Origin of the sequence: Marinilabilia salmonicolor JCM 21150 (genome assembly GCF_000259075.1) — a bacterium.
GTDB lineage: Bacteria > Bacteroidota > Bacteroidia > Bacteroidales > Marinilabiliaceae > Marinilabilia > Marinilabilia salmonicolor.
In genome coordinates this window covers 115,343-230,685 of sequence record NZ_AJKI01000031.1, presented here as the reverse complement: position 1 = coordinate 230,685, position 115,343 = coordinate 115,343, and the positions used below count along the sequence as shown (strand labels likewise).

79 protein-coding genes and 1 riboswitch (2 of these 80 running past the window's edge) are annotated in these 115,343 nt (G+C 43.7%); of the genes, 35 read left to right on the top strand and 44 right to left on the bottom strand.

The annotated features are described in order from the left end of the window. A protein-coding gene (locus W7W_RS22320; protein ID WP_025006823.1) for a lycopene cyclase domain-containing protein crosses the window boundary here: on the bottom strand, window positions 1-208 show its 5' portion. Its footprint begins 518 nt before the window's first position; 208 of the gene's 726 nt are visible here — the first part of the coding sequence; its start codon is at window positions 206-208; its stop codon lies off the left edge, out of view. 141 nt (window positions 209-349) lie between these two features. Further along, a riboswitch (cobalamin riboswitch) is annotated at window positions 350-598 on the top strand. Between the two features lie 105 nt (window positions 599-703). Between W7W_RS22320 and W7W_RS0115345 the strand changes: the two genes are divergently transcribed. Further along, entirely contained in the window at window positions 704-2,608 is a 1,905-nt protein-coding gene (locus W7W_RS0115345) for a TonB-dependent receptor (RefSeq protein WP_010664583.1), read from the top strand. A gap of 7 nt (window positions 2,609-2,615) precedes the next feature. Beyond that, on the top strand, window positions 2,616-3,743 hold the full coding sequence (locus W7W_RS0115340) for a DUF5074 domain-containing protein (protein WP_238532143.1): 1,128 nt from the start codon (window positions 2,616-2,618) through the stop codon (window positions 3,741-3,743). A 541-nt stretch (window positions 3,744-4,284) separates the two neighbouring features. Here the strand turns inward: W7W_RS0115340 and W7W_RS0115335 are convergent. Then, a complete protein-coding gene (locus W7W_RS0115335) occupies window positions 4,285-5,205 on the bottom strand; it encodes a LacI family DNA-binding transcriptional regulator (RefSeq protein ID WP_010664581.1) in 921 nt (306 codons plus the stop codon). A 235-nt stretch (window positions 5,206-5,440) separates the two neighbouring features. Here W7W_RS0115335 and W7W_RS0115330 point away from each other — a divergent pair, with 235 nt between their 5' ends. From W7W_RS0115330 to W7W_RS0115280, 11 genes are all read left to right on the top strand, one after another. Next, entirely contained in the window at window positions 5,441-7,267 is a 1,827-nt protein-coding gene (locus tag W7W_RS0115330) for an OmpL47-type beta-barrel domain-containing protein (protein WP_010664580.1), read from the top strand. A 9-nt stretch (window positions 7,268-7,276) separates the two neighbouring features. After that, a complete protein-coding gene (locus W7W_RS0115325) occupies window positions 7,277-7,783 on the top strand; it encodes a YfiR family protein (RefSeq protein ID WP_010664579.1) in 507 nt (168 codons plus the stop codon). Between the two features lie 618 nt (window positions 7,784-8,401). Next, window positions 8,402-9,409: a hypothetical protein gene (locus W7W_RS22315; RefSeq protein WP_010664578.1), complete on the top strand. Its 1,008-nt coding sequence runs from the start codon at window positions 8,402-8,404 to the stop codon at window positions 9,407-9,409. A 427-nt stretch (window positions 9,410-9,836) separates the two neighbouring features. Further along, on the top strand, window positions 9,837-11,174 hold the full coding sequence (gene gdhA / locus W7W_RS0115315; RefSeq protein WP_010664577.1) for an NADP-specific glutamate dehydrogenase: 1,338 nt from the start codon (window positions 9,837-9,839) through the stop codon (window positions 11,172-11,174). A 307-nt stretch (window positions 11,175-11,481) separates the two neighbouring features. Beyond that, window positions 11,482-12,252: a TatD family hydrolase gene (locus tag W7W_RS0115310; protein ID WP_010664576.1), complete on the top strand. Its 771-nt coding sequence runs from the start codon at window positions 11,482-11,484 to the stop codon at window positions 12,250-12,252. A 225-nt stretch (window positions 12,253-12,477) separates the two neighbouring features. Beyond that, window positions 12,478-13,512, top strand: coding sequence for an asparaginase (locus W7W_RS0115305; RefSeq protein WP_010664575.1), 1,035 nt, complete (start codon window positions 12,478-12,480; stop codon window positions 13,510-13,512). A gap of 262 nt (window positions 13,513-13,774) precedes the next feature. Continuing rightward, window positions 13,775-14,590, top strand: a complete 816-nt coding sequence (locus W7W_RS0115300) for a MotA/TolQ/ExbB proton channel family protein (RefSeq protein WP_010664574.1) — start codon at window positions 13,775-13,777, stop codon at window positions 14,588-14,590. Between the two features lie 8 nt (window positions 14,591-14,598). Continuing rightward, window positions 14,599-15,039 (top strand): hypothetical protein, encoded by a 441-nt coding sequence (locus W7W_RS0115295; RefSeq protein WP_010664573.1) that lies wholly within the window; start codon window positions 14,599-14,601, stop codon window positions 15,037-15,039. Between the two features lie 54 nt (window positions 15,040-15,093). Next, window positions 15,094-15,669, top strand: coding sequence for an ExbD/TolR family protein (locus W7W_RS0115290; protein ID WP_010664572.1), 576 nt, complete (start codon window positions 15,094-15,096; stop codon window positions 15,667-15,669). 1 nt (window position 15,670) lies between these two features. Next, complete coding sequence (locus W7W_RS0115285; protein ID WP_010664571.1) at window positions 15,671-16,147, top strand: ExbD/TolR family protein; 477 nt, start codon at window positions 15,671-15,673, stop codon at window positions 16,145-16,147. Window positions 16,148-16,284: 137 nt separating this feature from the next. Continuing rightward, window positions 16,285-19,233, top strand: a complete 2,949-nt coding sequence (locus W7W_RS0115280) for a PEP/pyruvate-binding domain-containing protein (RefSeq protein ID WP_010664570.1) — start codon at window positions 16,285-16,287, stop codon at window positions 19,231-19,233. Between the two features lie 241 nt (window positions 19,234-19,474). On the opposite strand, the gene W7W_RS0115275 is transcribed toward W7W_RS0115280, so the two are convergent. Further along, window positions 19,475-20,125, bottom strand: a complete 651-nt coding sequence (locus W7W_RS0115275) for a porin family protein (protein ID WP_010664569.1) — start codon at window positions 20,123-20,125, stop codon at window positions 19,475-19,477. A 198-nt stretch (window positions 20,126-20,323) separates the two neighbouring features. Between W7W_RS0115275 and W7W_RS0115270 the strand changes: the two genes are divergently transcribed. Further along, window positions 20,324-22,666 carry a TonB-dependent receptor gene (locus W7W_RS0115270; RefSeq protein WP_010664568.1) on the top strand — a complete coding sequence of 781 codons (2,343 nt, stop codon included), beginning with the start codon at window positions 20,324-20,326 and terminating at the stop codon, window positions 22,664-22,666. 3 nt (window positions 22,667-22,669) lie between these two features. Continuing rightward, entirely contained in the window at window positions 22,670-23,551 is an 882-nt protein-coding gene (locus tag W7W_RS0115265) for a DUF4249 domain-containing protein (protein WP_148660835.1), read from the top strand. Between the two features lie 370 nt (window positions 23,552-23,921). Here W7W_RS0115265 and folE read toward each other — a convergent pair whose 3' ends face one another. From folE to W7W_RS0115250, 3 genes are all read right to left on the bottom strand, one after another. Beyond that, a complete protein-coding gene (gene folE, locus W7W_RS0115260) occupies window positions 23,922-24,545 on the bottom strand; it encodes a GTP cyclohydrolase I FolE (RefSeq protein ID WP_010664566.1) in 624 nt (207 codons plus the stop codon). Window positions 24,546-25,287: 742 nt separating this feature from the next. Further along, the gene (gene dprA, locus W7W_RS0115255; RefSeq protein WP_010664565.1) at window positions 25,288-26,409 is read right to left on the bottom strand and encodes a DNA-processing protein DprA; all 1,122 of its coding nucleotides are present in this window, start codon (window positions 26,407-26,409) and stop codon (window positions 25,288-25,290) included. Window positions 26,410-26,843: 434 nt separating this feature from the next. Beyond that, entirely contained in the window at window positions 26,844-27,452 is a 609-nt protein-coding gene (locus tag W7W_RS0115250; RefSeq protein ID WP_010664564.1) for an outer membrane beta-barrel protein, read from the bottom strand. 1,256 nt (window positions 27,453-28,708) lie between these two features. On the opposite strand from W7W_RS0115250, the gene W7W_RS0115220 reads away from it, so the two are divergent. Continuing rightward, window positions 28,709-46,984 carry a PKD domain-containing protein gene (locus W7W_RS0115220; protein WP_010664562.1) on the top strand — a complete coding sequence of 6,092 codons (18,276 nt, stop codon included), beginning with the start codon at window positions 28,709-28,711 and terminating at the stop codon, window positions 46,982-46,984. Between the two features lie 109 nt (window positions 46,985-47,093). Further along, entirely contained in the window at window positions 47,094-48,158 is a 1,065-nt protein-coding gene (locus tag W7W_RS0115215) for a PorP/SprF family type IX secretion system membrane protein (protein ID WP_010664561.1), read from the top strand. A gap of 305 nt (window positions 48,159-48,463) precedes the next feature. Here the strand turns inward: W7W_RS0115215 and W7W_RS0115210 are convergent, their stop codons facing one another. The 6 genes from W7W_RS0115210 to W7W_RS0115175 form a co-directional block, all read right to left on the bottom strand. Then, window positions 48,464-49,756 (bottom strand): glycosyltransferase, encoded by a 1,293-nt coding sequence (locus W7W_RS0115210; RefSeq protein WP_010664560.1) that lies wholly within the window; start codon window positions 49,754-49,756, stop codon window positions 48,464-48,466. A gap of 17 nt (window positions 49,757-49,773) precedes the next feature. Further along, window positions 49,774-50,385, bottom strand: coding sequence for an OmpH family outer membrane protein (locus W7W_RS0115205; RefSeq protein WP_010664559.1), 612 nt, complete (start codon window positions 50,383-50,385; stop codon window positions 49,774-49,776). 113 nt (window positions 50,386-50,498) lie between these two features. After that, window positions 50,499-50,819, bottom strand: coding sequence for a hypothetical protein (locus W7W_RS0115195; RefSeq protein WP_010664558.1), 321 nt, complete (start codon window positions 50,817-50,819; stop codon window positions 50,499-50,501). Between the two features lie 3 nt (window positions 50,820-50,822). Beyond that, complete coding sequence (locus tag W7W_RS0115190; RefSeq protein WP_010664557.1) at window positions 50,823-51,131, bottom strand: FtsB family cell division protein; 309 nt, start codon at window positions 51,129-51,131, stop codon at window positions 50,823-50,825. A gap of 286 nt (window positions 51,132-51,417) precedes the next feature. Beyond that, on the bottom strand, window positions 51,418-53,049 hold the full coding sequence (gene pruA, locus W7W_RS0115185; protein WP_010664556.1) for an L-glutamate gamma-semialdehyde dehydrogenase: 1,632 nt from the start codon (window positions 53,047-53,049) through the stop codon (window positions 51,418-51,420). Between the two features lie 502 nt (window positions 53,050-53,551). Further along, on the bottom strand, window positions 53,552-56,026 hold the full coding sequence (locus W7W_RS0115175; protein WP_010664555.1) for an alpha-ketoacid dehydrogenase subunit alpha/beta: 2,475 nt from the start codon (window positions 56,024-56,026) through the stop codon (window positions 53,552-53,554). A gap of 362 nt (window positions 56,027-56,388) precedes the next feature. Between W7W_RS0115175 and W7W_RS0115170 the strand changes: the two genes are divergently transcribed. After that, a complete protein-coding gene (locus W7W_RS0115170; protein ID WP_010664554.1) occupies window positions 56,389-56,604 on the top strand; it encodes a hypothetical protein in 216 nt (71 codons plus the stop codon). Window positions 56,605-56,739: 135 nt separating this feature from the next. Next, entirely contained in the window at window positions 56,740-56,913 is a 174-nt protein-coding gene (locus W7W_RS23725) for a hypothetical protein (RefSeq protein WP_169315027.1), read from the top strand. A 187-nt stretch (window positions 56,914-57,100) separates the two neighbouring features. Here the strand turns inward: W7W_RS23725 and W7W_RS0115165 are convergent, their stop codons facing one another. The 7 genes from W7W_RS0115165 to W7W_RS0115125 form a co-directional block, all read right to left on the bottom strand. Beyond that, entirely contained in the window at window positions 57,101-58,111 is a 1,011-nt protein-coding gene (locus W7W_RS0115165; RefSeq protein ID WP_025006722.1) for an FAD:protein FMN transferase, read from the bottom strand. A gap of 534 nt (window positions 58,112-58,645) precedes the next feature. Then, entirely contained in the window at window positions 58,646-59,905 is a 1,260-nt protein-coding gene (nqrF, locus tag W7W_RS0115150) for an NADH:ubiquinone reductase (Na(+)-transporting) subunit F (RefSeq protein WP_010664552.1), read from the bottom strand. A 15-nt stretch (window positions 59,906-59,920) separates the two neighbouring features. Then, window positions 59,921-60,538 (bottom strand): NADH:ubiquinone reductase (Na(+)-transporting) subunit E, encoded by a 618-nt coding sequence (nqrE, locus tag W7W_RS0115145; RefSeq protein ID WP_010664551.1) that lies wholly within the window; start codon window positions 60,536-60,538, stop codon window positions 59,921-59,923. Between the two features lie 82 nt (window positions 60,539-60,620). Beyond that, entirely contained in the window at window positions 60,621-61,283 is a 663-nt protein-coding gene (locus W7W_RS0115140) for an NADH:ubiquinone reductase (Na(+)-transporting) subunit D (protein ID WP_010664550.1), read from the bottom strand. Window positions 61,284-61,295: 12 nt separating this feature from the next. Then, on the bottom strand, window positions 61,296-61,997 hold the full coding sequence (gene nqrC / locus W7W_RS0115135; RefSeq protein ID WP_010664549.1) for an NADH:ubiquinone reductase (Na(+)-transporting) subunit C: 702 nt from the start codon (window positions 61,995-61,997) through the stop codon (window positions 61,296-61,298). 11 nt (window positions 61,998-62,008) lie between these two features. Then, window positions 62,009-63,169: an NADH:ubiquinone reductase (Na(+)-transporting) subunit B gene (locus W7W_RS0115130; RefSeq protein ID WP_010664548.1), complete on the bottom strand. Its 1,161-nt coding sequence runs from the start codon at window positions 63,167-63,169 to the stop codon at window positions 62,009-62,011. A gap of 40 nt (window positions 63,170-63,209) precedes the next feature. Further along, complete coding sequence (locus W7W_RS0115125; protein ID WP_010664547.1) at window positions 63,210-64,559, bottom strand: Na(+)-translocating NADH-quinone reductase subunit A; 1,350 nt, start codon at window positions 64,557-64,559, stop codon at window positions 63,210-63,212. Window positions 64,560-64,647: 88 nt separating this feature from the next. Between W7W_RS0115125 and W7W_RS0115120 the strand changes: the two genes are divergently transcribed. Then, window positions 64,648-65,991, top strand: coding sequence for a type IX secretion system plug protein (locus W7W_RS0115120; RefSeq protein WP_010664546.1), 1,344 nt, complete (start codon window positions 64,648-64,650; stop codon window positions 65,989-65,991). Window positions 65,992-66,439: 448 nt separating this feature from the next. On the opposite strand, the gene W7W_RS0115115 is transcribed toward W7W_RS0115120, so the two are convergent. Next, window positions 66,440-68,863 carry a GumC family protein gene (locus tag W7W_RS0115115; RefSeq protein ID WP_010664545.1) on the bottom strand — a complete coding sequence of 808 codons (2,424 nt, stop codon included), beginning with the start codon at window positions 68,861-68,863 and terminating at the stop codon, window positions 66,440-66,442. A 13-nt stretch (window positions 68,864-68,876) separates the two neighbouring features. Continuing rightward, the gene (locus tag W7W_RS0115110) at window positions 68,877-69,689 is read right to left on the bottom strand and encodes a polysaccharide biosynthesis/export family protein (RefSeq protein ID WP_010664544.1); all 813 of its coding nucleotides are present in this window, start codon (window positions 69,687-69,689) and stop codon (window positions 68,877-68,879) included. A 685-nt stretch (window positions 69,690-70,374) separates the two neighbouring features. Between W7W_RS0115110 and W7W_RS0115100 the strand changes: the two genes are divergently transcribed. Beyond that, entirely contained in the window at window positions 70,375-70,968 is a 594-nt protein-coding gene (locus W7W_RS0115100) for a YqgE/AlgH family protein (RefSeq protein ID WP_010664543.1), read from the top strand. A gap of 153 nt (window positions 70,969-71,121) precedes the next feature. Here W7W_RS0115100 and W7W_RS0115095 read toward each other — a convergent pair whose 3' ends face one another. The 4 genes from W7W_RS0115095 to W7W_RS0115080 all read right to left on the bottom strand — a co-directional run bounded on the left by W7W_RS0115095 (window position 71,122) and on the right by W7W_RS0115080 (window position 74,726). Further along, window positions 71,122-71,994: an aminotransferase class IV gene (locus W7W_RS0115095; RefSeq protein WP_010664542.1), complete on the bottom strand. Its 873-nt coding sequence runs from the start codon at window positions 71,992-71,994 to the stop codon at window positions 71,122-71,124. A gap of 11 nt (window positions 71,995-72,005) precedes the next feature. Beyond that, window positions 72,006-72,629: a rhomboid family intramembrane serine protease gene (locus W7W_RS0115090; protein ID WP_010664541.1), complete on the bottom strand. Its 624-nt coding sequence runs from the start codon at window positions 72,627-72,629 to the stop codon at window positions 72,006-72,008. Window positions 72,630-72,684: 55 nt separating this feature from the next. After that, the gene (holA, locus tag W7W_RS0115085) at window positions 72,685-73,695 is read right to left on the bottom strand and encodes a DNA polymerase III subunit delta (RefSeq protein WP_010664540.1); all 1,011 of its coding nucleotides are present in this window, start codon (window positions 73,693-73,695) and stop codon (window positions 72,685-72,687) included. A gap of 254 nt (window positions 73,696-73,949) precedes the next feature. After that, a complete protein-coding gene (locus tag W7W_RS0115080) occupies window positions 73,950-74,726 on the bottom strand; it encodes an AMP nucleosidase (RefSeq protein WP_010664539.1) in 777 nt (258 codons plus the stop codon). Window positions 74,727-74,804: 78 nt separating this feature from the next. Between W7W_RS0115080 and W7W_RS0115075 the strand changes: the two genes are divergently transcribed. Beyond that, window positions 74,805-75,254 (top strand): type I restriction enzyme HsdR N-terminal domain-containing protein, encoded by a 450-nt coding sequence (locus tag W7W_RS0115075; protein ID WP_010664538.1) that lies wholly within the window; start codon window positions 74,805-74,807, stop codon window positions 75,252-75,254. Between the two features lie 7 nt (window positions 75,255-75,261). Here the strand turns inward: W7W_RS0115075 and W7W_RS0115070 are convergent, their stop codons facing one another. The 6 genes from W7W_RS0115070 to recR form a co-directional block, all read right to left on the bottom strand. Then, window positions 75,262-75,789 (bottom strand): GNAT family N-acetyltransferase, encoded by a 528-nt coding sequence (locus W7W_RS0115070; protein WP_010664537.1) that lies wholly within the window; start codon window positions 75,787-75,789, stop codon window positions 75,262-75,264. Window positions 75,790-75,854: 65 nt separating this feature from the next. Then, window positions 75,855-77,450: a PD40 domain-containing protein gene (locus tag W7W_RS0115065; RefSeq protein ID WP_010664536.1), complete on the bottom strand. Its 1,596-nt coding sequence runs from the start codon at window positions 77,448-77,450 to the stop codon at window positions 75,855-75,857. A gap of 272 nt (window positions 77,451-77,722) precedes the next feature. Continuing rightward, the gene (locus tag W7W_RS0115060; protein WP_010664535.1) at window positions 77,723-78,856 is read right to left on the bottom strand and encodes a glycosyltransferase family 2 protein; all 1,134 of its coding nucleotides are present in this window, start codon (window positions 78,854-78,856) and stop codon (window positions 77,723-77,725) included. 33 nt (window positions 78,857-78,889) lie between these two features. Then, window positions 78,890-79,324, bottom strand: coding sequence for a BT0820 family HAD-type phosphatase (locus W7W_RS0115055; protein ID WP_010664534.1), 435 nt, complete (start codon window positions 79,322-79,324; stop codon window positions 78,890-78,892). 11 nt (window positions 79,325-79,335) lie between these two features. Continuing rightward, on the bottom strand, window positions 79,336-79,794 hold the full coding sequence (locus W7W_RS0115050) for a hypothetical protein (RefSeq protein ID WP_010664533.1): 459 nt from the start codon (window positions 79,792-79,794) through the stop codon (window positions 79,336-79,338). Window positions 79,795-79,820: 26 nt separating this feature from the next. Further along, window positions 79,821-80,444 (bottom strand): recombination mediator RecR, encoded by a 624-nt coding sequence (gene recR / locus W7W_RS0115045; RefSeq protein ID WP_010664532.1) that lies wholly within the window; start codon window positions 80,442-80,444, stop codon window positions 79,821-79,823. 249 nt (window positions 80,445-80,693) lie between these two features. On the opposite strand from recR, the gene W7W_RS0115040 reads away from it, so the two are divergent. From W7W_RS0115040 to W7W_RS0115025, 4 genes are all read left to right on the top strand, one after another. Next, entirely contained in the window at window positions 80,694-82,139 is a 1,446-nt protein-coding gene (locus W7W_RS0115040; RefSeq protein ID WP_010664531.1) for a sodium:solute symporter, read from the top strand. Window positions 82,140-82,224: 85 nt separating this feature from the next. Further along, entirely contained in the window at window positions 82,225-82,803 is a 579-nt protein-coding gene (locus W7W_RS0115035; RefSeq protein WP_010664530.1) for a LemA family protein, read from the top strand. A gap of 171 nt (window positions 82,804-82,974) precedes the next feature. Continuing rightward, window positions 82,975-83,406, top strand: a complete 432-nt coding sequence (locus tag W7W_RS0115030; protein ID WP_010664529.1) for a TPM domain-containing protein — start codon at window positions 82,975-82,977, stop codon at window positions 83,404-83,406. Between the two features lie 155 nt (window positions 83,407-83,561). Continuing rightward, window positions 83,562-84,362, top strand: a complete 801-nt coding sequence (locus W7W_RS0115025) for a TPM domain-containing protein (protein WP_010664528.1) — start codon at window positions 83,562-83,564, stop codon at window positions 84,360-84,362. Window positions 84,363-84,750: 388 nt separating this feature from the next. Here the strand turns inward: W7W_RS0115025 and W7W_RS0115020 are convergent, their stop codons facing one another. The 4 genes from W7W_RS0115020 to W7W_RS24015 form a co-directional block, all read right to left on the bottom strand. Next, on the bottom strand, window positions 84,751-85,494 hold the full coding sequence (locus W7W_RS0115020; RefSeq protein ID WP_234408419.1) for a zinc ribbon domain-containing protein: 744 nt from the start codon (window positions 85,492-85,494) through the stop codon (window positions 84,751-84,753). 13 nt (window positions 85,495-85,507) lie between these two features. Beyond that, window positions 85,508-86,605 (bottom strand): Nif3-like dinuclear metal center hexameric protein, encoded by a 1,098-nt coding sequence (locus tag W7W_RS0115015; protein WP_010664526.1) that lies wholly within the window; start codon window positions 86,603-86,605, stop codon window positions 85,508-85,510. A gap of 52 nt (window positions 86,606-86,657) precedes the next feature. After that, on the bottom strand, window positions 86,658-86,993 hold the full coding sequence (locus W7W_RS0115010; RefSeq protein WP_010664525.1) for a MerR family transcriptional regulator: 336 nt from the start codon (window positions 86,991-86,993) through the stop codon (window positions 86,658-86,660). A 334-nt stretch (window positions 86,994-87,327) separates the two neighbouring features. Beyond that, window positions 87,328-88,299 (bottom strand): M23 family metallopeptidase, encoded by a 972-nt coding sequence (locus W7W_RS24015; protein WP_010664524.1) that lies wholly within the window; start codon window positions 88,297-88,299, stop codon window positions 87,328-87,330. A 296-nt stretch (window positions 88,300-88,595) separates the two neighbouring features. Here W7W_RS24015 and alaS point away from each other — a divergent pair, with 296 nt between their 5' ends. From alaS to W7W_RS0114975, 5 genes are all read left to right on the top strand, one after another. Then, window positions 88,596-91,229 (top strand): alanine--tRNA ligase, encoded by a 2,634-nt coding sequence (gene alaS, locus W7W_RS0114995; protein ID WP_010664523.1) that lies wholly within the window; start codon window positions 88,596-88,598, stop codon window positions 91,227-91,229. A gap of 36 nt (window positions 91,230-91,265) precedes the next feature. Then, window positions 91,266-93,086 carry an AMP-dependent synthetase/ligase gene (locus tag W7W_RS0114990; RefSeq protein WP_010664522.1) on the top strand — a complete coding sequence of 607 codons (1,821 nt, stop codon included), beginning with the start codon at window positions 91,266-91,268 and terminating at the stop codon, window positions 93,084-93,086. A 361-nt stretch (window positions 93,087-93,447) separates the two neighbouring features. Continuing rightward, window positions 93,448-93,822 carry a putative signal transducing protein gene (locus tag W7W_RS0114985; RefSeq protein ID WP_010664521.1) on the top strand — a complete coding sequence of 125 codons (375 nt, stop codon included), beginning with the start codon at window positions 93,448-93,450 and terminating at the stop codon, window positions 93,820-93,822. A gap of 170 nt (window positions 93,823-93,992) precedes the next feature. After that, window positions 93,993-96,077 (top strand): YccS family putative transporter, encoded by a 2,085-nt coding sequence (yccS, locus tag W7W_RS0114980; RefSeq protein ID WP_238532142.1) that lies wholly within the window; start codon window positions 93,993-93,995, stop codon window positions 96,075-96,077. A 69-nt stretch (window positions 96,078-96,146) separates the two neighbouring features. Further along, window positions 96,147-98,156 carry a urocanate hydratase gene (locus W7W_RS0114975; RefSeq protein WP_010664519.1) on the top strand — a complete coding sequence of 670 codons (2,010 nt, stop codon included), beginning with the start codon at window positions 96,147-96,149 and terminating at the stop codon, window positions 98,154-98,156. Here W7W_RS0114975 and W7W_RS0114970 read toward each other — a convergent pair. The 4 genes from W7W_RS0114970 to porU form a co-directional block, all read right to left on the bottom strand. Beyond that, window positions 98,139-98,468 carry a thioredoxin family protein gene (locus tag W7W_RS0114970; protein ID WP_010664518.1) on the bottom strand — a complete coding sequence of 110 codons (330 nt, stop codon included), beginning with the start codon at window positions 98,466-98,468 and terminating at the stop codon, window positions 98,139-98,141. The two genes, W7W_RS0114975 and W7W_RS0114970, sit on opposite strands and share 18 nt — an antisense overlap. A gap of 255 nt (window positions 98,469-98,723) precedes the next feature. After that, window positions 98,724-99,206 carry a 2-C-methyl-D-erythritol 2,4-cyclodiphosphate synthase gene (gene ispF / locus W7W_RS0114965; RefSeq protein WP_010664517.1) on the bottom strand — a complete coding sequence of 161 codons (483 nt, stop codon included), beginning with the start codon at window positions 99,204-99,206 and terminating at the stop codon, window positions 98,724-98,726. Window positions 99,207-99,552: 346 nt separating this feature from the next. Further along, window positions 99,553-100,731, bottom strand: a complete 1,179-nt coding sequence (gene porV / locus W7W_RS0114960; protein WP_010664516.1) for a type IX secretion system outer membrane channel protein PorV — start codon at window positions 100,729-100,731, stop codon at window positions 99,553-99,555. A 179-nt stretch (window positions 100,732-100,910) separates the two neighbouring features. Next, window positions 100,911-104,720, bottom strand: coding sequence for a type IX secretion system sortase PorU (porU, locus tag W7W_RS0114955; RefSeq protein ID WP_010664515.1), 3,810 nt, complete (start codon window positions 104,718-104,720; stop codon window positions 100,911-100,913). A 608-nt stretch (window positions 104,721-105,328) separates the two neighbouring features. Here porU and gldJ point away from each other — a divergent pair. Further along, complete coding sequence (gldJ, locus tag W7W_RS0114945; protein WP_010664514.1) at window positions 105,329-106,816, top strand: gliding motility lipoprotein GldJ; 1,488 nt, start codon at window positions 105,329-105,331, stop codon at window positions 106,814-106,816. A 75-nt stretch (window positions 106,817-106,891) separates the two neighbouring features. Further along, entirely contained in the window at window positions 106,892-108,193 is a 1,302-nt protein-coding gene (locus W7W_RS0114940) for a UDP-N-acetylmuramoyl-tripeptide--D-alanyl-D-alanine ligase (RefSeq protein ID WP_010664513.1), read from the top strand. Here the strand turns inward: W7W_RS0114940 and W7W_RS0114935 are convergent. From W7W_RS0114935 to W7W_RS0114910, 5 genes are all read right to left on the bottom strand, one after another. Then, window positions 108,190-109,224, bottom strand: a complete 1,035-nt coding sequence (locus tag W7W_RS0114935) for a glycosyltransferase family 2 protein (protein ID WP_010664512.1) — start codon at window positions 109,222-109,224, stop codon at window positions 108,190-108,192. The genes W7W_RS0114940 and W7W_RS0114935 overlap by 4 nt on opposite strands. Continuing rightward, window positions 109,217-110,113: a lysophospholipid acyltransferase family protein gene (locus W7W_RS0114930; protein WP_010664511.1), complete on the bottom strand. Its 897-nt coding sequence runs from the start codon at window positions 110,111-110,113 to the stop codon at window positions 109,217-109,219. The genes W7W_RS0114935 and W7W_RS0114930 overlap by 8 nt, the downstream gene beginning before the upstream one ends. Further along, on the bottom strand, window positions 110,110-110,910 hold the full coding sequence (locus W7W_RS0114925; RefSeq protein ID WP_010664510.1) for an inositol monophosphatase family protein: 801 nt from the start codon (window positions 110,908-110,910) through the stop codon (window positions 110,110-110,112). The genes W7W_RS0114930 and W7W_RS0114925 overlap by 4 nt, the downstream gene beginning before the upstream one ends. Window positions 110,911-110,932: 22 nt before the next feature. Further along, window positions 110,933-112,303: a tRNA (N(6)-L-threonylcarbamoyladenosine(37)-C(2))-methylthiotransferase MtaB gene (gene mtaB / locus W7W_RS0114920; RefSeq protein ID WP_010664509.1), complete on the bottom strand. Its 1,371-nt coding sequence runs from the start codon at window positions 112,301-112,303 to the stop codon at window positions 110,933-110,935. A 273-nt stretch (window positions 112,304-112,576) separates the two neighbouring features. Next, window positions 112,577-113,917, bottom strand: a complete 1,341-nt coding sequence (locus W7W_RS0114910; protein WP_010664508.1) for a PhoH family protein — start codon at window positions 113,915-113,917, stop codon at window positions 112,577-112,579. A 297-nt stretch (window positions 113,918-114,214) separates the two neighbouring features. Here W7W_RS0114910 and W7W_RS0114905 point away from each other — a divergent pair, with 297 nt between their 5' ends. Next, window positions 114,215-115,168, top strand: coding sequence for an AEC family transporter (locus W7W_RS0114905; protein WP_010664506.1), 954 nt, complete (start codon window positions 114,215-114,217; stop codon window positions 115,166-115,168). Window positions 115,169-115,295: 127 nt separating this feature from the next. Further along, a protein-coding gene (locus tag W7W_RS0114900) for a hybrid sensor histidine kinase/response regulator transcription factor (protein WP_010664505.1) crosses the window boundary here: on the top strand, window positions 115,296-115,343 show its 5' end (the start). The gene runs 4,134 nt beyond the window's last position; 48 of the gene's 4,182 nt are visible here — the first part of the coding sequence; it begins with the start codon at window positions 115,296-115,298; the stop codon falls past the right edge of the window.

Genomic DNA, 115,343 nt, shown 5'->3' with positions numbered 1-115,343 from the left:
TGATTTTTAGTCCGGTGAGATGCACCTCGTTGAAGCCCCATACCCCGATATGGGTGAATAGAATGTCCCAAAGAATGAAAGTTGCCCCGGTGATGAGCATCGCCGGGAAAATGTATTTCCAGATACGGAAAAATGCCACCTTTTTGTCAAAACTGAACAGCAATGGAATAATTACCACAAGAATATTTATAATCAGGTAAGTTGACATGTTGCTTTTTTATTGTTTAACACGAGTATTGCTCATTCGGTTCATTTACTACGTCTGAACCATCTTGATAAGAGCGTTTTGGGGATGTTTTTTTCTTTTTTGTTCTGCTTTAAGTCCCTATTCTGAAATTTTTACTTTAAATTTGCCGGCAATAAGACTGGTTCGTACTTTCTGTATTCAGGAATACGATTAAAAGGGAATCCGGTTCAATTCCGGAGCTGTCCCCGCAGCTGTAAGCTCTTAATATGGTTTGAATAATACTTTCGCCACTGGAATTTCACAATTACCAATGACCAATTGATCATTGGTAATTGATCATTGACAATTGATTCCGGGAAGGCCATTCAAACCTGAGTAAGCCAGAAGACCTGCCAGATGATTCAATTCGTAGCTTTCGGGTGGAAAAGCGAAGATATGAACGATTTTTTCTTGTTCTATTTTCACTAAGGCCGGATGTTGCGAATGATTAAAGTTGTTGTTTAATCATTTGTGACTATGTATTTTAGGTTTTCTGTTTTTTGTGTGTTGCTGGTTTTGGCAACCAATGTTTTGGCACAGGATTTTTTCCAGGAAGATCCGGTGAAACTGAAAGAGGTTCGTGTTACCTCACAGCGGTTACACGATTATGGTGTTGGTGCCACAGTGTCAAGACCAGATTCGACTTTGGTCAAACTTCATCGATCCGGTTCTTTGTCATCACTTCTGAGCAATACGTCCGGTGTCTCCCTGAAAACATATGGTCCGGGAGGACTTGCGTCTCTTAGTATAAGAGGTGGTAGTTCTTCGCACACTGCGGTGTTGTGGAACGGGCTTAATATTCAGAGCCCCATGAACGGAGGTGTAAACCTTTCAGTGATGCCTGTGCATTTTTTTGACAATGTAGAAGTGCAGCATGGCGGGTCTGGGACTTTATTCGGCAGTGGAGCCGTCAGTGGAGTGATTCATCTTTCGGGAGATGATCTGTTGCGAAAAGAAAATAGTTTGGAGGCCTCGTTGTCCAAGGGAAGTTTTGGTTTGGGGTCTGCAGGTGCATCCATAAAGACCGGTTCTTCAAGATTCGCATCCCGGCTTTCTATATTCGGGCAAAAGGCGGACAACGATTTTCCCTATACAAATACCTCACGGATCGGTCATCCGGAGGAAACTCAAACCAATGCCGGTGTGACTCAATATGGTGTTTTGCAGGAGAATCAATGGCGGATATCCGACAAATCCCTGTTGACTACCGGTTTTTGGTATCAGGATTATGATAAAGATTTGCAGACCCTTATGACCAGCAGGCGCCCTGATGAAACCAATCAAAGGGATGAAAACTTCATGGCTTCGGTCAATTACAAATATTATGGTCAAAAAAGTACCCTGAATGTCAAACAGGGGCTGATCAGGAATAAAGTTCTTTACAGCGACCCTGATATGGCGGATCCGCAGGCCGATAACAATTCACTCTCGTGGATTAATGAAGCCGAGTATAAGTACCGGTTGGGGAAATATCATTCTGTGAATGTGGGGGTTAATTATACTTACGAACTGGCGCGTTCCGATGGATATATGGGAGATATAATACGTAACCGTATGGCTGCATTTGCATCAGGGCGATATGGCTTGTCGTCAGGCCGGGGTGCAGTAGTGTTGAGTTTCAGGGAAGAAATGAGTGATGCTGATATTCAGCCGGTGGTTTTTTCTTTGGGGGTAGAGCATCCATTGTGGAACAGCATTCAGTTGAAAGGCAATATTTCTAAAAATTACCGGATTCCTAACCTGAATGATCTTTATTGGAAAGAAGACGGTTATGCCAAAGGAAATCCCGATTTGATTGCCGAATCGGGATGGTCTGGAGATGTGGGTGTGGATTTTTTATTTAACCGGGGCATCTTTGCAACCAGGCTGAGTGCTGCTTATTTTGCTTCACGTACAGAAGATATCATTGTATGGCTTCCGCAGGATGGAAGCAAATGGATGCCTCAGAATAAAAAGATTGGAGAAACCGATGGCATTGAGGTCGGTGTTGAATTAACGGGAACAACAGAAAAAAGCAGGATAAGTGCCCGTGTTTTTTATACCTATGTGAATTCCATGCTTTTTTCTGATGATGAGTACAATGACCGGCAAATGGTATATACCCCCGAAAATAATGTGAATGCGTTGGTTGGTTATTCCCGTGGGGCTTTTTATGCAACACTTTCCGGGCGGTTCACCGATGAGCGGTATTACGATCATTCAAATACTCTTGATGCATATTCTATTTGGGATACTTCTCTTGGATATAAGTTCAGGTTTTCGGGAGTTCGTGCGGACTGTTCATTTAAGATAAACAATATTACAAATACAGATTATCAGGTGGTGGCATGGTATGCTATGCCTCTGCGTAATTATTTGTTTTCAATAGATTTAACCATTTAAAATTAGGATGATGAGAAAATTGGAGTTCTTTAAAAAGAGCGTTCCCTCTATCGGCGTGTTAAAAGCTCTTTCTTTGGCTTTATTGCTTGCTTTTGTGTCTTGCGAAAGTGATGATGATACCGGGGTGGTGGAAGACAAAGGTGATTTTGTGAATGGCATTTTTGTGCTTAACCAGGGTGCTATGAATGCTGCCAACGCGTCTGTTTCTTTTATTGCTCAGGATACTGTGATGGGTGATTTGTTTGCTGACAGAAACAATGCAGTGTTGGGTGATGTATTGCAGGATATGGTTTCTGTGGATACACTCTCTTTTCTGGTGTTGAATAATTCGCACAGTCTGGTGGTGGTCAATAATAAGAACTTTAGTTATGTGGGACAGATTTCTGAAGGAATCAATAACCCCAGGTACGCGGTTGTTTTCAATGGATTAATCTATGTGTCTCAATGGGGAAACGAAGGAGAGGTGGCCGTAGTGGATCCTGAGAAAATGGAAGTGGTTAATACCATTGATGTGGGTTTTGGTCCCGAGGGGCTTGAAGTTGTTGGTGATGAGTTGTGGGTGGCCAATTGTGGAGGATACGGCACCGATAATATTATTTCAGTAATTGATCCGGTCAATGATGAGGTAATTGAGGAAATTACCGTCAATGATAACCCACAGGATCTGGTAGTAGATGCCAACGGCGATGTATGGGTGCTTGCAACAGGCCGTTCTGAGTATGATGCTGGGTCCGGAACTTTTGTTAGTGTTAGTCCTGCTGCCATTCACAATGTTAATGCTTCTTCTTACGAGGTTGAGCAAACTTTTCTTCCTGACGAAAGTGTTTATGGGAAAGCTACAAAAATTGCGATCTCAGCTGATGGTCAGAGTTTTTACTTCGGAGGGGGATATGGTTTTTCCGGAATATGGGAAGTGGAAATTACTGTATCAGAATTGCCCCAGGAAACATTTGCTGATGTTACTCCATCAGGTTTGGGCGTAAATCCTGCCAATGGAGATCTGTATGTTGGTGTTGCGCCAAGCTTTACTTCTGTAGGACATGTGGAGGTTTATTCAGCCAACGGGACTGCCGTTGAGACCTATGAGGATAACATAGGCATTGGCCCCTGCAATTTTGTTTTTGTGTCTGAATAATAAAAGGGATATTATTATTCAGAGAAACGCTTTGTTGATAAAAGATTGCTTTGTTAGTATTCAACCCTTTTCTTCCATTAAACCCTCTAATTTGTTGTCGCCGCAACGACTATTTAGACCAAAGGAATTTGGGGCATAAGGAGATCTGACAGAGTTGGTCCGTCCCCGAATGGGGGCGAATAATTTTTATGTGTTGCTTATAAGGTTGAGGTATAATCAACCCGCTAACAAAAGAGTTTATTTTAAGCCTGCTTTATTCATGAATTATCGTAATAAATTATTTGTGAATAATGCAGGTAAGGTGATTATTTATTTAATCAGGCAAAGAAAATTGCCCCGGAACCATTTCCGTTTCTGTATCTGCAATGATTTGTTCTGCCATAAACAAGTTTAGCTGCTTAACTCGCCCAAAGTTAATCAGAGGGAAATAGGCCGGGGCTTTTTTTTAATCTATTTGACGCGGGAGCCGGTGCGTTTTGTCGCCCCTCCGGGGCTTCTCTTTTTATTTGTTCCTCCTCTTGTTGCCTTTTATTTTCAGCAATTAATTAATCTCCTTCATACACAAATTAATAACCTGTTCCGCCATTTTCGCAATGTCAGATGAGGTGTGAATTAATAAATTTTCGGGCAGGAACTCACCTCCTTTGATCTTATCATATGTGGCAAATAAGGTTCCATCTTTCCCCATCTTTCTAATGTCTGCTTCACTCATGGCTGAATATGCCATTTCCGGTGTTTCTAAGATAATGGCATTGGCCCCGTTTTTAATTAGTCGCAGGCAGGCTTCCTTTATTTCTTTAGGGTTTAGTTCAGGAGAGGACAATTCCGCTATATTGGGCATAATGTCGAAACGCTCACAGTAATTCTCCTTGTAGGTTGTTGTTTTCAGAAGGTTTTCTTTGGTATCCTGATTTCCCGTGAGATATCCGATTGCTTTTTTGTTGTGCCGGTATAGGGTTTGAATGAGCTCATTGGTCTGCCGGGGAAAGTCGGGTGCTATGTAATTATATGTTTCTGAGTTGGGGATGAAGCCCGCACATATCAGAGGAAAATCCGCTGTTGCCATTTTGGACTTGTGATTGATTAGATCCGGCTGAAGGATGATTCCGGAATCGAATGGCACAGCCGCAATTTTTTCTTTCATACTCATCGGAGTTGCCAATTTGGGCAGGAGTACATATTCTTTCTCTTCAGCCTTTGTAATTAATGCCTGAAGCCATTGACTGTAATTGAGGCTTGTGAAATCAGCCGAAAAAAGGCCTATAATTCCACTTTTTCCATTGAGTCGTACGGGGTTGAATTTTGCCGGGTGATAATTGAGTGCTTTTGCGGTTTCTAAGACTCTACTCCGGGTAGATTGCGCTATGTTTACGCTGTCCGCTTTGCCGTTTAAAACCAGCGAAGCAGTAGTTTTTGACACACCCGCCTGAAGAGCAACCTGGTTTAATGTGGATCTGGTCATTGCTAAATAAGTTTAGGTTGGTGTAAAGATAGAAAATATTATGAATTATGCAGATTAGGTTTTGAGGTCGGGAAACGCACTTTCTTTTTTCTTTTTTACAGTTTGAAGAGGGGGCTTACAATGCTTAATCATACAAAAAACGAAATTGGTCAATATTTTATTAACAAACAGCAAAAAATGTCATCAAAAACTAATATAGGCGCGTACAAAATGCGTAACCTAAATCAAAAGAAAAATGAACACCAAATTACGGATTGGCCAATTCAAAAAAACGAACTTTTGCATTCGCCGACTGGCGGGGAAAGCACTTTTGACAACCTTAATGCTGACTTCAGCAGGAATTTTTTCCTCTAATGCTCAGGAGATCTTGCAACACGAAAAGCGTTTTTATCAATCAGAAGACGGAAAACTATTTGTTAACAAAGATTTACCTTTGTATTTACGCATATCATCCGATCCCGATGATGATGCCAAATCATGGTTGCTAAAAAGTAATACTACTTCTCAGTATTCAAATCCAATGTACCTCGATACAGAAGGGTGGAATACCCTTAGATCTCCTTCAGCTGTGGATACGGCTACCCGAAAGACGGTTTATCCTTTGCAGGACATTGTTTTTGATATTTATGCTGATGGATTTAAACCCAAAAGCCGTTTATTGTGGGGAAAATCTGTAAATGTCCGGACAGATGAAATGGTTTTTTTTGGCGAGAAAATGGAACTGACATTCGATGCATCGGATGAAATGTCAGGAGTAGAGGATGTCTATTATTCTTTAAACGGAGCTGATTTTGTGGGGGAAAAACAATCTCCGTTCAGTGTGGATAAAGAGGGAAATTACTCTTTGAAGTTTTATTCGGTGGACAATGTGGGGAATGTTGAGGGGTTGCACTCCTTTGATTTTTCTGTGGACCATACAGCGCCATTAACAACTCATGAAATTAGCGGGATAAATAAGAATAAGGTGCTGGCTCCTGATGCTGCCATTTGCTTGTCGGCTGTTGATAGTCTGTCCGGAGTGGCCAATGTTTTTTTTGCCATTGATGATGGAGCGTTTGAAAGGTATAAGAATCCAATTCCTGTTTCCCGTTTAAAAGAAGGGGATGGTAAAATTACCTATTATGCTGAAGATCGCGTTGGCAACGCTGAGTCACATAAGTATATTGGGACGCTTTCTTCCGGCGCCAATCAGGCTGATGGAGAAGGAGAGGTCTTTGATTATTACATCGACAGGGATCCGCCGGTGGTATCGTTCAAATTCGAAGGTGATTATTATGAGGGAGATCACGAATATATTTCCGAAAGAACCAGGGTGACACTGTCCGCAGAGGATGACAAATCGGGAGTGCAATCCATTCTTTATAGTTATAATTCGTTTCTGACAAAAGAAATGTATGACAGTTCCTTTTATCCTGAAGGGAATAGTCCGGTTGTGCTTAGTTATTCTGCCGTTGACTGGGTGGAAAATGCAGCTGCGGAGACTGATCGTCATTTTTATATTGACAGAATGGCACCCGAGAGTAAAGTTTCTTTCGAAGGTCCCGTTTTTAGAAACCGGGATACGTTGTTTCTGGCAGGTGATACAAGGATTTCACTGAATGCAATTGATAAGGAAAGTGGTTTGAAGAGTATTTCCTATTCTCTTAATGATGTTGAAGCGGAATACGAAGAATCATTTTCCGGAGACTTTGCAGGGGAGAACTTATTGGAGTGGAGGTCAACGGATCATGTAAATAATCAGGAGGACATTCAATCACTGGTTTTTGTGGTCGATAAGGAAGGACCTTCAATTCATCATCACTTTAGTGTGGAACCCATCGGTGAAAAAACAGTCCGCGATGAGAAGTATGTTATTTATCCTTCCAATACCAAAATTTACATAGGGTCAACGGATGATGTGGCCGGAGAAGAATCTCTTAAGTATTCGGTCAATGGTGGTAAGATGTCTGAAACCATTCCCCTTAGCGGATTGCAGCCCGGTAATTATTCCATTGACATCGAGGCGGCAGATGCACTTGAGAATAAAACAACAAAAACCATTCGATTTTCCATTGAAAAATAAAAAGGAGCTATGATGAGGAAAATATTGATTATTGGAATATTGCTCCTTCTTTCTTTGAGTAGTCAGGCACAGGAGGAGAACTACATCTCCCTCTACCTGCTGAATTTCACGAGGCACATCGAATGGCCTGAGGAGACCCGGGAGGGAAATTTTATTATTGAAGTGTTGGGGCATGTCTCAGTTTATGAGAGACTTAAGGAGTTGGCGGAAGGTAAAATGGTCGGTAGTCAGCCCATTGAAGTGCGGAGTTACATGTCGGCATCTGAAGTAGATAAGCCTCATATTATGTTTGTGGGACATTGGCAAAGCCGACAGATACAGGAGGTGCTTCAAAAGCTCGAAGGATGCTGTACCTTATTGGTAACCGAACAGGAAGGTATGACTGCACAGGGAGCTGCCATAAATTTTATTATCCGGGAGGGTAAAATCCAATATGAGTTTAATAAAGACAATGCATTAAACCGGGGATTGGTTGTCAGTTCACGTCTGTGGCAAATGGGAATATCTCAAAACTAGACTTTTCTTTTTATGATGGGTTTTCCAACCCTCATACTTTTTTCTCGTCTTATAATTACCGGAAATTTCAGATGAAGCAACAAGGGGGTGTAAACGCACCCCTTTGCTGCTATTTTGTTGAATTGATCTGAGAGAAATGTTGATCTGAATTTATATTTTTATGGAAACAAAAGGCTTTCACTTTCGTATATGAAAAAATACATAAATTAACACTTGCCGTTGATTGTGGATTGACCTTATCATTTCCCGTTTGGCATGGAAATTGGAATTGATGGGGTGTTTTTATAGTCGATAATTTGTTTGACAATTGATAAGCCAGGGAAAAAAGAAGCTGAAGTAATAGGATAAAGAATGTTAGATTATACTAAATCATTTTGAGTTGAACAAAAACACTATTACGTTTGTCTGCTTCAAAAAGGGCAGGGGGCCAGCCCGAAATTCAATTTTTCCGATATTTTTAATAAACAGGTGTGCTGCAGATGAGTTTTATCTGCAATGCGATGTCTTGTTGCCAAATGAAATGAATGTGTTACGGAGTTATAGAAAACTCGTTTCAGAAATTGATTAGAAACAACATTATTATAATTTGAATTTTTAACACTAAAACCATTTTTGAAAATGAAAAAGTTAAAGTTTATAAGCTTAATGATAGCTGCCCTTTTTACGGGTTTTGGATTTACTTCCTGTGAGGAAGATGAAAGTATTCTGACATCGGGAGAAGAAGAAGAGGTAGAACTCAATATTGCTGAGGGTGATAATACCGCAGTAACAACCATAAAAGTGAGTGACCTTGAGCCAGGTGCAACAAGTGCTGATGTAACTGTGAATTTCACATCTGCAGATTCAAAGATGAGACGTTTGTACATGACGCAGAATATTGCCGGTGCAGGATATGAAAAGTATGAACTGGAAATCGACGGATTGGACACAAAAGGTGATGGATCTATTGACCTGAGCAGTGGTGAAGGATATGATTTTACTTTTACCATTCCGTTCCCTGTTTTGTCGGGTATGACGGAAGGAACTGTTGAGTATCAGCTTTGGGCAACTTCAGGTCGTGGAGACTACCGCGATATTGACAACAGCCTGGTTGCCGGTCCCGGAAAAGTTATTATTGATTATGATGGACCCAATCCAGCTGCGAATCTAAAAGAATATACTGCAAAAATGTTGGCAGCTCCTTTGGCTAATGGAACTTCTGAAACTTTCATCTCTTTGGTTGACGGAGAGTTGTATGAAATTAATCAGGGAGAGGAATTTGTTGCATACTGGGATTTTGGGTATTACTATGGAAGTACCGGACATGCTTCTTTGGCATCTACATTTGATTATCCTTCTGCTATCATTGATGTTAAAACTATTGCAAACACAACTTCAGATCAGTTGAATCACACCTATTTTACTCTTTCAGATTTAACTTCTGAAGATTTTGCAGCTGTAACTTTAGCATCTGACCTGGACTATATTACGGCCTCAACCTCAGAAACAATTACAAATCTTTCTGAGGGTAATGTCCTTGAATTTGTTGATAATTATGGAAACAAAGGATTGGTTGAGGTTATCGATATTCAAGGCACTAATGGAACTGGTGATTATATTGAATTAGATATCAAAGTTCAGCGATAAGCAAAAGCTGAAATACCAAATAGCTTTAAAAGGGTGGCACTTCGGTGCTGCCCTTTTTTCTATTTATAAAGGTGTATGACCATGATTGTGGAGTTTTTTTCTCACTATGGGGATGTAATAATGCGGACGGTGAGAGGCTCTCAGTTCCCCTTGTTCATTTTATGTTATCTTCTGAAGAGCCCCTTTTTATTGGGTAGGAAACAGTTTTAGGTGATTTGGGAGTCATAAGTGCTTACAGATTATTCCGAATTTTTGTGCAGGTAATATTGATTTTTATCATAAAAACAATTCTTCTTTGCTTTAATGGCTTGAAATACAATGGTAAAGGCTTTGTTTTTGTGGGTTTATAAAAACTTTCAATTTGTTACTGCGTATAAAAAATATCCTTATTTTTGATGTAGTAATAGACCAAAAAAAATCCAGGGATATGGAAAATAAATTTAAAGCATTTATGGACACCGTCAGGATGAAGAATCCCGGCGAAGATGAGTTTTTACAAGCCGTACAGGAAGTAGTAGAAACTGTATGGGACTTCTATCTTGAGAATCCCCGATATCAAAAAGCTAAAATACTGGAGCGCATGACTGAGCCCGAGCGTGTGGTGATGTTTCGTGTGCCCTGGGTGGACGATAAGGGTGAAGTTCAGGTAAACCGTGGTTATCGGGTTGAGTTTAATTCAGCTCTCGGACCTTATAAAGGAGGTTTGCGTTTTCACCCGAGTGTAACCCTTAGCGGACTGAAGTTTCTGGGTTTTGAACAGACCTTTAAAAACAGCCTGACCTCTCTGCCCATGGGGGGAGGAAAAGGAGGAAGTGATTTCAGCCCCAAAGGAAAATCGGACAATGAAATCATGCGATTCTGTCAGGCTTTCATGGCTGAACTTTTCCGTCATATAGGACCCAATACCGATGTGCCGGCAGGTGATATTGGCGTTGGCGGTCGTGAAATTGGCTACCTCTTCGGGATGTATAAAAAACTCAGGAATGAATTTACCGGAGTATTGACCGGCAAGGGACGTGAATATGGTGGAAGTCTTATCCGTCCTGAGGCGACCGGTTTTGGAGCCGTCTATTTTGTCAGGGAGATGCTGAAAGAGAAGAGCGATACGCTGAAAGGTAAAACGGTTGCCATCTCCGGATTTGGCAATGTGGCCTGGGGAGCTGCGTTGAAAGCCACCGAATTGGGCGCCAAAGTAGTGACCATCTCCGGACCGGATGGATATATTTATGATGCGGATGGTATTTCCGGAAGTAAGATTGATTATTTATTGCAGTTGAGGGCTTCGAACATGGATGTGGTGGAGCCGTATGCAGAAAAGTACGGGGCTGAATTTTTCAGAGGTGAGAAGCCCTGGAAACAAAAGGTGGATATTGCCATTCCCTGTGCCATTCAGAATGAATTAAACGAAGAGGATGCCAAAACACTAATTGACAACGGTTGCTATCTTATAGCTGAAGCTTCCAATATGGGGTGTACAGCAGAAGCAGCAGCGTTGGCCACAGAAAAGATTATGTTTGCTCCGGGTAAAGCTGTTAATGCAGGTGGTGTGGCTGTATCAGGTCTGGAAATGAGCCAAAACAGCATGCGCATCAGCTGGACCCGTGAAGAAGTGGATGAAAAGCTGAATCAGATTATGAATAACATTCATGAATCATGCGTGCGCTACGGAAAATCTCCTGATGGCAAAATTAATTATGTGAAAGGTGCCAACATCGGAGGTTTTGTGAAGGTGGCCGAGGCTATGCTTGCTCAGGGGGTTGTCTGATAAAGGCTTGCTTTTTGCTGATAATGATTCAGTAATCATAGGTTGATTTTTAAGGGGATAGTTGTGTTTGATTTTTCATGTGTCAGTCAAACCTGCTGTCCCCGGTTTATGTTTTTTTCGCGTTTATTATACCACAGGGGGCAAAGACGTACGTGCGTCTTTACGGGCAACCCTTTTTCAACCTGTAACTCATTTTTCCGGTGTGCTACCCGCTGATTCCCTTAAAGAGGAGCCGTCCCCGCAGAACCAACCCAAAACTCAGAACCCAAAACTCAAACCCCAAAGATTATTTCATTACTTTTGAAGCATGATAGATACACATTCACACATTTATTTGCCTGAATTTGATCAGGATCGACACGAAGTAGTGGAAAAAGCCTTGTCGGCAGGGGTTGAGAAAATTCTGATGCCGAATATCGATGGTCAGAGTGTTCGTCCGATGCTCGCTGTTGAAGAGATGTATCCGGATTATTGTTATTCCATGATGGGGTTGCATCCTACTTCGGTTAAAGGAGATTTCGAAGAGCAACTGGCCAACATACAATACTGGCTTGGTCAGCGATATTTTATTGCCATCGGCGAAATCGGGATTGATCTTTACTGGGATAAAACCTGGGAACGGGAACAGCGAGTAGTTTTCAGGAAACAGGCAGAATGGGCCAAAGAACAAGGTATCCCTATAGTAATACATGTTCGTGAGGCTTTTGAAGCAGTATTTCAGGAGTTGGATAAGGTATGTGATGACCGGCTAAAAGGTGTTTTTCACAGTTTCTCCGGAAATAAGGATCAATTGCACAAAGCGCTGGAGTACCCAGGGTTTATGTTGGGAATCAATGGAATTGTAACCTTTAAAAATGCCAGACTTGATGAAGTGTTGAAAAGAGCGCCTTCTGATAGAATTATGACCGAGACAGATGCGCCCTATCTGGCCCCGGTTCCCTTTCGCGGAAAGCGAAATCAGCCGGCCTATATGAAAAATACCCTGGAGAAACTGGCTGAAATTTACGGGGTTACTTCTGATGAAATGGATCTCATCACCACCCGGAATGCCCGCAAACTGTTTGCTATTGACCATTAACCATCACCAAACTCTCAGAAGAAGAACCAACAGTTCGTAACCTGATACCTGAAACAGGGGTTTAGGCTGGCAGGAAAGCAGGAAATATTAACTAGACTTAACTCACAACCCGCACACTACCCCCATATGAAGAAGTAACTTCACATGGTAAACCTGCCCCCTTGAAAAGGGAAACCCTGCCCGCAATCTCAACCCAAACTCGCAACTCAAAACTCAAAACTAAAAATGGATAAGCAGGTTCTCATTATTTATACCGGTGGAACTATTGGTATGGCAGTTGATCCGGACACCAATGCCCTGGTGCCTTTCGATTTCGAGAATATCTCGCGTAAGGTGCCGGAACTTAGAAGATTTGATTTTAAGGTAAATAGCATCTCTTTTGATCCTATTGTGGATTCGTCTGAGATGTCCCCGGAAACCTGGGCCAGGTTGGTGGAAATTATCGAGGAGAATTATGCTGCCTATAATGGATTCGTGATTTTGCACGGCACCGATACGATGTCATACACGGCCAGTGCACTTAGTTTTATGCTTCATAATTTGCAAAAGCCCGTAATCCTTACCGGCAGCCAGTTGCCCCTGGGGGCCATCCGCACCGACGGGAAAGAAAACCTCCTTACGGCATTAGAAATTGCGGCCACTTATAAAAACAATCAGGCTTTGGTGCCGGAAGTTTGCATCTATTTTCAGGATAAACTTTTCAGGGGTAACCGGACAACCAAGTACAATGCCGAGCATTTCCGGGCTTTTCGGTCCGATAATTATCCTCCTTTGGCCGAAGTGGGGTTGCACATCAAATACAATTATCCGTATATTCGCTACACAACGTTAAACGGATCCTTTTCTGTATCAAAACGAATGGACAGCAATGTCGCTCTTTTGAAGATTTTTCCAGGAATTAATGAAAATGTGGTGCGATCGGTGCTGGAGGCACCCGGAGTGAGGGGAGTGGTGCTGGAAACCTACGGTTCGGGAAATGCTCCGACCAGTGAATGGTTTATGAACTCACTAAAGGATGCTATTGAAAGGGGAGTTATTATAATAAATGTTACCCAGTGTCTTGCAGGTAATGTGGAGATGTGGCGCTATGAAACCGGGCGGCACCTGCTCAATTTAGGAGTTGTGAGTGGTCACGATATTACCACCGAAGCCGCACTGACCAAATTGATGTTTTTATTGGGTAACAGTGTTTCCATGGAAGAGATTAAAGAAAAGTTAAATGATTCTTTGAAAGGGGAGATTAAGCCTGTTATGGCCTGATTGCTTGGTTTCTGTGTGTTTTTATGACACTTAGCACGGGTTTTTCCAAGTGCCGGGGTTGGAAGTTTTTTCGGATGATTTTGAATCCTAAACTTGTAATTGACATTTTTTTTGTAATTTGCAACCCTGAAAAATGGGCAACACAAATTTAATTTTGAGATTCTATTAATTGATTTTAAATTTGTTCTCCATTTTCAGAGAGAGAGAATGAATTATTTTTGAGTATTAACAAACCAATACAAATCAAAATTTTTTACAGATTATGAAAAAGCTATTTGCGTTTTTGGCAGTTTTTGGGATGCTTAGCATGGGTGCATCATCCATTTATGCTCAGGAAGAAGAGCAGTCGGTAGCTGAAGAGACTACAACTGAACAAGTTGCAGAAGAGGAAGTTGCAGTGGAAGAAGAAGTAGCTGCAGAACCGGCAGAAGGTGAAGAGCCCCAGGGAATTCACAAACAGATTAAAGCTAAATTTATTGAAGGTGGTGCCGTATTTATGAGTTTCGTATTGCTGGCACTCGTTTTTGGTTTGGCTATTGTAATTGAAAGAATCATTTATCTGAACCTTTCAACCACCAATACCAAGAAACTTCTTCAGAAAATTGAAGATGCGCTTAACGAAGGTGGTGTAGAGGCTGCCAAAGAAGTATGTCGTAACACCCGCGGACCTGTTGCTTCTATTTTTTATCAGGGACTTGATCGTTTCGACGAAGGCATTGAAGTAGTAGAGAAATCAGTAGTTTCTTATGGTTCTGTTCAGATGGGATTGTTGGAAAAAGGACTTACCTGGGTTTCTCTGTTTATTGCTATTGCCCCTATGCTTGGTTTCATGGGTACAGTTATTGGTATGATCGATGCTTTCGATACCATCGCTGCTATGGGTGACGTTTCTGCTACTGCTGTTGCAAGTGGTATTAAAGTGGCCCTTATTACCACAGTGTCTGGTTTGATTGTTGCCATTATCCTTCAGATTTTCTACAACTACCTGGTTTCTAAAATCGATGGTATTGTAAATAATATGGAAGATGCTTCAATCTCTTTGATGGACATTTTGGTTAAGTATAACATGAAAAAATAATTGTCATTATGACTAAGCTTTCGAAATATTTGAGTTATGTACTATATCTTCTCCTGGCTGTAACGTTGGTGTTTGCAGGTTTGTTCTACTTCGGAGGTGAAGTGGAAGATGCCGGATATCCATTATATACAGAGTCGTTTCTGAACTGGGGAAAGATATTGTTAATGATAGCTGCTGCAGTAGCAATTCTTTTTGAGATTGCAAATCTGCTTTTGCATCCTCAGGCTGCTATCCGATCACTTATTTCAATTGCCCTTTTAGGGGTGATTGTGGTTATTGCTTACAGCATGGGAGACGGAACTCCTTTGCAGTTGGTTGGATATAAAGGACCAGATAACGTCCCGAGTATGTTGATTCTGGGTGATACATTCTTGTATTCTACTTATATCCTTATTGGTGGTGCTTTGGTTGCAATATTGTTTACCGAAGTTTCCCGGATTTTTAAGTAACATGACTGAGGGCAGGGCTTTTTAAGTCCTGTCAACTAAAAATATTTTTAATTTATGGGAAAAAGAGATGTTCAGGAAGTGAATGCAGGATCGATGGCCGATATTGCTTTCCTTTTGCTTATTTTCTTCCTTGTGACAACCACGATGGACACAGATTCCGGTTTGTCACGCATGCTTCCTCCCCCGGTGCCTGAAGATCAGGATACTCCACCGCCCATTAAAGACCGGAACGTGTTTGAGGTGTTGATTAATGCTCAAAACAGGTTATTGGTCGAAAACGAGCCTATGGAGTTGAGAGAACTTCGCGATGCCGCCAAAGAGTTTATTCAAAACCCGTTGGATGAAGAGGGACTGCCTGAGAAAGAGGAAAAGCAAATTGAATATTTTGGCATCTATCCTGTGACCAAAGGTGTGATTTCTTTGCAGAACGACCGGGGTACACAGTATCAAATGTATCTCTCGGTGCAAAACGAATTGGCTGCTGCTTACAATGAGCTCCGTAACGAGCTTGCACAATCTAAATTCGGCAAGAAATTTGACGAACTGGAGGAAGATAAACAGGGTGCAATTCGTGATATCTATCCGCAAAAGATTTCCGAAGCTGAACCTAAAAACATAGGAGGGAAATAGAATGGCAAAATTCAGAAAGAAAAAGGGTAGTGGCCAACAGGCTATTAATACCGCCTCTCTCCCCGATATCGTTTTTATGCTTTTGTTCTTCTTTATGGTAACAACCACCATGAAAGAGGTAGCGCTGAAAGTTCAGTTGAAACAACCGGAAGCTACTGAGTTGAGCAAGCTGGAGAAAAAATCACTGGTAACCTATATTTATGTGGGAGTTCCCCAAAAACAATATCAGGGTACTTTTGGTTCCGAACCGCGTTTGCAGCTCAATGACCAGTTTTCTACTGTTGATGATATTCGTAACTATATCGTGCAGGAGCGCGAATCGATGCGAGAGAGTGATCGTTCTAAAATGACGGTTTCTATTAAAGCCGACTTTGATACCCCAATGGGAATCATTACTGAAGTTAAGCAGGCCCTTAGAAAGGCCCAGGCGCTTAAAATCAGTTATTCGGCACGTCAGGTAAATCAAGTACCGATGTAAATTCAGATTTTGAATTTCAGATATAACGGGGTTGACTATGTCAATCCCGTTTTTTTTGGTCTCTCAATATTGGCAAACTGAGGGGCTTTTACTATTTTAAGGGCTTTGAAACTCATTTCTTCCCAAATTTGTCTCTCATGGAATTAAATATTACCCACAGCCGCTTCTCCGAAACTGCTTTTGACCAGCTGATGCAAAACCGTATTCATAAAGTACTGCTGATTTGTAGTTCTTATGATGCTTTTATGTTGGAGGAAGACGGACGTATTGATGAGCAACTCTTTAATGAATATGTATCGCTGAGCCTTCGGTATCCTCCTCATTTTATTCAGGTATCATCAGCAGAGGAGGCCTTTGCTGTTCTTGAGGAAGAACAAATTGATCTGGTGATCACCATGCTGAGTGTAGGGGGGATGGATCCATTTTCTTTGTCTCGTAAAATTAAGGAATCTTTTTCGCAGGTACCGATTGTCGTGCTGACACCTTTTTCACGTGAGGTCTCTCTTCAGCTAAGCAGGGAAGATACCAGTGCCATTGATTATGTGTTCTGCTGGCTCGGAAATTCCAATCTTCTACTGGCCATCATCAAGCTTATTGAAGATGGCATGAATGCTGAATATGACATAGGAGAGGTGGGAGTCCAAAGCATTTTGTTGGTGGAAGATTCCGTGCGGTTTTATTCCAGCTATCTTCCTTTGATATACAAGATTGTTTTTAAGCAGTCCAAAAAGTTCATGCACGAAGGGCTCAATGAACATCAGATGATGATGCGAATGCGGGGGCGCCCGAAGATATTACTTGCACGAACCTATGAAGAGGCAGAGGCTTTTTATGATAAGTATCGCAACAATCTTTTGGGGGTTATTTCTGATGTCTCCTTTAGTCATGATGGTGAAAAAGAAGTTGGGGCCGGCGTGAAGCTTGCACAGAAGGTGAAGAGAGATAATCCCTATATGCCTTTTATGCTCCAATCATCTGATGCAAAAGTTGCTGAAGTTGCCAAAGAGATTAAGGTTGGATTCATTCATAAACATTCCAAATTTTTGCTGAAAGAGCTGAGAGATTTCCTGAATACTTATCTGGCCTTCGGTGATTTTGTTTTTATTGATCCTAAAACAGGTGCGGAGATTGATCGTGTGGGAAACCTGCGTGAACTGCAGAACAAGTTAATGGATCTTCCCGATGATTCGCTTCATTACCATTTTAAGCGCGATCATGTTTCCAAATGGCTTACCGCACGCGCATTGTTTCCAATAGCCGATGTGGTGCGCCAGCTGAAGGTGGATGACGATGCCAATATGAAGGCGCATAAAGAGCGGCTGGTTCGTTTGATATCAGAATTCAGGAAAAGCAAGAGTAAAGGAATTATTGCTTCGTTCGACCGCAAAAGATACGATGAGTATATGACTTTTTCTCGTATCGGACAGGGCTCTGTTGGAGGTAAAGCCCGCGGATTGGCTTTTTTGAATGCAATTATCAAGCGTCATTCCGAGTTGAATCAGCACCCGGAAGTGAATATTATGATTCCTCGGACGATAGTGCTGGGTATTGATGTCTTTGAAACCTTTATGGAAGAGAACGATTTATATTCTGTGGGGCTTTCAGATATGTCGGATGAGAAGATTCTGCAACACTTTATCAAAGGGAAACTGCCTACTCATCTGTATGCTGACCTGATGCGCTTTGTACAAGTAGTGAAACGACCGGTAGCAGTACGTTCATCCAGTGTTTTGGAGGATAGCCATTATCAACCGTTTGCCGGTATTTATACCACTTATATGATTGCTCCGTCATGTGACGACCAGATGGTTCGGCAACTTCTTGATGCCATTAAATGTGTTTATGCTTCCGTATATTATAAATCGAGTAAGGCCTATATGGATGGTACCATGAATTTGATTGATGAAGAGCGGATGGGAATTGTACTCCAGGAGGTAGTGGGACAGGCACATGAAAATCGGTTTTATCCAACTTTTTCCGGTGTGGCCAGGTCGGTCAATTTCTATCCAATTCCGCCCGAAAAGGCTGAGGATGGAGTGGTGAATGTGGCGCTGGGACTTGGACGCCAAATAGTAGAAGGTGGAGCCTCTCTGAGGTTTTCGCCAAGATATCCGGCAAAAGTGCTTCAACTCTCCTCGCCAGAGATGGTTGTTCGTGAAACGCAGAAATCGTTTTTTGCATTGAATCTGGATGCCACTACTTTTGAAGCCTCCGTGAATGATGGTGTGAATATCCTAAAGCTTAATGTGGGTGAGGGTGAGAAAGATGGTTCACTGAAGTGGCTTGCTTCTGTTTTTGACATGCAGAACCACATGATTAAGGATGGTTTGATGGCCGATGGGCCTCGCTTTATTACTTTTGCCAATATCCTGAAGTATGATGCATTCCCCCTTGCCGATATTGTAAATAAGGTATTGCATATTGGCCAGGATGAGATGAAACAACCGGTAGAGATAGAATTTGCAGTTGATCTTCAGACAGCTGATGGTAAGCCGGTTTTTTATTTGCTGCAGATCAGGCCTATCGTTGACACCAAGGATCCTTCGGGACCTGATTTGTCAGATTTTGAGCCGGAAGATTGTCTTATTTATTCCAATTCGGCTCTTGGGAATGGCGTGGTGAATGATGTGCAGGACATTGTGTATGTCAAGCCGGAAAATTTTAAGCCATCTTTGAACCCGGAGATTGCCCGTCACATAGAAAAGATTAATGATAAGTTGCAGAAAAGTGGGAGACCCTATCTGCTCGTTGGGCCGGGCCGTTGGGGTTCACAGGATCCCTGGCTGGGAGTTCCTGTCCGGTGGGGGCAGATTGCCGGTGCCAGAACTATTGTGGAGATGGGGCTGGAAAATTACCATGTGGAACCGAGTCAGGGCACACATTTTTTTCAAAACCTAACCTCTCTCAGGGTTGGATACCTCACCATCAATCCGCACATTGGAGAAGGAAATATCAATATGGAGATGCTAAACAGTCACGGAGCAGAAGAGGAAACAGAGTATGTGAGACATGTGCGGTGCTCTAAACCTTTTTCAACCATGATCGACGGGAAAAATAATAAAGGGGTAGTGGTTTTTAGTGAATAAAACGAGTCCCGATAATTCGGGATGAGTTCCATCCGCCAACATCTTCTATCTTACAGTAAAAAAACGTCATTGCGAGAACCTACACCAGAAAAAGTTTGAGGAATAATGTGTAAATGACAGAAATGTCTCCTACCTGAAGGGGGAAAACTTGAATAACCCCGGGTCGATAACCCGGGGTAAGACTTCCCCATACCTGTCTTATGTATAAGGTGAGCTGTATATCTCGCTGGCTCAGTGTGATTTACAAATCAAAGATTTTGTAGGCCACAGAAAAAGTAAGGTTGTTGTTGACCCGTTCCAGTTCGGTGGAAGAATCACCCAATCCCCAGGAGTAGCGAACATCCAGGTTTAATTTTCCAAATTCCACGCCTCCGCCGGCCTGGAAACTCCATTGGGCATTTTTCATGTTTTCAGAGATGGATTCATAGTTGTTGATATCTCCCCATTTGTTGTCTTCACTGGCCACAAAAGAGGCCATGGGGCCACCCACGCCGTAAATGTTAAGGGCTTTAAGGTCGATCAGCTTCAGATGTGCCAGTAAGGGGACGTCCCAGGTGTGGTACTCTGTATTGACGGTGTTGTCAAACTCTCCGCTGAAGTTTGTCTCCCCTCCTTTTTTTACATAAAGAAGTTCGGGCTGAAAAGAAAGATTCTTAACCAGCTTAATTCGGGCGAAAGCTCCAAGCATAAGCCCGCCTTTTGCTTCATCTTTGGCATCCGAGAAGGTGTATTGTTGATCACCTGCCATAATTTCACCTGCATTATCTGTCCGGAATTTGGATGAGTTGTAACCGGCTTTGACTCCAAGTGCAAAATTCCCCTGTGCCATAGTGTTGAACATCATGGAGGCTCCGGCGAGCATTATACTCAAAAACAAGATTTTCTTTTTCATAACATTCTGTTTTTAGTTAGTGGTAATATATTAAGCAATTTGAATGCCATAATTGTTTGCTTGTTCTGTCTTCGCAGAGAGAAACCTGAATTGAAGATTGACGGCCGTTAATACACTTGGTTGGACTATCCGGCAATTGATTCTGGCAGGAAAGATTAAAAATGATTATCTTCATCACTTCCTGAAGGCGTTGATTCCATGATTAATCACAAAATTCGTTCATTTTTCCTTGTTTTGCTTTTGCTGCTCCAATCAGTTGCGAGTGCTTACTCTGTGGTTGAGGAATCAGGATATACTGTAAGTGGTTATGTGAGGGATGGCCGAAGCGGAGAAATGCTGGTGGGGGCTTCAGTGGTTGCAAAAGGCCGCGGAATGGGGACGGTGACCAATGTTTATGGTTTTTTCTCGATAGAGTTGCCTCCGGGAGAACATGTTTTACAATTTGGTTTTTTGGGATATCAGCCTGTGGAGAAGATTTTTTCTCATGCATCATATATCACTGTGGAAATGATTCCACAACCGGAATTGCTGGAGGAGGTGATTGTACAGGGAGAGGAAGGTCCCACTTCTGCACGCTCCTCTTTGCTGGGCGTTGAGCGACTTGAGTCTGCCTCCATTGGGCGTATGCCTGTGCTTATGGGGGAGACCGACCCTTTGAAAGCTATTCAGATGCTGCCCGGAGTATCGGCTACCAGTGAGGGATCCAGTAATTTTACAGTCAGAGGTGGTAATCCCGACCAGAATCTTTTGCTGATGGATGAAGCCATTGTTTACAATGCCGGTCATTTGTTGGGCTTTTTTTCCGTGTTTAACAATGATGCCATCAAGCATATAGAGTTATACAAAGGTGATTTTCCCGCATCAGAGGGGGGGCGGTTGTCTTCGGTGCTTGATGTGCACACCCGTGATGGAAATATGAAACAGTTTGAAGGCTCTGCAGGAATAGGGCTGATTTCCAGCCGGCTGAATATGGAAGGGCCGATCAAAAAGAATAAGGCCTCATTTCTTTTTACAGGGCGAAGGACTTACGCTGATTTGTTTCTGCCTTTGGCTAAGGATGAAGAATTGCATGACAATAAACTCTATTTCTACGATACCAATTTCAAAATGAACTGGATTGCAGGCGAGAAAAACAGGTTTTTTCTGAGTGCATATTTGGGGCGCGATGTTTTCAGGGATGAACTCGCCAGACTTAATTTTGGGAATCGAACTTTTTCCTTTCGCTGGAACCGGGTATTTTCGCCTTCTTTATTTGCCAATTTCAGCTTAGTCAGAAGTCGTTACGACTACTTTCTGGGAACTTCAGAAAGTGATATCGATGATATGGAGTGGGTTTCGGAATTCAATGACTACATGTTTGGAACCGATTTTTCCTGGTTTCTTTCTCCCGAGAAGACGTTTCGCTTTGGGGCAAGAACCTTTTTTCATCGAATAGCTCCGGGGAATGTAACAGGGCCGGATGAGAATTCGTTTCTGCAGGAGGTGAAACTACCACAAAACAAGTCCCTGGAGCATGGAGCTTATGTGAGTTACACTAATCAGGTTACATCATGGTTGAAACTTAGGGTTGGTCTGAGGTATTCTCTTTTTCAGAATTTGGGTCCCGGGAAAAGTTTTCAGTTTAATGATGCTTATGAGGTTACTGATACTATAAATTACTCATCAGGAGAAGTGTATAACCATTATCAGGGGCTCGAGCCACGTGCCGGCGCTTCGGTCTTTTTGTCACCACGGCATACAGCAAAAATCAGCTACAGCAGAACGCGCCAATATATTCAACTGGCCAGTAATTCCACATCCTCCACTCCGCTGGATGTATGGTTTCCTGCATCGCCCAATGTGAAACCGCAGACATCGGATCAGGTTTCCTTTGGACTTTTCAGTAAATCCCGCAATGGGGTGTTTGAACACAGTATTGAAGTTTTTAATAAATGGATGGAGAATACCATTGATTTTAAAGACCATCCCGATTTACTGCTCAACGAAACCATCGAGGGGGAGGTCCGTTTCGGAAAAGCATGGGCCAGAGGTTTTGAATTGATGTCAAAGTGGAATGCCGGCCGTTTCTCGGGGTGGGTAGGATACACATTTCTGAAATCAGAACGGGTGGCAAGTGGAATCAACGATGGCAAGCCTTTTTTGTCGCCCTATGATCATACTCATGATGTTTCTGTTTATGCCGACTATCGGATTGCATCGCGGGTTTCGTTTTCGGCCAACTGGGTTTACTATACCGGTTCGCCGGTAACCTTGCCGGTGGGCAGATATGAGGTGGGAGGAGCGATGGTTCCTTTGTATTCCAAACGAAATGGAGAGCGTATGCCGGATTATCACCGGTTGGATTTTTCCTGTATTATCCACAGTAAGCATGGTAAAGAGAGAGGCGGAGAGTGGATCTTTTCTTTGTATAATGCCTATGGACGGAAAAATGTTTGGGCAATCAATTTTGTGAATGACGAAAATGGGGAATCAGGCATCAGAGCAGAAAAAACCTATCTTTTTTCAATTGTGCCTTCTGTTTCCTATACGTTTAAATTTTAACGGATGAAGAAACCAATAAACATCATTCCCATAATGATGGTGGTTTCCCTTACCTGGGGATGCACCGAATACATCGACCTGGAACTGGAAACTGATAGTCAGAGACTGGTGGTGGACGGCATGATTACCAGTGAACGCCAGATACAATATCTTCGTTTGTCCGGATCTGTAGCTTTTTTGGACGATACGGTTTCTCCTCCGGTGTCAGGAGCCAGGGTTTTATTATCTGATGGTTACAATGTGGAAACACTCAAAGAAGCGAATGAGATGCCAGGATTTTATGTTGCTAAAAACGGTTTTGCTGCCACTCCCGGAAATTCTTACGAACTGTCAATTTCGGAAGTGGATATAGATGGTGACGGCATTGAGGAATCGTATCAGGCAATCTCTTATATGCCAGAAGTTACAAAGCCTGATTCCATTGATATCTTGTTTGATGAAACCTGGGAAATCTGGAAAGTATTGCTCTTTTTTAACGATCCTCCTGAGTCGGAGGATTACTATCTTTTCAGGGTGTTGATTAACGGAACTCTGATTTCGGAGCGAATAACTGAATTTACTGTAGTGAGCGACCGTTTTTTTGAAAATGGCAGGGCTGATGGTGTCTGGGTGCAGTCCATCAATGCGAATGAAAAGGCTGAACCATTGAAAGAGGGGGATGTTGTCACCCTTCAGATGTGCGGAATAACCGAAGCATATTTTGATTTTGTGAAAGGGGTGCAGCGCGAAGGTCGCGGACAGTATCCTCTGTTTACTGGCCCTCCCGCCAATGTTCCCGGTAATATCAGCAATGGGGCACTGGGGTTTTTTACGGCGTTTTCAGTATCATATTCCAACCTGGTTGTTTCGGCTGAGTTGCTGGAGGGGAAAAATAACTCCGATTAATTCAATGCTGACGAGAGGCTATCTCCAAAGTCATATATTCCCATTTTTTGTCATTCTGAGTGGCTACCCCAAATAATTTTGGGTCATAATGTGGATATGACTGATTTGTCCCGTCCCCACAGGGGGCAAATTTGAATAACCCCGGGTGCGTAACCCGGGGTTGACATAAGAAATGAGCCGGATTCCCGAATGGGGGCCAATTATTAACTACTTGTTTGTTACAAAAATCTGTTATTGATCTTCCTAATATTGAAATGCTCAGGAGTTCAAATACACTAACTTTTAGGATACCCTCTTTGGGGCTGCCTCATATTTTTTCTACTGGCAACTATTTCCTACAGACTATTGCTCTACAAACTATTCACTAATTCTAGTGCAATGACGATCCGATGATATTGAAAAACTCCTCCCGGGTAGCCTGATTTTTCAGAAAGGCACCTGTGAAATCTGAGGTGGTGGTTACAGAATGCTGTTTCTGCACTCCGCGCATTTGCATGCACATGTGCTGAGCTTCGATAACTACAGCCACACCCAATGGATTCAATGTGTTGTGGATGCACTCTTTTATCTGAGTGGTAAGTCTTTCCTGCACTTGCAGACGACGGGCAAAAGCCTCTACCACGCGTGCAATCTTGCTTAATCCGGTGATGTGGTGACGTGGGATATAGGCCACATGTGCCTTTCCGAAAAACGGAAGGATGTGATGCTCGCACATACTGTAGAGTTCGATGTCTTTAACCACTACCATTTGCTGGTAATCTTCCCGGAATTTGGCTGATTTAAGGATTTCTTCAGGATCCATGTTGTATCCCTGTGTCAGGAATTGCATGGCCTTAGCCACTCTTAGCGGCGTTTTTTCCAACCCTTCGCGGGTTTCATCCTCTCCGAGTAGTTTTAAAACTTCTGTGTAGTGATCGCTGAGAGCTTCGGTAGTTTTATCGTCGTATGATTCAATTTTGGCGTATCCGTTATCGCCATGGAGTGTATGTTCCATTTTATCTGTGTTTTATATGGCAAAGCATCAGATGGGTTGCCGCTTTGGTTTATATGAAGTATAGAAAAATAAAAATCAAAAATACAAAACCAAATGGAATAAGTAGAAGAAATGTCAGAGAATTACGGATTGCAATGAGCTCTTAGGGGTTAGCTCATGGCTGCCGTGTATGTGATTTGGAATCCATATTGTATTTTGCAGATAGTTGGACATTGGCATAGATTATTTGTGAAACGAAGTTCGACGAAGTCAATAATGCAGTCCTCCCAAAAGCGAGCTTTTTCCTTTTAGAGAAATACATAATGCCACTTTGACAAGATTAGGCTGTGTTTTTTTAAGGCCGAAGGTCTTTAAGCGATAGCCTGGGGCAACGTCCCAGGAAAATTGTAATACCTCTCCTCCCGCGGTTTATTGGTCGCGTTGCGACTAATAAACCGCGGGGTTGGGTGGGAAACTGCAATCCCAGGACGTTGCTCTGGGCTATTGCTTTCAGGCTTTCAGCCTGTTTTCGTGTTGCCTGCTATATTGTTTTATGTATAAGGTAGGTTAAATCCGAAACAATGCAAACATACAAATGTCATTCACATATCAATAGTCCGTTAAAAAAAGCTTAAACGCAGAGACGCAATGACGCAAAGTATTTATTACGGGTGAGTTGTGTTCTGTTCATCTGGCCTTAGAATAGATTGATTATCAACTATTTTAAGTCCTCCCTTTGGGGGATTTAGGGGGCCTTGCCCCCTCAACTCATCACCACCCGATATATTCCCCCGGGCTTGCTCTTTACCAGTCCCTTAAATTCCAGATCGAGCAGGGTGGCTGATAATTTACTGACGGGCAGACCGCATTTGAGGCTCAGCAGATTCAGGTTCATTTCCTGTTCTTCAATGAGGCTCTCCATGATGGTTTGTTGTTCTTCTGTTTCGATGGTGGCAAAAAGATTGCCCTGTACCGGTGTCTTTTTCTTTGTGTCCCAGCCCAATGCATACTCCAGGTCTTCAACCGACTCGATGAGCGCTGCGATGTTTGATTTGATGAGATAATTACAGCCTGCAGAAAAAGTATCTCCGGGTCGGCCGGGGAATGCCAGTACATCACGGTTGTAATCTCTGGCCAGTTCGGCAGTAATCAGGGCACCTCCCTTGCGTGCCGACTGGACCACAATGAGGGCATCTGAAAGGCCTGCGATGATCCGGTTGCGTTGCACGAAATTGTACTTGTCAGGTACAGTGTTACTGATAAACTCCGTCATCAGGGCTCCCTGTTCCAGCATCTCTCTGGCGGTATTGCGATGCATGGAAGGATAGATGCGATCCAAACCATGAGCAAGCACCCCAATGGTTGGCAATCCGTTTTTCAAAGCTGCTTTGTGGGCGCAAATGTCCACTCCGTAGGCCAGTCCGCTGACAATAACGGTTCCGGGATGACGAACGGCCAGGTCGGCTACCAGTTTTTCACACAAGTCTATGCCTTCATTCGAAGGAGTGCGGGTACCCACAATGCCTATCATGCGGGTTGCCGTCTGGTGTTCTTGTCCGTGAATATATACCATCAGTGGAGCATCCTCGCAATAGGAGAGCCGGCCCGGATAATTGGCATCTGAAAAAAAGAATGGTTTAATTTGATGTTTATCGATGAATAGTACTTCCTTATCAGCACGTTTCATGATTTCCTGTCGGTCAATATTCAGGAGTAACTGACTGAGAGCCGGTCCAATTCCCGGTACCTTGGCAAGGGTTGGAATTTTTTCTTCAAAAAGAGCTGATTCTGAGCCCAGATAGGCTATGAGGTTACGTGCCAGTTTGGGACCGATCCCTTTGATGAGGCTGAGCGCTATCCGGTGTTGTAGTTGTTTGTCAGACACAGTGTTGGGTTTTGGGTTTGCGGTCGTGAATTTATGGATTTTTTCGGTAAAAGTAAACTTTAGTCAGGAGTCCTTTGGGAAAAGAGAATGGTAGCTGGTTACAAAACACAAAATTTTGTATTGTATGATTAGACGCACGTCCGTGCGCCTCTACGAGCTTTGTTTCTTCACAACCAGAACCCGAAACTCAAAACTCAGAACTCAACCCACAACCCGGAACCCCAAACTCATCCTCCCTGCGCACTACCCCCTATGAAGAAAATCTCTTCACAGAGTGAACTCTGTAGAGCTAGTTCTTCACAGAGTGAACTCTGTAGAGCTAGTTCTTCACAGGGTAAACCTAACCCCCTGAAGGGGGAACTCCCACCCTCAGAACCAACACGGAACCAGAAACTCAACCCGGAACCCAGAACTCAGAACTCAAAACTCAAAACTCAAAACCCGGCTCCCACGCTCCAGCTAACCCCGGTGGTCACCATTCCCGGATTTCCCCGTCCCACTTCTATGAGCATGCTGAAGCGGTCGGTTAGAAAATACCGCAATCCGAAAATAGGACGGATACGAATCCTGACGTCCGATTCTTTATTGTTTTCAAAGGCTTCTGTTTCAGTGTTCCAGGCAGACTTCTCGGTGGATTTTTCAAAGGCCAGTTGAGCCACTCCGGAAACGTAGAAATCAAAATCACCCAGAAACCATTTATGTCCGCTCAGAGCTTCAATCCAGTGGGCATAGTGGATGGTGCCAACAGCCCCCGTGCTGAAAGTGCTGTAGCGTAATTCATTTTTCGGGATGGTATCGTTGTTGTATTTGTCGCGGTTGTAGCCGATAAAGCCTCCGGCACTGAAATAATCGTTGATTCCTCTTTCCACAAAAAGGGAGGTAGGGGGAATTTTACTGATGGAATAGCCGTCGTAGCTGTCGGTATTTGAATAATCGGCAAAGGATATTTTAGGGCTGATGAGCCATGTGTCGGCGCTGTACTGGCTGTATGTCATTGAGGTGCCAAAGATCAGCAAAAGCATAAAAAGCAATATTCTTACCATGTTCAAAAGAAATAACTGTTTGTGGACGAATGGGGTTTTAGGGTGGAATGGAATGCCACAAATGTACAATGAAACGGGATTTCTTCAAAAACGGGATGTGGTTATTTGGTTTTAGAAGATTGTTTTTTCTACGTGTCACCCCGTCCGGGGCTCATTTCGTTTGGCTGGAACAAACGCTCGGCTACCAAACTGCCGCCCCTCCGGGGCTGTCCCAATTTGAATAGAAAAAACGAATGTCATTTGATTTTTTCCCATGATAGGGAAATGTTATTTGGAATATTTGAAATCATCAATGTATTTGTACCAGCCCCCGGAGTGGGACGATAGGGGCTCATCTCGTTCGTATTGAACATTCCTTTAGCTATCAAATGTCCCACTGATGAACCGCTTTATTATCTCCATGAAAATCCTTAAAACTTCCACTAAAAATGATGCCTTTCCTGCTGATGTCCTTGAAATTACCCATGGTTCAAATGTTAAATTTCGGCGATGCTGATATTTTATGCCGTTTTTGGTCAACTTTTTTGATAGTTTTGCGTAAAAATATTACCTGAGATTTTTTTGTTTTTTGCATAATTTAATGTTTTTTTATGTTCAAGGATATGAGATCTTTATGTAAAGGCAACAAATTCAGGGATTAACCTTTTATACAACCTTGCCCAAAAAGGAAAAGAAAAACCTGACTGCAAAAATGTTTTGACTTTTTTGTCATCAAAATTGTCATTGCGTTTGATGTGCAGTTTGAGCTTGTGACACCAGGGGCCATGGATGATCACCTTCTGACAAATTTGATTCTCGTTTATGGTTTTGGTGTATGGTAACCGTTGTAATTGATAGTTACCGGTTACAGGTTTTTATGCTTCACGCGTGGAAACATAAATTTGTGCGAACAAGAAAACAAATATTTTTTCAGTCTTTATAGAATATAGGATGCGGTTCGGAATAGTTCAGGCAAGCCTGGCTCTTCTCACGGCTTTCACTATATTTGATAAGAAAGCGCTAAATACGAGGTTTTCGAAGTTTTTGAATCCAGGGAGCTGACGAACGAAGCAAGAGCAGAGGCAAAGCTTGCTTTGGCTATGCCTTGCAAGGAGGAAAAAGATGAAGTCAGTTTATTATTTGTAAATGACTGATTCAAAAATTCAGGGTGTGTAATGGTTTTATACTAAAGCCAAAGATTTTTAACGATGGTATTACACACCCTAAATAACGAAGTAGTTGGTGTTTTCTTGCAAAGACAAATTAGATATAAGCGGATGAGAAAAGGTTTACTAAGGAAAAGGAATTCGATCGTCAATAACTCGCTGAAAAGTTTACTGCTTTTTGTCGGGCTTTTTGTGTTTGGGGGGTATGGAAATGCACAAATCTCAACCGAAGTTTGTGGTAATGGAGTGTTATTTGGCGCCGATCTTTTTGATGTTCCATCAGCAGGTATCCCCACCGGACATCGTTCCGGTGGATATTGGTCATCTCCTGATGACTTGTCCTTTTCTGACAGATTTGCAGGGAATGATGTTATTGTAAGTGGCTTTAGTTCTAATGCTGGTGATATTTATACTGTAACATGGACCAGAAATAACGGTAACTTTTACGAATTTGAAATAACGGTAAATAGTGACAATGCACCTATCGCTGAACTGGAGAACCAAAATGGCGATGCTGAAGGTGTCGTATTATGTAGCGGTGATGATCATACATTTGAAGTTGATGTCACCCCTAACGGGAGTTATGACTATGAATTTTTTGAAGAAAATTACGACACCAAAGAAGTTACTTCTTTATCAGGGCCCACTCAAAATGACAATGATTACCTTTTTACTTCCAATGGAGACGGGGATATTTATGAAGTTTTTGCTGTTGTTACAGATAACTCTGGCACCTGTCGTTCGTTTTCTAATTCCATCCAGGTTTCAGATATTAGTGATGTGGAAGTAGAAGTTGTTGGGGGAGCTTCTGCCTGTCAATCCGATATAAGTGGACTGGAACTGGAAGTGCTGCCGTTTAGCTCGGATTTCACCTACCAATGGTATAATTCTCTAGGGCCTATTACCGGAGAAACCGGTTCGGTTTATTCCGTTACTGGATCAGGTAGTTATTATGTTGTTGTAGCGGGATGTAGCCCATCCATATCGGAAACATCCAATACGGTTACCGTTGGTACTTACGATCTTCCAACGCCCACCATCGATCCCTCAGGAACTATTTATTTATGTCAGGATGATGATGAAATAGCTTTTAGCAGTACGATATCCGGGGGTACTACTCCCGCCGCAGGCTTGGTGTATGAATGGCTGCATAACGATAATGTTGCTCAAACCGGAACATTAACTGATTTTACAAATAACACTACGCTTAATCCTACTATTCTCGGAGAATATCAACTAATTATCAGGGAAAACGGAAATGAAGAGTGTTACAACTCCTCACCGGTTACTGATGTCCCCGGGCGGGTTGCGTTCGAAGTGCTTGATTTTTCCACCATAGGGAGTCCCACCTGTGAATCGGCCATTGAGCCTGTATTTAATGTAGAGCTTGATGCTACTTACGGAAATCCTCCTTACTCTGTGACCATTGCCAATACCACTGTTTCAACAACAAGGACAATTGGTGGGCTGACCGATGGTAGTAATACTGTTTCCTGGGGAGACGATATTGATGAAACTTCTAACTTTGAGCTTACCAATGTTCGGGATGCTAATGGTTGTCAGATAGATCCTGATCTCATGCCTGTGGGACCGGTTACCTTTACAGTCAATCCAATAAATGTATATGATGTTCTTGGCTCTGATATTTGTTCTGATGGAACCAATACAACCCAGATAAGTCTTAATGATTCTGACTTGGGGGTGGATTATTATGTGCTCCTGGATGGAGGTTCGCCTGACGGCCCCATTTCCGGATCCGGGAATCCACTTATTTTAGGGAATTACAGTGCCCCGGGTCAATACACGGTTGTGGGAAGACGAGCCGGTTGTACCGACGTAACAATGACCGGCAATGTTATTGTGAGTGAAATGCCAGACACTTCTTTGCCGGTTACATTTACTGACGGCTCCGGATGTAGCGGAACTTCCCATACCATTACCGTGGGAAACTCGGAAACGGATATCAATTATTCTCTATACAGGGATGGGTTTGAGGTAATAACACCCATACCAGGAAATGGTGGAAATCTTGATTTTACCGGGTTAATTATAGCTGGTGATTATGAAATATTTGCCGAGCGTGGTGTTTGTTCCGATGATTTTGGTGATTTAACCATTGCTAAAACCCCCGATGCACCGACCATTGTTGATGATGATGCCTGTGAAGGAGATAATCTTTTGGTAGAGTTGGATGGTTCTGAGGTGGGTTTTCATTATACACTTTATGAAGGGCCTGATGGTACTGGAAATATTCAGGAGACTGTTGTTGGCGATGGTGGTGCCATCACTTTTACCGGGGCTATCAATACAGGAGGCGTGTATTCAGTCATTGCATTAAATCCCGGAACCAGTTGCACCACCGATTTGGGTGATGTGACAATTCATGATACACCTGATTTAAGTTATACGCTTTCTACAACCAGTCCTACCATATGTGAGAATATCAATCATGTATTTACTCTTTCTGGTTCAGAAGTCGGGGTGAGATATCGACTTTACAGGGATGACCTCTCCGGGACTTCTGTTGATCCTGCTAAAATTGGAAATGGAGGTTCAATTGCTTTTGATCCTCAGTTTATTGCTGGCACTTATTTGGTGACTGCTGACAATAATGGTTGTGAATATCCCTTGCCTGGTGCAGAAATAACTATAAATGAGCGCCCTGAACAATATAATGTATTGAATGGGAATGCCTGTGTTGGAGATGATGTTACCATTGAGGTAGATAATTCCCAAACAGATGTATCTTACATCCTGTATCGGGAGGGTTCTCCATATGGAACTGCACGTAATGGAACTGACGGAACTCCTATCTCATTTACCTCTCAATATCCGGAGGGTAGGTACACTGTTGTTGCCAATAATAATGGGTGTTTAACCGATATGATCGGATCGGTTGATGTGAATGCATTGCCTGACAATCTGGATATAAGGTGGTTGGATGACAATTATTGTGCGGGCAGCGGTGATGAAACTATCTCTGGTTACCCCTCAACGGGGAATTATAGTTGGGAAGTACAGGCGGCTACTGCAGGCTGGTTTGATGATAATGGAGATCATACTGCCACTTTCAATGTTGATGAAGCATTGGCTCAATCAGGTGAGAGATCGTATAATATTATTTACAGGTATCAGGATCCCAATACATTATGTGAATCTGAAGTGGTTGAAACTACCAACTTCCACGATGATATCAATGACAACCTGGCGGTTCATTATCCTGAGGAAGGAACCACGGGTTCATGGAATCCCTTCCCTGCCGGAGATTTGGTGATGTGTCAGACAGACGACCCCATTGAGTTAGAAGCTTACTTTGTTGATGATGGTAGTCTTATCAACGATGGAAGCTACTATGCATCAGGTGCCGGTATTACCGATAATACAGACGGCACCGCAGTATTCGATCCTGCAACCGCCGGAAACGGAAATCATACCATTACATACACTTATACCGATGGAAATGGTTGTACCGGTTCGGTAGATTATACAGTGCAGATAGGTGTGGATTTGCAATTCAATGGTCTTGATCTTATTTATTGTGAACAGGAAGATCCTTCAAATCCCTATCCTGTTACCATTTCTGCCCAACCTGTGGATGTAGCCCATCCGGTAGGTGGAATATTTAATCTATACAGTAATGCGGTGGATCCCGGTAATCTTATTACTTCCGATAACCAAACGCCCATTCCTGCCGGTTCTTATCCTTCACTTGATTTTAATCCTGCCGCCTTAGGGCCGGATACCTACATTTTTGAGTACATTTATGAGCAGGGTGGTTGTGAGAATATCATAACTCAGGAGGTGCTGGTGCCTGACGTTATTGAAGCTACCTTTGATACTCAGTCCGGAAATACGCAATTTTGTGAGAGTGAAACTTCAGTGACATTAGTCCCCGTTCAGGGCGGAGGTCTTTTTACCGGTACTGCAGTTTCCGGAAATGTATTTAGTCCTTCTGTTGCCGGATCCGGAACACATGATGTAATCTACACCATTAACACCGGCGGGTGTTTTGACTCTGAGACCATTACAATATCAGTCATCGAGGCTCCACAGATTGATATTGATGGATTGGCCTCAACTTATTGTGAGACAGATGGCGCAGTTACCGTTGAGGCAAATACTTATGGTGTGGTCAGTGGAACTTCTACATTTTCTTCTACAGGGAATTCTGCAGGTACATCTCCAATTACAGATAATGCCGATGGAACGGCTGCTTTCGATCCTTCATCTGTTGGCCCGGGAACCTACTGGGTAACCTTAGAGTATGATCATCCAACTTCAGGTTGTAGTAATACCGTTACTGAAAGAGTTGACGTTCATGCGACTACCTTTGTTAACTTTGCTGATGATCAGCCGGGCGATCCAATGGAATATTGTCAGAATGGTGGAGATGTTGATTTTATTGCCAGCTTTAGTACCGCCCCAACAACTGTTGGGACTTTTACCATTTCCGGAGGAGCCGCAACTGCTTTAACCGACAATGGTGACAATACTGCTACTTTAAATCCTGCTTTATTATCTCCCGGTGATTACGGAGTGACATTTACTTATATAAATGCCGATGGTTGCACCGATAGCAGAACGAAAACCATTACTGTGTTGTCAGCACCCACAAAATACACCGTACAGGGTGGAGGAGCTTATTGTTCTTCTGCAGCCACCGGCCCGGAGGTTACCTTAAGTGGATCGCAGAATAATGCTGACCTGGAATATGAGTTGCTACTCAATGGTCTTTCATTAAGTCCGCGGGAAACTGAACCAGGTGATGGTAACCCAATTACTTTCCCCGCTCAGAGTGCTGATGGCACTTACACCGTAATTGCCATTAATACGGCAACGAGCTGTGTCTCCGAGATGACTGGTTCAGTGGAAATTACCAAAAATGAAGTGGCTCTTACGGTAGATGATTTTACCAATGTTTCCTGCACAGGAGATATGGATGGAACAATTACCGCCATTGCTTCTGGAGGAACAGCACCTTATCTCTATTCTCTTTACAATGATGCCGGCTTAACTGCTGCCGATCTGGAAGCAGATAACAACAACGGTATTTTTGAATTCCTGGATGCCGGAACCTATTATCTTCAGGTGGAAGATGCAACCGGTTGTGAACTTTCTTCTCCCGTTGAAGTCACCATCACTGAGCCCTTAAACGCATTAACCGTTGACACTGACAGTTCCCCGGTGGGTTGCTCCGGATGTACGGCAGGAACAGATTGCGAAGGTGCAGCCTGGATAAATATCAATGGAGGAACGGCTTTTGCGGATCTAACGACTTATCCTTCAGGATACAATATTGTATGGATCGATGATACCGGAACCACGGTAACCCCATTGGGTGGCGGAACAAGAATTGAACAACAGTCTGCCGGCTCTTACACTGTTACCGTTACAGATGCAAAAGGGTGTACCGTTTCTGAGGTAATTGATATTGAGATCGTCGATGACATTACATTGACAGAGGTTAGTCGAACCCATGTGGATTGTTACGGTTCTGCCACCGGTAGCTTTACGGTAGAGGCTGACGGCGGAGATACCAATGCCGATTACCAATTCTCTCTTGATCAGAACAACTGGTTCGATCCTGATGCAACGGATGGAAATCAGCGGACTTTTGAGAATCTAAGCGAAGGTACTTATAATGTATATGTGCGCGATGCCAACTATCCTCGTTGTGAAACGCAACTGGGAACACCTATTGTTATTTCCCAACCCGACGAATTAAAAGTTAATGAACTTCCCGGTTCCCATGTGAATGTAAATTGTTATGGTGATGACACCGGAGCTTTTGAAGTGGAGGCCGACGGAGGCACTGGGGCTTATACATTCTCCTTAAATGGAGGGACTTATGCTGCTGCCGATCTGTTTACAGACCTGGTTGCCGGTTCGTATAGTGTGACCGTTCAGGATGCAGAAGGATGTACTGCATCTCTGACTAATCCTGTGGAAATCACTCAGTCACCGGATCTTACAATTTCTGATTATGAGGTTACCGATGCTTCTTGTAATCTTGGCTACGATGGGGAGATTACCATTACAGCGCAGGGAGGAGACGGTAATTATGTTTACTCGCTTACCGATGGTACCGATACATGGGGTCCACAATCTTCAGATACCTTTAGTGGCTTAGAAGCCGGTAACTACGATGCAACAGTAACCGATGGGAATAACTGCGATGCAATTTATACCGGAATTCCGGTTGATGACCCGGACGATGCACTTGCTCTAACGCACACTGTAGATCAACATGTGTTGTGCCGTGGAACCAGCACTGGCGAATTTACTGTCACCGCCTCCGGAGGTTCAGGAGGTTATGAGTTCAGTATCGATGGTGGTACCACCTGGGAAGATGATGGTATCAACAGCTACTCCTGGGATGGGTTGGCTGCAGGTACTTATACTGTTGAAGTGAGGGATGCAAAGAGCTGTACCACAAGTGAGTCTGTAACGATAACACAACCAACAACAACTTTTACTTTGTCTGGTGTAGTGGACAACCATGTAAGTTGCTATGAGGGCAGTGATGCCAGTATTACTGTGGATGGGGACGGAGGAACGTCTCTCTCGTCCGTTAATTATGTTATATACAAAGAAATATCGGGTTCCTGGATTATTCAGGATTCAGAAAATAATTCCACCGGAGATGCCGAAACGTTTACAGGTTTGGATGAAGGAGAATATAAGGTAGAGGCCTGGGATAGTAATGGTTGTCCCGATGATGTAGCTCTTACTATTAATCAACCAACCACTGCCATAAATATTACTCCAACCATCAGTAACGCTACTACCCCCGGGGGTAACGAAGGTTCCATAGAAATTGAAATTACCGATGGCAGCGGTAATTATCCATCCATAGTCTGGAGCGGAGAGGATGAATCGGGTGTTGATATAAGTGCAGGTCTCATTGACAATGTCTATAACCAGCCCAATTTGGTGGTCGGAACTTATACGGTTACTGTTACTGATGGCAATGGTTGTACGGTTACTTCTGATCCAATGGTGGTTACCGATCCCGATTCTGATCTTAGTCTTAGTATTTCTTCCAAGGAACCCGGACCATGTCACGGAGCTACAAACGGAACCATAAGTATAACAGCCACAGGTGGTGTACCTCCTTATGCCTCTATTACCTTAACCAGAGGCGGGGTGGAAGAAACCAAAGCCACCTCGGGTAGCGATTATGCGACCTACACCGACCTTGGAGAAGGAACATATGTGGCTGAAGTAGTGGATGATGTCGGAAATGTTTATTCCGAGAATATCGTTTTTACCCTTCCTGATGCTTTGGTTCTGAATTTTGCGAAAGACGGGGATGCTACCTGTAATGGTGAATCAGATGGAACCATTACTTTCAGTGCAACCCATGGAACTCCTGAAGACAATGGAAATCCGGCAGATGATACTGATGATTTTTATAATTATTTCATTACTGTTCCGGTATCAGGAACTGTCCTATCCGGTGATTTGCCCGAGGGAGGTAGTGTGACCATTTCTACCCTGGCAGCCGGTGATGATTACAAACTCGAAGTTCAGGATGCCAACGGTTGTTTTGTTGACACCAATTTTGATATAAAGGAACCTGCACCGATTTCTTTCGATATAGAATCAGATAATCTTAGCTGCTTTGAAAGTGGCAATGGATCAATCACCCTTGACAATGTGACAGGTGGTTGGGGGAATGGATATACCTACGATTGGTATCTTTACAATGAAGGATCCGGAAATTGGGATGATTATGAACTCGATGGAAATCAGTCCATTAATGATCTTTTAGCCGGCACCTACCGGGTAAGGGTTACTGGTAACTTAAACAACTGTGAAGCTATTTCTTCCGATATTGTCATCACTGAGCCCGATGAACTTGAACTTATTTTAGGAGGTCAGGAAAATGTTACTACCTGTTATGGAGACAATTCAGGTTCGGTAACTCTTCGTGTAGAAGGCGGAACTGCCAATTACGATCTGTCAGGTAGTGCTACCCTTTCCAACTGGGATGGTGTGGGCACTTATACAGCCACCGGACTCTTTGCCGGAACCAATAGTTTTAGCGTTCTGGACAGCAAAGGATGTGTGGCAGAGATATCTACCGATATTCTGGAGCCGGAAGAGATGGTGGTTAGCGGTGTCACCGCTCAGATAGAGTGTGAACCGGCTGACGGAGGAGAAGTAGAAATAGAAATTTCCGGAGGAAGAGTGAATATATCAGGTAACTATTCTTACCGGGTTGAACTGATTAACCAGACTTCCGGGAGCAGTCGTGTTTCAATTCATGATATTCCTGAAACAGAAATGGCCCCGTTCGTCATTGACGTATCGGGTATTTTTTCAGGGGATTATGACCTTAAGGTTTCCGATGCCAATTCCACTGAGCCTTCAGGATGTGTTTATGAAGACGAAATAAGTCTGTCATACATCGATGTTCAGTCTGATATCACGGATGTTACCTGTGTCGGAGCCGCTGATGGTGCTATAGATGTAACTGTTTCCGGTGGTTCCGGGAATTATACTTATGACTGGTCTGATGATGGAGGCATTACTACGTATGCTACGACCCAGGACTTAAGCGGACTCTCTAAAGGAACGTATGAACTGACAGTTACCGATACGGATAGGGGTTGTACGTTGGCAACTTTGGAATATCCTGTCGAACATAAGAAAACACTGGTCATTGATGCTTCGGTATCGCCTGTAAGCTGCAATGGTGGCGACAATGGTGCTATCCTGATTGATGAGGTAGTAGGGGCTTCCCCAACAATCACTTATTATCTGGATGGTGTTGAAGATACTGACAATGACGGGCAATGGACCGGTTTGTCTGCCGGAACCTACGAAGTGTCTGTTGTCGATGGGGATGATTGCGTAGTAACGAAGTCGTTCTATGTTTCTCAGCCACAGGCAATTGATTTTTTATTAAATTCTACGCTCGATTGTTCAGTGGATTACAATCGTACCATTGTAATGACCGGTCTGACTGGTGGAATAGCTCCTTATTCTTACACCTGGAGCGGTCCCGGAGGCTTCACAGAAGATTATGATACAGAAATTTCTGACATTACGGTTGGAGGAACCTATAGTGTTCAGGTTACTGATGACAGAAACTGTTCTGTAACAAGAACCATCGATGTTCCCGGCAAGCCGGTACTCACAGCTGATGTAACAACCGTTCAGTGCAATGGAGGTGACAATGGTGTTGTTGATTTGAGTGTCACAGGTGGAAGTAATGATTACGGCTATCTCTGGAATGATGCTTCTGCTTCCACAACTCAGGATTTGAGTGGGTTGGAGGCCGGCACTTATGAAGTTACGGTTACTGATAATTCGCAGATTTGTGAAGTGAGTGGAGATTATTATTCTGCTGATCTTGAGGTGGAGGTTACCCAACCCGATCCCATTATTGTGGACAGCTATGTTTCGGATGTTACCTGCAACGGGGCTCAGGATGGGGGAATAAATATTACGTCAATAACAGGAGGTACCGGTAGTTATACACTGACCTGGGATGTCTCTCCGTATCTCACTCCTAATGCATGGCAGCAGACTGACTTACCAGGCGGTGAGTATTCGGTTGTAATTAGTAGTGGCGGTTGCAATATTACCAGAACTTTTAGCGTGGAAGAAGATGATCCGCTGGATTTCACATTAACCAGAGATGATTCCAATTGCAATCAGGAAAACTCTTTAACCATCTCTTCACCTTCCGGTGGAACAGGTAATTATGAATATATCTGGGCCGGACCTGGAGTCGATAATTCAACTGCGATCATTACCACTCAAACCGATCTGCCTGGTGGCGAATATACTGTCACCATGGTGGATGTTGGTAATGAATACAAGTGTCACATTACCGAGACGACTACGCTCACTCAGCCACTTGCGGCCACCTTCACCACTCAGGCAGAGACCTGCCCGGGGGCCAACAATGGGGCTATTGATATTACAGTCACAAACGGTGTGGCACCATATAGTTATACCTGGACGACCAGTGATGGAAGTGGCATGGCTGCTAATGATGAAGACCAGAGTGGCCTTTCGTCCGGGATATACAATGTGGTTGTCACCGATAGTAATCCCGATCCTGATGGACCATGTTCAGTTACGCTATCCGATATCGAAGTAGCTACTGCCAATACCATATCTGTTTCATCCAATATTACGGATGTGCGTTGCTATGGTTCCTCAACCGGAGCCATCAATATAGCTGTGAGCGGTGGTTCCGAACCTTATATGTATGCCTGGGAGGGGCCCAATTCTTTTACTTCTTCCGCCGGGGATATTTCAGGCCTTGCAGCCGGAAGTTACATCCTCAATGTTACCAATGAAATTTCAGGTGTTGATTGTGCTGTTACAGAAGTTTATGAGGTGAATCAGCCTGCCGATTTTATGGAAGTAACCAGTGTGGCAGTAGACAGTGCCGAGTGTAAAGGCTCGGCCACAGGCTCTATTGATATCACTGTGGGTGGAGGAACCGCCCCATACAGTTTCCAGTGGATTGGCCCCGGTACTATTCCCGATGCCAACCTGGAGGATATTGAGGATGTTCAGGCCGGTGCTTACAATGTGATTATCACAGATGCCAATGGTTGTGTGCTTGACTACAATGCCACTTATGGCAGTTTGATAAATATACCGGAACCTGCTGAAGTGTTGGATGTTGCACTGGTCGATGTCAATCATGTGACTACTTTCCCCAATGGATCTGACGGTTCCATAGAGGTGGAAGTTACCGGAGGTGCTGGTTCTTATACCATTCTCTGGTTCGATGAAAATGATGACCCTGTTCCGGATAGTGAAAATCTGGAAGTGGTGGATAATCTTTCTGCCGGTACCTATAGTGTTTCTGTCACCGACGAACATGGCTGCTCTGATGAAATTCTCAACATTCCGGTTTCCGAGCCCAATGCAACTCTCGAGCTTATTACAAGTAAGCGCAATGTTGGGCCGTGTAACGGAGTAAACAACGGTGAAATTACCGTGGATATGATTGGGGGCACGCTGCCTTATAAGTCCATTATATTGTATGACGGTTCCGGGCAGGTTCAGCAGGTAACCAATGACAACAATGCTGTGTTTGATGAACTTCCGGCCGGTGATTATGAGGTGGTGGGTATTGATGCCAATGACGTGGAAGTGCGTGAGAATATTACTCTGCTTCAGCCTTCAGCCCTTCAGTTGAATGCATCGGTTACCCAACAGGTGGAATGTTATCAGTCTGCTACAGGAATCATTCAGGTTTCAGTGAATGGTGGTGTGGCTCAAGAAATTTCCGGAAATTATTCCGTTACGCTTAGTGGAGGTCCCTCTGGTACTGGTACCAGTCAATCACCTTCATCTGGTGACGTAATTACATTTGAGAATCTTCCTGCCGGAACCTATACAGTACGGATCATCGACGACAGCAATATCAACGAGGTGGATGCTTCCATCAATACTTATGCAGATGGATACGGCAATGCAGCCTACAATATGAATTCCGATTGTTACCTGGAACAGCAGGTTGAAATTATTCAGCCCGAAGCAGAGTTGATTCTTAGCACGCTCACTGGCAGTGAAGATATTTGCGAAAATTCTTCTCCTACTCTTCAATTGATTACATCCAACTGGGATTTTACTGTTGATGGTGATTTAGAAGTTTCTTTGAGTGACGGGGAAACCTACACTGTTGATTCTTCACCTTTCACCTTTGAACCCAATGCAGTGCCGTCAACCGGGATTACTCAATACAGCATTGTAAGTGTTGAAAATGTCTCGGGATGCAGTAAGGGAACCGGAAGTGGCATTGCCAACGTTGAGGTACATCCGCTACCTACAGCCACTATTTTTGGTAATGCAGACCTGTGTGTCGGGGATAGTCGTAATCTGGGAATTGAACTAACAGGTGCTTCTCCATGGGATGTTACGATTTCAGATGGGATTAATACCTGGAACGAAACTTACACTGAATCATTCAATGTTTTCTCTGTATCCCCTGCAGAGACTGCTACTTATGAGATCCTGACTGTTTCTGATGAGCATTGCAGCAATACAGGAACAGGAATAGCCACACTGACGGTTAATGAGTTGCCGGAAGTAACTTTCTCAGAGGATGCCGAAATTTGTGAAGGTGGGTCCACTGATCTTACTTTTGATTTTACAGCAGGAACAGGACCGTGGACCGTTACTTTTACCGAAAACGGAGTGGAACGCACTGTTGGACCAGTTGCAACAAGCCCTTATACACTTGCGGTTTCGCCATCCGAAACAACCGACTACGAATTGGTAAGTCTTTACGACAATGAAGGGTGTACTCAGGATGTTTCAGGAAGTGTGAGAGTGACAGTTCGCGAATTGCCTGATCAGCCCGGAGCAATTACCGGTAATGATATTGTTTGCCAGGGCTCTACCCACACTTATTCAGTGGAACCTGTTGCCAGTGCCATTGGCTATGTATGGACGCTTCCTTCGGGAGCTACAATTGTTCACGGGGACGGAACCAGGGAAATAGAAGTTGATTTTGGTACCAATGCTGAAACCGGTAATTTATCGGTCTATGCACAAAACAGTTGCGGTGCCGGTCCTAACAGGACTATTCAGATTAATGTGGATCAGCTTCCACAGTCCATCGGCAAGATTACAGGTCCCGAAGACTTGTGCCAGGGAGCTACAAACGTAAGTTACAGTGTGACGCCTGTTGGAGATGCTTCCAAGTATAACTGGACAGTGCCCACCGGGTTCACCATTACTTCAGGGCAGGGAACTGCAAAAATTGTAGTGGAGCTTGACCCTGCTTTGGATGCAACCATTGGTAATATTACGGTAACTCCTGAAAACGGGTGTGGTGTTTCTACCAGCTCTAAGCAACTGGAAGTTGAAGTCTATCCGTTGCCTCAGGCCGATGCCGGAAGCGATCAGCAATTGTGTGAAAATCATACCACCCTGGAGGCCATTAACCCCGCTTCTGAAAATGCGGACTGGGAGGGAGAATGGTCTGTTGTTTCGGGATATGCTCTGATTTCCTCACCCAACGACCCGGAATCTGCCGTAACTAACATCAGTCGCGGCGATGTGGTGTTGCGCTGGACAGTGACCAATACTGCCACCAGTGGCAACGGGTGTAGTGTGAGTGATGAGGTAATCATTCGTAACAATAAAATTTCTGTCATTGCAGATGCGGAAAAAACACTCACCTGCGATGGCACCAGTGAACTCTATGCAACGCCTGTTCCAGAATATGCGAATACAGAAGGCCGATGGTCATTTGATGACGGAAGCGGAATTTTTGCTGATGCAACATCACCTACAACCATTGTTTCTGACCTGGCTCCGGGTTCCAACACACTTAGGTGGACGATAACCCAGAATACATGCGAGAGCTCCGGGTTTGTGGAAATTATCAACGATCAGCCCGATCAGGCAGTTATCTATGACCAGGATGTTATTGATTTATGTGGAACTGATACCATTCTGACCGCCAATAATCCTGCCGAGGGAGACGGCCAATGGTCTGTGGAGAAGGGGCGAGCTACCATCACACCTACTGGTGCAGGCAATGAAATAACTGTGACCAATCTGGCCAAAGGTGAGAATATCATCCGCTGGACGATTACCAAGAATGGAAATTGCTCAACCTATGATGAAGTGACCATTCGCAACAACCAGCTTGAAGTGGATGCAGGAGACAGCTATATTACCTGTGAAACGATGGTTGCGCTTGATGCGACCCCTGCTCCTGACGGAGTAGCTGGTCAGTGGACTGCCCTGGGTGATGCCGCAGGTAATGTGGTGTTTGCTGATGGAAATTCTTATCAAACGCAGATAAGCAATCTGATTAACGGTGAAAACCAACTTCAATGGACTTTATATAAGAACGGCTGTGAAAGTTCGGATGATGTGATTATTACCAGCAATGCCCCAACACAGGCAATAGTGGGCAGCAATCAGACCATTTGTAAAAACGATACTGTGTTGTCGGGAAATTCTCCGGAAGATTACGAATCTGGTCGCTGGTCTGTGGTTCAGGGTAGCGGCAGTTTTGAGGATTTGAATGAGCCTGAAACCAGAGTTTCCGGAGTCGGCAATGGAGTTAATGTTTATCGCTGGACTATTTTTAATGGTAACTGTTCCACTTCTGATGATTTGACAGTTGTCAACAATCAGGTGGAAGCGTTTGCCGGAAAAGATACCGTTACCTGTGACCAGCTAATTGACCTGAAGGCCCAACCGGCCCCCGAAGGTTATTCCGGATTCTGGACCGTAGCTTCAGGCGAAGGAAGTGTTACCTGGGAAGATCCCAATACCATGCCTGATGCTACCGTGAAACTTGGATATGGATCCAATCAACTGATATGGACCGTGATGCATGAGGCAAGTGGATGTACATCCTCAGATGAGGTAAACATTCTGGTTAATGCCATTGCAGTGGTCGAAGCCGGAGGAGATCAGGAAATTAACAGTGGAAGTGGAGAAACCACACTTGCTGCTGAACTACCCGAAAGAGCAACCGGACGATGGTCCATTGTTTCCGGAGGAGGTAATTTTGTTGATCCTACAAATCCCACCACACGGGTGACAGATCTGGAGATGGGCCCCAATATCTTCCTTTGGACAGTTACTATTGGTGATTGTTCAGCCTCCGATGATGTTACTATTACCAACGGTGATGTTATTCAGGCCGAGACAGATCCTGACTTTATTGCCTGTGTTTCTGATGTTCAACTGGGGGCCAACGATCCCGGGAATGCCATTGGCCGATGGACATTAGGTAGTTATGGATCTGGAGATATTGTGGACGACGATGATCCTAATACTATGGTGCGTAATCTGGGCCCCGGAGACAACGAATTTGTTTGGACCATCTCTTATGGTCCCGGAACACCTTCAACATCCGATGTGATTGTGGTGACCAACAATAAACCCGATGAGGCCAGACCAAAAGATGGCGGTGTTACCTGTGATGATACCTTCCTGCTCGAAGGTAATGAACCCGACCCGGGAATGGGGACAGTATCCTGGTCAATCGTTTCGGGAGGGGGAGATATCGCTGATCCTACTGCCGTAACAACTGAGGTAACCAACCTGATGCAGGGAGAGAACCGATTTGTGTACAGCATCCAAAAGGGTGTGGATAAAGTGTGTTATTCAACCGATACGATTACGGTTATTAACGGCACACCCACCACACCTTATGCGGGTGATGATAAGACGCTTTGTACTGACAGTGTGTTGCTGGAACCTAATGTCCCAAATCATGGAACCGGAGAATGGCGAATTCTTGAAGGAGGGGCCGAGTTTGATGGCAATATGGCACAGCGAATTACACCTGGTGTGAACCGCTTTTTGTGGGTGATTTCTACAGATAACTGTTCTTTGCAGGATACTGTAACCATTACCAATAATGAGCCTTCAGTTGCCAATGCCGGTGACGACCGTCCGGTTTGTGAAAATACGGTTGTGCTTTCAGGTAGCTTGCCTACCCGACATACCGGCGAATGGACACGTATTTCCGGATCCGGTGAAATTCAGAATCCAACAGAGCCGGATGCCGAAGTTACCAATCTGGGACAGGGCGAGAATAAGTTCCGCTGGACTATTACCAACGGGCAGTGTTCCGACTGGGATGATGTGATCATTCGCAACGATTTCAAGGAGGCGAAGATTCTCTATCTGAATCCGGAGCCGATCTGTGTGGATACCGTTGCACTTCGTGCCAACAACCCCGCACCAGGTGTGGGAACATGGGGCGTTATCGGTGGTAGCGGAAGTGCCTCTTTTGACAATCCGTCAAATCCCAATACCACGGTAAGAGATTTGGCTCAGGGTGAAAATATTCTAACCTGGACTGTGACAAACGGACATTGTACCGATGTGGCTACCGTTACGATTGTTAACAATATGCCTACTGAAGCAGATGCAGGAGGTAATTTTGCTTCCTGTGAAAATTCTGTTACTCTGAGTGCTAATACCCCGGTTGTGGGCAATGGTACCTGGACCGTACGAAATGGCAGTGGCGATTTTGTGGATGCCAACAATCCCAATACTCAGGTAAACGGATTGAATTTTGGTGCCAATGTCTTCCGCTGGACCATCGTTAATGAGGGTTGTTCTTCGATTGATGATGTGCAGGTGGATTACAATACCATTGAACCTGAAGTTGGTGATGATCGCACCGTTTGTTCCGATACAGAAGTGCTGCAAGCTGCCAATCCTTCACCCGGCACAGGTACCTGGACCGTTGCCGGTGGCACCAGTCAGGCAACCTTTGATAATATCAATGATCCCGGAACAACTGTACGTAATTTGAGAAAAGGTGTAAACCGATTGAAGTGGACCGTTAGTTACAAAGGTTGTCAAACCACCAAAGAGGTGAGTATTACAAATGCTTCCCCAAGTACTGCTTATGCGGGAAATACCCAGCGTAAGTGTGCTAATGAAACTGTTTTGGATGCGCTGCAACCGGAAATCGGAACCGGACGTTGGGAGATCATCTCTGGCTCTGCAACCATTTCGGATGCCGATATTAATAATCCGAAGGCTTCTGTAACCAATATTGCCAAAGGCGAGAATGTATTCCGTTGGATTGTGGAAAATGATATTTGCCGCAGTGAGGACGACGTACTTATTGTCAACAACCTTCCATCTACGCCTTTTGCGGGTAGTGACCTCACCGTATGTGAACCCAACCATGACCTGATGGCTTCAACTCCTGAATATGGAGAAGGTTTCTGGTCCATCGTTGAGGGTGGAGGTAATATCTCTGATGTTACAGACCCCAGAGCAAAAATAAATAATCTGGCACAGGGAAGAAATGTTTTGAAGTGGACGGTTTCTCAGGGACAGTGTACTTTGTCTGATGAAATTGAGATTACCAACAATACGGCTACTACTGCCAATGCAGGACCGGATGTGGCCGACTGTAAAGACTGGTCCCAACTGGATGCCAATCCACCGCTGCAGGGTGTGGGAGAGTGGTACATCGTTTCAGGAAATGGTGTTTTCGATAATACTGCTGATGAGAGTACCGTTATCCGTGACCTTGGCTTTGGGGAGAATATCCTTATGTGGGAAATCTGGAATGGCTCAGGTGAAGATCAGTGTTTTTCCAGAGATACGGTTGTTATCTTTAATAAGGTGCCAGAGCAGAGTGATGCCGGAAATGATAAGGAATTCTGTGACAATTATACTACATTGAATGCCAACCTGCCGCCCGACGGTGCCATCGGAACCTGGACCGTGGTAAGTGGTGCAGGAGATTTTGAATCGCCAAATTCCAATAATTCCATAGTTCGGAATATTGGTTTCGGAAACAATGTCTATAAATGGACCATCTCTTACGATGATTGTGTAACAGAAAGTACCGTGACCATCAAGAGCAATAAAACAGATGCTTATGCGGGTGAAGATGTGGTGGTTTATGAGCCTGAGGCTATGTTGAATGCCAATAATGTGGGAGATTTGAATGCCCGCTGGAATATTGTTGGAGGTACCGGTGAGTTTGAGGATCCTGCTTTCTTCAATACCATGGTGACCGGTTTGAGTGAAGGCATAAATACCTATCGCTGGGTGATTGATGTGGAAGGATGTACCTCTTACGATGATGTGAGCGTGGAATACCGTCCGGTTCCTGATGCTGGTTTCATTACGGATGTGGATGAGGGCTGTTGGCCACTGGATGTTCTGTTTACCAATTATTCTGTTGGTGTTCAGAACCGCGATTACCACTGGGACTTCGGAGATGGCAATTCTTCAGGAGATCAGAATCCTCTGCATACCTTTGAGGATCCGGGAAATTATTCCGTTACCTTAACAGTTCCCGGACCGGATGGAATTGAGGGACGTTACCAAAAAATTATTCGTGTTTATGATCATCCGCAGGCTGCTTTTAGTGTAATGCCTGAAGTGGTTTATGTTCCGGGAGATGAGGTTCGCTTTTTCGACCTTTCTGTAGATGCGGCAGATTATTTGTGGGATTTTGGAGACGGAAACAGTTCTTCGGAGGCTCATCCGGTTCACGAATATACTGAAGGTGGGCTTTATGATGTTATGCTTCATGTGACCAATGAATTCGGGTGTGAGGACAGTACTGTGATCGAGGGAGCTGTGACTGCCATTTCCAAAGGGTTTATTAAATTCCCCAATGCCTTCAGGCCAAGACCCGATGGAGGAAGTTCGCATCAGGCCAGTGAAACAAATATCCGGTTCCGACCCGTATATAGAGATGTGGATTCCTATCAGATACAGATTTACAATCGTTGGGGACAGCTTATATATGAATCTACAGACATTGATGAGGGCTGGAACGGACTATATAAAGGACAACTGGCACCACAGGCTGTTTATGTATGGAGAGTTAGTGGTACCTTCGTAAACGGGGAGGAGTTCCGTGAAACAGGAAGCGTCCTGTTGGTTAGATGATTAGGTTATAGGTTTTAAGTGATAGGTTTTAGGAGACTGGAATATTTAGAATTCGACATATTCTCAACCTCAATCTTAACCTCAGCCGCATATTGTAAAAGTTGAATGAATGATTAGAGCATTGAAACATATTATCCTTTTGTGTGGTTTGTGGGGAATGATTAGTGGGCCTGCCAAGGCGCAGGATCCTACTTTTTCCCAGGTCTATGCCAATCCGGTCTATTTGAGTCCCTCTTTTACGGGACTCACCAATGGTAGCCGGGTTTCACTGGCCTACAGGGATCAGTGGCCCGGAATACCCAATACCTATCGGACACTCTCCTTTGCAGCCGATCATTTTTTCGAAGATTACAATAGCGGACTCGGTCTTGTATTTGTTCGGGATGATCAGGGAAGTGGGCAGTTGGTGACTCAGAATCTTGGCTTGGTGTATGCTTACGAGTTTCCCATTACAAGGGAGATTTATGCCCGGCCGGGACTGAATTTTAAATATTTTGAACGGAAAATTGATCCCTCGTCTCTTCTTTGGGGTGATCAGATCGGGCCTGAAGGAGATATCCTTGCAAGCGCTTTGGGCGATTTTGAAGCCGAGAGTTACCGCAAAATTGATGCTTCTGCTTCGGCCATGATCTACAGTGACGACTTTTGGGTTGGTACCGTAGTGGATCATCTGGTGAAAAGTGATATTGGTTTTACAGATGTGGAATCATCCCTTCCTATCAGGACGACTTTTTACGGAGGTGGAAAATACCGTTTCCGGCCCCGTACAAGGAATCAGGATGAGGTGGCAGGAACCCTTGCTTTTATGTACCGTAAACAACAGGATTTTCAACAATTGGACCTGGGAACCTATTGGTACATCAACCCTTTTGAACTGGGATTGTGGTATCGGGGTATTCCTGTAATGGAAAGTGAAGGACTGACCAACAATGATGCACTGATTTTTATTTTAGGGTTTAATATCGGGCAGGTAAGATTGGCCTATAGTTACGATATGACTCTTTCCAATCTTGCAGGATACAGTGGGGGTGCCAATGAATTCTCCCTTGTTTGGCGCTTTTCTACATCCGGATTTAATGATTCACCAAGAGGAGCCATTCCTTGTACGGAACCTGGAAATGACTGGATGGGGAATAAATCCCAGAGCCGAAGAGGACGAAGAACCATTTTTTAGTACGCTAATTTCTAATCGCCTAAAAAGTTAAGGTGAGATTTCCCTCCGAAGGGGTGTTCTTTACCATTGGGGATAAAAATCAGATTTATTTCTTCCTGTTTAAATAGGAATAGCCCCGGATGGGGCGGCAGTTTGGTAGAGGTAGAAGGTTTATTCAAGCCAAACGAAATAAAGCCCCGGCAGGGGTGATACGTTCAATTTACACATGATGTGTTTTTTGTGGGATTTTAAATGCGCAATCGTGCGTCTCTGCGGTATGGAACTCGACCCTCAACTGTCGACCCTCAACTCTCAACCCTCAACTCTCAACCCCCGTCCCCTTTCTCCATTCTCCTATAGGCTGTCAACAACTCTTTTTCATCCAGAATATCTGATAAATCTGTATCGGTGGTTTCGATGGTGGCAATAGCAGCCTCAAAAAGGTCGGATTTGGCGTAAAAATGCTCGTGGGCATAGTTGAGGTATCTGATAATCGTAAAGGCATTGAAAGTGCCAAAAAATCGCTTTAAAAACGTTTTTTTATTGCTGCTGTTTTGTTGGATGATACGCAACTCTTTTTCAAAGTTGGAATTCAGCAAATAACTTCTGAGCGGACCGGTAAGTTGATAGGTCCAGTCCTCAAATTCTTCAGGAGGAAGTGCTTCCAGTTCCGGGGCAAGCAAAAAGAAGGTTTTAAGATCGTTAAATGCCTGTGGATTATATGTTGTTCCTTGCTTTTGTGTCCCTTGCAAATGATTTTTCACACTTGCCCCTGTGCCGAAAATAACCCTGTCAGAAGGTCGGGGAGAGGGGTAAACAGTTGTTGTATTGAGTTCGTCGAATCCTCCCAGGGGTATGAGTTTTTGTAGCAGATAGAAATCTTCGCCGGCCTGTTTCTTAGGCATTCCTCCTACACGTGCATAATTGATTGCTCTGAAAGCCATACAGGATCCAACGGTATGGTATGCATAAGGGAATCGGGTCTGCTTAAGTGCGAGAAGATAATATCTGAGGTGTAATTCGTAAAGGGTGATGGCCTCGTACACTTCATCCGGAAAGTTTTCACCCTCCAGGGGGTGTTCAAAATAGATAGAGGCACCGGCATGGTGACTGTTGGAAAACCACTCTTCGATGGCAGTGAAGTAATTGCCGGCAACCGGGCTGTCCGCATCCAGACAGGCAAGTACTCCATCGGGGGTTTCGATGTTGTGAAACCGTCTTGCTGCTTCGTCCAGACCTGTCTTTCTTGCCAGACCGGCACCAAAATGTTTTTTTCTCAGGTCGTACGCTTCCAGTGCAAACAGGTCGAGCCATCGTGGGCAGGCATCGGTACGCGCAAGATCTCTGATTCGGGCAGCACACGCCTTTTGTTCACCAACAACAGCCGGCAGTTCGTCTTCAGGGGCGTTTAAAACAACAATAACCTCCACCCGAAAGGATGGAGGTTCACATGAAAACAATGATTTTAATGTGGTAAAAATGAGTTCATCCTCGCGATAAGCCGGAATAACGACAATCAATCCGGTTTTTGCATCCGCAGGTTTATCGATGCGGTATGGAGGATTATGTTTTTCCAGGTAATTCTCTAACAGAATCGCCGGATCTTTCTTCCTGGTCATATTGGTGGTGACCTGTTTTATTTTTCCTCTTTAGAACTTTCGTAGCGTTTGTTAAGTTGCTCAACAACAGCATCGGTTATGTTCAGTGCTTTGTTGGCAAAAAGAACATTGTCGCCCATGGTGTTGCTTAAAACCAGTTTGTAAGGATGCTTTTTGGTGTATTCTTCCAAAAATCCGGTAATGGTGTCACGCAATTCCCTGTTCATCTGGTTTTGCTGACGCATCAGGTTGTTCGACATCTGATTGTTGAGTTCCTGAAGTTCCTGCTCCTTTTGGCGCAATCTTCTTTCCTCGTTTTGTGCTCTTTCCAGACTAAGGAATCCGTTGTTCTGAACCTTTCGCTGAAAAGACCTCATATCGTCCTGAAATACCCTCAGTCGCTCGTTGAAATCAGCTCTGGATGATTCTTCTTCGGTTAAAAGTTCTTCGTTCAGGAAACGGGCATATTCGTAGTTTATTAACAAAGAATCGGTATTAATGTAGGCTATGGGATAGTCTTGTACCTCTTCTCTTGAATCTTGCTGGTTGGCCTCTTCCTTTTTTTCTGAACCATCGGAGAGTACAATGATAAACAACGCAGCTACAGCCACAAGCAGTACTGCATTAAGAACGAGTGATAAGTTTTTCATATCTCAGAAAATGATGTTTAATTTTTTATTGATGAGGACAAATATAACTGTATTGTTAAAATATAAAAAAGTTCTTTGTTTATTTTCCATGGGAAACCGCATACGAATGATGATCAGACAATTTTTCTGAAGCTGACGTATCCGTCCAAAATTGCTGAGAGGGCGATGAAAATAATCCAGTAATCTTTTTTGAAATAGATGGCCCAAATGGCAGCGGCAAGGAATACGGCACTTAGCATTAGAATTCCGTTGATCCTTTTGCGGTGTGAAGAAGCAATGATGAAATTATAGGTTCTGATGCCTAAAACAGGAATCAGCCCAATGGCGAAAACCCAAACTGCTGCAGGCATTTCAATAATATGCATCACGATGCCTGCAAGAATAAGTGCCATTCCGGCATAATACAATCCGCTTAATAAACGGTAAAATCCCATAGTTTACTCCTTTTCGGTGACCACAAAAATATCCTCATCCGGTTTTTTCATGAGATATTGTTCGCGGGCAAATTTTTCCAGATTATCCGGATTGCTTTGTAATTCCTCTATCCTCCGGGTGTTGTCAGTAATTTCATTCCGGTAATGTATTTTCTGTTTTTCCAGTTCATCAATGCGACCCGAGAGCTCATGACGTTCTACCAGATTATTCTGATCAAAAAATCCAACCCAGATGATGAAAGCCAGAAAGGTAATTACGTAGCGATTACGCAACAGGGGTAAGCTCAATCTTAAGATGTCTTTGAGTCCCATCTTTCTGACGTTTTTGATTCCTCACAAAAGTAATTATTTCGACTGATTTTACAAGGCTGATTGGTTCATAAAACAGTCATTCCAAAAGCGAGGCTTTTTCTTTTAAAGGAATACCTGATGTTGTTGCGTTTTTAAAAGGCCGAAGGTCTTTAAGCACCAGCATGGGGCAACGCCCTATGGCCCATAGAGCCCTGAAGGGGCGAAAGCCTTTTAAGAATAATACGGGGCTGTTCTTTTGGCGAACAACCCCGAAAAATGAGAAAAAACGTAATTTGCACAACTTGTGTTACTCCTCCGCCATAAATGGATATTTAAAATCTTTCGGAGGCACGAAATTTTCTTTAATGGTTCTCGGAGAAACCCAGCGCATCATATTTAGTAATGATCCTGCTTTGTCGTTGGTTCCTGACCCTCTGGCGCCACCAAATGGTTGTTGTCCCACAACAGCTCCGGTCGGTTTGTCGTTGATGTAAAAGTTGCCGGCTGCATTGACCAAGCGTTTGGCTGTTTTTTCAATGACGTAACGGTCCTTTGCAAAAACAGCACCTGTCAGACCATAAATGGAGGATTTGTCCAGGACATCAAGTGTCTCATCGTATTTCAGATCATCATAAACGTAAATGGTCAGAACGGGTCCAAAAAGCTCTTCCTCCATGGTTCTGTAATGCGGGTTGGTGGTCTGGATAATCGTTGGTTCTATGAAAAATCCTACCGATTTGTCACAACCTCCGCCGGCAATGATTTTTGCCTCCGGATGCTGTTCCGCCTCTTTGATAACGCTTTCCAGTTTGTCGAAGGAGGGTTCGTCGATGACGGCGTTCATGAAATTGCTGAAATTTTCCGGAGGTCCCATCTTGAGCTCTGCCAGCTGTGACTGAACCTCTTTGTTGATTTCTTCCCATCTGCTGGCCGGCATATAAGCCCTTGATGCAGCTGAGCATTTTTGTCCCTGGTACTCAAAAGCTCCCCGTACAATGGCGGTGGCAACTTCCTGAGCGTTGCATGATTTGTGGGCAATAATAAAATCTTTTCCGCCTGTTTCGCCGACTATGCGAGGATACGTTTTGTACCGGTGGATGTTTTCTCCGATTGTTTTCCAGATAGACTGGAACACCTCGGTGGAACCGGTGAAGTGAAACCCTGCAAAATCGGGGTGATCAAATACTTCCCGGGCGACTACGGGGCCGCTGGCAAATATGAGGTTGATGACTCCGTCGGGAAGGCCTGCCTCCCTGAAAATTTCCATGATGATGTGTGCCGAGTATACGGCGGTCTTGGAGGGCTTCCAGACTACCACGTTACCCATTATGGCCGGAGCTGAGGGCAGGTTTCCGGCAATGGAGGTGAAGTTGAACGGGGTAAGGGCAAACACGAACCCTTCCAGAGGCCGGTATTCCAGTCTGTTCCAGATGTCTTTTGCCGAAGTGGGCTGATCACTGTAAATCTGGGTCATGTATTGTACATTGAAACGCAAAAAGTCGGCAAACTCGCAGGCACTGTCTATTTCAGCCTGAAAAGCGGTCTTGGATTGCCCGAGCATGGTGGCAGCATTTATTTTCTGGCGGTAGGGACCGGCCAAAAGATCTGCTGCTTTTAGAAATATAGACGCCCGATGTTCCCAACTCATCTCTGCCCATTTGGAGCGGGCTTTGAGTGCGGCATCAATGGCCTGATGTACATGGGCTTCATCTCCCTGGTGATAATGTCCGAGACAATGTTTTATTTCATGGGGTGGGTGGATGGAGACTTTCTTCCCGGTTCTGATTTCTTCTCCGCCTATAATCATCGGAATGTCCATCTCTACGGAACGATAGGCTTTAAGTTGTTTCTTGAGTTCTGAACGTTCCGGTGTTCCGGGGGCATAACTCAGAACCGGTTCGTTTTTGGCAGGGGGTACCTGAAATACTCCTTTTGGCATAGCACTTGGTTTTTTTAGGTGTAACAAATCGCAGATTGCAGGGTCTGCTCTTTACAAATCTAACCAATTATCATGCTGTTAGGAATGAAAAATGTCAGGGTTTTGCGTGTTAAGGGAAAAGGTATGGGGCAAAGAGCATGGAGCCGGGCAAAGAGCATTGACATGGCAAAGAGCAGGGGGCATGGTGCATAGAGCAACATGGGCATCAGCTCAGTCACTCCCGCCGGGGCTTTTCTTTTTATCCTGTCTTATATCTATGGCTACCATATTGTCGCTCCGCTCCGGGGGCTGGTGCAAATACATTGATGAATTTGAATAAAGAGATTTGCTTTACCATGGGAGATAAACAAATCACATTTGGTTTTTTCTAATTTGGAATAGCCCCAGCGGGGCGGTAGTTTGGTAGCAAAAGGTTTGTTCAAGACAAGCGAAATAAGCCCCGGATGGGTGACACTCAAAACCCAGAACCCAAAACCCAGAACTCAAAACTCAAACCCCAACCCTAATAAATCGACGAAAATTTATCCGGATATGCTTCGCCCATAATAGCATAAACCGCGTCATAAACATCTTCTGCATTGGGGTTACTGAAGTAATCTCCGTCCGTCCCATAAGCCGGTCTGTGATCCTTTGCGGTAATGGTAACGGGTTTGTGATCCAAATAGTAGAAACCTCCCTGTTCTTCAATGACTTTTTGCATCATGTAAGCCGTGGCACCTCCGGGTACATCTTCATCGAAAAAGACGATTCGGTTGGTCTTTTTCAACGATTCCAGAATGATGCCCTGAGTGTCGAAAGGCAGTAGTGTCTGGATGTCTATGAGTTCCACAGAAATGCCGGCATCGTTGAGTTGAGAAATGGCATCTGCTGCAATCCGAACGCAGGATCCATAGGTAACCAGTGTGACATCAGTGCCTTCTGTAATGATTTCCGGTATGCCAAGCGGAATCCGGAATTCACCCCAGTTAGAGGGCTGCTTTTCACGAATTCGGTAACCGTTGAGGGGTTCAATGACCAGCGCAGGATCTTCGCCTTCAAGGATGGTGTTATACATTCCCGCAGCTCTTGTCATATCGCGTGGAACACAGACATGTATTCCACGAATGCTATTTATGACCATGCTCAACGGGGAACCTGAATGCCAGATGCCTTCGAGCCTGTGTCCGCGGGTTCTGACGATGACAGGAGCTTTTTGACCTCCTTTGGTGCGATAGTGGGTGGATGCCAGGTCATCGCTGAGCGTGTGTAGCGTATATAATAAATAATCGAAATACTGAATTTCTGCAATGGGGCGCAGGCCTCTCAGTGCTAATCCGATACCTTCTCCAACAATGGTGGCTTCATGAATTCCGGTGTCGCGAACGCGCCATTCTCCGTATTTTGACTGGAGACCTTCCAGGGTCTGATTTACTCCTCCTAGTTTTCCGGTGTCTTCTCCCAGCGTCAGTACTCTTGGGTTATTGGCAAAAACAGCATTAAAATTATCCCTGATGATCTCCCGTCCGGGTACTCTGGGAGCATCATCGGCATATTGGGGCGCTACGGGAGCTACTTTCAGTGGCGATTTGTCTGATTCGTCGTAGAGAAAGAGATTGTATTTCTCTTTTCCACTTTCGTAGTAGTTGTGTACCCATTTTCTGAGACTGTCTTTCAGTCCCCCGGGCTTATCACACGAGACACACACATGGCGAAGAATTTTTCTTGCCGAACTGAGAATCTCTTTTCGATTGAGATTGACGGTATTTTTGAGACCGGAAACAATCTTTTTGATTTCGTCTTCCCGTGCTGCATCGCAGATGCAGTGCTTTAGTTCGACGATGTCAATGAGTTCCTGCCTCTCCTGTTTGATGGGTGCCAGGTAACCTGCATAAGTTGATTTTTGGGCATCGACGGCCTCTTTCCGGGCCTCTTCTTCCACCTGATCAAGGGCGGATTCATCGGCCAGTCCTTTATCCAGCATCCAGTCTCGCATCTGAACCAGGCAATCTTTTTCTTTTTCCCATTTGAGCCTCTCCTCCGATTTGTATCGTTCATGTGATCCGGAGGTGGAGTGTCCTGTGGGCTGGGTTAGTTCTTTGATGTGAAAAAGTACCGGAACATGGTCTTTGCGACATTTTTGAATGCCGTCCTCGTATATCTGGCATAAGGTTGCATAGTCCCAGCCGAAAGCTTCATATATAAGAATGCCGGATTGGTCTCTTCTTCCTTTTTCCAACCCTTTTAAGGCTTTTGATATACTTGCTTTGGTGGTTTGTTTTTCCACGGGAACTGAAATCCCGTATCCGTCATCCCACACCGATACAGCCATGGGAATCTGGAGGACAGATGCAGCATTGAGTGTTTCGAAGAAGAGTCCTTCGGAGGTGCTGGCATCACCAATAGTTCCAAAGGCTACTTCGTTGCCGTTGTTGCTGAACTGTCTGAGCTCCGAAAGTTCTTTTTGTTCCCTGTAAAGCTTGGATGCAAGTGCCAGACCTGTGAGTCGTGGCATCTGTCCGGCAGTGGGACTAATATCTGAGGAGGTATTTTTACTTTTTGTCTGGTCAATCCATTGGTTGTTGGTGTCAATCAGTCTGGTTCCAAAATGATTGTTCATGGAGCGGCCCCCATTGTCGGGATTCAGATCCGTGCGTGTTTCTCCGTAAAGCATGGCAAAAAACTTCTCCGGGGTGGTCATGCCGGTAGCCAGCATAAAGGTCTGATCCCGGTAATAGCCCGATCTCCAGTCCCCATTCCGGAACTGTTTGGCCATGGCTATCTGAGCCACCTCTTTTCCGTCGCCGAAAATTCCGAATTTTGCTTTCCCGTTTAATACTTCGCGGCGGGCCAGTACACTCATTTGCCGACTTAGGTGAGCCAGTCGGTAGTCGTTAAGTACCTCTTTTCTGAACTCTTCAAATTTGAGGGCTTCATTACTGGCCTTAGGCTGTGAATCGTTGCTGATAGTTTCTTCCGTTTTTTGTTTACTTGTCATCATTGCGCTACAATTGTGTCGGTTAAGCTCTCCATAAGCATCCAACGAGGCAAAGTTAGGTTTTTTATTGAAGGTTGAGTGTCCTACGAAAAGTAAGAATTTCGTCAACTTCAAGGTTTGAGCCGGAGTTATTGATTGATCAGGACGACTCAAAAAAACTTCAGGGTGTGTAATGGTGGTTCTGCTATGGCTGAAAATCCGTTAAAAAGGTTATTACACACCCTAAGGCAACGAAGAAGTTGGCGAAATCGTACTCTTCGGAGTGGGCTCAAGTTTATTGGTTGCAATACTCAAACATAAAGGGGGGCAGGAATGTTTACCCTGCTTCATTTTTTGTATCTTTGTTGCTCTTAAAATGATTGACAATGATACTGAAACTGCTTCTGATTACGATAGTTTTGATGGCCGGGATAACTGCTTTGTTGGGGATTCGTATTCTCATTCAGAAAGGGGGTAAATTTCCGAATACGCACATCGGGGGAAACCGGAATATGGCTAAGCGCGGGATATACTGTGCCAATACCCAGCATAAAATTGCCAGTAAAGACAAAAGACATATTTTGAAAGATACTTTGAGTTAAATCTAATTCCTGTTTATTGGATTTGAGCCGGGTCTGTAAATTGAAGAGCAAAGGTGTTGAAATAATAACAGGATATTTGCATCCGAAACTCAAAATATTTATCTTTGTAGAAGAAACGAATGAGGAGGATTTTTTATGAGTAATATTTTAATAGTGATAGGACTGGCCATACTTTTTGTAGGCCTGGCGTTTGCAGGTCTTGCAATTAAGAGTTTTTTCAAAAAGGATGCAACTCTGCGGACCTGTAGTGGAGGTTCATGTGGTTGCCACTCTTCGGCAGACAGTTGTCAGACTGAAGTGGCCGGTTAGTAGATATGTCTGATAATGAGCAAAAAAGAGAGGCTGTCCAAAAAGTCAAAATTTAATGTCATTCTAAGTGCCTGCCCCAATAAAGTTTTTGGGAATAATGGGAATATGACAGATGTTGCTCGTCCCCGTAGGGGTGGAATTTGAATAACCCCGGGTTATCGACCTTGGGGTGCCTTTCGGGTAAGCCCTAATTAGTAATGTATTTGTCGAAACCATCGGTCAGAGAAACTTCCATTCCATCTTCGGTGCTGTATATGAAGCACCCTGCCATTTCCGGATGTTTTTTCATCAATTCCATGCTTTTTTCAACTCCCAGAACCATACATGCGGTGGCATAGGCATCTGCGGTCATGCAATCGTCAGCAATCACCGAGGCGCTTAACAGTGAGTGTTCCACCGGCATACCTGATATGGGATCGATGGTATGGGCATATTTTTTTCCGGTTTTCTCGTCGATGTAAAATTGACGATAATTGCCACTGGTAGCCAGCGCTTTCCCAGATAACTTAAGGATGAATTGCAATTCTCTGTTGGATGCCACGGGGTCATCAATGGGTTTGTCAATGCCAACTTTCCAGTGTTCATCTCTTGAGTTTTCTCCGCGGCAAACAATTTCTCCACCAATTTCTACCAGAAAATTTTTACATCCGTAATCTGAGAGTATTTGTGCAGCCACATCCACACCGTACCCTTTGGCAATGGCCGAGGCATCCATCATGATTTCCGGGCGACTCTTCAACACAGAATCATCGGTGAGTTTTAAATTATTCATTCCTACGAGTTGCTTTAGAGCTTTAACTTTCTCAGGAGTCATCTCTTCTTTATTGGTAAATCCGAATCCCCAGGCATTGACAAGAGGGGCTACCGTCATGTCAAACGCCCCTCCGGTGGCCGCACTTATTGTTCTTCCTGCTTCAAAAACTTTTCGGAAATGTGGATCAGTTGGAGTGCCTTTTTTCGACTGATTGAGAAGCGAAATTACTGAGGTGCTGTCGTAGGTCGAAAGTGATTTGTTAACTGATCTGAGGGCTTGTAATACCTCCTGATGAAGGTCTTCCCCTCCAGGACTTTCATAAATGATATGATAATAGGTGCCAAAAACCTCCCCCTGGTTTTTTATCCAGGTTGATTTATTACAGCCTGAAATCAGGAGGAGGACTGAAAACAATAATGCTGTAGTTGTTTTTACTTGCTTCATTTCTTTCTCAAATAATTTGTGCAAAAATAGAACAATTATTTTCTAACCTACCTTGTGCATAAAACAATATGGCAGGCAATACGGAAACAGGCTGAAAGCCTGAAAGCAATAGCCCAGGGCAACGTCCTGGGGTTGGGTGGAAATTTTCCGGAGGATGCCTGTTTTTAACCGGTAGTTGACCATTGCAACAAATCATTTTTGAATGATAAAGGTTCAACACCGGTTTCCGGATAAAGAAAGAAATCGCATCTTGATTTCTAACTTTTGGAAATTAAACGGTGAAACAATTGCCGGTTGGCATCTAACCTGCTTAATTCATAAATAATTTATTCCGATGTCCAACTACCTGCGAAATACAACCGTCCTCAATAAACTGGATTTGAAAATAATCAATTATTCCCTTCGTCCATTTTATTTGCGGTTGATTGTATTTCTTGATATTTGAACATCTCATTACAATAATTCATGAATAAAGCAGGCTAAAGTATCACCATAAAAAAACCCCGTCTGTTATGACGGGGCTTATTTTATGGTTTACGATCCGAAATCATCGAATGCAATCATTTCGTCGGGGACACCGAGATCGTACAGCATCTTTTGAACTGCTGCATTCATCATCGGAGGTCCGCAGAGGTAATATTCTATCTCTTCGGGTTCATCATGTTTGCTCAGATACTCTTCAAAGATTACCGAGTGGATGAATCCGGTTGAACCTTCCCAGTTGTCTTCCGGCAGTGGCTCGGAAAGCGCAATGGTGAAATCGAAATTGTCAAAACCCTTTTCGATTTCGCGGAAATCTTCTTCATAGAAAATCTCGCGCTTGGAACGGGCACCATACCAGAAAGTCGCTTTACGGTCGGTTTTTTCTGTGTGGAAGAGGTGGAAGATATGCGAACGCATGGGAGCCATTCCTGCTCCACCACCAATAAACATCATCTCGCGGTTGGTGTCTTTAATAAAGAATTCTCCGTAAGGACCTGAAATGGTTACTTTGTCACCCTTCTTGCGGGAGAAGATGAATGAAGAACAAACACCGGGGTTGATCTTCTGGAATCCACCGTTAACTCTGTCGAAAGGAGGTGTGGCGATACGGATGTTCAACATGATGATGTTGTTCTCGGCCGGATGGTTGGCCATAGAATAAGCACGGAATGTTGGTTCCGGGTTTTTCATTTTCAGATCAAACATGTTGAATTTTTCCCAGTCACCACGGAAATCTTCTTCCACTTCGATGTCTTTGAAGTCCACTTCGATTTTGGGAACATCAATCTGAATATAACCACCTGATTTGAAGTCGAGGGTTTCGCCTTCGGGCAGTTGTACCACAAACTCCTTGATGAAAGTCGCCACGTTCTTGTTGGAAACAACGGTACATTCCCATTTCTTGATACCGAGGATTTCCTGCGGAATTTCCATCTTGATATTGTCTTTTACCTTTACCTGACAAGCCAGGCGCCAGTCGGCTGCTTGTTCTTTGCGGGTAAAATATCCGGTTTCGGTAGGCAGAATCGAACCTGCTCCATCGTGTACCTGACAACGGCACATGGCGCATGTACCACCACCTCCACAAGCAGAGGGTAAAAATATTTTGTTGCTGCCCAATGCCGAAAGAAGGGTCTGACCACTTTCTACTTCCAGTTCTTTTTCACCTTCATTGATGTTGATGGTTACTTTCCCTGATGGGGTCAGTTTTTTCTTGGCATAAAGCAGTATCGATACCAGCAGAATAATTACCGTAAGGAATACCACGGCGCTGGTGATGATTACCGGGATTGAAATTGCTAATATGTTCATTTTCGAGTGCTCTTTTTAAAGTTGAATACCCATGAAACTCATAAATGCGATACCCATCAGTCCGGTGATGATAAAGGTGATTCCTAAACCACGCAACGGAGCCGGAACATCGGAATATTTAATTTTTTCACGTATGGCTGCGATACCTACAATGGCCAGTAGCCAGCCAATGCCTGAACCAAGCCCGAATACCGAGGCTTCCCCGATGTTGGCATAGTCCCGTTCCTGCATGAACAGGGATCCTCCAAGAATGGCGCAGTTTACGGCAATCAGGGGAAGGAAGATTCCCAATGAGGTATAAAGAGTGGGGGCAAATTTCTCCACAATCATCTCCACCAGCTGTACCATGGATGCAATAACGGCGATGAACATGATGAAACTCAAAAAGCTCAGGTTGATGTCGGCAAATCCCTCGCCTAACCAACTCAAGGCACCTTCTTTTAATACGTAATTCTCCAGCAGGTAGTTGGCCGGTACGGTGATACCCAGCACAAAAACTACTGCTACCCCAAGTCCAAAGGAGGTTTTCACGGTTTTGGACACCGCAAGATAGGAACACATGCCCAGGAAGTAGGCAAAAATCATGTTCTCTATGAAAATGGACTTAACAAATATGTTTAGCAGATTTTCCATTTCTCTCTGATTATTTGTTGTTTCTAGTTTTCAGATTCCCATCAGGAAACCTGATTCGACTCTTGTTTCTCCAGGTTCTGTTTTAGCTGATGTCCACCAAATCCTTGTTTTTGGAACGCTGAACCCAGATAATGATACCAACGGTAATCAACGCCATAGGAGGCAGTATCATCAGTCCGTTGTCAACATAACCCCATTCGTAAACAATGTCGGGGACAATCTGGACTTCTCCGATGCCGGGGAATGTCAGGTTGCCTGTTCCAAAAAGCTCACGAACAAAACCAACAATTACCAGGATGAGACCATAGCCGGCAGCATTTCCGAATCCGTCGAGAACGGCAGGCCAGGGCTTGTTGCCCAGGGCAAAAGCTTCCAGGCGTCCCATGATGATACAGTTGGTGATAATCAGACCCACAAATACCGAGAGCTGCTTGCTTACTTCGTAGGCAAAAGCTTTAAGTATCTGGTCAACCAGAATTACCAGAGATGCCACCACCGTCAGCTGAACAATGATTCTGATACGCGACGGAATGGTATTTCGTAATAATGATACAATCAGATTTGAAAAAACAAGTACAAATACCACCGAGAGTGACATCACGATGGATGGTTCAAGTTTTGCAGTAACCGCCAGCGCTGAACAAATACCCAGTACCTGAACGGTAATCGGGTTTTGTGCTCCCAGCGGTGTGGTTAACAACTTCAGGTTCTTCGATGAGAACAAAGGTTCTTTCTCACTACTCATAGTTCCCTCTTTTTATTTTTTTAAAAATGCTTCGTAGCCGTTAAAGTAATCTTCCAGCATGGCGTCGAGGCCCTGGCTGGTAATAGTACCACCCGATATGGCATCCACTCCGTGCGGAGCATCGTCGGGCACACCTCCTTTTACCACATCTACAGAGACAAGGTCTCCATTGTCGAAGATGGTTTTACCCTTGAACTGTTGCTGAAAGGCGTCGGTTGAAATTTCTGCTCCCAACCCGGGTGTCTCTCCTTTATGGTCGAAAGTAGCTCCGAAAATGGTGTTTTTATCATCGTTGAGGGCGACATATCCCCAGATTGGACCCCAAAGGCCTTTTCCACGAACGGGAAGTATGTATTTTACTTCTCCGTTGTCGAGATGACACTCAAAAACGGGATATTGTCTGTCCGAAAGAGGTTTTCTAACCTCCTTGCTCAGGTCAATGTTGAAGGCAGCCTGTGGCTTAACATCCTGGCGTTCGCCTTCAAAGTTCACGATATAGACATTTTCTCCGATGTATTGCTCATATTTTTCGGCAACATTGGCGGTTGTACTTTCAATATTGACCGATTTGAGAATGTCTATCATTTTTGCCTCTTCTTCATTCTTCTTCTGAATGGGGTTGAGGGCTTCGGCAACAAACGCAAGTACCGTAGCCACTACAATTACCATTACCGAAGCATAAAGAAAAGTATATGTATTTCCTTGTCTGTCCATTTTATCAATTGTTATGCGTTTACACTTGCTCTTTTCAGACGTCGTTTAATGTTGCCTTCTACTACGAAATGGTCAATCAGCGGTGCAAATGTATTCATCAGCAGAATGGCCAGCATTACACCTTCGGGATAGGCCGGGTTGAATACCCTGATCATAATACTCAGCACTCCGATGAGGAAGCCGTAAATGTATTTCCCTCTGGTTGTGCGGGTGGCCGATACCGGATCAGTTGCCATAAATACGGCACCAAAAGCAAATCCGCCTAACACCAGCTGGTGAAGCGCAGGAATCTGCATCAGCGGGGTAGAACCAATCGCATTAAATCCGAGTGCCATCAGCAGGCCTCCGGCAAAAACTGAAAGCATGATTCGCCAGCTTCCGACACCTGTATAGATGAGAATTATTGCTCCAAGCAAAATGGCCAGCGTAGAAGTTTCTCCGATGGAACCGGGGATGAAGCCCAGAAAGCTATCCATCAGTGAGAATTTATCAACATTTCCTGTTGTAACTGCAGCTCCCAGCGCGGTGGCACCCGAATATCCGTCAACAATTCCCTCGCCACCGGTTAGTCCACTGATCCAAATAGTGTCGCCCGACATGTGTGCAGGATAAGCAAAAAAGAGAAATGCTCTTGCCAAAAGTGCGGGGTTCCAGATGTTCATACCTGTTCCTCCAAAAACCTCCTTGCCAATAATTACTGCAAAAGCAGTGGCTACAGCAACCATCCATAGCGGGATGTCCACAGGAAGTACCAGGGGAATCAGCATCCCGGAAACCAAAAACCCTTCATTGACTTCGTGTCCGCGTAACTGAGCAAAAATAAACTCAATGATCAGTCCTGTTCCGTAAGAGACCACAACAATCGGGAATACCTTTAAAAATCCGTGCAGCACCATTGGCCAGAAATCGGCCTCCTGGCCGGTGGCCAGAAAGTGCTGGTAGCCTGCGTTCCAAATGCCAAAAAGGAGTGCCGGAACCAGGGCAAGAACTACTGTTGCCATGGTGCGTTTCATATCCATGGCGTCGCGCACATGCACCCCGTTTTTGTTGGTTGTGTTGGGAACAAACAACAGGGTTTCGAATGCATCGAATGTGGAGTGCAACTTTTCAAACTTCCCGCCTTTTTCAAAGTGGGGCTTGATTTTATCTATATAATTCCGTAATGCCTTCATTCGAAAGTATTTGTTTTTTTGTTATGAAACCGGAAGGATGTTATCCCAGCTCCTTAATCATTAAATCTATTCCGTCGCGAAGAATTTTCTGCAAATTCAGTTTGGAGGTACATACAAATTCGCACAAAGCAATATCTTCTTCAGCCAGTTCATAAATTCCCAGTTGTTCCATCTTGTCGATGTCTTCAACCAGAATGGCTTTAAAAAGCTGCTCTGCCATGATGTCCATGGGCAATACTTTTTCGTACTCGCCTGAAACCACAATCGCTCTTTTGCCTCCATGCATATTGGCATTTAAGCGATACTCTTTTTTCGGATTCAGCCAGCTGAAAAAAGAGCGGGATACACTGTACTTTCCAAATCCGGGTGCTGCCCATCCCATAAACTCATATTCGTCTCCTTCGGGAATGGCTGTTAATTGAGCGTGATAAAATCCCAGATATCCGTCATCACTGATCTGTGATCCGGTAAGGACATTTCCACTGATTAGCCGGATGTTTTCGGCAGTGTTTAAGTTGTCTTTAATGAAAGGTGTGACAGCCGCCCCCAGGATGGTGCGGAAGTACGCCGGTTTCTTTATTTCCGATCCGGCCACCACGATGATTCTTTCGAAATCGGGCTTGCCGGTTACAAATAATTTGCCGATGGCTGCAACTTCCTGTGGCCGGATAGTCCAGATGACATCTCCTTTGTTCATCGGCATGGTGTGCCCAATCTGAATGCCAACATTACCTGCGGGGTGGGGGCCTTTGAAACGGTGTGTCTCAACGCCGCTGACATTGGTGTAAATTTTGGAAGCTGCATCATCATTGAGGCCGATGTGAACCTGGTCGCCCAGCTTTTTAAGAACATCAATTCCGGTCTGGAACTCTTTCTCTTTGCCCGTCATTATAAAGTCGTAGTCGGGTGCAAGAGGAGCGCTGTCAAATCCGGAAATGAAGATGGCTTTAGGTGTATCTCCTGTGCGTGCAATGATGTCGTAGGGACGCTGACGCAGGTATGGCCATGCGCCTGCTTCCAGAAGCTTTTTTACCACAGCATCGCGATCAATAGAAGCAACATCACCGATGCCGAAGTCGAGGCTCTCGTTCTGTCCGTCCGACTGAACCACCACTTCCAGTATTTTGCGGCGCTCACCGCGAATCACGGCTTTTAGCTCACCGCTAACCGGAGAAACAAACTTCACATCGGGCTGATACTTATCGTAGAAAAGTACCGAGCCTGCCTTTACTTTCTCGCCTTCCTTGATTACCATCTTTGGCACCACCCCCTGAAAGTCGGTGGGCTTAATGGCAAACAAATCGGGTAGTTGAGCCTGGCCAAAAACATTATCTGCTTTGCCTTTGAGCCGAATGTCCAACCCTTTTTTTATTTTGATTACCTCAGACATGTTTGAAAAACGGTTTTTGAATTTGTCTGCAAAAATAGTTAAATTTATTACTTTAGAGTATTTTTTAGGGCATTGAAACCACTTCGAAATGAGCAATTATATATTTTTTACATTGGGCAAACAAGTTCTACCGTCTTTTGGTTCTTGTTATTTGCGTAAAAATTTCTTTAATTTTTTCCCGGTTTTAATTTTTTTGCTCCCATTCTCCTTGTTTTCGCAGGTCTCACGAGATTTTAACAATCCCGAACAAATTTCTGACAATATAAAAACAGTTCTTTTTCATCGCAATGGTTGGCCCATGTCATATCCTGTAATCGGACTGGGAACAGGGCAGAAGTTATTTCTTTCCTTTGACGAATTGGGTACCGAAATAAAAAGTTACTACTACTCCGTTGAATTGTACGATAAAGACTGGAATCCCTCCGGATTGATGAGAACAGAGTATGCAAGGGGGGATCAGATGATTCCTGTGGAGGATTTCAGACGTTCTTTTAACACCACTTTCGACTATGTGCATTATGAAATGGTTTTTCCAAACGAAAATATTGATCTCCTTTTGTCCGGAAATTATGTGTTAAAGGTTTTTGAGGGTTTTAAACGGGAAAGTCCGGTATTGGTAAAACGTTTTATGGTTAATGAGCAACGGGTGTCGGTGGAAGCTGAAGTTAAATACACTATGCAGTCGTCCGGCCGGAGTAATTTTCAGGAAATTGATTTCGAAGTGCATTATCCTGGGCTTAGTATTATGGATCCGGGTACTGAGGTGTCGGTTACGGTAATGCAAAACGGACGAACCGACAATGCTATCACCGGACTTCCGCCTTTGTTTTTTGGCAATGATCGCATGGATTTTAATTACAACCGGGAGGTCATTTTGGAAGGGGGGAATGAGTTCCGCTGGGTGGATTTACGAAGTTTACGGTTTCAGTCGGATCATATCTCGGATATAACTTTCCATGATCCGTTTTATCATGCTGAAGTCTTTACGGACCAGCACCATGGCGATAAACCTTATTATTATCATAAAGATTTCAACGGACGTTATTATATTGAGATTCAGGAAGAGCAGGAGCCTGAGGTTTCTGCAGATTATGCTTTTGTGCATTTCTCACTCAACTGGATGCCTCCGGTTGGAGGGAGAGAGGTTTATCTTACGGGAGGTCTGACCAATTGGTTGCTGACTTCTCAGAATAAAATGGAGTTTGATTTTGATAAGGATCTTTATACACTGACTTTATTGCTGAAACAGGGATATTACAATTATCAGTATCTGGTGGTTGACGATAATGACGGCCGCGGAGCTATAATGCCTGTTGAAGGCAGTTTCGGTCGTACCGAAAATGATTATCTGATTCTGGTCTATTACCGACCTGCCGGAGGGCGTTATGATCGGCTCATTGGAACGGAGGTTGTTAATTCGGTTAATCCCTGATTTGATTATAGGAAAAGATTTCCCCAAGAAACTCAGTTGGTTGTATATGAGTGTTCTGTATGTGTGGTTTTATCGAAAAGGCACGGTTTTTCATTTGTGAATCGAAGATCGACGAAGTCCATAAATCAATCTTCCCAAAAGCGAGGCTTTTTCCTTTTTGGGGAATACAAAATGTTGTTGCGTTTTTAAAAGGCCGAAGGTCTTTAAGCAATAGCCTGGGGCAACGCCCCAGGAAAATTTCCCCCTCTCATTATTGGTCGCGACGCGACCAATAATGAGAGGGGCGTGAGGGATACCTCAAAACCCAGGGCGTTGCCCCGGGCTATTGCTATCAGGCTTTCAGCCTGTTTACATCTTACCTGTCGTAAGAATAAGGTAGGTTAAGTTTATTGACTTTTTCAGAAGCCCCTACAATGATCTCATAACGAAGATTGATGACTTAATCAGTTTATGAATCATAATAACCACTGTTTTTAAATCTACCATAACCATATCCATACCCATATCGGTTGGCCGGGCTGTAATTATTCAGAATTTTTACATCGTTCACCAGTAGCCCGGTTTTCCGGATTCTTCCCGATTCCACCATTTGGTTGATAAAGCTTAGTGCCTGCTTTTTGGAGATTCCCTGCCTGAGAATAAACAGGTTCAAATCTGTTTCTTCGGTGACCAGCAAGGTGTCTGCGACCAGAGCCAGCGGTGGTGTATCCAGAATTACCATATCGAACCGGCGGCGCATTTCGCTGAGAAAGCGATTCATCTCATCACTTTGCAGAAGTTCTGCCGGATTGGGGGGTATGGGGCCCGAAGGAACCACAAACAATCCGGGAAGTCGTGACTCCACCAGAACATTGTCAGCAGTCTCCGTTCCGATTAGGACATTGCTCAGCCCTTTTGAATTGTCGATGCTGAATTCGGTGTGGGTCTGTGGTTTACGCAAATCCATTCCAACTACGAGAACTTTTTTCCCTGTAAGTGCAAAAATAGCCCCCAGATTGGCTGAACAAAACGATTTCCCTTCCCCGGAAATGGAGGATGTAATGGCCAATACGGGATGTTGAGCATTCTTGCCCAGCATGAAGTCAATGTTGGTCCGCAGTGCTCTGAAGGATTCAGTTAGCGGAGATCTGGGGTATTCGAGTACCGGAAGTTTTTTTTCTGACCGGTAGTGCTCTATATGTGCCAGTACAGGGATAGAAGTATAGTCTTCTACAACGAAACGAGCGTTGATCCGGTTGTTCAGACTGTCTTTGAGAACGATGCCAATGGCAGGCAGAAGCAGTCCAAGAAGCCCTGCAATAATCATATTGGCCAGAGGTTTTGGTGTCGTTTGGTAAGTGGTGTTTTTCAATGCCGGATCGACAATTTTATGGTCCGATACATTGGAAGCAAGTGCAATCCCTGCTTCGGCCCTTTTTTGGAGCAGAAAGGTGTAGATGTTGTCGTTAAGGGTGAAATCGCGTTGAATATTGATGTATTCACGTTCTGTGCCCGGTAGTTTTTGTATCTGCCGGTTTACTTCGGCAATTTGGTTTTCAATGACCTCCAGTTCAATCTGTGAGGTGTTGATGATGTTCCTGATGTTCTCGGTAAGGGCATCCTTGATGGTTTCTATCTCTCTGGTTGCCTGTTTTACCTGAGGACTGTTTTCGCGGGCGGTCATCAATAGCCGGTTGCGGGTTGCATAGGATTCGGCCAGCCGACTGACCAGATTGTTGAGTGAAGGGTCGGAAATACCCATGGTGTTGGGGACTATTACATCGTCAAAATCATTGCTGTTCTGGATGTAATCGAATAAATAGTCATAATACTTCGACATTCGTTGAAGGTCACTTTTCTGAGAAACCAGATTCTCAAGTTTTTCCATGGCATAGTTGCCTTCGGTGCTGATATTGATGACTTTATTCCGGGATCTGAATTTTTGAAAGTCAGATTCTGCTTCCTCCAGGGAATCTGAGATGCCGCTGATTTGTTCATCGATAAACCGGATGGTGGCACTGGCAATCTGGTTCTTCTCTTCCAACCCGTTTTCGATGAAAGCTTGCGCATGGTGGTTAAGGTAGTCTGTTATTTTTTTTGGATGCCTGCCCTGTAGGCTTAGCTCCAGGATGGAGGCATCATCAAAATAAAAATTGACCTGAAGCTTGTTGCTGAAATTAGAGGCCAATTGGTCGGAGTTGTAGAAAATCACACTGTAATCAGATGTGTAATGGTCAGATCCTTCATCGAACAGCCCTGAAGCATATTTATCCCGGAGGTTGACAGTGAAGGAGAAGTAAGGGCTTCTGATGGACTGGCCAAATCTAAAAGTGTCTGTCTGGGCAATTTGTCTTTCATTGACGATAGCTTCAAACTCCAATAAGTAAGTGCCTGGAGACAAAATGCGAATATAGAAAGGAGTGTCGTATAACTTTTTTTCATTCTGCCCCGAAGTTACTTTAATGGGGCAGTTGCTGTATTGTTCCCGTGAGAGTGAAGGGATGCGCCAATTTTCTGTAATACGGGGGATTTTGAAGTATCCGGTGGTTAAATCTAAATCCTTTAGCGTTCTTTTTGCCAGTGTGTAGGATTTTAAGATTCCTATTTCATTCCTGATGTTGGTCTGATTGTCAAAAGAGAGGTCACGGATGAGGGCTTCAGCTCCTACCGGATTGTTTTTTTCAGAGCTGACAAGAATGGTGGTTTTTCCCTTATAAACGGGGTGAGTAAATTTATTGATGAGGAACGCAATGGAAAGTGCAATCAGCAGACCTGCAATAAAGACATACCATAAATCTGCAAACCGCTGAATCCATTTGGTGAGGTCCTGCTGGCTTCCCGGGGTGAATGTATCTTTGTGCTCCTGTTCTGAAAGTGGTCGCTGGTTTGGCATTTCTGATCTTTTGTTATTGGTTGTCAAAATATTGCAAGAGAACTATGATGGTGGTTACAGACGAAAGAATCATGCTCATTGTAGGCAGATTGATCTGGAATGCTTTGCTTCCGGAGGGCTTCACATATATTACATCGTTTGGTTTTAAAAAGAAGGCCGGAGAGGTCATCAGGTCTTTTTGTGTTAGGTCAATTTCAAATGTGGTTCTTCCTTCAGGAACAGTCCTTATGACCATGATGTTTCTCTTATCTCCCAGATCTGTGACATCACCTGCTTTCCCGATGGCCTCCAGAATGGTCATATTGTCGTTGTAGTGACTGTAAACTCCCGGCCGGGTTACTTCTCCCAAAACAGTAACTTTAAAATTCAGCAACCTGACGATTACGGTGGCATCGATGAGGTATTGATCGGCCATAGCCTGGATGTGCTTTTCAACTTCCTGAAGAGTTAATCCCTTTACTTCCAGGGAGCCTAATACGGGAAGTTTAATTTTCCCTTCTTCATTTACCGTAAAGCCATTGATGTACTGGTCGGCCTCCGAAGTCATGGAGGTGCTGAATCCGGTAGTGGGGGCATTGTTGTAAAGTGCCGATATTTCAGGGTTACCTGTCAGTATTCTTACAAAAAGTATGTCATCATAACTGATTCTGTATTTTTTATCCGGCTGATGATATACCATTGTGGTATCCTGGCCTGATGCATTTTTAAGATAAACCATTTTGCGCGGACTTTGACAACCAATAGCTCCTGAAATGATCAGGAGTAATCCTGCAATCCTGATAGCAGAGTTAAACGTTTTTTTTAGGAAATCTGGATTTGTGTACATATAAATTAAGACGTTGTCATTAATCTTGATTATTTATAAATTATCTATTACGATGTTCAACTACCTGCTAAATTTAGGCGTTCTCAATAAAATTGACTTGAAAATAGTTCTCTGTTTTTAAAAGGCCAAAGGTCTTTAAGCAATAGCCTGGGACAACGCCCCAGGGAAATTGTAATAAATACTCCCCCTCTATTAGTCGCGTCGCGACCAACAATGAGAGGGGCGTGGGGGATACCTCAAAACTCTCAGACATTCAGCCTGTTTACATCTTACCTTTTTTATTTATAAGGTAGGTTAGAGCCTGTCTATATAATAAGCAAAATTTGTTATTAGTCTTGTCAGAAACCTCCAATATTCCCCGGGGATGAATCTTTGGTCAATAACTGATTCAAAAACGAGCATTACGAGCCACGTTGAGCTTGTCGAAATGCAGTAGCCGGGGTTTTCTTGCAAAGACTAATTACAAATCTATGGTTTTCGTTATCCAATTTCCAGTGACAGACCTTAAGTGTGCAGTTATATTTGATAAATGGATTAAATTGTAGGGCAAAGTTTTGGAAAGGACTTTATTTTTTCCTTAATTTAGATAAGTAAACCGGAAGTTTTTCATTTTTTGAAAAAACAGATTGGTTGTTATTTCTGTTAATTGATAACAAAATGTTTTCTCTTGAAAAACTGAGTTGTTATGAAAAATCTTGATTTTAATATTTTCCAGCCCAATAAAACCTCCCTTAAGCCTGCTGCCGGACGAGTGCTCATTGCAGAGCCTTTTCTGCAGGGGCCTTATTTTGGTCGTGCCATTATTTTGATTACCGAACATAACGAAAAGGGGACGGTGGGGTTGGTGCTCAATAAGTCCACTGAACTCTATCCTGACGAGGTGATTGACGACATCCTTAGTTTTGAAGGAGAGCTGTTTGTTGGCGGCCCGGTAAGCTCAAATACCTTGAATTTTCTTCATACTCTGGGGCCTATTGTCCCGGGTGCTGTGCAGATTACAGAAACTGTCTATTGGGGCGGTGATTTTGAGCATCTGAAAAAGATGATTAATGAGGGGGAGGCCTCAAGTAATTCGGTAAAGTTTTTTGCCGGTTATTCAGGCTGGGCGCCTGACCAGCTGGATGGTGAGCTGGCAGAAAACAGTTGGGTGGTATCTACGCTCAGCGATGAGTTTATTATGACCCGCGATGTGGATGATATCTGGGAAAAAGCAATGGCGCAAATGGGGGATATCTACAAAACATGGACGAATTTCCCCAGAAATCCCGCCTTTAATTAGTGTTTGTCTATAAAGTCCAACTTCTGCGTTGTTGCTCAAAATCTAAATCCTCAAATACATTAGTATTCTGCGGTTTAGATCTTTCACACGCCTTGAATTTGAACTTTCTATTTCAAACACGTGAAAAATACTTAGTTTTTGGTCAGACTCTAATTAATCCGGAACTATAGTTTTCAATTGATGGTTCAACCATTTTTCAATTTCTTTTGGAATCCGGTTGAAATATCGTTTGTGTTCAAATGCTACCACCCATGTAATACCGGTAACAGAATTGGTAAGGAATATTTCTTCAGCGTCCATTAGTTCGTCTTTCGAAGCACCGCTGTTTTCTTTTATCCCGATGTTGTATTCTTCAGCAAATTTAAAGATCCGGCGTCGCATAATCCCGTCCACACATCCCGACGATAGTGACGGTGTGTAAATATTGTTGTTTTTTACCCAAAAAAGATTGGAACTGATGCTTTCTATAATTATTTTGTCCTGATTAACGATGAGGCAGTCGTCCCAATAATTCTCTTTTTTATGAATGCCTGCCAGAATATAGGGAGTGCAGGAAAGTGTTTTGTAACTTGCGGAAAGACTCCAGACTTTGGGGTATTCAGTAAAAAGACCGATTCGTATCCCATCACGGTTCAGGTGGAAGCCTTTGTCCTCAAGAGGAAAGGCTTCCAGCAACCACGCCGGATTGTTGGTTTCCGGAGTATATAAGCCTCCGTCGCGACGAAAAACTGTAAGTCTTACCCGTGCATCATAGAATATGCGGTTTCTGACAATTAGTTTTTCAATGTGATTTTTGAGAACAGTAAGTGAAGGGAGCCCTGCGGCAGTTAACTTTAAAGTGGCCATTCCTCTCAACAGCCGGTTGTAATGATCTTCGAAAAACAAAGGAATGGTTTTGTGGCACCGAATTGTCTCAAATAGCCCGTCTCCATAGCGAAATGCTCTGTTTTCCGGAGAAAAGAGCGGACGTTCGGTCTCGTAAAAGTGACCGTTAAGAATAAGATATTTTTTTTTGCCGGGGGGCATGAAGTGGAATCTTAAAAATTGAAACTAATGAGTTCGTTGAAAAAATGAAGAGCCAGTTTGGGTTCATAAAAGAGCGGAAATATCAACCCGTAGATCGCACCGTAATAATGTGCATCATGTCCGATATTGTCCACATTTTTCCCTGCCATATATTTTGAATAGATGATGTACAGCACTCCGAAAATAATGCCCGGAATCGGGATGATGCCAAACAGCAGAATGGGATTGTAAGGATTGAACAGAATAGAGGTGAATACTACCGCAGAGACTGCTCCTGAAGCGCCAACAGCATTGTAGTGGGGATTGTTTTTTTCCTTATTGAGTGTGGATAAGGTTGAAACTCCAATGGCACTGACGAACAATATGAGGTAGCGAATGACAGTTCCTCCGTCAAAGGCCATATCGAAATAATACAAAACGGCCCGTCCGAACGACCACAGTACAAACATATTGATCAGTAGGTGCATCCAACTGCCGTGAACCAGCCCGTAAGAAAGAATCCGGTGATACTCTTTGCGATGGACCACTTGCCAGGCGTTAAACTTCAACTTGTCAAGTATCTCGGGTCTGCTGAATGCAAAAATACTGATGGCGGATATGATGATGATGAGTATGGTGTTGATATCTAGTTGCATATGGAATTATTTTCTGTAAACTACTGACTACAAACTACTGACTTCAATCTCTGCCTCAATGCATAATCTTAAAAATCATCTCCTGCAAAAGATCACCCGAAGTGGCAGAGTTGTTGTTAAATCCTTTTGACTTCATATCGTATTCGCGCAAAAGTGAAACAATCCGCCGACTTTTGTTCCAGCCAAAACGGCGGGCGGCAGGTTGAAACTGCTTTACTCTGTATGGTGGAATGCCCAGCGCAGCAAGATTTTGTGTGCTTTTGTCCCGGGTGGCTACGTAAAGCATCAATTTGCTGAAGAAGGAAAAAAGCAATCCGATGGTCATCTGAATCGGGAAATCTTTGGGGTTTTGGGCAAATACCCGGGCAATCTGATTGGCTTTGTAAACATCTCCTTTCAGGATGGCATCCTGTAGCTCAAAATTGTTAAAGTCTTTACTGATGCCAACGTAATCTTCGATATGTTGCGGGGTTATTGTTTTCACATCAGTGCCCACAGCCACTTTTAGCTTGTCTAATGCTTTTACCACATTGGAAAGTTTGTTTCCAAGATGTTCCACCAGGATGGTGTTGGCTTTTGGGTCTATTTCCAGTCCTTTTGACTTCAAATATTTGCTGATCCAGGGTCCTACCTGATTGTCCCACAGTTTTTTGGATTCAAAAGAGATGAACTCCTTCTTTTGAAGTTCCTTCCAGACTTTTGTGCGTTTATCAAACTTGTCGCGGTAATTGATAACCAGAATAGTGGTTGGAGCCGGGGCTTTCAGGTACGATTCCAGTGCATTCCCATTTTTTTTGATGTCCTTGATGTTCTGTGCTTCCTTAACAATAACCACTTGTTTTGGGGCCATCATCGGGAATCTACGCGAGGCTTCAACTATATCCACCGTGTTAATATCCGCGCCATAATAAACTGATTGGTTGAAAGACTTTTCCTCTTCTTTGATGGCATTTTTGGCAATGTAATCTGTAATGTAATCGGCATACCATGGCTCTTCCCCTGACAGGAAATATACCTGGGCAAAGTCTCCATTTTTTAACTGTGCGACTATTTGTTCGAAATCCATAGATCAATTCTTTGAACAGGCAAAGTTAAAATTTTAACCTGATTATCTCTTTATTGATTTCAATGCAACCGATAAAGAAAGAGGGGGCGTGAGGAGTACCCCTATGCCCAGGCTGTTGTCCCGGGCTATTGGTCTCAGGCTTTCAGCCTGTTTACATCTTTCCGGCTTTGTGTGAAAGGTCGGTTAGTAAACGCACTACCAGGTTAAAACTTGACTACTCACTAAAAACTATTTACCATAAACTTCATTTGTTATCAGGTGTCAAATTTCAGGTGTTTCACCGATTTCCCGTTGTTTATAATCTCCTTAAGTGAATCGATGCCTATCTGAAGGTGTTCATTTACAAACTCCTTAGTGACTTTTTTGTCGCTTTCGTCGGTTTTGATTCCTGTGGAAATCATAGGTTGGTCGGATACCAAAAGCAATGCTCCGGTGGGAATGGAATTGGCAAAACCTACGGTGAAAATAGTGGCTGACTCCATATCGATGGCCATTGCTCTGGTTTTAGCCAGATATTTTTTGAATCGTTCGTCGTATTCCCAAACCCGCTTGTTAGTGGTAAATACAGTACCTGTGTAATAATCACGCCCGTAATCACGAATAGTAGTTGATACGGCACGTTGAAGACTAAATGCCGGAAGTGCCGGGATTTCGGGTGGCAGATAATCATTGGAGGTACCGTCGCTTCGAATTGCGGCGATGGGCAGAATTAAGTCGCCCAATGTATTCTTTCTTTTTAGTCCTCCACATTTTCCTAAAAAAAGAACTGCCTGAGGATCAACAGCACTTAACAGATCCATTATGGTTGCTGCATTGGGACTTCCCATTCCAAAATTCATGATGGTGATACCGTCGGCACTGCAGTTTGGCATATTGTGATCTTCTCCAACAATGGGCACATTATGCCATTTGGAGAACAACTCCACATAATGGTTGAAATTGGTAAGCAATATGTGTTTTGTAAATTCTTTAAGGGGGCGGCCGGTGTATCTTGGCAACCAGTTTTCAACAATTTCGTTTTTGGTCTTCATTGTATTATGGTTTACGGTTTTTTTACGAATATAATTTAATTTTCGTATAGGGTGGTTAAATTGTCTTATTTTTGCAGTATGAAGAGATTAAATTTGCCCCAATACACTTTCAGATACAAGGAAGAACGAGGGAAAAAGTTTATTTTCGATGAGGTTCGCGCGAAATTTGTTGCGCTGACACCGGAAGAATGGGTCAGGCAAAACTTTTTGCGTTTTATGGCGGTACAGTTGAATTATCCGAAAGTGCTTACCGGAGTGGAGAAGATGTTAAAAGTCAATGGACTGTCGCAAAGGTGTGACATTTTATTGTACAACAGGCGCGGAGAACCAGTGCTTATTGTTGAGTGCAAGGCACCCACGGTACCAGTGGATTCTAAAACCCTAAGTCAGGCTGCCAGATACAACACTACATTGAAAGTGCCATTTTTGGTCCTTACCAACGGTTTAACCCATTATTGTATAAAAACAGATGTGGAGACCGGGAGTTTTGAGGCGCTTTCAGGGTTTCCCTCGTTTCAGGAGTTGTAGCCTTTGTTTATGTGCCTGATATTTTCTGGTACATCAATTCATCCTTAAAACCCGCTGGTGTCCTGAGCCATTGTTTTTTTCTTCCGACAAAACTGAAGTCAAGACTTTCGAAAAGTTTAATGCTGGCGGTGTTCTCTTCGGAAATATCGCAGAAAATCTGATGAAGTCCGAGGTGTGAGAAAGCATATTCAATGAAGAGGGCCACTGCTTCCCGGGCATAACCTTTTTCTCTTTCCTTCTTGTAAATCATCACTCCTATGCCTCCACGTGAATGGTAGGGGTCAAAATCGAACAGGTCAATCATGCCAATGCTCTCCTGCCGGTTTTCTTTTGGTACATCAATCATCAACCGCAGTTGCTTGGTCTGATAAATGTCCAGGGAGATCTGATTGATGTAAGTCACAATCTGATGGCGGCTAAAAGGAGTAAGCGTGTTGCTCACATTCCATAACTCCATCTGATTTTCCCATTGATATAGTAAATCGGCATCAGCTGGTTCAAGTGCTCTTAGAATTATTTTGTCGTTTTTGATCATGTGCCGGTATTTTATTCCGGCAAAAATAAATCAATGCAGCCGGTTCCCCAAAATGACAGAGGGTATTATTCAGCAGGCTGATTACTTTCCAGTGTTATGGCCGGAAGGTAAATTGCACGGTTTTTCGTCTTGTAATCATCCCTGGCATCGAGGTTAAATGTTTGAGAGTAGGTTTTATGTCCTTCACTTTCAATTATAAGCTGGTATTCCCGGGCGGTGGGAATTATTGCAATAAATTTGCCGGTCAGCGGATTGGTCCTGAAGGTTCCCATAATGTCCTGATTGTTCAGGTTGCTGACGTGTATGACAGCGTTTTCGGCCGGTTGATTTTCGCTGTTAAAAATGTGTGAGGATACAACGGCCATGGAGCGTTTGTCAGAAGGCGGAAAAAGCAGTACAAACAGATCTGATTGTCCCAGTCCATCTTCCTGTTGCGATGAGTAATAAACTCTCTGCCCGTTGGGGGTAGGGAGGTAAAACAGGTCATCGGTGGGGGTATTGATGGGGTAGCCAATGTTTTCGGGGATACTCCAGTTTCCATCTTCATTTAGAGAACTTTTAAACACATCGTAACCACCCATTGAATTTTTCCCTGAAGAGGAGTAATATAGTGTTGTTCCATCAGGATGTATAAACGGACTTTCTTCATCTTGCAGAGTATTGATGACTTCTCCCGCATTAACGGGCATTCCCCAGGTTCCGTCCGGGAGTTTACTGGAGGAATATATGTCTTTACCACCAAAGCCTCCGGGTCTTTCACTTGAAAAATAGATGGTGTTTCCATCGGGGGTAAACGACGCGTGTGTTTCGTTAAATCCTGAATTTATTGGAGCAGGTAAAGGCTCCGGCTGACTCCAGCCCTCAAAGGTTTTATAGGTTACAAACAGGGCTCCCTCAACTCCGAAATTTTCATAAAAAATCAATCCCTGGCCATCGGGAGTAAGTCCAACAGTCGCACGGTTGGTGCCTCCGTAGCCGGGGATTTCCATCATTTTTGGCTTAGTCCATTGGTTATTGCGCCGGTGGCTCACAAAAATATTCTCAAAAAAAGGACCTTCATTTTGCAGACTATCTATCGGACGTGTGGAGGTGAAATAGATGGTTGATTCATCGAACAGAACGATGGGGCTGTGGTCTTCGTAAGGACTGTTTATGATGTCCCCCATGTGCTCAATTTTTCTATCGACGGGGTTTTCTTTTAATTTCAAATAGTTTTCACAATAGGCAATTTCCTGCTCAACATCCTCTATGAATTCGATGTTTTGGGTATGTGCTTTTACCTGATTAAACTTTTCACATGCTTTTTCGGGTTCTTCGTTCAGCCGATAGGCTTGTCCCAGATAGAAGTGAGCTTCAAGTGCCTGGTTGCTGCTGTTTTTTTTCAGGGGATAAAGTGCAGCCGCCCTTTCAAGAGTCTCTATAGTTTTTGCCAGTTCATCGTCATTGGCAAGATGGCTGAAACCTTTCAGCAGAAGTGCTTCTGGATGCTTTTCGTTGGCAAGAGGGGTAAGCACTTTTATAGCTTCTTCATAAAAAGCAATTTCGATGAGCTGATTAGCCTCCCGGATTATTTTCCGGGGAGACTGAGCTGTGACATCATTGAAAAATATGCTTATTATGATTATCACTGTAAGGATAAAAGTGTAATGTTTTCTCAACATGGTGGCGATATTTTAGCCTGATGAATTTATCAGTAAATAATATGTTTAAGTTATTGGTCTGATGAAATTCGAATGCAAGAATTTTTACATCTTCTCTAAAGGCAAACCTTGCTATGCTCGTTCCATGAGTTTCCGTAAGAGACTGAATTCTTCAGATTAAGTTTCAACGCGTCAAAATACGAAATTTTGGTTGTAGAGGAAACAGCTATTGCCAGGAGTTTTTTTAACGATTGCTTTTTTGTGATGAAAAACCGTTTTTTAGTGATGTTTGACTACAATAAAATTTGTACCAGATGATTTTTGTCATTGAGTTCAAACAGATTTCCAGTCTCGTCGTGGTACAAAAAAATCTTTGACTCACCTGATGACCTTTCAGCTACCGTTGTGATAAGTTTTGATGGAGAAAGTTCTAATGTTGATAAGAGTAAACCTGGTTTTTGGGGTTTTGAAGTGAAATCAAAAATTCCGCTTTGTTGGAGTGTTTTTATGGCCCTGGAAGATGATTCCGGATGAAGGGAGAGTTGTTTTCTGTTTTTTTCAGAAGGGGTGTTTCTATAAATCATGCGCCATCTGGCTATGTTTTTCAACAGTCGGATGCTGCTTTCTATTAATAAGCATTGTAAACGTGAATGGCGATTTTGGTAATACTTTTGATAAAACAAACTCATAGAGTTGTGAAATATGGATGCATAATTTTTTGACTGTCTTGAGCTTTGGCCCTTGAAGTGAATGATCCGGATAGCAGGATTATACCAGACTTCCAGATTGGCTAAGGCTATCTGAACCGAAAGGTCAATATCCTCGGCAAACATAAAAAAACGACGGTCAAATCCTCCTGTTAGTTGCATTGCTTTTCTGGTAACTGCCATGAATGCTCCGGACAAGACTGAAACCTGGAAAGGGGTAATGGTTGAATTTTGTTGTGTATAGTAGGACCATTTTTCTTTTTGGGGATGAATGAATTTGTCCAGCCCGCTGAATCGGAGAAAGGAGGCTGCCGGGGTGGGAAAGTTTCTTTTGGACTCCGGCAGGAAATGACCTTGTCCATCAATCATCATTGCCCCCATGGCTCCACAACGAGGATGTTTTTCAAAGAAATCAAGAATTAGTTCTTCAAAATTTTCAGGGACAATGGTGTCCGGGTTTAAAAAAAGCGCAATGTCTCCACGGGCTACTGAGAATCCCCGATTACAAGCCCTTCCAAAGCCTTCGTTTTCAGTGTTGTGAATGATCTTGACGAAAGGGTATTTTTCTTTGATCTTCAGAAGAATCGGATCTTTTCCTGTGTTATCCACTATAATGACCTCCGAGTGTTTCATCCCCGACGCAGCCAACGACCACATATAAAGATATTCTAACGGAGTGGCATGGTAGGTAACCGTAATTACTGAAATGCGTGGCGTCATAAAGCAGATTTTCTCATTGCGAATTCTGATGTGTTATTCTTTGCAAAACAGAGATTTAATGAATCCGCAAAAAGTTTTTCTTTCTGCTTTTCTGTATTTCGAAAAAAACAGTTCACGTTCCTGCTCCGACACATCGTTGCTTAGCATTTGGTAGATTTCACCCCATCCCGGGAAACCTCCAATGTTTCTGTCGTCGATAAAAAGGTCTGCATTGATTTTTCGACTTAATGAAGGATCATAATCTTCTTCGGGATAACTTTTGTTGACTGCAAAAAAATCAAGTCCGTTTTTTTTGCAGAATTCCACCGCCTCATCAAGTTCCCTGCCAGCTCTGAAAGTCCATAAAATCAGTAGATGACCTTGTTTTTGGAGTGCTTTCAGGGTTTCGAAGGCAAATAGTCTTTCTTTTCCTATTTTCGGATATTGGTGCTTAACGATGGTGCCGTCAAAATCAACTGCAATGATCATGTTTGTGTCTTTTACGATTCGTCGGTTTCTTCGGGTATATAAGGCTCAATCTCCTCTGTAATTCCGTTTTTTGTGGGCCTGTTTATCAGATAGGCCACAAAAAGTAACGCAAAAATATATAGAAAAGTATTGTCCGCCGTAATCATGTAGCTGAGAATGCCAAGCACGGATAAGGCTTCCAGCGTGATGATTTTTATCAGGTAGCTGATTTTGAATTGGTTTACTTTCTGCGCCATGGGTAGTTCCGGGTCAATGTGTTTTACCTTCTTGGAGTGAAAGATGTAACTCGCCGGAATACCACCTAATGCTAAGATCAGAATTATGGATTTCAGATTTTCCTTTTGTGAAAGCGTCCAGTCCATAAGGGGGCCTGTTTGGCGGGTGACGTAAAACGCCATGGCAGCCATAATCAGCATGATGATAAGCAGAGCCCAGAAAATTATCTTAATTTGTTTGATCGATTTTTCCATTTTTTATGGTGTCTTTGAATTTTATGTTACAAGGCATTTTTCTCAAAGGGTTGCCGATCCACCAAAGATCTTCCCAGTGTTACTTCATCGGCATATTCGAGCTCGTCGCCAATGGCCACCCCTCGTGCAATGGTGCTGAATTTTACCGGGTATTGCTGAAATTTCCGGTAAAGAAAAAAGTTGGTGGTATCTCCTTCCATGGTGGTACTCAAAGCAAAAATGATTTCCTTGACTTCTTCCGATTTCAGCTTCTCTTCGAGCGGAGTGATGGTCAGATCATCGGGGCCAGTTCCATCCATAGGGGAAATCAGGCCTCCCAACACGTGGTAGATGCCCTGATATTGGTGGGTGTTCTCGATAGCCATTACATCACGCACATTTTCGACCACACAAACCACGGAGTGGTCACGCCGGGGATTGGAGCAGATGGAGCAAATATCGCTGTCGGAAATGTTGTAACAACTTTTGCAATATTTTATTTCGTCAGCCAGAGTTGTAATGGCATCCGCAAACTGGTAAGCCGATTCTTTTTCTTGTTTCAGAATATGCAATACCAGGCGGAGGGCCGTTTTCCTGCCTATTCCGGGCAGTTTGGAAAACTCATTCACCGCATTTTCGAGTATCTTGGATGGAAACTGGATGTCTGACATTAATGTGTGTTTTGTTGCAAAGTTAATAAAATAACAGGGCGGTTCATTGTAGGTTTGGAATCCATTACCTGAGGCGTGCTTTATTCATACTTCCACTCTTCTTCGACTCCATAGGGTCGAACAACAGTCGAACAACGGTGGAAGAAGGTACGAGGATGCCCCGTAGAAGTTATGAAGAGAGGTATTTTATCTTTTTCTCCATTCTTCCCTTAAATTTGTGAACTTTGTTTCAAAATTGAACTCGAGCTTATGGATCCGTTACTGATACTCTCACTCGTTGGTGTCTATTTTGTTGTTTTGATTGCCTTATCGGTCATTACCTCGCGCAAGGCCGATAACGACAGTTTCTTTCTGGGGAATCGGCGTTCACCATGGGTGGTGGTTGCCATTGGAATGGTAGGAGCATCCCTGTCGGGTGTTACTTTTGTTTCGGTACCCGGCTATGTAACGTCGGTAGGGTTTACCTATATGCAAATGGTTGCCGGTTTTTTTGTCGGGTACCTGGTGATTGCTTTTGTGTTGTTGCCACTCTATTACCGGTTAAATCTTACTTCTATTTATTCCTATCTCGACGGACGTTTTGGTGTCAGTTCCTATAAGTCGGGAGCATTGTTGTTTATTGCCAGTAAGCTGGTGGGAGCGGCTGCCCGTTTATATCTGATGGCGGTGGTGATGCAAATAGCCTTGTTCGACGATTTGGGAGTATCTTTTGCCACTTCGGTAGCTGTGCTGATAGGGTTGATTTACCTCTATACTTTTCGGGGAGGTATAAAAACCATTATCTGGACAGATGCACTGCAGACACTTTTGTTTCTGGTGGCAGTCGGGGTTACCATCTACCATATCGGAAATGAAATGAACCTGGGAGTATCCGGACTGATTTCAGCCATCGGCGATAGCGGTTTTTTTAAAATATTTGAATTTGAAAACTGGCATTCGTCCCAGCATTTTGTGAAGCAATTCTTTTCCGGTATTTTTATTACCATTGTCATGACCGGGCTGGATCAGGATATGATGCAGAAAAACCTGAGTTGCCGCAACCTTAAGGATGCCAGAAAGAATATATTGTCCTACGGTTTTGCTTTTGTGCCGGTCAATTTGTTGTTTCTCTCGCTGGGCGCTTTGCTGGTCGTGTTTATGCAGTTCAAAGGGATTTCCATGCCGGCCAGGGCCGATGATATCTTTCCGATTGTAGCTACGGGTGGTTATCTGCCGCTTTCGGTGGGGGTTTTGTTTTTTCTGGGATTGCTGGCAGCGGCCCTTTCGAGTGCCGATTCAGCCCTGACGGCTTTGACGACCTCATTTTCCGTAGATATTTTGAAGGTCAATCAACTGACCCCTTCCGCAGGAAAGCGCATCCGTATGTTTGTACATGTGTGTTTTGCCATCATAACAGGTTTTGTAATTATTGTTTTCAGAATGGCCGGACAGGACAGTATTATTGATACTGTTTACACATTGGCCGGATATACATACGGCCCGCTGTTGGGATTGTTTGCCTTTGGTCTTTATACCCGGCGCCGGGTCAGAGATAAAGTGGTGCCATTGATTGCCGTTCTGACACCTGTAATTACCGGAGTTATTGATTACAATGCAATGGACTGGTTCGGGTTTGGACTGGGGTTTGAGAAGCTGATGCTTAACGGAGCGATGGCTTTTGGTCTGTTGTGGATGTTTTCTCGCAAAGAGTCGTGACAGTTTGGCACTCTTAAGTTTGTGGAACCATATTTGATCGGAAAGGAACTAATCCTGATTTACACTAAACTAAAACTTTGAAACAATGAGAAGGATAAAATGGATATTGATGGCAGTGGTGATGATTCCGTTACTGTCGAGCTGTGGTTATAACACAATGGTTGAGTTGGATGAGAATGTTACTGCCAGTTGGGCGCAGGTGGAGAATGTCTATCAGCGACGCGCTGATCTGATTCCCAATCTGGTAAATACCGTGAAAGGTTATGCAGAACACGAGCAGGAAACACTTCAGGGGGTAGTGGAAGCAAGATCCAAAGCTACCAGCATCAACTTGTCGGCCGATGAACTAAACGAACAAACCCTGCAGAATTTTCAAAAAGCACAGGAAGGACTCTCTTCTGCATTGTCCCGTCTGATGGTGGTAATGGAACGATATCCCGATCTGAAGGCCAACCAGAATTTCCTGGACCTGCAGGCCCAGTTGGAGGGAACAGAGAACCGCATCGCCGTGGAGCGCCGGAAGTTCAATGAAGCCACCCGGGCTTACAATACCTACATCCGCCGTTTCCCAAGAAACCTGATTGCCGGAATGTTTAACTTTGAGAGCAAGCCCTATTTTGAGGCTGATCAGGGTGCCGATGAGGTTCCGGAAGTGCAGTTTTAAGCAGATCCTAAACGCAGGCTTTAGTATTTCTTTTGGCTTTAAGCTTCTAACAACTTCTGTCTCCTGCCTGGCGACTGATTTCCTAAGAGCTAATAGCCAACAGCTAATAGCCAGTGGATAATAGTTGTTTTGCTACTGGCTAAATTTCTTAAATCTAATAATCTATAAAATATGGCCAAACACCTCTTTACCGAAGATCAAAAAACGGAGATTGTAAATGCAATCAAAGAAGCCGAACTAAATACATCGGGCGAAATACGTGTGCACATTGAGAAATCCTGTCCGGAAGATGTCCTGGACAGGGCGGCTTTTATTTTTGAAAAGCTGAAGATGCACAAAACAGAACTGCGCAACGGAGTGCTTTTCTATCTGGCAGTAAAAGACCGGAAATTTGCCATTTTGGGCGATGCCGGTATTAATGCCAAAGTCCCTGAAGGTTTCTGGGATGAAATCAAAGAACTGATGCTCCAGCGCTTCCGGGAAGAGGATTTTCCCGGAGGATTGGTTCAGGGAATTCTCCGAAGCGGAGAACAATTAAAAGCCCATTTTCCCTATCAGAAAGATGATGTGAATGAGTTAAATGATGATATTTCTTTTGGATAAATAGTAAAAGTTATATGACAATGGCCCGTTAAACTTTTTCAAAATTCTGGAAATTAAATCTTTAAGTTTAAACGAATATTTTTGATAAAATTCAGAATGTCAATGTTATACGATTTTCCTAACCTCTAACTTCTAAAATCTAACGATTTATTGATATGAGACAAATAATAATAGCCTTAATCGGGACACTGCTGATTTCTTTTTCTTCTTTTGCACAGGATGATTTTCCACCACGTCCCGAGCCACCCCGTTTGGTGAATGATCTGGCCGGAGTCCTTGATCAACAGGTGAAAGAGCCACTGGAAAACACATTGGTGGACTTTGCCAGAGAAACCAGTACGCAGATTGCCGTGGTTACGATCTCTGATCTTGGCGGTTATGATGCCGGAGATTATGCTTTTCAGTTGGCTGAAAAGTGGGGGATAGGCCAGAAAGGCAAAGACAATGGAATTCTTATTTTGGTTCAGCCCAAAACGAGTGATCTTCGGGGGCAGGCATTTATTGCTACCGGTTACGGACTGGAGGGGGTGGTTCCCGATGCTGTAGCCAATCGCATTGTGGACAATGAAATGATACCCCGCTTTAAAGAAAATGACTATACGGGGGGCGTTTTGGCGGCAGTGCAGGTGCTGGCCAATCTCACGCGCGGAGAATATACCGCTGATGGTTATATGGACAGAACAGAAGGGGGCGGTGCTTCAGGCGCTTTGATTGTGATGATTATTTTTGGAGTGATCTTTATTTCGGCCTTCAGAAGTCAGAAGTCAAGACACAGTTCCATCGGACGTGGATTACCATTTTGGATGCTTTTATCGATGATGGGATCCGGAAGCCGGAGTCATTCCGGTAGCTGGGGGAATTTTTCTTCCGGAGGCGGCAGCTTTGGTGGAGGCGGCGGTTTTGGCGGCTTCGGTGGCGGTGGCTTTGGCGGCGGCGGTGCCGGTGGTAGCTGGTAAATGGCTTTGTGTAAGCTTTTGAATGTGATATAGACGGTAAAAAACAACTGCCGGGTAGAGGTTTGTAGGTTTTAGTTAGTTAGTTAGTTAATTAGTTATAGGGCAGAAGGCAAAAGATTGTCCCGGAGATTTGAATATAATGAAATCATGAGACCAGCCCCCGGCTTTAGTCGGGGGATTAATGATACATCGAATACAGTATGAGAGCCGGCTTTTCTTAAAATGTAAGATGTTCATTTTGTTATTTGGAATCCGGTTTGAATTTGGCTGATGTAAAGTGTGTTGTGCATAAGGTATACCTGCTTAAAGACGGGTATTATGCTCATAAAAAAAGAGCTGCTTCCAAACAATCAGAAGCAGCTCTTTTTCTATTTATTTCTTGTAGCATTTACAATTCACTATCCACCAGGATGCGACCGCAATATTCACAAACAATTACTTTTTTACGCGACTGAATATCCAGTTGACGCTGGGGAGGAATTTTGTTGAAGCAACCACCACATGCATCACGCTCAACAGTAACTACGGCAAGTCCGTTTCGAGCATTCTTGCGGATACGTTTGAATGCAGTAAGAAGACGCTCATCAATCTCTTTCTCGATATCTTTGGCTTTCTTCTTCAGTTTATCCTCGTCCTCCTGAGTGTCTGAAACAATGTTTTCCAGCTCTTTCTTTTTTGACTCCAGGTCTGCTTTTCTTTCACCCATCAACTCTTCCGAACTGGCAACTGCTTCCTGCTTTGCTTTCATTTCGGTTTCAAATTCTTTGATCCTTTTTTTGCAAAGCTCTTTTTCCAGATTCTGGAATTCAATCTCTTTATTCAGCGACTCAAACTCACGGTTGTTGCGAACGCTTGACTGCTGCGATTCGTATTTCTTAATCAGGAGGTCGGATTCTTTAATACCGTTCTTTTTGTCCTGTATGTTGTTGTTCAGGTTTTTTATCTCAGAATTCAGATTGTTGATACGGGTCTCCAGTCCTTCAACTTCGTCTTCCAGGTCCTGAACTTCCAGGGGGAGTTCTCCCCGAAGAGTACGGATTTTATCAACATCCGACATCACTTTCTGAAGATTGTACAGCGCACGAAGTCTGTCTTCCACGGTCTTCTCGCCGGTATTTGTTTTTTTATCCATTTTTGCCATTCTGCTAATAGTATTTTATGGGATTGGTAGAAACGTTCGACAAACGGACTGCAAAATTAGGGAATTTTTTTGTAAGTAACTCAAAAAAAACTTCTTTAGTAAATTGTTCGCTTTCATAATGCCCTATATCTGCAATAACGATTTTGCCATCTGCTTCTGCAAATTGATGATATTTAAAGTCGGCACTGACAAATAAGTCTGCACCTGCCTTTATGGCTTGATGCAAAAGAAAACTGCCTGATCCACCGCAAACAGCAACTTTTTTGACGGGTTTCTTTCTGAGCTCTGTATGCCTGATGCATCCAGCATTGGTTACTTCCTTTAGTTGCTTAAGAAACTCCTCTTCGGCCAGTTCATTTTCCGGTTCTCCGATGGCACCGAATCCTACCTGATTCCATACGTTTTCAAGCGGGTAGAAATCGTAGGCCACCTCCTCGTATGGATGAGTGGATAAAAGTGACTGTAAAACTTTATTTTTCAGGTGAACGGGAACAACAGTCTCAACTCTTTCCTCTTTTTCGTGATGCAATTCTCCTTGTTGGCCGGCAAAAGGGTTGGTGTTTTCTCCTGCCCGGAAGGTTCCTTCTCCCGTTAAATTGTAGCTGCAGCTGTCGTAATTACCTATGTGGCCGGCACCAGCGGTGAACAATGCATTTCTGATTTTGTCGGCATAATCCCGGGGGACAAAAGTCACCAACTTCAGCAGAAGACCTTTTCTGGGCTCCAGTATCTGAATGTTCTGTAATCCAAGTCTCCGGGCAAGTGCGGTGCTTACTCCATTTTCTACGCTGTCCAAATTGGTATGGGCAGAATAGATGGCCAGGTCATTTTTAATGGCCTTTATCAGGATTCTTTCCGGTTCATTTTTTCCGGTCAGAGTCTTTATCCCCTTGAGAGTTAAAGGGTGGTGAGCCAAAATAAGGTTGCATTGCCGGTTTATGGCTTCCTCCAAAACCTCCTCTGTTACATCCAGGGTAATGAGTACGCCTGCAATGTTTGTTTCGGGGTTACCCGTCTGCAGACCTGAATTGTCATAGTCCTCCTGAAATGCAGGAGGTGCAAATACTTCCAGTTCTTTTATTATGTTTTTTAATGGTATCATGTATCCGGCTGGTTGAGTGTTGAAATTAACTGATAATTCCTGATCAGCAGGATTAGATGTTGTCTTTAATATCGACCAGAAGAGCCCTGATGTCTTTTAAGCGTTTCACTACTTCAAAGTTGTTTTCGGTGCCTTCTTTGTTCTCTTTTAATTTTTTCTGAGCTCCTTTGAGCGTCATTCCACGCTCTTTTACCAGATGAAAAATTAGATGGAAGTTGTCAATGTCTTTTTGTGTAAATAAACGGTTCCCTTTCTTGTTTTTATGAGGCTTAATGATGTCGAATTCTTTTTCCCAGAAACGAATCAGGGATGTATTGACATCAAAAATAGAAGCAACCTCTCCGATGGAGTAATAAAGCTTTTCAATTTTTGGCTCTTTGTAGGGCATCGTTTTAGAAATTTATGGTCACCATTATACAAGAATTGCTGCCGAAAGCGTGTTTTGGCAGCAATTACAATTTTAATTCTTTTTTTTGGAGGCTGCAAATATTATTGCTGCTTCCTGATGTGGAATCGTTTTTAAATAAGCGGGTTAGTCAAATACCCGTCTATAAACTCGGGAAAGTTTGTAAAAAGTCATGTGTTTGGTCAGAAAGTGCCAGCTGCAAGGCTTGTGAAGCCGCCAAAAACGGAGTTTACTTTGGTAAATGAGTATTTTGGCGGCAAGCGTAACAGCCTGCCCCGATCCTTCGGGGACGCAAATGGTACTTTATGGACAGACACTAGTCAAATGTCTGATTGCTGTTGCTTGAAATATGAATCATTTTTTCATACTGGTCGGGTGTCAGATCCTGGAAGTAATAGTGTGCAGGATTTACAGGACGACCTTTGACTCTAACTTCGTAGTGGAGATGAGGAGCCGTGGATTTACCGGTGTTTCCTACCCAGCCTATTACATCCCCGCGCTTCACTTTTTGCCCTTTTTTTACATTAAACTCATGCATGTGGGCATAAACGGTGGAGTAACCAAATCCATGGTCAACTTCGATATGGTTGCCATAGCCTCCATGTGATCGAATGACTCTTTTAACCACTCCGTCACCAGTTGAGTAAATGTCTGTTCCGGTGGGAGCAGAAAAATCCATTCCTTCATGAAAACGCTTAACTTTGTATATGGGATCTATTCGCCATCCGTAACCGGACGCTGTACGACGAAGATCTTTGTTGGAGATTGGCTGAATGGCAGGAGTGCAACGCAGCATTTCTTCTTTGCGCAGGGTGAGGTCGATCACTTCATCAAATGATTTGCTCTGAACGTAGAGCTGTTTCATAATGACGTCAAGTTTTTCTGAAGTGTTGACCACCAGGTCCGCATTTTCCAGGTTTTCAAGGTGTTTGTATCTGTTCATACCACCAAAACCTGCTCGTCTTATTGAATTAGGAATGGAATCGGCCTGATAAATAACGCGGTAAATATTCTCATCGCGTTGTTGAATATCGTCCAGTACAATCTGGACTTGTTGAAGTTTTTTGTCTAGTATTTCGTATTGTGCCTGTAATCTGGAATTCTCGCGATTCAGTTTTTTCTCTTGCGGGCTGTCAAAAAAGTAAGAATACCCTAAGAAGTAAAAAACGCCCAATACAGCAGAAAACATGGAGTAGGTGAAAATGCGCCGAAGGAGGTAACGGGTTCCCGTCGCAATTGGCTCGTAAGTTAACGTTTCCGGATTGTATTTATACTTTGCTTTTGACATAGGGTATAATTTTGTTGCCCAAAAATAGAAAAAAAAGTTTTCAACACCTATTTATTAGAGGATTAATCTAATTTTGTAGCGTCTGAATTTTTTGTCATTATTGTACAATGTTTATTGTGGTTTAAACAAATTGTCCTTTTGGAAGTTTTTATCATATTGCTAAACAGTTGGTTGTGGCAGCAAAAAATGACTATCTTCCATTGATATGGACGGATAGTCTACGGAAAAAATAAAAAAAAGTTTAATTTTTTTGGCGGAAAGTTTTATTTCGACAACAAATTATTAATGAACAGTATATGAGAGCATCTGAGGTACGACAGAAATTTTTTGATTTTTTTAAATCCAAAGAGCACGTTATTGTGCCCTCTGCACCCATGGTTGTTAAGAACGACCCAACGCTTATGTTTACCAATGCGGGGATGAATCAGTTTAAGGATATTTTTCTGGGAAACCGGGAGCCGGCAGCGCCAAGGGTGGCAGATGCACAGAAATGTCTGAGAGTTTCCGGGAAACACAACGACCTGGAAGAGGTGGGACACGATACTTATCACCACACGATGTTCGAAATGCTGGGCAACTGGTCTTTTGGTGATTACTTCAAAAAGGAAGCCATCGACTGGGCCTGGGAATTTCTTACCGGTGAATTGAATGTTGACAAGGAGCGCCTTTATGCCACTGTATTTGAAGGGGATGCTTCCGATGGCGTTGAGCGTGATGAGGAGGCTGCTCAGTGCTGGCAGCAATATCTTCCTGAAGAACGTATTCTGAACGGGAATAAAAAAGACAATTTCTGGGAGATGGGAGAGTCCGGTCCCTGCGGACCCTGTTCTGAAATCCACATTGACCTGCGCAGCGAAGAAGAGCGCTTGAAAAAAGGCGGGCATGAACTGGTGAATAAGGATCATCCCGAGGTTATTGAAATCTGGAATCTTGTATTTATTCAGTATAACCGGAAGTCTTCTGGTGAACTGACTTCTTTGCCCCAGAAGCATGTGGATACAGGAATGGGATTTGAACGTCTCTGTCGTGTACTTCAGAAAAAAAGCTCCAACTATGACACCGATATTTTTCTGCCACTGATTCAGCAGATAGCGTCGCTTACCAATGTGAAATACGGGGCCTCAAATGATGGAGATGTGGCCATGCGGGTCATTGCTGATCATATCCGTACCATTGCCTTTTCTATTGCCGACGGGCAACTTCCGTCTAATAATAAGGCCGGGTATGTAATACGCAGGATTTTGAGGAGGGCTGTTCGGTATGCTTACACTTTTCTGAATGTCCGTAAGCCATTTTTGAGCGGTCTGTTGCCAGTGCTGATTGATGTGATGGGAGATGCTTATCCTGAGTTGAAATCACAAAAGGAATTAATCCAAAAAGTAATTCATGAAGAGGAAGAGTCTTTCTTGAAAACTTTGGCCACAGGTATAGCGCTTCTTGATAAAATTATTGCAGAAACACTGAAAGGTGAGTATAAAGTCGTGGATGGTAAAGTTGCTTTTGAATTGTACGATACTTTCGGTTTTCCGCTCGATCTTACAGAACTGATTCTTTCCGAGAAAGGGCTGGTAGTGAATCGCCGGGAATTTGAAAAGGAGATGGAAGCGCAGAAATCGCGTGCGCGGAATGCCTCTGCCGTAGAGACGGGCGACTGGGTGGTATTGCGTGATGACAAGGAAGAAGAGTTTGTGGGCTATGATTATCATGAAACGGAAGTTTACATCACCCGCTACCGACAGGTGAAGGTTAAAAATAAAGAGCAGTATCAACTGGTTTTTAATATCACTCCGTTTTATGCCGAGAGTGGAGGACAGGTTGGTGATTCAGGGATAATCACTTCAGAAGAGGAGAAAATTGAAATTATCGACACAAAAAAAGAGAATGATCTGATTATTCATATTGCTAAAAAGTTGCCGGCCAATCAGGAGGCAGCTTTCAAAGCAACGGTGAATGTGGAGAAACGTCGCAGGGCTGCAAGTAATCACACTGCAACGCACTTATTGCATAAAGCCTTAAGGGCCATGCTGGGAGATCATGTGGAACAGAAAGGATCCTTGGTGCACCCCGATTATCTGAGGTTTGACTTTGCTCATTTTCAGAAAGTCACACCCGAAGAGATTCGTCAGGTTGAGAAGATGGTAAATGCAGAAATCCGGGCAAATATTCAGGTGGAGGAGCATCGTGAGGTGCCTTTGGAGAAAGCCCGCGAAATGGGAGCCATGGCACTGTTTGGAGAGAAGTATGGGGATGTGGTGCGTACCATCGGATTTGGAGATTCTGTGGAACTTTGCGGGGGTACCCACGTACATGCTACCGGAGAGATAGGATTTTTCCGGATTATCAGTGAGGGGTCTGTATCTGCCGGTATCAGACGTATTGAAGCCGTATCGGCCGACAGAGCCGAAGAGTTGGTTTACAGTCAGTCTGATGTGCTTGAAGAGATTGCCGGACTGGTAAAAAGTAAGGGAGAATTGCGCAAAAGTATTGAAAGTTTAATCAGTCAGAATTCCAGATTGACAAAAGATCTCGAGGGAATGATGCAGAACTTTCTGAGGATTGAAAAACAGTCTGTTATTGACGGAGCTGAGAATGTTAACGGGGTAAGTGTGATCATCAGGCAGGTGAAACCCGAACTGGGTGGAAATTTGAAAGATCTGGCTTTTCAGCTTCGCAATGACCTGGATGGAGAGATGGTGGCAGTGTTGGGTTCAGAAGTTAACGGAAAACCCCAGCTTGCTGTAATTTTATCTGACAGTCTGGCCGAAAATGGGACGTTGAATGCTGTGGAACTTATTCGTTCGGTAGCTCAGGAAATTAAAGGTGGCGGAGGCGGTCAACCGTTCTTTGCGTCAGCAGGAGGGAAAAATCCTGCCGGACTTGACAGTGCCCTCTCCAAAGCCAAAGCACTGATAGAAGAAAAACTTGGATAATATCCGGCCTTATGGTCGGCAAACAGATATTTTGCAATGAGGATCGACAGGACTTTTGATTTACTGGAAAACCTTAGACTCAACCATGAAAAGTCTGATATTTTAGTTGCCAAAAGAGAGGGGAACTGGGTGAAATTCAGCACCGAGGATTATGTCCGGAATGCACGGAACTTTGCATTCGGGTTGCTGGCAATGGGCTTTAAAAAGGGTGATAAAATTGCCACTGTTTCAAACAACCGTCCCGAATGGAACTTTGTGGACATGGGAATGGCCCTGATTGGAGTGGTGCATGTTCCTGTTTATCCTACAATGGGAGATGAGGATTACAGACACATTCTTTCGCATTCCGACAGTAAAATGTTGTTGGTGTCAGATTTGCCTACCTATAAACGGTTGCTCCCTATTGCAAAGAAAATCGGAAAACTCAAAAAGGTCTATACCTTCAACCATTATGAAGATATTCCAAACTGGACAGAGGTCACCCGGGAAGGGTTTAATGCCAAGATAAAATACCGGGAGCAGTTTGATAAAGCATCTGCATCCATCAAGCCGGATGACTTATTGACCATTATCTATACTTCCGGAACCACCGGATTGCCTAAAGGGGTAATGCTCACTCACAAGAATATTCTCAGTAACATTGAAGGCGTGGAGAATCTTTACCCCCTGGATGAATCAGACAGGATTCTCAGCTTTCTTCCGCTTTGCCATGTGTATGAGCGCATGGTGAATTATCTATTTCAGAAAAAAGCCTGCAGTATTTATTATGCTGAAAATCTGGGAACAATTGCCCAGAACATGGCGGAGATAAAAGCTTCAGCTTTTGCAACGGTTCCAAGGGTAATTGAGCGTATTTATGACAGGATTGTTTCTAAAGGAGAAGAACTTAGAGGGTTTAAAAGAATGGTCTTTTTCCAGTCGCTTAAGCTTGGAGAAAAGTACCGGGTGGATGGGAAACACCATTTTTGGTATGGGATGAGGTTGTGGATAGCCCGTAAACTGGTGTTTTCGAAATGGCAAAAGATTTTCGGGGGCAATTTGAAATTTGTGATTTCAGGAGGGGCCGCTCTTCAACCACGTCTTAGTCGCTTGTTTTTTGCGGCAGGCATTCCGCTTATGGAAGGTTACGGAATGACTGAAACTTCACCGGTGATTGCTGCCAATCATCTCAGTGAACCCAACTCATTGCTCATTGGAACAGTGGGGCCAACCCTGAAAAATATAGAAGTGAAAACTGATGAGGACGGGGAGATTCTTGTGAAAGGTCCCAGTGTGATGAAAGGGTATTATAAAGACATAAAAAATACTGATGAGGTATTAGAGAAGGACGGATGGCTACACACCGGGGACATCGGAACCTTTGAAAAGGGACGCTTTCTCAAGATAACCGACCGGAAAAAGGAGATGTTTAAAACCTCCAGTGGCAAATATATTGCACCCCAGGCTATAGAGAACCTTCTGAAAGAATCGTTTTTTATTGAACAGTTGATGGTTGTCGGGGAAAATGAAAAGTTTGCAAGTGCACTCATTTCTCCGAATTTTGAGTATCTTCACGTGTGGGCCAACGGTCACCGTATTCAGTTCAGGGACAATCAGGAGCTGGTGACACACCCAAAAATTCAAAAGCTGTTTCAGAAGGAGGTGAATCAGTATAACAAATCGTTGGGAAAGACCGAGCAAATCAAACGATTCCGGCTGGTATGTGAACCCTGGGGGCCAGCAACCGGAGAGTTGTCTCCCACTTTGAAACTGAGACGCAGGGTTATTTACAACAAATATGCTGTTTTGTTACGCGACATATACAGTTATGCCCCCGATCAGGAGAACAGAGGCTCTATAAAGTTCAATGATGTGTAATGGCACAATAACATTGAAACCTAAATAGTGTTTGTCTATAAAGTCCAACTTCTGCGTTGTTGCTCAAAATCTAAATCCTCAAATACATTAGTATTCTGTGGTTTAGATTTATCACACGCCTTGAATTTGAACTTTCTATTTCAAACACTTGAAAAACGCTTAGTTTATGGACAGACATTAAATAGAGTCCGTATATAAAGTCGGGAATATTTTTTACAAGTTCTGTGTCTGTTCAGAAGGTTCTGTTTACAAGGCTTGCCATTCCCGGAAATGCGGAGTTTACCTTAGTAAATGAGTAGTTTCCGTGAATGGTATAACGCAGTAAACGGGACTTTATGGACAGACACTAAATAGCTAGAATATGGAAAATTCACTGATTACCATTGCCACCTTTGATTTTGCCGATCGGATGGGGTTGGTCAGAAGTAAACTGGAGGCTGAGGGGATTGAATGTTTTGTGCAGGATGAACTTGTTTCGCAGACTTACATAGTTAATGCAGTAGGCGGAATGAAACTTCAGGTAAGGCAGGAAGATGCCGGGCGGGCTACTCAGATTGTAAAAGAGATGGGTATTTTTGATGAGCCTGATATGCAATCATCAAGGCTGGGCGCTTTCGAGAGGGCTACCGGACGCTTTCCTTTGCTTAAAGGAATGGGGCTGGCTACCCGGTTTTTTGCCCTTTTGGTACTGATTGCTGTCATTCTTACAGTGATTTATATGCTTGCAGTGCTTTAGTCTGTTCATTCTTCTGAGAGAATTTAGCACTCCAAAATTCATCTTCGTTTCATTGATGCAATCCTGGTTAGTCAGAAATTTTTGGATTGATAACCGACTACAAAAAAAACTGTGCTGGTCGCAGATGCTTTATGGCTGTAAGAATATTTTCCCGTTTAATAAATCACAGTTTGTTTTCACGGTGGCAGCGGAATATTTGGAAGCACCCCGATATGCTGATGGCTGCCAAAGCAACTATTGTGATGGCGTTTGTTGCCATCCCGCTTGAAATTGCCGGGCTTTCTTTTTTTGCTGTAACACTCGCACTTGGGGTGCTGGCGGGTGCGTTGTCCGAAACAGATGATCATCCGCGCGGTCGGGTGAAATCTCTGCTACTAAAAGTTATTAGTTTTGGGGTTTCTAGTTTGTCGGTAGAGTTGTTGCGGCCCTGGCCGGTACTGCTGGGCATTGGTCTTGGTCTTTCCACCATTCTTTTTATTCTTGTCGGAGGTACAGGAGAACGCTACCGGGGGGTTACTTTTGGCGCCATTCTTATTGGTATTTATGCAATGATCGGGGCGGAGATTACGCCTGCCTGGTATTGGCAGCCTTTGTTGCTGCCAGGAGGAGCACTTTTTTATGGCATTATCTCACTGATTTTGTTGTATTATCGTCCCTACAGGTTGTTGGATGAACAACTGGCGCGTGGTTTTATGGCCCTTTCGGGCTATATGGATGAGAAATCGTCTCTTTTTCCCAGCGATAAGGTTCAGCAAAAGCAAGTCCGGGGGCGTCTGGCTTTGTTAAATATAGAGATGGTCAACACCCTGGAACGCATCAAAGAGGTGTTGAACAGTTACCGTGATGCCAACGAGTCAGATGAGAGGCTGACCTTAAGGTTTCATTATTTTATGATTCTTCAGGGATTGCACGAACGAGCAGCAAGTACACACGAACGATACGATTTGCTGAGCAATGAAGTTGCCAATCGTGAAGTGGTGGAGCTTGCCGGTCATACCCTTCATGAGTTGTCGCATGCTGCACGTAAGTTTGCAGATTGTTTGCTTTCCGGAACCCGGTTTTCATCCCCTTCATCTCTGAAATGGATTGTGGATGCCTTAACAGTGAAGGTGGAACAGCTTAATCTTGAGCAAACTCACCCGGTTCGTTTACTGACAGGAAACCTTACCCGGGCAGGTATCTCATTTCAGCGATTGACAGTGGAGCCTGAACAGCCAGTTCTTCCAAAACTTTCGCGTGACGAACGTTCGTTTTGGCAAAGATTCAGGTCACAGTTGTCGTTTCAGCATCCGCGTTTTCGATATGCTATTCGCCTGGCTTTGTGTTTCTGGATCGGTTTTTTTATCAGTGAATATTTTGAAATAGATAAAGGGGAGTGGATCGTTCTGACCATTCTCTTTGTTCTTCAGCCAAGTTACAGTGCCACCCGTAAGCGGCTTTTTCAGAGGGTGCTGGGGACCATAACAGGTATTGTGGGAGGGGTGCTGATAGTGAAATTACTGACATTGCCGGGACAGGTCTTGTTGATGCTTACTTCTGCCTTTTTCTTCTTTGCCTGGCTTAAAAGGCAATATTCTGTTTCTGTGGTTTTTATTACTGTTTTTGTGCTGTGTGCTTTCAATCTTATCTCAAGCCGGGGAGTGCCAGTAATGCTTCCACGACTGATTGATACTATTATTGGAGCTTTTCTGGCCCTTGGAACGGTGCGTTTTCTGTGGCCGCAATGGCAATATAAGCGATTACCGGGTCTGCTTACCGGGGCTCTTCAAAAAAACATCATTTATCTTAGAGCAATATTGGCTGAGTATGATAAAGGGACTTCTGATGACAATCTGGAATACCGGATTGCCCGCAGGGAAGCCCATCAGGCCGATAATGCCGTGGCACTCTCCTGGCAGGATATGCAGGCCGAACCCCGGAAATACAGAAAATTCCGTAAGAAAGCATTTAAGCTGACGCATCTGAATCATGCGCTGCTTTCCTTTGTTTCTGCATTTGGTGCGCACCGGGAACTTGGGCAGTCTGTAAATTCCAGGCTTTTGATCATGGGGCAAATGGTCCTTGAAATCTTTGAAAGCAATTCTTCTTCACAAGTGAAAGCGGAAGAGATTTCAGCAGTTATTCAGCAAGTTCAGGAACTTCTGAAGGCAGATCTTCCTCCTTTGGAAAGACAACAGTTTATTTTGTTGTATAACATCGCCGATATTGGAAGACAATTGCTTGTCGAAAGAAATAAGCCGGAGGAAGAACTGTGATTTGTCATGGCATTTTTGGTGAGGAGTGGCTAAATTCACCATTCAGAACTTTTTTGAATTGTTTTTACCATGCAAGATACTTTTCAACAAGCCATTCTGACCGGAATCTCCGATCAGCTACCGGAACCGCAGTCATACGATTCTTCTGTAAATCATGCTCCAAAGCGTAAAGATATTTTATCGGAAGATGAAAAAGTTTTGGCGCTAAAGAATGCGTTGCGCTATTTTCCTCCGGAATTTCATGAAGAGCTGGCTCCCGAGTTTTTGAATGAGCTTAATACCTACGGACGAATTTACATGTATCGTTTTCGGCCCCGGTATGAAATGAAGGCGCGATCTATTGATGAATATCCGCATCAATCTCAGCAGGCAGCTGCCATTATGCTGATGATTCAGAACAATCTGGATCCAAAGGTGGCTCAGCATCCTCATGAGTTGATTACCTATGGTGGCAACGGTGCTGTTTTTCAGAACTGGGCTCAGTATCTGCTTACTATGCGGTACCTGGCAACCATGACTGATGATCAGACATTGGTGCTTTATTCCGGTCATCCGGCAGGTTTGTTTCCTTCTTCCTTAAATGCGCCCCGTGTGGTGGTTACCAATGGGATGGTTATTCCTAATTATTCTTCTCCCGACGATTATGAAAGGTTTAATGCACTGGGAGTATCCCAATATGGTCAGATGACCGCCGGATCTTTTATGTATATCGGGCCGCAGGGAATTGTGCATGGAACAACCATTACCATTATGAATGCCCTTAGGCGTCCTGGAAGTAAGGGGGCTGGAGAAGGTGCTTTGTTCGTCACTGCCGGACTGGGAGGAATGTCCGGTGCTCAGCCAAAAGCGGCCAATATTGCCGGCTGTGTGAGTGTTACGGCAGAGGTAAACCCTAAGGCCGTGGAGACCCGCTACCAGCAGGGCTGGGTAGATGAGGTTATTGACAATATGGATGCCCTGGTCAACAGGGTAACAAAAGCTGTTGAGAACAGAGAAACAGTTTCTATAGCCTTTCAGGGCAATATTGTGGAGGTTTGGGAACGATTTGCCAAAGAAAACATTAAGGTGGATATCGGATCTGACCAGACCTCGTTGCATAACCCGTGGGCTGGGGGGTATTATCCTGTGGATTTGACTTTTGATGAAGCGAATCGGATGATGGTGGAAGAACCTGATTTGTTTAAAGAGAAAGTGAGGACTTCACTCCGGCGTCAGGTGGAGGCCATCAATAAGTTGTCGGCCCGGGGCATGTACTTCTTTGACTATGGAAATGCATTTTTGCTGGAAAGCAGTCGGGCAGGAGCAGATGTGCTTAACGAAAAGGGCGGTTTTCGCTATCCTTCCTATGTGCAGGATATTATGGGACCTTTGTGTTTCGATTACGGTTTTGGTCCTTTCCGGTGGGTTTGCACATCAGGTACAACAGATGATCTTTCTGAGACGGACCGGATAGCTGCAGAAGTGTTGGCAGAGATGAAAAATGAGGCTCCTCCTGAAATTGCACAACAAATAGGAGATAACCTTCACTGGATACGTGAAGCTGAGTCAAATCGTCTTGTTGTGGGTTCTCAGGCAAGAATATTATATGCCGATGCAGAGGGGCGCATACGCATTGCCGAAGCGTTTAACATGGCCGTGGCCGAAGGGCGTTTGAAAGCTCCGGTGGTGCTTGGCAGAGATCATCATGATGTCTCCGGAACCGATAGTCCGTTTCGGGAAACCTCCAATATTTATGACGGTTCAGGATTTACAGCCGATATGGCCGTTCAAAATGTCATTGGAGATGCCTTCAGGGGTGCCACCTGGGTGAGTTTACACAACGGCGGAGGTGTAGGTTGGGGAGAGGTAATAAACGGAGGTTTCGGGATGGTGCTGGATGGATCTCCGGAAGCTTCCGAACGATTGAAGAGCATGCTTTTCTGGGATGTGAACAACGGCATTAGCAGACGAAGCTGGGCCCGAAACGGGGGCGCTGTTTTTGCAGCCCGCAGGGCTATGGAAAAAGAACCTCGTTTGAAGGTGACTTTGCCCAATATGGCTGATGAAGAACTGCTTTTCCGGCTATTCAAAAATCATTGAGTAGGGGCGTTGTATTGACTGCTCCAACTCTCCGAGTCCGATGTTGCGGCTGAAACGGTAGGTTTCACGACCATCAAAAAACACCAGTACGGTAGGCACTGCAAATACCCGGTTTTGTGCGGCAACTTCTGCCTGGTTCACTGTATCGCTGTAATACATTGCCATCTGGGGGAATTTCTCCTCCAGCAGACTTTGCACTTTAGGCTTTAATACCTTGCATACATTGCATTGTTCATGTGAGAAATAAACCAGTATGGCTGCTTCTTCTTTTACAACTTCATTGAAGTGATCTATTGATGATATTGTATTCATTTGTGAATATTTAGTGTCTGTCCATAAAGTACCATTTGCGTCGTTACGCTTGCCGCCAAAATACTCATTTACCCAAGTAAACTCCGTTTTTGGCGGCTTGCGCCACCGCTAAAGCTTTAGGCGGCACGCGGTCGCAAGCCTTGCAATTGGCACTTTCTGACCAGACATATGACTTTTACAAATTTTCCCGACTTTATAGACGGGCACTATTTATCGCTAATGAACTAATGAGTTGGTGAACTAATGAACTGACGGCTACGAGCTAACAGCTAACAGCACCGTTGCATAGGCCGAGATCCCTTTGCCTTCACCCACAAATCCGAGTTTCTCGGTGGTGGTTGCTTTAACCGATACTTTTAATGCGTCCACACTCATTACGCGGGCCAGTGTTTTTTGCATTTCGGGAATAACAGGATTTATTTTTGGTTTTTGCAGGCAGATGGTGGAATCCAGATTTCCCAGTTCATACCCTTCATTCCGGATGATTTCCATGGTTTTTTGGAGCAGGATTTTGCTGTCTATTCTTTTCAGTGCCGGATCTGTGTCGGGGAAGTGGTAACCGATGTCACGGAGATTCAGGGCGCCCAATAGTGCATCGCAAATGGCATGAATCAGCACATCTCCGTCGGAGTGGCCCACAGAGCCTTTTTCATAAGGGACTTCGATGCCACCGATCCAGAGTTTATAGCCTTCGGATAGTTGATGCACATCATATCCCATTCCAATACGTATTGACATATCTTAATTTTTAGATTGCAAAAATACAAAAAAAAGGACTGTAACGAAAAGCTTCGTTCAGCCCCGGGGGGGTATAGGCAGAAGATAGAAGGCAGAAGAGAAAGTCTTTTCAAATTAAGGTGTCACCCCTACCGGGGCTTTTCCATTAAATCTAACGCTATTGCTACCAAACTGTCGCCCCGCTGGGGCTGGTTCACCATCAATAGGAAAACCGAATAAGAATCAGTCACCGTTCATCAACCTCCAATCATACCTCCTGGTTGTTAGTTCTTAGCTCATCTCTCATCCCTCACCTCTCAAATCTTTTTCATATCTCAACCTTCATTTCTCATTCCTCAATCCTAACTTACTGCCCGATCATCTGATCCAGGTCCAGCCCCAGAGTAAACCGGACGGTGTTCGCCAGCGGGTTGTTCTGAACCACCGGAATGATGTAGGAAGCATCGATGGAAAGCATGTTGAACTTCAGCCCCACACCGGCAGTGAAATATTTCCGGTTTCCTTTGTTTTCATGCTCGTGGAAATAACCTGCGCGAACAGCAAACTGCTTGTTGTACAGGTATTCGGCTCCCACGCTCACATTGATCTCCTGGAGTTCTTCTTCCATCCCTCCCGGAGCATCGCTGAAAGATTGAAAGATTCCGGAGATGACAGACACGTTGTCACTTTGAAAAACAGAGTTGTTTTCTTCTACCTCCTGATAATCGGGGGTTGGAACCAGAAGTTTATTTAAATCCAGTGCTACAGTGAGTTGGTTGTATTCATCAAGATTTGTTTTCAATGCAGTTCCCAGTCTCAGGTTGGTGGGAATAAACTGTTCAATATTTCCGTCGTAGGAGATTTTACTACCGATATTTGAAATGTTGATACCGGCACTCAGGTTGGCGTCATTTCCGCCAAAGTCAATTTCATTCTGATAGTAGAATGCAAGATCTGCCGCAAATGAGTTACCTGCCTGATAGGTTTCACTGCCTGCAGAATTACTGAAATTCATTTGAAGGTCGGAGCGTATGTACCGAAAGGCAACTGATCCGGAGAAGTGATCGGATAAAACGCGACTGTAGGCCGCATCTATAGCAAACTCGTGAGGAGAAGCATTTCCCTGTGGTTGTGCATCTTCCGACATAAAAGTAATATCCCCCAGCGAAAAGTAACGAATAGATCCGCTGATGGTCTGCATGTCATCCAGTCTTAAAAATCCTGCCAGATAGTAAAGGTTGATGTCGTTAACCAGCTTTCTGAGCCAGGGTGTGTACGAGAGTGCAACACCCGATTCTTTGTCGATAAATGCATACTTTGCCGGGTTCCAGTGCTGGGAATTCACATCGGGAGAAATGGCCACACCTGTATTACCCATGGCACCTCCTCTCGATTCCGGAGCTATGTCAAGAAACGATACGGCAGTGCTGATAATATTTTGCTGACCACTGAGGTTGACATCATCATCCTGAGCCGTGGTAAATTGTGCAATACCAAGAAACAGGATTGCTAAAAGTGCTTTACTGCAAGATTTTTTGTTCATCATTTTGTTTTTTCCTTGTTATTTAGTGTTTGTCTATAAAAGTCCAACTTCTGCGTTGTTGCTCAAAATCTAAATCCTCAGATACCTTAGTATTCTGTGGTTTTAGATTTTTCACACGCCTTGAATTTGACCTTCCTAGTTCAAACACGTGAAAAACGCTTAGTTTATGGACAGGCACTATATTATGGTGCGGGCAAAAGTTTGGCCACTACCTGCGATTCTTCTCCGTTTTGCGGTGTCAAAATTATGCGTACAAAACAAATCTGCGAATAATTCCAACCCGATTTTTCCATTGGTAACTTGTATGGCCCTATAACATTTCCAGTGGATATAATTTCATCTTCAACAGTTCCTGTTACTTTGCCGCCACTGTCTATGAATTGAATGGTTGCCTTTAGCAGCGCATTGGGTACATCCGTTTGCATGTTGAGGTAAACCTCCTGTCCGGGAGCTACCGGGTTAGGCCAGACAGAAAAATTACGGATATTCATTCCATGGCTTGGGTTAACATTGAAACTTAACGTTGCGGTGGACGAATTATTGTAATTATCCCACACTTTAAGTGTCAGGTTATGTGTTCCGTTTTCGAGCAGAGGTAGCTGAAACTGAAGTGTTCCTTTCTGATATTGATCTGTGTCTGCCGTAAAAGCATCGTTCAGTACCAGTGGATTATTGGTATCTTCATCAATAATAAGTGTGATGTTGTGACCGATGCCAATACCTGAGGTATTGATTCCTGATTCATCAAAAATTTCTGCGTAAAGAATCGGTCTCGATCCCGTGGTTTGGCCCGATGCAAAACCCGGATGATTTAGGTAAAGGTTTACTTGAGGTCCCTGATTGTCGGCATCGGGATTTTCACTGATGCCGCCAATTACCACATCAGAAAAAGCTCCGGCAGCTTCTGTGCCATCATCAGAAATGGCATAGTAGCTGATTCTGCCATTGTCAAAATTGTATCTGATGTCTTTGGGAATAACAAATTCCAGAGAGAAGTTTCCGTTGGTGACAGTGGCTTCTCCTTTAAATAGAATGTTTGAAAATTCTTTGAATTCGAATGGTTCGTTACCTCCGTTGCCAAGGGTTCGGGTATTCACGGCTTTATCGTAAACAGTAACCGAAACATTACCGGAAAAATTATTGATATGCTCGCCATCTGTATTTTTTATGATGCCGGTTATTCTGTTTTTGGTTAAGGCACGAAGGGTGTCCGGTTGATCGAATACTTCAATATTGTTGAGGGAAGCCGTAGCAACCTCGTTGGCAGGATAAATGAGGCGCAAAGCCGGATCTCCCAGAAGTGTGAAATTGAGTTTGTTGGTATTGGCGCCCGATTCAAGTTTGGTGCGACGCATCATTTCTCCGAATCGCAGCGGCAAACCGTTTTCGTCTTTTTCGAAAGCGTGGTTGTAAAAGGCATTGTTGAGCGTGAAGTTAAGACTCGAATAGACAATTCTTGTAGTGGATAAAAGTGCTATGCCTCCACCATTGGGATGGAGGAATACCTCTTCTCCTGCTGAGGTGTGATTATGGTTGTCGAACCGGCTAAATTCACAAGTGGCAGTTATGAACAAAGGAAGTCGGCTTTTATTGTTCCAGTTTTTTATATCTGTTCTGGTAATCAGTTTCTCGTGTGCAAGGTTGTTTTCGCTGCCATGGCCGGTATAATTAAAAATCAGTGTCCCTTCTGTAATTGCCTGCATTGTTCGGGTTTTGGCTTCCGGGAATTCTTTTCCCACAGCACCGGTGGTCATGGGGAAGGCGTCAAAGTAGATTTTATTCAGATCAAATTGCTTGTGATTGGCTGAAATTTTCTGGGTCAGTCGGTCGGCATCTCTTACGTGAATATTGTAATCTCCATCGTCGCCCACAAAGGTAAGTTTGGTTTTCCATTTTCCGTTGTCCTGATTCTGTAGGTAGGCTTCAGATTTGTCAACTGCAGTAACCGCCTGTTCTATGGAGGTTACCGGAAAACGCCCTATGCCGATATCCAGACGGTCGTTTCTCAGGTCATCGCCTTCGTCATCATCCAGAAAACCAAAGAAATCGTCGGTAACAAATGTAGATGTCTGATAAATGGAATTATCGGACTGATAAGTGGGCAGGGGTGCGGCCGGAGTGTTGTTTAGATGCCTGTTGTCATAGGTCCCGTCGCCAAAAAGCAGTAATAATTTGGGCGAAATCGCCACATTGTCGCCGGCACGGTCGTATAGCATTTTCAGGAATGCTCTGATGGCTCCCGGATCCGGATGCCCCCATGAAAACTCATTGTATATCTGATCCCGGTTTGCAATAGTTACCGTCAATTCTGAATGTTGTTTATGCAAATTTGCCAGTCTTCCGGCTTGTCCCATAAATTCAGGAGGTGCTACAATTACCATTTCTGCAGGAGTAGTAGCGTGCAGATTTTGGTTTTCCACATTTCCAATAAACTCAGGTTGAGGAAAATTCTGAGATGGATTGAAGGCCACGTATTCTTTGATTTCGTCTGCCCGGGCTGTGAAATGAAGGGTGCCATTTTCTATTTCTGTTTCCATTTGTAAGGGAACCAGAGGGTTGCTGATGTTCCAGACAAGGTCTGAGCCGCTCGCCTGGGCAATTTCATAATTGACAATTCCTCCGGGGATAACGACTGACTGGTCCCGAAAATCAAAAGAACCGTTTTCCATCGAGAGATGTCCCCGTCCGTTGATTATGAAATAATCTAGCCATCCGATGGAGGTGGTGGAGGCATTACTATAGGTGTAATTGATATTAAATTTGGAGCTTTCAGGTAAAAACGTATGATTTCCGGTGGCCAAACGTAAATAATATCCCAGATAGTCGCTCAGGGAGACGGTATTGATGTAAACCGTTTGTTCGGCGGACTCACCTATTTGAATGTCGAAAGCCTGACTGGAGTTGGACCGACCTGCAACCTGGGTGTGAAAAAGAGCCTCTTCTCCTGTGATAAGATTGGGTATTTCCACCTCGAAATTTCTCGACATGGCGATGGTGGAATTAAATTTTTCTCCCAGCCATTGATTGCCCGAATTCAGAATGTTTTCATTTTCCAGGGCATGAAAGTAAAGTGCATCGTAAGACTGGGTTGTGGCAGTTGTTGTTCCTGCCGGAGATTGTTGTTGTTCAGGAGTTCTTACTGTTCCGGATACCTCCGATAAAAAGAAAAAGGCCATCGGCGAAAATTGGTGGTTCCGGAAATTGAACATCTCTGAACCCGGATCATAAATCCAGTTCCAGGTTCCGGGACTGTAAAAGAACAGTGCATTTCCGGTGTGTAGGGTGCCAATCGGGGGCAAATCGTCCGGACGTTCTTCGCTGTTGTTTATGGGCACCATAGCTCCTCCGTTTCCAAATACCTGAACTTTCGAAGGGTTTGTAAATCCCCATTGCTGAAGCGTTTCATACGATATCTTGTGTATTCCCCGCCGACTGCTTCCTGTTTTTACCCATTTGCCGGATGACAGAACAGAGTTGGATGCATATCGGTCGGATGCAGCTTTCAATTCAGCGCTTTTTTTGGGGGAGAAGGACACTTTTACTGTGTATTGAATAAGTTTCTTCCAGCCGTTGTTTGGTTCGGTGGATTGTTTGTAAGGAATTATTTCAACTTCCAGATATGCTTTTTTTCTAATGGTAACAATTTTGTATGAAAAACTGTTCGTCAGATCATTTCCGGTTATGTCTGTGAGATAATTACCTTTTGAAACAGAAACCCATTTCCCGGGGAAAAATTCAACACTGTCAATGATTGATCCGGAGAGATTGAAGTTTTCGGGCATAGGGAAGGAGCTTGTATAAACGGGTATCCCGGATTCTTCATCATAATAACCGCTTCCTCTGAAGGGTAAGACCGGATATTCAGCAGAATCATTCCACGAAAGATGGTCTGAAAAGGTAACGGTCTGTTTTTCCTGAGCGTTGGCAGAACGTCCCGAAACGAAGATCGTCAGGATAAAAAGGAAAAATAATATGTTGCGGCGTACGGCCATAATAACAAATTCTTAAACGATGGTAAATTTCTTTTGTCAGCTGCTAACTAACTGCAAAGAAATGGAAAATTAACTGTTAAATCAGAACACAAAAATAATTGAATGGTTTTAACCTGCATTATTTTAAATGATCTATTACTAGTCTTACGCTATTGGTGAAATAAAAGTGTATTTGCTCATTATAATTTGAAAACAGATTGCATTTTTCTTTTTTTATTTTGTGTGTTTTAGATATCAGAAACATCTCATAACTAAAACTCCTGACTAAAACAGGGGATTGGACTTCTTTTTACTGAGAACGAATAAAAATGTTTTAGTTTATTTAATGGGAATTTCTTTTTTTTGCAAAAAATAGAATAAAGTTGCTCCAACGGTATAACCTTTTTTATTTTTATGAGTATAAAAACAATGAAATTGTGCATTGTCCGTTATCATTTAAAATATGTATTGTAATTGTTGGATTGAGGTTGCACAATGGTGCAGAAGCTTAATTTACAACCGTAAAAGGTGATGCGCAAAATTTAATTGGGATAAAAATTCTTGCAGAATGCACTGAATGTTTATCTTTGTTACTTGATATTAGAAAAGAATTCCAAGAAAAACAAGTTATGAGATTGAAATCCAGACTTTTTACTCCCGCGCTAATGCTGGGATTGATGGTTTTAGCATCTTGTGGTGGTGGTGCCAAAAAATCTGCCTCGTCCACAACGGGATGGGAATATAACGATCCTGAATCCGGAGGGTTTGAGTATCAGGCCAATTATGAACAGGAGACCGGTCCCGGCCTTGTGTTTGTAGAAGGTGGTACATTCATTATGGGAAGTGTTGAGGAAGATGTAATGAAACGATGGGACAATAGTCCTCGCAGAGTTACTGTTCGTTCCTTTTATATGGATGAAACCGAGGTTCGCAATGTGGATTATCGCGAATATCTTTTTTGGCTGAACCGCGTATTTATTGATATGCCTGAAGTTTATCGCAAGGCATTGCCTGATACACTTGTGTGGCGTCGTCCACTGGCTTACAATGAGCCTATGGTGGAGAATTACCTTCGTCACCCGGCATACAGCGAGTATCCGGTAGTTGGTGTAAGCTGGTTGCAGGCATCTGATTATGCAGCATGGCGTACCGACAGGGTTAATGAGCACATTCTGGTTGAGATGGGAATTATTGAGCTGGATTTGCAACAATCCGGAGCCAATAACTTTGATACCGAAGCCTACCTTTTAGGACAATATGAAGGTGTAGCTGGTAAAAATCCCATGCAGGATTTGAATCCTGAAAGAGATACCCGCCGGGTACGTCCCAGTGATGGTATTATGCTTCCGCGTTATCGTCTTCCAACTGAGGCTGAGTGGGAATATGCTGCTTATGGTCTTGTCGGAAATTCTTATCAGGAACGCCTGACCGATCGTCGGATTTATCCCTGGGATGGACATACACTTCGCAATCCATCTAAAAAGGAGAGAGGTCGTATGATGGCTAACTTTGTTCGTGGCCCAGGTGACTACATGGGTATGGCCGGAGATTTAAACGATGCGGGTGACATCACTGTTCCTGTGAATTCATATTATCCCAATGATTTTGGACTCTATTGCATGGCAGGAAACGTTAATGAGTGGGTTGCCGATGTGTATCGTCCTTTGTCCAATGAGGATACTCATGAATTCAGCCCTTTCCGAGGAAATGTTTTTGAAACAAAGATTCTTGATGAGGAAGGTTATGTGGTTGAGAAAGACGAATATGGTGAAATAAGATACCGCCAAGAGACAGACGAGGATATTCTGGATCGCAACAACTATCGTACAGCTGATAATGTCAACTATAAAGATGGAGATAATCAGTCAAATATTTCCATGGGTGGAAACTGGTCAACCAGTGAGAAAAGCACAGATAATATGTATGCTGACAGTCCTGGTATTATGAGTAGTACAATCTCGGACCGTACAAGAGTATATAAAGGTGGTTCATGGCGCGACCGTGCCTACTGGCTAAGCCCTGGAACACGTCGCTTCCTTGATGAGCGTGAATCCAGAGATGACATCGGATTCCGTTGTGCCATGACACGTGTGGGTACTCCATATAGTGCGAAATAACAATTTTCTGGATTTTAGATAGAATATCATAACAGGGGCCGGGTTTTTCCCGGCCCTTTTTAGTATTGTTTTCCAATGAACTTGAGTATAGCAGAAATCTACGAGATTTTCCTTCAATCTGGGAAGGTATCTACCGATACCCGGCACATTATTCCGGGCAGTATCTTTTTTGCCTTGAAAGGTGAGCGGTTCGACGGGAATAAGTTTGCCAAAGAGGCCCTTAATAAAGGTAGTGTATTGGCTGTGGTGGATGATGCATCGCTTAACGATGAAGAGGGTTGTTGCCTGGTGCCTGATGTATTAAAAACTCTTCAGAATCTTGCACTTCATCATCGCAGGAAGTTGAATATTCCTGTTATCGGAATTACCGGCACCAATGGTAAAACTACCACAAAGGAACTGTTGGCTGCTGTTCTGGCGAAAAAGTATAATGTCTGGTTTACTCAGGGGAATTTTAACAATCATATCGGTGTTCCCCTCACCTTATTGAGTATTCCTCCCGGTACACAAATTTCGGTTGTGGAGATGGGGGCCAATCATGTAGGGGAAATTGCTGGTTTGTGTGCCATCGCCAGACCTGATCACGGGCTTATTACCAATGTGGGAAAAGCTCATCTGGAGGGATTTGGATCATTTGAAGGGGTTAAAAAGGGCAAAGGAGAGTTGTACAGTTTTATTAAGGAAAACGGGGGTGAGATTTTTATTAATGTGGACAATCCTCATCTTATGGAGATGATTGGAGAGTATCCCTGGATTGGGTATGGAACTGGAGAGGGGGCTGTGGTAAAGGCTTCTGATGTTTCCGCTGATCCGCTGCTTCATTTTTTGCTAACCACCTCAAGGGTTGAGAAGAAACCTGTTCAGACCTGCCTTACGGGGTTGTATAATCTCGACAATGTGCTTGCGGCTGCTTCTGTTGCCCATTATTTTGGTGTTGAGGAGGAGCTGGTTGTTGAAGCCCTGGAAAACTATGTGCCACAGAACAACCGGTCACAATATTTTAATTCAGGCAAGAATCAGGTACTTTTGGATGCCTACAATGCCAATCCTTCGAGTATGCGTGTAGCACTTGAGAATTTTAAAGCCATCCAACATTCGCGTAAGATTTTGGTATTGGGAAGTATGAAAGAGATGGGGGCTGATAGCCTTGCGGAACACCTTGAACTACTTCAAACAGTAGGATCCCTGACCTTTGACGCATGTTATCTTACGGGAGAAGAATTTAAAGATATTGTTCCCGACGATAAACGTTTTTGCTGGTTTGAAAACACCGTTGAACTTAAGACCTATCTGGAATCACATAAAATCAGAGATGCCTTTTTTCTGATAAAAGGAAGTCGTGCCAACAGACTTGAACAAGTGGCAGATGTGCTTTAATTTTTGAAGTTTAACTCCGAAAACCGCTTCATTCCACGTAGGAAAAAAATCATGATGATACTTTGAGGGTAGATCTCCGCATGTGTCGTTGTGGTAACGTTTTTAAGCAAGATATTGCGTTCCTTACGCAGTTCCGGAACTCGTTTAAAATAATCGCGATGCGCACGGCAAACAGCTCTTGAGTGTTCAAATCCATCAGATACCAGGAACTTAATGGCGGCGACTCCGTCCAGGAACAAACGTGTAAGAATTGTTTTCCTGAGTTTGTTGGGCGGGAGGTTGCGATAAAGCATGAATAAGTTGTTGCGGAAATTGAGATATGTTTTGTGGGGCGACATGGCATTGAGGGTGCCACCCCCCAAATGGAATACTTCACTTTGAGGAACGTAATAAATGCTTTTTCCGCGATTTTTCATCCTCCAGCACCAGTCAATTTCTTCCATATGGGCAAAAAAATGCTCGTCAAGACCTCCTGAGAGGTTAAATTCACCGGTTCTGACTAAAAGTGCAGCACCGCTTCCCCATAAAATATCGCCGGCTTCGTTGTATTGTTGATGATCTTTTTCTATGTTATCAAAGATGCGTCCTCTGCAAAAAGGATAGCCCCATATGTCGATGAACCCCCCTGCAGCGCCTGCATATTCAAACATCTCAGGATTTTTCATGTCTTTGATTTTTGGAACACATGCTGCACAGTCCGGAGTTGATTCCATATGGTTGATAAGGGGTGTGAGCCAGTCCGGTGACGGAATGACATCAGAATTGAGTAAAACAGAATAGGTGGCATCTATTTGCTGTAGAGCCCTGTTGTACCCTCCGGCAAATCCATAATTTTTATCGAGGCGGATGAGTGAAACATCTGGAAATTTTTCCTGCACAAGCTCCTGTGAACCGTCAGTGGAGCCATTGTCTGCCACCACAACCTTGACTCCCGGCTGGTTTGAGTTTTTCAAAACATCGGGAAGAAACTGTTCCAGCATAGAGTGGGTATTCCAGTTCAGGATTACTACTGCTACTTTTGATTCAGGCATAGGTGCTCTTCATTTTTGAGAATTCACTCTGATACTTCCATCTTTTGTGTGACCAAAGCCACAGCTCAGGACGTTCAATGATGCTCTTTTCCAGCTGTCTGACATGCCACTCGGTGATTTCGTTTTCTTCCGTTTGAACGGGTTCTTTTTCGAAGGGCACGATGCTGATATGATAATGACCCCGTTTGGGTTTTGAAACCTTTAAATAGACCACAGGACCGTTCACCATTTTTGCAATTTTTTCCGGTCCGGTTAGGATGGGGGTTTTTTGAGTGAGAAAATTGGTCCAGTATTGTATTTCGCTTTTTGCAGGACTCTGGTCCGCTATCAATCCAAGGATAAACCGGTTGCTTTCTTTTCTGAGTCGGGCCACCAGACGCAGAGTCTTTTTCATGGTAACGTTTTTTGACCCAAATCGTGCACGCAAATCCAGCATATAGCGGTCAAACCATCGGTTTTTTAATGGTCTGTAAACGCTGTAGCTTCCTGCTTTTATGTGCATATTAATGGCGGGAACCCACTCCCAGTTGCCGTAGTGTCCCAATATGGCAATGACATCTTTACCTTCTTCTGTGGCGCGGTCTATTATTTCGGTGTTGCCAAAAGTTATGCGTTTGTAAATCTCTTTGTCTGAAATGTGCTGAAGCTTTATGGTTTCCACAAAGAGATCGCAAAAATGGCGGTAGAATTTTTTGAGAACCTCTTTGTGCCACTTAATCGATTTCTCCGGAAATGCTTTGGCCAGATTCTTCAGGATGATTTTTTTTCTGTAGCCGAAAATTGAAACAGGATAAAAAAGGAAATCGGATATTGCGTACAATGCCGGAAAAGGGAGCCAGGATATTAGCCATATCAAAGGGTGCCAGATGTAATAGGCGAGTTTGTTCATTTCTGTTTTTTCATGTAATTATTAATCACCTCCTGCATTTCAAAAAACATTTTGTCGTTTCCGCATACGATTTCCTGACCAAACAGAAAATTATTTCCACCGCTGAAGTCGCTCACCTTTCCTCCTGCCTGTTGCACTAAGAAAGCACCGGCAGCAACGTCCCATGGCTTCAGGTTGTATTCGTAAAATGCATCAAAGCGGCCGCAGGCAACATATGCCAGGTCGGCAGCTGCCGAACCCAGACGACGTAACCCGTGACTGTTCTTCATGAAAAAATCGAGCGTATCCATGAAGTTGCTAATCAGACTGTAGTTGGTGTATGGGAAACCGGTGGCAATAAGGCTGTCGGCAACGGTGGCATTGTCTGAAACATGTATTGGCTCGCCGTTCAACAGGGCGGGACCGCCTTTCCAGGCATAGAAACATTCATCCATTCCCATTTCATATACTACTCCAACCACAATTTCATCTTCTTCCTGAAGAGCTATGCTGATGGCATAAGGGTATAAACCATGAATGAAATTGGTGGTGCCGTCGATGGGGTCAATAATCCAGTTGTAGGTTTCACCTGTTTTATCGGATGTGTTCTCTTCTGCTATAAACCCGGCTTCAGGAAGAAGCTCCCCTAAAGCTTTTACAAGCTTCTCTTCCGAGGCTTTGTCGATTTGGGTCACAAAATCGTTCCGGCCTTTTGATTCTACCGATGGCTTGTTGTTTTGACGGTATTCCTTTACAAACTTTCCCGTTTCACGGGTTATTTGCACGGTGGCTTCACATATTTGTTTGAAATCAGGCATAGTTTCTAAAATTTATGGGTTGTTAAAGTTGCATATTTTCCGGAGAATAACGGAATCCGTTTTTCCCGGAAGTGTTTTTGGCCATCTCAATGGTCATATTTCCTGTCTGAGGAGATACTGTTTTGAGTTTCACTTCAACAATCTTATTGGCCAGTTCTTCATTAAAAGCATGTTCAATCCGAAGATAGTTCTCCGAAAAACCGTGCATAATTCCATCGGTGGCATGCTCTTCAAAAAGTACTTTAGCGGTGGTGTGCTCAAACTGTTGGTAGAATCTCCGGGTTTTATGGGCCGAAATCTCATGTAACAGGGCACTTCTGCGTTTTCTTTCTTCATGAGGAACCGAATGCTCAATTTTAAGGGCTTGTGTATTTGGCCGCTCTGAATAAGTAAAAACGTGAAGTTGTGAAATATCAAGATTGTTCAAAAATGAACGTGTTTCCTCAAAAGCTTCGTTCGTTTCACCCCTGACTCCTGTGATTACATCCACTCCAATGAATGCATCAGGAACCAGCGTATGTATGGTTTCCACCCGGTTTCGGAAAAGTGTTGTGTCATATCTTCGTTTCATAAGTTTCAGAACTTCATCACTTCCCGATTGTAAGGGGATGTGAAAATGAGGCATAAATTTTTCTGATTCCGACACAAAACGAATGATCTCTTCTGTTAACAGGTTGGGCTCAATGGAAGAGATGCGGAACCGCTCCACATTTTCTACTTTTTCCAGTTCTTTGATGAGATTATAAAAGCTTTCACCCGTACTTTGTCCAAAGTCACCGATGTTCACTCCGGTGAGGATAATCTCCCGGGCTCCGGCATCTCCGGCCTCCCGTGCTTGTTCCACTGTCTCGGCGATGGTGGCATTGCGCGATCGTCCCCTTGCCAGCGGAATGGTGCAGTAGGTACAGAAATAATCACAGCCGTCCTGAACTTTCAGGAAAGTACGTGTGCGGTCCCCTGATGACCATGATGCCATGAAACGCTTGTCTTTGGCTATGTTTCCGGCATGAACTTCAGTTTTTTCGAGTTTCTCCAGAGAACCGTGATAAAAAGACATATCCAGTTTTTCGTTGCTTCCCAGCACCAGGTCAACACCTTTCATGTTGACAATATTTTCCGGCTTTAGCTGGGCAAAACAACCGGTTACCACAATAAATGCCTTCGGATTGATTCGTAAGGCCTTATTGATGGTGTAACGGCATTTTTTTTCGGCTGTTTCGGTAACAGAGCAAGTGTTAATCACATAAATATCTGCCCCGTCATTAAAATTGACACGGACAAATCCCTCCTCCTGCAAGTGACGTGCAATGGTGGATGTTTCGCTGAAATTGAGCTTACATCCCAAAGTGTAGAAGGCCACTGTTCTTCTCGTAAACTGTGACTGGTCTATCATTTAGCGGATAGTTAAAATTTTCTGATGACTGCCCCGGGGCAGATGAAATTTAAAGTAATTGAACTTGCAAAGATAAGAAGGTTTTTTAATCAGTGGTTTCCCGTTACAAGATTTAGATTGCTTCACTATGATACCGATGACAGATTAAAATCCCATATTTTAGCAGTTGACTCCATTTGACGAGAGTTCCACTTATTCTGGAAACCATTTTAAGGACAAGTCTTAGAATCTTCTGTCTTCTATCCCTCCACCTCTGCCTTTGCAAACTAATTATTACAATAAATCGGATGCCAGCTCAGCCAAAAAGCTTCGTTCCCCCTTTACCAAATTCACATGCGCAAATATATCCTGGCCTTTCATTTTGTCGGTGAGGTAGGCCAGACCGTTACTTTGCATGTCCAGGTATGGAGAATCAATCTGATGAATATCGCCGGTAAAGACCATTTTTGTTCCCTCGCCTGCACGTGTAATGATGGTTTTCACTTCATGCGGGGTCAGATTCTGGGCTTCATCAATGATGAAGAAAGCGTCTGAAAGACTTCTACCCCTGATGTAGGCAAGAGGGGTGATGACCAGTTCCTCCCGTTTTTGCATTTCATCGATGATGCTCAGTTCCTTGCTTTGAGCGGTAAAGCGGTTTTTAATAACTCCCAGATTGTCAAACAGGGGCTGCATATAGGGGCCGATTTTTTCGTTGATGTCCCCCGGCAAAAAGCCCAGGTCGCGGTTGGCCAGTGGCATAATTGGTCTTGCCAGTAATGTTTGTTTGTATTGCTTATGCTGATGGAGGGCGGCAGCGAGCGCGAGTAAAGTTTTTCCTGTTCCTGCCTTACCGGTAAGTGACACCAGCTTTACTTCAGGATTGAGCAACGCATGCAGAGAGAACGTCTGTTCTGCATTTCTGGGTTCTATGCCAAATGCAGAGTGTTTTTCAATTCTCCGGATGGTCTGGCTTGCAGGATCAAACCAGGCTAACACGCTTTGACTGGCATTTTTTAATATTACATATTGATTGGCCGGGAGTTGCTTATCGGTCATCGGAAAATCAGCACGTGGAACCTGGCCATTCTGGTAAAGGGCTTCGATGATATTTTTGTCGAACCCATCAAATGTCTCAACACCATGATGAAGGATTTCAATATTTTTGACTTTGTCTGATTCGTAATCTTCTGAAACCAAACCTAAGGATTTGGCTTTCATTCTCAGGTTGATGTCTTTGGTAATGAGAATGGTTTGTCGTTCAGGATTTTTTTCATTTACGTGCAGTGTAATGGCCAGAATCCGGTGGTCGGGAGTATTCTCGGAAAAAGAATCCTGCATTTGGGTGGGGATAGGCTTCCCGGTTTCGATAAACAAGCGGCCATGGCCTTTGCCCAGAGTGATGCCTTTGGTAAATAATTGTTCGCCCGACAATCGATCCATTTCTCTTACAAATTCACGTGCCTGGAAGTTAATCTGGTCATTCCCTTTTTTGAACTTATCAAGCTCCTCGAGCACTACTATGGGGATGATGATGTCATTTTCTTCGAAATTGTAAAGACATTTATGATCATGAAGCAAAACATTGGTGTCCAGTACGAATATTTTTCCTGAGGTTTTCTTTTTTGCAGCCATAAAAATAGGGTTTTAGAGATTTGTTGTTTCTCTAAATATATAGAAAATTTTGGTGAATTGGCTGGCTGTTGTTAGAAAAAAGAGGTGGTTTGTAAGAAAATATAGGAATGAACTCACTCTTTTTTTAATTGATATTATAACTCGTCCCATATCATATGTTCGAGTTTTTGTTGTTTGAACTCGAACCATGCTTGTCTGTTCTTTGATTTTTTTACAATTTGTTTGGAGTTGGCAAATGGTCGTTTTCTGTTGAGTGAATCAAATTTCCTTATTTTTGCATCCTTAAAACAAAACAGGATGCAAACCCAAATTATTGCAGAACAAATCATCATTGCCGGAGTCATTGTGTTGACAGGGGCTGTTGGCAGCTGGTTGAAAGTTATCAACGACGATGTTCGGTTGTCTATTTCCAGACTGGTTTTTAAAATAACTCTTCCGTTGCTGATCGTGACAACAGTCTCGAGTATGGAGATGTCACATGAAGTGTTGGTGAATGGGGGGTGGGCAGCCTTTTTTTCGGTGCTCTCTATGGTGATTATGTATGTGGCAGGTAAAATATCGGTCAGGATATTCAGGCTTCCGCAGCGGACAGCCGTGGTTCATGAGTTACATACCATGTTTGGGAATATTGTGTTTCTCGGGTTTCCGCTGGTTTCAGCTCTTTATCCCAATGAGGAAGCTTTGTTGTATGCCGCCATTTTCTATATGGTTTCCAGTTTCATGCAATGGACTTATGGTATTTTCCTTTTAAAAGGCCAGGGTGATGTGACTTTGAAGGAGCGGTTCAGAAATTTGCTGAATCCCAATACAGTGGCTTTCTTGGTAGGATTAGGGTTGTTTCTGGTTCAGCTAAAGTTACCTGATTTACTGCAGATTCCTCTCAGCAGTATCGGGAAAGCTACCAGTCCGCTGGCACTTTTGTATATTGGCTCCACTTTGGCAGGGACCAGTCTGAAAGGCGCTATGAAGCGGGCTGATATTTATCTGCTCAGTATCAATAAACTGGTGCTGATACCTGTCATTCTTCTGTTAATTATCAATTTTGCGGTTCGTCATTTGGGGGTAGAGCTGGGACAGATGGCCAAAACCATTATTGTTCTGGAGGCTGCAATGCCATGCATGAGTATGATTGTGATAATGGCCAAGGCTTTTGGCGCGGCTGATGATCGTGCAGCAGAGAATGTTTTCTTAACTACTCTGTTGAGTTTACTCACTCTTCCATTGGTGTATTATCTGGCTTCGGTTTTGTAATTTGATTGATGAATGTTGGTCAGTAATTGATATTAATCACCATTCATGTTCGGTGATAAAGCTGATTTAAGTGATTTTTGTTTTTATATTTGTAAATTAACAATTACTTCAAATTAGCCCGTAAATCATGAGATCCCAAATAATTCTGTTATTCTTTTTTATCTCAATTGGTCAG

Bases quoted from the DNA above. Each gene is read 5' to 3' on its own strand.
- W7W_RS0115345 (WP_010664583.1), top strand. From the start codon at position 704: ATGTATTTTAGGTTTTCTGTTTTTTGTGTGTTGCTGGTTTTGGCAACC.
- W7W_RS0115340 (WP_238532143.1), top strand. From the start codon at position 2,616: ATGATGAGAAAATTGGAGTTCTTTAAAAAGAGCGTTCCCTCTATCGGC.
- W7W_RS0115335 (WP_010664581.1), bottom strand. From the start codon at position 5,205: ATGACCAGATCCACATTAAACCAGGTTGCTCTTCAGGCGGGTGTGTCA.
- W7W_RS0115330 (WP_010664580.1), top strand. From the start codon at position 5,441: ATGAACACCAAATTACGGATTGGCCAATTCAAAAAAACGAACTTTTGC.
- W7W_RS0115325 (WP_010664579.1), top strand. From the start codon at position 7,277: ATGATGAGGAAAATATTGATTATTGGAATATTGCTCCTTCTTTCTTTG.
- W7W_RS22315 (WP_010664578.1), top strand. From the start codon at position 8,402: ATGAAAAAGTTAAAGTTTATAAGCTTAATGATAGCTGCCCTTTTTACG.
- gdhA (WP_010664577.1), top strand. From the start codon at position 9,837: ATGGAAAATAAATTTAAAGCATTTATGGACACCGTCAGGATGAAGAAT.
- W7W_RS0115310 (WP_010664576.1), top strand. From the start codon at position 11,482: ATGATAGATACACATTCACACATTTATTTGCCTGAATTTGATCAGGAT.
- W7W_RS0115305 (WP_010664575.1), top strand. From the start codon at position 12,478: ATGGATAAGCAGGTTCTCATTATTTATACCGGTGGAACTATTGGTATG.
- W7W_RS0115300 (WP_010664574.1), top strand. From the start codon at position 13,775: ATGAAAAAGCTATTTGCGTTTTTGGCAGTTTTTGGGATGCTTAGCATG.
- W7W_RS0115295 (WP_010664573.1), top strand. From the start codon at position 14,599: ATGACTAAGCTTTCGAAATATTTGAGTTATGTACTATATCTTCTCCTG.
- W7W_RS0115290 (WP_010664572.1), top strand. From the start codon at position 15,094: ATGGGAAAAAGAGATGTTCAGGAAGTGAATGCAGGATCGATGGCCGAT.
- W7W_RS0115285 (WP_010664571.1), top strand. From the start codon at position 15,671: ATGGCAAAATTCAGAAAGAAAAAGGGTAGTGGCCAACAGGCTATTAAT.
- W7W_RS0115280 (WP_010664570.1), top strand. From the start codon at position 16,285: ATGGAATTAAATATTACCCACAGCCGCTTCTCCGAAACTGCTTTTGAC.
- W7W_RS0115275 (WP_010664569.1), bottom strand. From the start codon at position 20,125: ATGAAAAAGAAAATCTTGTTTTTGAGTATAATGCTCGCCGGAGCCTCC.
- W7W_RS0115270 (WP_010664568.1), top strand. From the start codon at position 20,324: ATGATTAATCACAAAATTCGTTCATTTTTCCTTGTTTTGCTTTTGCTG.
- W7W_RS0115265 (WP_148660835.1), top strand. From the start codon at position 22,670: ATGAAGAAACCAATAAACATCATTCCCATAATGATGGTGGTTTCCCTT.
- folE (WP_010664566.1), bottom strand. From the start codon at position 24,545: ATGGAACATACACTCCATGGCGATAACGGATACGCCAAAATTGAATCA.
- W7W_RS0115250 (WP_010664564.1), bottom strand. From the start codon at position 27,452: ATGGTAAGAATATTGCTTTTTATGCTTTTGCTGATCTTTGGCACCTCA.
- W7W_RS0115220 (WP_010664562.1), top strand. From the start codon at position 28,709: ATGAGAAAAGGTTTACTAAGGAAAAGGAATTCGATCGTCAATAACTCG.
- W7W_RS0115215 (WP_010664561.1), top strand. From the start codon at position 47,094: ATGATTAGAGCATTGAAACATATTATCCTTTTGTGTGGTTTGTGGGGA.
- W7W_RS0115210 (WP_010664560.1), bottom strand. From the start codon at position 49,756: ATGACCAGGAAGAAAGATCCGGCGATTCTGTTAGAGAATTACCTGGAA.
- W7W_RS0115205 (WP_010664559.1), bottom strand. From the start codon at position 50,385: ATGAAAAACTTATCACTCGTTCTTAATGCAGTACTGCTTGTGGCTGTA.
- W7W_RS0115195 (WP_010664558.1), bottom strand. From the start codon at position 50,819: ATGGGATTTTACCGTTTATTAAGCGGATTGTATTATGCCGGAATGGCA.
- W7W_RS0115190 (WP_010664557.1), bottom strand. From the start codon at position 51,131: ATGGGACTCAAAGACATCTTAAGATTGAGCTTACCCCTGTTGCGTAAT.
- pruA (WP_010664556.1), bottom strand. From the start codon at position 53,049: ATGCCAAAAGGAGTATTTCAGGTACCCCCTGCCAAAAACGAACCGGTT.
- W7W_RS0115175 (WP_010664555.1), bottom strand. From the start codon at position 56,026: ATGATGACAAGTAAACAAAAAACGGAAGAAACTATCAGCAACGATTCA.
- W7W_RS0115170 (WP_010664554.1), top strand. From the start codon at position 56,389: ATGATACTGAAACTGCTTCTGATTACGATAGTTTTGATGGCCGGGATA.
- W7W_RS23725 (WP_169315027.1), top strand. From the start codon at position 56,740: ATGAGTAATATTTTAATAGTGATAGGACTGGCCATACTTTTTGTAGGC.
- W7W_RS0115165 (WP_025006722.1), bottom strand. From the start codon at position 58,111: ATGAAGCAAGTAAAAACAACTACAGCATTATTGTTTTCAGTCCTCCTC.
- nqrF (WP_010664552.1), bottom strand. From the start codon at position 59,905: ATGAACATATTAGCAATTTCAATCCCGGTAATCATCACCAGCGCCGTG.
- nqrE (WP_010664551.1), bottom strand. From the start codon at position 60,538: ATGGAAAATCTGCTAAACATATTTGTTAAGTCCATTTTCATAGAGAAC.
- W7W_RS0115140 (WP_010664550.1), bottom strand. From the start codon at position 61,283: ATGAGTAGTGAGAAAGAACCTTTGTTCTCATCGAAGAACCTGAAGTTG.
- nqrC (WP_010664549.1), bottom strand. From the start codon at position 61,997: ATGGACAGACAAGGAAATACATATACTTTTCTTTATGCTTCGGTAATG.
- W7W_RS0115130 (WP_010664548.1), bottom strand. From the start codon at position 63,169: ATGAAGGCATTACGGAATTATATAGATAAAATCAAGCCCCACTTTGAA.
- W7W_RS0115125 (WP_010664547.1), bottom strand. From the start codon at position 64,559: ATGTCTGAGGTAATCAAAATAAAAAAAGGGTTGGACATTCGGCTCAAA.
- W7W_RS0115120 (WP_010664546.1), top strand. From the start codon at position 64,648: ATGAGCAATTATATATTTTTTACATTGGGCAAACAAGTTCTACCGTCT.
- W7W_RS0115115 (WP_010664545.1), bottom strand. From the start codon at position 68,863: ATGCCAAACCAGCGACCACTTTCAGAACAGGAGCACAAAGATACATTC.
- W7W_RS0115110 (WP_010664544.1), bottom strand. From the start codon at position 69,689: ATGTACACAAATCCAGATTTCCTAAAAAAAACGTTTAACTCTGCTATC.
- W7W_RS0115100 (WP_010664543.1), top strand. From the start codon at position 70,375: ATGAAAAATCTTGATTTTAATATTTTCCAGCCCAATAAAACCTCCCTT.
- W7W_RS0115095 (WP_010664542.1), bottom strand. From the start codon at position 71,994: ATGCCCCCCGGCAAAAAAAAATATCTTATTCTTAACGGTCACTTTTAC.
- W7W_RS0115090 (WP_010664541.1), bottom strand. From the start codon at position 72,629: ATGCAACTAGATATCAACACCATACTCATCATCATCATATCCGCCATC.
- holA (WP_010664540.1), bottom strand. From the start codon at position 73,695: ATGGATTTCGAACAAATAGTCGCACAGTTAAAAAATGGAGACTTTGCC.
- W7W_RS0115080 (WP_010664539.1), bottom strand. From the start codon at position 74,726: ATGAAGACCAAAAACGAAATTGTTGAAAACTGGTTGCCAAGATACACC.
- W7W_RS0115075 (WP_010664538.1), top strand. From the start codon at position 74,805: ATGAAGAGATTAAATTTGCCCCAATACACTTTCAGATACAAGGAAGAA.
- W7W_RS0115070 (WP_010664537.1), bottom strand. From the start codon at position 75,789: ATGATCAAAAACGACAAAATAATTCTAAGAGCACTTGAACCAGCTGAT.
- W7W_RS0115065 (WP_010664536.1), bottom strand. From the start codon at position 77,450: ATGTTGAGAAAACATTACACTTTTATCCTTACAGTGATAATCATAATA.
- W7W_RS0115060 (WP_010664535.1), bottom strand. From the start codon at position 78,856: ATGACGCCACGCATTTCAGTAATTACGGTTACCTACCATGCCACTCCG.
- W7W_RS0115055 (WP_010664534.1), bottom strand. From the start codon at position 79,324: ATGATCATTGCAGTTGATTTTGACGGCACCATCGTTAAGCACCAATAT.
- W7W_RS0115050 (WP_010664533.1), bottom strand. From the start codon at position 79,794: ATGGAAAAATCGATCAAACAAATTAAGATAATTTTCTGGGCTCTGCTT.
- recR (WP_010664532.1), bottom strand. From the start codon at position 80,444: ATGTCAGACATCCAGTTTCCATCCAAGATACTCGAAAATGCGGTGAAT.
- W7W_RS0115040 (WP_010664531.1), top strand. From the start codon at position 80,694: ATGGATCCGTTACTGATACTCTCACTCGTTGGTGTCTATTTTGTTGTT.
- W7W_RS0115035 (WP_010664530.1), top strand. From the start codon at position 82,225: ATGAGAAGGATAAAATGGATATTGATGGCAGTGGTGATGATTCCGTTA.
- W7W_RS0115030 (WP_010664529.1), top strand. From the start codon at position 82,975: ATGGCCAAACACCTCTTTACCGAAGATCAAAAAACGGAGATTGTAAAT.
- W7W_RS0115025 (WP_010664528.1), top strand. From the start codon at position 83,562: ATGAGACAAATAATAATAGCCTTAATCGGGACACTGCTGATTTCTTTT.
- W7W_RS0115020 (WP_234408419.1), bottom strand. From the start codon at position 85,494: ATGGATAAAAAAACAAATACCGGCGAGAAGACCGTGGAAGACAGACTT.
- W7W_RS0115015 (WP_010664526.1), bottom strand. From the start codon at position 86,605: ATGATACCATTAAAAAACATAATAAAAGAACTGGAAGTATTTGCACCT.
- W7W_RS0115010 (WP_010664525.1), bottom strand. From the start codon at position 86,993: ATGCCCTACAAAGAGCCAAAAATTGAAAAGCTTTATTACTCCATCGGA.
- W7W_RS24015 (WP_010664524.1), bottom strand. From the start codon at position 88,299: ATGTCAAAAGCAAAGTATAAATACAATCCGGAAACGTTAACTTACGAG.
- alaS (WP_010664523.1), top strand. From the start codon at position 88,596: ATGAGAGCATCTGAGGTACGACAGAAATTTTTTGATTTTTTTAAATCC.
- W7W_RS0114990 (WP_010664522.1), top strand. From the start codon at position 91,266: ATGAGGATCGACAGGACTTTTGATTTACTGGAAAACCTTAGACTCAAC.
- W7W_RS0114985 (WP_010664521.1), top strand. From the start codon at position 93,448: ATGGAAAATTCACTGATTACCATTGCCACCTTTGATTTTGCCGATCGG.
- W7W_RS0114975 (WP_010664519.1), top strand. From the start codon at position 96,147: ATGCAAGATACTTTTCAACAAGCCATTCTGACCGGAATCTCCGATCAG.
- W7W_RS0114970 (WP_010664518.1), bottom strand. From the start codon at position 98,468: ATGAATACAATATCATCAATAGATCACTTCAATGAAGTTGTAAAAGAA.
- ispF (WP_010664517.1), bottom strand. From the start codon at position 99,206: ATGTCAATACGTATTGGAATGGGATATGATGTGCATCAACTATCCGAA.
- porV (WP_010664516.1), bottom strand. From the start codon at position 100,731: ATGATGAACAAAAAATCTTGCAGTAAAGCACTTTTAGCAATCCTGTTT.
- porU (WP_010664515.1), bottom strand. From the start codon at position 104,720: ATGGCCGTACGCCGCAACATATTATTTTTCCTTTTTATCCTGACGATC.
- gldJ (WP_010664514.1), top strand. From the start codon at position 105,329: ATGAGATTGAAATCCAGACTTTTTACTCCCGCGCTAATGCTGGGATTG.
- W7W_RS0114940 (WP_010664513.1), top strand. From the start codon at position 106,892: ATGAACTTGAGTATAGCAGAAATCTACGAGATTTTCCTTCAATCTGGG.
- W7W_RS0114935 (WP_010664512.1), bottom strand. From the start codon at position 109,224: ATGCCTGAATCAAAAGTAGCAGTAGTAATCCTGAACTGGAATACCCAC.
- W7W_RS0114930 (WP_010664511.1), bottom strand. From the start codon at position 110,113: ATGAACAAACTCGCCTATTACATCTGGCACCCTTTGATATGGCTAATA.
- W7W_RS0114925 (WP_010664510.1), bottom strand. From the start codon at position 110,910: ATGCCTGATTTCAAACAAATATGTGAAGCCACCGTGCAAATAACCCGT.
- mtaB (WP_010664509.1), bottom strand. From the start codon at position 112,303: ATGATAGACCAGTCACAGTTTACGAGAAGAACAGTGGCCTTCTACACT.
- W7W_RS0114910 (WP_010664508.1), bottom strand. From the start codon at position 113,917: ATGGCTGCAAAAAAGAAAACCTCAGGAAAAATATTCGTACTGGACACC.
- W7W_RS0114905 (WP_010664506.1), top strand. From the start codon at position 114,215: ATGCAAACCCAAATTATTGCAGAACAAATCATCATTGCCGGAGTCATT.